At 65.8% G+C, this 113214-nt stretch carries 109 protein-coding genes, 1 tRNA gene and 1 riboswitch (1 of these 111 only partly in view); of the genes, 53 read left to right on the top strand and 57 right to left on the bottom strand.

Translation table 11 applies throughout. The features are described 5' to 3' along the window. On the top strand, positions 1 to 357 hold the 3' end of the coding sequence (gene blaOXA / locus LGR54_RS21085) for a class D beta-lactamase (protein WP_230363933.1). Its footprint begins 477 nt before the window's first position; the window shows 357 of its 834 coding nt (coding positions 478-834); its start codon lies beyond the left edge, outside the window; its stop codon occupies positions 355 to 357. Between the two features lie 193 nt (positions 358 to 550). Then, positions 551 to 682 carry a hypothetical protein gene (locus tag LGR54_RS25845; RefSeq protein ID WP_255607851.1) on the top strand — a complete coding sequence of 44 codons (132 nt, stop codon included), beginning with the start codon at positions 551 to 553 and terminating at the stop codon, positions 680 to 682. Here the strand turns inward: LGR54_RS25845 and LGR54_RS21080 are convergent. Next, positions 679 to 1140 (bottom strand): lipocalin-like domain-containing protein, encoded by a 462-nt coding sequence (locus LGR54_RS21080; protein WP_230363932.1) that lies wholly within the window; start codon positions 1138 to 1140, stop codon positions 679 to 681. The two genes, LGR54_RS25845 and LGR54_RS21080, sit on opposite strands and share 4 nt — an antisense overlap. A gap of 28 nt (positions 1141 to 1168) precedes the next feature. Continuing rightward, the gene (locus LGR54_RS21075) at positions 1169 to 2398 is read right to left on the bottom strand and encodes a lytic murein transglycosylase (protein ID WP_230363931.1); all 1230 of its coding nucleotides are present in this window, start codon (positions 2396 to 2398) and stop codon (positions 1169 to 1171) included. Positions 2399 to 2530: 132 nt separating this feature from the next. Here LGR54_RS21075 and LGR54_RS21070 point away from each other — a divergent pair, with 132 nt between their 5' ends. Then, the gene (locus tag LGR54_RS21070; protein ID WP_230363930.1) at positions 2531 to 3010 is read left to right on the top strand and encodes a VOC family protein; all 480 of its coding nucleotides are present in this window, start codon (positions 2531 to 2533) and stop codon (positions 3008 to 3010) included. A gap of 48 nt (positions 3011 to 3058) precedes the next feature. Here LGR54_RS21070 and tam read toward each other — a convergent pair whose 3' ends face one another. The 5 genes from tam to LGR54_RS21045 all read right to left on the bottom strand — a co-directional run bounded on the left by tam (position 3059) and on the right by LGR54_RS21045 (position 7677). After that, on the bottom strand, positions 3059 to 3841 hold the full coding sequence (tam, locus tag LGR54_RS21065) for a trans-aconitate 2-methyltransferase (RefSeq protein WP_230363929.1): 783 nt from the start codon (positions 3839 to 3841) through the stop codon (positions 3059 to 3061). Between the two features lie 4 nt (positions 3842 to 3845). Beyond that, complete coding sequence (locus LGR54_RS21060) at positions 3846 to 4619, bottom strand: hypothetical protein (protein WP_230363928.1); 774 nt, start codon at positions 4617 to 4619, stop codon at positions 3846 to 3848. Positions 4620 to 4733: 114 nt separating this feature from the next. Beyond that, a complete protein-coding gene (locus tag LGR54_RS21055) occupies positions 4734 to 5204 on the bottom strand; it encodes a hypothetical protein (protein ID WP_230363927.1) in 471 nt (156 codons plus the stop codon). 173 nt (positions 5205 to 5377) lie between these two features. Continuing rightward, complete coding sequence (gene ettA, locus LGR54_RS21050) at positions 5378 to 7033, bottom strand: energy-dependent translational throttle protein EttA (protein WP_230363926.1); 1656 nt, start codon at positions 7031 to 7033, stop codon at positions 5378 to 5380. Between the two features lie 89 nt (positions 7034 to 7122). After that, positions 7123 to 7677 (bottom strand): cupin domain-containing protein, encoded by a 555-nt coding sequence (locus LGR54_RS21045; protein WP_230363925.1) that lies wholly within the window; start codon positions 7675 to 7677, stop codon positions 7123 to 7125. Between the two features lie 268 nt (positions 7678 to 7945). Between LGR54_RS21045 and otsB the strand changes: the two genes are divergently transcribed. The 4 genes from otsB to LGR54_RS21025 all read left to right on the top strand — a co-directional run bounded on the left by otsB (position 7946) and on the right by LGR54_RS21025 (position 13004). Next, positions 7946 to 8701 (top strand): trehalose-phosphatase, encoded by a 756-nt coding sequence (otsB, locus tag LGR54_RS21040; RefSeq protein WP_230363924.1) that lies wholly within the window; start codon positions 7946 to 7948, stop codon positions 8699 to 8701. Further along, the gene (locus LGR54_RS21035; RefSeq protein ID WP_230363923.1) at positions 8698 to 10494 is read left to right on the top strand and encodes a glycoside hydrolase family 15 protein; all 1797 of its coding nucleotides are present in this window, start codon (positions 8698 to 8700) and stop codon (positions 10492 to 10494) included. Before otsB ends, LGR54_RS21035 begins: the two co-directional genes overlap by 4 nt. Then, positions 10479 to 11921, top strand: a complete 1443-nt coding sequence (gene otsA / locus LGR54_RS21030) for an alpha,alpha-trehalose-phosphate synthase (UDP-forming) (RefSeq protein ID WP_230363998.1) — start codon at positions 10479 to 10481, stop codon at positions 11919 to 11921. Before LGR54_RS21035 ends, otsA begins: the two co-directional genes overlap by 16 nt. A 123-nt stretch (positions 11922 to 12044) precedes the next feature. Beyond that, the gene (locus LGR54_RS21025; protein ID WP_230363922.1) at positions 12045 to 13004 is read left to right on the top strand and encodes a diguanylate cyclase; all 960 of its coding nucleotides are present in this window, start codon (positions 12045 to 12047) and stop codon (positions 13002 to 13004) included. Positions 13005 to 13088: 84 nt separating this feature from the next. Here LGR54_RS21025 and LGR54_RS21020 read toward each other — a convergent pair whose 3' ends face one another. Next, entirely contained in the window at positions 13089 to 14024 is a 936-nt protein-coding gene (locus LGR54_RS21020) for an aldose 1-epimerase family protein (protein WP_230363921.1), read from the bottom strand. 323 nt (positions 14025 to 14347) lie between these two features. Between LGR54_RS21020 and LGR54_RS21015 the strand changes: the two genes are divergently transcribed. From LGR54_RS21015 to LGR54_RS21005, 3 genes are all read left to right on the top strand, one after another. After that, positions 14348 to 15265 (top strand): FkbM family methyltransferase, encoded by a 918-nt coding sequence (locus tag LGR54_RS21015; protein ID WP_230363920.1) that lies wholly within the window; start codon positions 14348 to 14350, stop codon positions 15263 to 15265. 277 nt (positions 15266 to 15542) lie between these two features. Beyond that, complete coding sequence (locus LGR54_RS21010; RefSeq protein ID WP_230363919.1) at positions 15543 to 16898, top strand: MFS transporter; 1356 nt, start codon at positions 15543 to 15545, stop codon at positions 16896 to 16898. A 90-nt stretch (positions 16899 to 16988) separates the two neighbouring features. Further along, the gene (locus tag LGR54_RS21005; protein WP_230363918.1) at positions 16989 to 17168 is read left to right on the top strand and encodes a DUF1328 family protein; all 180 of its coding nucleotides are present in this window, start codon (positions 16989 to 16991) and stop codon (positions 17166 to 17168) included. Here the strand turns inward: LGR54_RS21005 and LGR54_RS21000 are convergent. Together LGR54_RS21000 and LGR54_RS20995 are read right to left on the bottom strand one after the other, a co-directional pair. Beyond that, entirely contained in the window at positions 17165 to 17848 is a 684-nt protein-coding gene (locus LGR54_RS21000; protein WP_230363917.1) for a superoxide dismutase, read from the bottom strand. The genes LGR54_RS21005 and LGR54_RS21000 overlap by 4 nt on opposite strands. A 106-nt stretch (positions 17849 to 17954) precedes the next feature. After that, a complete protein-coding gene (locus tag LGR54_RS20995) occupies positions 17955 to 18635 on the bottom strand; it encodes a hypothetical protein (protein ID WP_230363916.1) in 681 nt (226 codons plus the stop codon). 176 nt (positions 18636 to 18811) lie between these two features. On the opposite strand from LGR54_RS20995, the gene LGR54_RS25840 reads away from it, so the two are divergent. Beyond that, positions 18812 to 18943 (top strand): hypothetical protein, encoded by a 132-nt coding sequence (locus tag LGR54_RS25840; RefSeq protein ID WP_255607843.1) that lies wholly within the window; start codon positions 18812 to 18814, stop codon positions 18941 to 18943. A gap of 14 nt (positions 18944 to 18957) precedes the next feature. Here the strand turns inward: LGR54_RS25840 and mbfA are convergent, their stop codons facing one another. After that, the gene (gene mbfA, locus LGR54_RS20990) at positions 18958 to 19935 is read right to left on the bottom strand and encodes an iron exporter MbfA (protein WP_230363997.1); all 978 of its coding nucleotides are present in this window, start codon (positions 19933 to 19935) and stop codon (positions 18958 to 18960) included. A gap of 196 nt (positions 19936 to 20131) precedes the next feature. On the opposite strand from mbfA, the gene LGR54_RS20985 reads away from it, so the two are divergent. Together LGR54_RS20985 and LGR54_RS20980 are read left to right on the top strand one after the other, a co-directional pair. Continuing rightward, complete coding sequence (locus LGR54_RS20985; RefSeq protein ID WP_230363915.1) at positions 20132 to 20476, top strand: helix-turn-helix transcriptional regulator; 345 nt, start codon at positions 20132 to 20134, stop codon at positions 20474 to 20476. Continuing rightward, positions 20473 to 20955: an SRPBCC family protein gene (locus LGR54_RS20980; RefSeq protein ID WP_230363914.1), complete on the top strand. Its 483-nt coding sequence runs from the start codon at positions 20473 to 20475 to the stop codon at positions 20953 to 20955. Before LGR54_RS20985 ends, LGR54_RS20980 begins: the two co-directional genes overlap by 4 nt. Positions 20956 to 21142: 187 nt before the next feature. Here LGR54_RS20980 and LGR54_RS20975 read toward each other — a convergent pair whose 3' ends face one another. The 3 genes from LGR54_RS20975 to dnaG form a co-directional block, all read right to left on the bottom strand. Then, positions 21143 to 21517 carry a hypothetical protein gene (locus LGR54_RS20975; protein WP_230363913.1) on the bottom strand — a complete coding sequence of 125 codons (375 nt, stop codon included), beginning with the start codon at positions 21515 to 21517 and terminating at the stop codon, positions 21143 to 21145. Positions 21518 to 21630: 113 nt separating this feature from the next. Further along, positions 21631 to 23628 (bottom strand): RNA polymerase sigma factor RpoD, encoded by a 1998-nt coding sequence (gene rpoD, locus LGR54_RS20970; protein WP_230363912.1) that lies wholly within the window; start codon positions 23626 to 23628, stop codon positions 21631 to 21633. A gap of 264 nt (positions 23629 to 23892) precedes the next feature. Next, positions 23893 to 25842, bottom strand: coding sequence for a DNA primase (dnaG, locus tag LGR54_RS20965; RefSeq protein ID WP_230363911.1), 1950 nt, complete (start codon positions 25840 to 25842; stop codon positions 23893 to 23895). 219 nt (positions 25843 to 26061) lie between these two features. On the opposite strand from dnaG, the gene LGR54_RS20960 reads away from it, so the two are divergent. After that, a complete protein-coding gene (locus LGR54_RS20960) occupies positions 26062 to 26433 on the top strand; it encodes a helix-turn-helix transcriptional regulator (RefSeq protein WP_230363996.1) in 372 nt (123 codons plus the stop codon). Continuing rightward, a complete protein-coding gene (locus tag LGR54_RS20955; protein ID WP_230363910.1) occupies positions 26430 to 27008 on the top strand; it encodes an SRPBCC family protein in 579 nt (192 codons plus the stop codon). The genes LGR54_RS20960 and LGR54_RS20955 overlap by 4 nt, the downstream gene beginning before the upstream one ends. A gap of 11 nt (positions 27009 to 27019) precedes the next feature. Here the strand turns inward: LGR54_RS20955 and LGR54_RS20950 are convergent, their stop codons facing one another. Together LGR54_RS20950 and LGR54_RS20945 are read right to left on the bottom strand one after the other, a co-directional pair. Next, positions 27020 to 27775, bottom strand: a complete 756-nt coding sequence (locus LGR54_RS20950) for a transporter substrate-binding domain-containing protein (RefSeq protein ID WP_230363909.1) — start codon at positions 27773 to 27775, stop codon at positions 27020 to 27022. Positions 27776 to 27860: 85 nt separating this feature from the next. Further along, positions 27861 to 28316, bottom strand: a complete 456-nt coding sequence (locus LGR54_RS20945; RefSeq protein WP_230363995.1) for a GatB/YqeY domain-containing protein — start codon at positions 28314 to 28316, stop codon at positions 27861 to 27863. Positions 28317 to 28568: 252 nt separating this feature from the next. On the opposite strand from LGR54_RS20945, the gene carA reads away from it, so the two are divergent. Next, a complete protein-coding gene (gene carA / locus LGR54_RS20940; protein WP_230363908.1) occupies positions 28569 to 29774 on the top strand; it encodes a glutamine-hydrolyzing carbamoyl-phosphate synthase small subunit in 1206 nt (401 codons plus the stop codon). A gap of 68 nt (positions 29775 to 29842) precedes the next feature. On the opposite strand, the gene LGR54_RS20935 is transcribed toward carA, so the two are convergent. Continuing rightward, complete coding sequence (locus LGR54_RS20935; RefSeq protein ID WP_230363907.1) at positions 29843 to 30595, bottom strand: SDR family oxidoreductase; 753 nt, start codon at positions 30593 to 30595, stop codon at positions 29843 to 29845. Between the two features lie 112 nt (positions 30596 to 30707). On the opposite strand from LGR54_RS20935, the gene LGR54_RS20930 reads away from it, so the two are divergent. From LGR54_RS20930 to LGR54_RS20915, 4 genes are all read left to right on the top strand, one after another. Beyond that, entirely contained in the window at positions 30708 to 31118 is a 411-nt protein-coding gene (locus LGR54_RS20930) for a helix-turn-helix domain-containing protein (protein ID WP_230363906.1), read from the top strand. Positions 31119 to 31350: 232 nt separating this feature from the next. Next, positions 31351 to 34686, top strand: coding sequence for a carbamoyl-phosphate synthase large subunit (gene carB / locus LGR54_RS20925; RefSeq protein WP_230363905.1), 3336 nt, complete (start codon positions 31351 to 31353; stop codon positions 34684 to 34686). Positions 34687 to 34833: 147 nt separating this feature from the next. Continuing rightward, positions 34834 to 35307, top strand: coding sequence for a transcription elongation factor GreA (gene greA / locus LGR54_RS20920; RefSeq protein WP_230363904.1), 474 nt, complete (start codon positions 34834 to 34836; stop codon positions 35305 to 35307). 15 nt (positions 35308 to 35322) lie between these two features. Next, entirely contained in the window at positions 35323 to 36432 is a 1110-nt protein-coding gene (locus tag LGR54_RS20915) for a glycosyltransferase family 4 protein (protein WP_230363903.1), read from the top strand. Here LGR54_RS20915 and LGR54_RS20910 read toward each other — a convergent pair. From LGR54_RS20910 to LGR54_RS20895, 4 genes are read right to left on the bottom strand one after another with little or no spacing between them, the layout of a single operon-like run. Continuing rightward, positions 36396 to 37238 (bottom strand): hypothetical protein, encoded by an 843-nt coding sequence (locus LGR54_RS20910; protein ID WP_230363902.1) that lies wholly within the window; start codon positions 37236 to 37238, stop codon positions 36396 to 36398. The genes LGR54_RS20915 and LGR54_RS20910 overlap by 37 nt on opposite strands. Further along, a complete protein-coding gene (locus LGR54_RS20905) occupies positions 37238 to 38269 on the bottom strand; it encodes an ELM1/GtrOC1 family putative glycosyltransferase (protein WP_230363901.1) in 1032 nt (343 codons plus the stop codon). The genes LGR54_RS20910 and LGR54_RS20905 overlap by 1 nt, the downstream gene beginning before the upstream one ends. After that, complete coding sequence (locus LGR54_RS20900) at positions 38266 to 39174, bottom strand: glycosyltransferase family 8 protein (RefSeq protein ID WP_230363900.1); 909 nt, start codon at positions 39172 to 39174, stop codon at positions 38266 to 38268. The genes LGR54_RS20905 and LGR54_RS20900 overlap by 4 nt, the downstream gene beginning before the upstream one ends. Then, positions 39171 to 39647 (bottom strand): Lrp/AsnC family transcriptional regulator, encoded by a 477-nt coding sequence (locus tag LGR54_RS20895; RefSeq protein ID WP_230363899.1) that lies wholly within the window; start codon positions 39645 to 39647, stop codon positions 39171 to 39173. Before LGR54_RS20895 ends, LGR54_RS20900 begins: the two co-directional genes overlap by 4 nt. 317 nt (positions 39648 to 39964) lie before the next feature. Here LGR54_RS20895 and trxB point away from each other — a divergent pair, with 317 nt between their 5' ends. Both trxB and LGR54_RS20885 read left to right on the top strand, forming a co-directional pair. Then, complete coding sequence (trxB, locus tag LGR54_RS20890) at positions 39965 to 40933, top strand: thioredoxin-disulfide reductase (protein WP_230363898.1); 969 nt, start codon at positions 39965 to 39967, stop codon at positions 40931 to 40933. Positions 40934 to 40961: 28 nt separating this feature from the next. Then, complete coding sequence (locus LGR54_RS20885; RefSeq protein ID WP_213350993.1) at positions 40962 to 41855, top strand: LysR family transcriptional regulator; 894 nt, start codon at positions 40962 to 40964, stop codon at positions 41853 to 41855. On the opposite strand, the gene LGR54_RS20880 is transcribed toward LGR54_RS20885, so the two are convergent. The 5 genes from LGR54_RS20880 to LGR54_RS20860 all read right to left on the bottom strand — a co-directional run bounded on the left by LGR54_RS20880 (position 41837) and on the right by LGR54_RS20860 (position 47006). Next, complete coding sequence (locus LGR54_RS20880) at positions 41837 to 42211, bottom strand: hypothetical protein (RefSeq protein WP_230363897.1); 375 nt, start codon at positions 42209 to 42211, stop codon at positions 41837 to 41839. The genes LGR54_RS20885 and LGR54_RS20880 overlap by 19 nt on opposite strands. Before the next feature lie 29 nt (positions 42212 to 42240). Continuing rightward, a complete protein-coding gene (gene ybaL, locus LGR54_RS20875; protein WP_230363896.1) occupies positions 42241 to 43893 on the bottom strand; it encodes a YbaL family putative K(+) efflux transporter in 1653 nt (550 codons plus the stop codon). A 144-nt stretch (positions 43894 to 44037) separates the two neighbouring features. Next, positions 44038 to 45024: a protein-methionine-sulfoxide reductase catalytic subunit MsrP gene (gene msrP, locus LGR54_RS20870; RefSeq protein WP_230363895.1), complete on the bottom strand. Its 987-nt coding sequence runs from the start codon at positions 45022 to 45024 to the stop codon at positions 44038 to 44040. A 195-nt stretch (positions 45025 to 45219) separates the two neighbouring features. After that, positions 45220 to 45714, bottom strand: a complete 495-nt coding sequence (locus LGR54_RS20865; RefSeq protein ID WP_230363894.1) for a DUF992 domain-containing protein — start codon at positions 45712 to 45714, stop codon at positions 45220 to 45222. A gap of 89 nt (positions 45715 to 45803) precedes the next feature. Further along, positions 45804 to 47006, bottom strand: coding sequence for a pyridoxal phosphate-dependent aminotransferase (locus LGR54_RS20860; protein ID WP_214010077.1), 1203 nt, complete (start codon positions 47004 to 47006; stop codon positions 45804 to 45806). Between the two features lie 98 nt (positions 47007 to 47104). Here LGR54_RS20860 and LGR54_RS20855 point away from each other — a divergent pair, with 98 nt between their 5' ends. The 3 genes from LGR54_RS20855 to LGR54_RS20845 all read left to right on the top strand — a co-directional run bounded on the left by LGR54_RS20855 (position 47105) and on the right by LGR54_RS20845 (position 49587). Next, on the top strand, positions 47105 to 47782 hold the full coding sequence (locus LGR54_RS20855) for a glutathione S-transferase family protein (protein ID WP_255607833.1): 678 nt from the start codon (positions 47105 to 47107) through the stop codon (positions 47780 to 47782). Positions 47783 to 47924: 142 nt separating this feature from the next. After that, positions 47925 to 48236, top strand: a complete 312-nt coding sequence (locus LGR54_RS20850; RefSeq protein WP_230363892.1) for a hypothetical protein — start codon at positions 47925 to 47927, stop codon at positions 48234 to 48236. Positions 48237 to 48420: 184 nt separating this feature from the next. Then, complete coding sequence (locus LGR54_RS20845) at positions 48421 to 49587, top strand: PQQ-dependent sugar dehydrogenase (protein WP_370638251.1); 1167 nt, start codon at positions 48421 to 48423, stop codon at positions 49585 to 49587. 9 nt (positions 49588 to 49596) lie between these two features. Here the strand turns inward: LGR54_RS20845 and LGR54_RS20840 are convergent, their stop codons facing one another. From LGR54_RS20840 to LGR54_RS20830, 3 genes are all read right to left on the bottom strand, one after another. Then, positions 49597 to 49959, bottom strand: coding sequence for a DMT family protein (locus LGR54_RS20840; RefSeq protein WP_230363891.1), 363 nt, complete (start codon positions 49957 to 49959; stop codon positions 49597 to 49599). 99 nt (positions 49960 to 50058) lie between these two features. Further along, on the bottom strand, positions 50059 to 50742 hold the full coding sequence (locus tag LGR54_RS20835) for a Fe2+-dependent dioxygenase (RefSeq protein WP_230363890.1): 684 nt from the start codon (positions 50740 to 50742) through the stop codon (positions 50059 to 50061). Between the two features lie 102 nt (positions 50743 to 50844). Next, positions 50845 to 53040 (bottom strand): TonB-dependent siderophore receptor, encoded by a 2196-nt coding sequence (locus tag LGR54_RS20830; RefSeq protein ID WP_230363889.1) that lies wholly within the window; start codon positions 53038 to 53040, stop codon positions 50845 to 50847. Positions 53041 to 53378: 338 nt separating this feature from the next. On the opposite strand from LGR54_RS20830, the gene LGR54_RS20825 reads away from it, so the two are divergent. Then, positions 53379 to 54365 (top strand): tetratricopeptide repeat protein, encoded by a 987-nt coding sequence (locus tag LGR54_RS20825; protein WP_230363888.1) that lies wholly within the window; start codon positions 53379 to 53381, stop codon positions 54363 to 54365. A gap of 8 nt (positions 54366 to 54373) precedes the next feature. Here LGR54_RS20825 and LGR54_RS20820 read toward each other — a convergent pair whose 3' ends face one another. After that, positions 54374 to 54766 carry a hypothetical protein gene (locus LGR54_RS20820; RefSeq protein WP_230363887.1) on the bottom strand — a complete coding sequence of 131 codons (393 nt, stop codon included), beginning with the start codon at positions 54764 to 54766 and terminating at the stop codon, positions 54374 to 54376. A 251-nt stretch (positions 54767 to 55017) separates the two neighbouring features. Here LGR54_RS20820 and LGR54_RS20815 point away from each other — a divergent pair, with 251 nt between their 5' ends. Then, positions 55018 to 55932 (top strand): diacylglycerol kinase family protein, encoded by a 915-nt coding sequence (locus LGR54_RS20815; protein WP_230363886.1) that lies wholly within the window; start codon positions 55018 to 55020, stop codon positions 55930 to 55932. Here the strand turns inward: LGR54_RS20815 and LGR54_RS20810 are convergent. Further along, complete coding sequence (locus tag LGR54_RS20810) at positions 55911 to 56654, bottom strand: SIMPL domain-containing protein (RefSeq protein ID WP_230363885.1); 744 nt, start codon at positions 56652 to 56654, stop codon at positions 55911 to 55913. The two genes, LGR54_RS20815 and LGR54_RS20810, sit on opposite strands and share 22 nt — an antisense overlap. Before the next feature lie 188 nt (positions 56655 to 56842). On the opposite strand from LGR54_RS20810, the gene LGR54_RS20805 reads away from it, so the two are divergent. The 4 genes from LGR54_RS20805 to LGR54_RS20790 all read left to right on the top strand — a co-directional run bounded on the left by LGR54_RS20805 (position 56843) and on the right by LGR54_RS20790 (position 60709). Then, positions 56843 to 56918, top strand: a tRNA-Ile gene (locus LGR54_RS20805). A gap of 101 nt (positions 56919 to 57019) precedes the next feature. Then, on the top strand, positions 57020 to 58741 hold the full coding sequence (locus LGR54_RS26115) for a site-specific integrase (protein WP_230363884.1): 1722 nt from the start codon (positions 57020 to 57022) through the stop codon (positions 58739 to 58741). 304 nt (positions 58742 to 59045) lie between these two features. Next, positions 59046 to 59837: a HipA family kinase gene (locus tag LGR54_RS26110; protein ID WP_370638250.1), complete on the top strand. Its 792-nt coding sequence runs from the start codon at positions 59046 to 59048 to the stop codon at positions 59835 to 59837. Beyond that, on the top strand, positions 59834 to 60709 hold the full coding sequence (locus LGR54_RS20790) for a DUF3037 domain-containing protein (protein WP_230363882.1): 876 nt from the start codon (positions 59834 to 59836) through the stop codon (positions 60707 to 60709). The genes LGR54_RS26110 and LGR54_RS20790 overlap by 4 nt, the downstream gene beginning before the upstream one ends. Positions 60710 to 60833: 124 nt before the next feature. On the opposite strand, the gene LGR54_RS20785 is transcribed toward LGR54_RS20790, so the two are convergent. The 8 genes from LGR54_RS20785 to LGR54_RS20750 all read right to left on the bottom strand — a co-directional run bounded on the left by LGR54_RS20785 (position 60834) and on the right by LGR54_RS20750 (position 70377). Continuing rightward, a complete protein-coding gene (locus LGR54_RS20785; RefSeq protein WP_230363881.1) occupies positions 60834 to 61394 on the bottom strand; it encodes a recombinase family protein in 561 nt (186 codons plus the stop codon). A 303-nt stretch (positions 61395 to 61697) separates the two neighbouring features. Next, complete coding sequence (locus LGR54_RS20780; RefSeq protein WP_230363880.1) at positions 61698 to 65159, bottom strand: DNA methyltransferase; 3462 nt, start codon at positions 65157 to 65159, stop codon at positions 61698 to 61700. A gap of 190 nt (positions 65160 to 65349) precedes the next feature. Next, positions 65350 to 66696: a hypothetical protein gene (locus LGR54_RS20775; RefSeq protein ID WP_230363879.1), complete on the bottom strand. Its 1347-nt coding sequence runs from the start codon at positions 66694 to 66696 to the stop codon at positions 65350 to 65352. A 39-nt stretch (positions 66697 to 66735) separates the two neighbouring features. Beyond that, a complete protein-coding gene (locus LGR54_RS20770; RefSeq protein WP_230363878.1) occupies positions 66736 to 67449 on the bottom strand; it encodes a hypothetical protein in 714 nt (237 codons plus the stop codon). Then, complete coding sequence (locus LGR54_RS20765) at positions 67450 to 68232, bottom strand: terminase large subunit domain-containing protein (RefSeq protein ID WP_230363877.1); 783 nt, start codon at positions 68230 to 68232, stop codon at positions 67450 to 67452. A gap of 750 nt (positions 68233 to 68982) precedes the next feature. Further along, a complete protein-coding gene (locus LGR54_RS20760) occupies positions 68983 to 69462 on the bottom strand; it encodes a hypothetical protein (protein WP_230363876.1) in 480 nt (159 codons plus the stop codon). A 139-nt stretch (positions 69463 to 69601) separates the two neighbouring features. Next, positions 69602 to 70150 (bottom strand): hypothetical protein, encoded by a 549-nt coding sequence (locus LGR54_RS20755; protein WP_230363875.1) that lies wholly within the window; start codon positions 70148 to 70150, stop codon positions 69602 to 69604. Positions 70151 to 70161: 11 nt separating this feature from the next. Next, positions 70162 to 70377: a ribbon-helix-helix domain-containing protein gene (locus LGR54_RS20750; protein ID WP_230363874.1), complete on the bottom strand. Its 216-nt coding sequence runs from the start codon at positions 70375 to 70377 to the stop codon at positions 70162 to 70164. A gap of 478 nt (positions 70378 to 70855) precedes the next feature. Between LGR54_RS20750 and LGR54_RS20745 the strand changes: the two genes are divergently transcribed. From LGR54_RS20745 to LGR54_RS20710, 8 genes are all read left to right on the top strand, one after another. Next, the gene (locus LGR54_RS20745) at positions 70856 to 72073 is read left to right on the top strand and encodes an integrase arm-type DNA-binding domain-containing protein (protein WP_230363873.1); all 1218 of its coding nucleotides are present in this window, start codon (positions 70856 to 70858) and stop codon (positions 72071 to 72073) included. Next, positions 72063 to 72779: a hypothetical protein gene (locus LGR54_RS20740; RefSeq protein ID WP_230363872.1), complete on the top strand. Its 717-nt coding sequence runs from the start codon at positions 72063 to 72065 to the stop codon at positions 72777 to 72779. The genes LGR54_RS20745 and LGR54_RS20740 overlap by 11 nt, the downstream gene beginning before the upstream one ends. Positions 72780 to 72869: 90 nt before the next feature. Next, a complete protein-coding gene (locus LGR54_RS20735) occupies positions 72870 to 73079 on the top strand; it encodes a helix-turn-helix domain-containing protein (RefSeq protein ID WP_230363871.1) in 210 nt (69 codons plus the stop codon). 10 nt (positions 73080 to 73089) lie between these two features. Continuing rightward, the gene (locus LGR54_RS20730) at positions 73090 to 73521 is read left to right on the top strand and encodes a hypothetical protein (RefSeq protein ID WP_230363870.1); all 432 of its coding nucleotides are present in this window, start codon (positions 73090 to 73092) and stop codon (positions 73519 to 73521) included. Further along, positions 73518 to 73949, top strand: a complete 432-nt coding sequence (locus tag LGR54_RS20725) for a hypothetical protein (protein WP_230363869.1) — start codon at positions 73518 to 73520, stop codon at positions 73947 to 73949. The genes LGR54_RS20730 and LGR54_RS20725 overlap by 4 nt, the downstream gene beginning before the upstream one ends. Continuing rightward, entirely contained in the window at positions 73946 to 74527 is a 582-nt protein-coding gene (locus tag LGR54_RS20720) for a hypothetical protein (protein WP_230363868.1), read from the top strand. Before LGR54_RS20725 ends, LGR54_RS20720 begins: the two co-directional genes overlap by 4 nt. A gap of 23 nt (positions 74528 to 74550) precedes the next feature. After that, positions 74551 to 75708 (top strand): AAA family ATPase, encoded by a 1158-nt coding sequence (locus LGR54_RS20715; protein ID WP_230363867.1) that lies wholly within the window; start codon positions 74551 to 74553, stop codon positions 75706 to 75708. 235 nt (positions 75709 to 75943) lie between these two features. After that, positions 75944 to 76441: a hypothetical protein gene (locus tag LGR54_RS20710; RefSeq protein ID WP_230363866.1), complete on the top strand. Its 498-nt coding sequence runs from the start codon at positions 75944 to 75946 to the stop codon at positions 76439 to 76441. An 11-nt stretch (positions 76442 to 76452) separates the two neighbouring features. Here LGR54_RS20710 and LGR54_RS20705 read toward each other — a convergent pair whose 3' ends face one another. Both LGR54_RS20705 and LGR54_RS20700 read right to left on the bottom strand, forming a co-directional pair. Beyond that, the gene (locus LGR54_RS20705; RefSeq protein WP_230363865.1) at positions 76453 to 77094 is read right to left on the bottom strand and encodes a recombinase family protein; all 642 of its coding nucleotides are present in this window, start codon (positions 77092 to 77094) and stop codon (positions 76453 to 76455) included. 441 nt (positions 77095 to 77535) lie between these two features. After that, complete coding sequence (locus tag LGR54_RS20700; RefSeq protein ID WP_230363864.1) at positions 77536 to 78609, bottom strand: alanine racemase; 1074 nt, start codon at positions 78607 to 78609, stop codon at positions 77536 to 77538. Between the two features lie 176 nt (positions 78610 to 78785). On the opposite strand from LGR54_RS20700, the gene LGR54_RS20695 reads away from it, so the two are divergent. From LGR54_RS20695 to LGR54_RS20670, 6 genes are all read left to right on the top strand, one after another. Further along, positions 78786 to 79631: a transporter substrate-binding domain-containing protein gene (locus LGR54_RS20695; protein ID WP_230363863.1), complete on the top strand. Its 846-nt coding sequence runs from the start codon at positions 78786 to 78788 to the stop codon at positions 79629 to 79631. Positions 79632 to 79727: 96 nt separating this feature from the next. Continuing rightward, on the top strand, positions 79728 to 80390 hold the full coding sequence (locus tag LGR54_RS20690) for an amino acid ABC transporter permease (protein ID WP_230363862.1): 663 nt from the start codon (positions 79728 to 79730) through the stop codon (positions 80388 to 80390). Positions 80391 to 80397: 7 nt separating this feature from the next. After that, the gene (locus LGR54_RS20685; protein WP_230363993.1) at positions 80398 to 81078 is read left to right on the top strand and encodes an amino acid ABC transporter permease; all 681 of its coding nucleotides are present in this window, start codon (positions 80398 to 80400) and stop codon (positions 81076 to 81078) included. Between the two features lie 12 nt (positions 81079 to 81090). Continuing rightward, positions 81091 to 81861 carry an amino acid ABC transporter ATP-binding protein gene (locus LGR54_RS20680; RefSeq protein WP_230363861.1) on the top strand — a complete coding sequence of 257 codons (771 nt, stop codon included), beginning with the start codon at positions 81091 to 81093 and terminating at the stop codon, positions 81859 to 81861. Between the two features lie 14 nt (positions 81862 to 81875). Next, on the top strand, positions 81876 to 82265 hold the full coding sequence (locus LGR54_RS20675; RefSeq protein ID WP_230363860.1) for a RidA family protein: 390 nt from the start codon (positions 81876 to 81878) through the stop codon (positions 82263 to 82265). Positions 82266 to 82323: 58 nt separating this feature from the next. After that, entirely contained in the window at positions 82324 to 83184 is an 861-nt protein-coding gene (locus LGR54_RS20670) for an IclR family transcriptional regulator (protein WP_230363859.1), read from the top strand. Positions 83185 to 83346: 162 nt separating this feature from the next. Here LGR54_RS20670 and LGR54_RS25830 read toward each other — a convergent pair whose 3' ends face one another. Then, entirely contained in the window at positions 83347 to 83472 is a 126-nt protein-coding gene (locus LGR54_RS25830; protein ID WP_255607820.1) for a hypothetical protein, read from the bottom strand. A 525-nt stretch (positions 83473 to 83997) separates the two neighbouring features. Here LGR54_RS25830 and LGR54_RS20665 point away from each other — a divergent pair. The 4 genes from LGR54_RS20665 (at position 83998) to LGR54_RS20650 (ending at position 91026) form a co-directional block, all read left to right on the top strand. Further along, on the top strand, positions 83998 to 84702 hold the full coding sequence (locus tag LGR54_RS20665; protein WP_230363858.1) for a spermidine synthase: 705 nt from the start codon (positions 83998 to 84000) through the stop codon (positions 84700 to 84702). A 197-nt stretch (positions 84703 to 84899) separates the two neighbouring features. Next, positions 84900 to 85108: riboswitch (cobalamin riboswitch) on the top strand. A 107-nt stretch (positions 85109 to 85215) separates the two neighbouring features. After that, complete coding sequence (gene metE, locus LGR54_RS20660; protein WP_230363857.1) at positions 85216 to 87579, top strand: 5-methyltetrahydropteroyltriglutamate--homocysteine S-methyltransferase; 2364 nt, start codon at positions 85216 to 85218, stop codon at positions 87577 to 87579. Then, the gene (locus LGR54_RS20655) at positions 87579 to 88358 is read left to right on the top strand and encodes an acyl-CoA thioesterase (RefSeq protein WP_230363992.1); all 780 of its coding nucleotides are present in this window, start codon (positions 87579 to 87581) and stop codon (positions 88356 to 88358) included. The genes metE and LGR54_RS20655 overlap by 1 nt, the downstream gene beginning before the upstream one ends. 400 nt (positions 88359 to 88758) lie before the next feature. After that, a complete protein-coding gene (locus LGR54_RS20650) occupies positions 88759 to 91026 on the top strand; it encodes a TonB-dependent siderophore receptor (RefSeq protein ID WP_230363856.1) in 2268 nt (755 codons plus the stop codon). A gap of 323 nt (positions 91027 to 91349) precedes the next feature. Here the strand turns inward: LGR54_RS20650 and LGR54_RS20645 are convergent, their stop codons facing one another. After that, entirely contained in the window at positions 91350 to 91616 is a 267-nt protein-coding gene (locus LGR54_RS20645; protein WP_230363855.1) for a hypothetical protein, read from the bottom strand. 810 nt (positions 91617 to 92426) lie between these two features. Further along, positions 92427 to 93539, bottom strand: a complete 1113-nt coding sequence (locus tag LGR54_RS20640) for an NADH:flavin oxidoreductase/NADH oxidase (protein WP_230363854.1) — start codon at positions 93537 to 93539, stop codon at positions 92427 to 92429. A gap of 436 nt (positions 93540 to 93975) precedes the next feature. Here LGR54_RS20640 and LGR54_RS20635 point away from each other — a divergent pair, with 436 nt between their 5' ends. Then, on the top strand, positions 93976 to 94620 hold the full coding sequence (locus LGR54_RS20635; protein WP_230363853.1) for an aminotransferase class I/II-fold pyridoxal phosphate-dependent enzyme: 645 nt from the start codon (positions 93976 to 93978) through the stop codon (positions 94618 to 94620). A 357-nt stretch (positions 94621 to 94977) separates the two neighbouring features. On the opposite strand, the gene LGR54_RS20630 is transcribed toward LGR54_RS20635, so the two are convergent. The 11 genes from LGR54_RS20630 to LGR54_RS20580 all read right to left on the bottom strand — a co-directional run bounded on the left by LGR54_RS20630 (position 94978) and on the right by LGR54_RS20580 (position 105993). Beyond that, entirely contained in the window at positions 94978 to 95688 is a 711-nt protein-coding gene (locus tag LGR54_RS20630; RefSeq protein WP_230363852.1) for a L,D-transpeptidase, read from the bottom strand. A 580-nt stretch (positions 95689 to 96268) separates the two neighbouring features. Next, positions 96269 to 97393 (bottom strand): FAD-binding oxidoreductase, encoded by a 1125-nt coding sequence (locus LGR54_RS20625; protein WP_230363851.1) that lies wholly within the window; start codon positions 97391 to 97393, stop codon positions 96269 to 96271. Then, on the bottom strand, positions 97377 to 98783 hold the full coding sequence (locus LGR54_RS20620; protein ID WP_230363850.1) for an NAD(P)/FAD-dependent oxidoreductase: 1407 nt from the start codon (positions 98781 to 98783) through the stop codon (positions 97377 to 97379). The genes LGR54_RS20625 and LGR54_RS20620 overlap by 17 nt, the downstream gene beginning before the upstream one ends. Continuing rightward, positions 98780 to 99088 (bottom strand): (2Fe-2S)-binding protein, encoded by a 309-nt coding sequence (locus tag LGR54_RS20615; protein WP_230363849.1) that lies wholly within the window; start codon positions 99086 to 99088, stop codon positions 98780 to 98782. The genes LGR54_RS20620 and LGR54_RS20615 overlap by 4 nt, the downstream gene beginning before the upstream one ends. 17 nt (positions 99089 to 99105) lie before the next feature. Continuing rightward, the gene (locus LGR54_RS20610) at positions 99106 to 99456 is read right to left on the bottom strand and encodes a RidA family protein (RefSeq protein ID WP_230363848.1); all 351 of its coding nucleotides are present in this window, start codon (positions 99454 to 99456) and stop codon (positions 99106 to 99108) included. Positions 99457 to 99473: 17 nt separating this feature from the next. Then, a complete protein-coding gene (locus tag LGR54_RS20605; RefSeq protein ID WP_230363847.1) occupies positions 99474 to 100439 on the bottom strand; it encodes an ABC transporter ATP-binding protein in 966 nt (321 codons plus the stop codon). 8 nt (positions 100440 to 100447) lie between these two features. Next, positions 100448 to 101449 (bottom strand): ABC transporter ATP-binding protein, encoded by a 1002-nt coding sequence (locus LGR54_RS20600; RefSeq protein WP_230363846.1) that lies wholly within the window; start codon positions 101447 to 101449, stop codon positions 100448 to 100450. After that, positions 101449 to 102324: an ABC transporter permease gene (locus LGR54_RS20595; RefSeq protein WP_230363845.1), complete on the bottom strand. Its 876-nt coding sequence runs from the start codon at positions 102322 to 102324 to the stop codon at positions 101449 to 101451. Before LGR54_RS20595 ends, LGR54_RS20600 begins: the two co-directional genes overlap by 1 nt. Position 102325: 1 nt before the next feature. After that, on the bottom strand, positions 102326 to 103264 hold the full coding sequence (locus LGR54_RS20590; RefSeq protein ID WP_230363844.1) for an ABC transporter permease: 939 nt from the start codon (positions 103262 to 103264) through the stop codon (positions 102326 to 102328). 59 nt (positions 103265 to 103323) lie between these two features. After that, a complete protein-coding gene (locus tag LGR54_RS20585; RefSeq protein ID WP_230363843.1) occupies positions 103324 to 104895 on the bottom strand; it encodes an ABC transporter substrate-binding protein in 1572 nt (523 codons plus the stop codon). A gap of 159 nt (positions 104896 to 105054) precedes the next feature. After that, positions 105055 to 105993: a LysR substrate-binding domain-containing protein gene (locus tag LGR54_RS20580; RefSeq protein WP_230363842.1), complete on the bottom strand. Its 939-nt coding sequence runs from the start codon at positions 105991 to 105993 to the stop codon at positions 105055 to 105057. Positions 105994 to 107427: 1434 nt separating this feature from the next. Here LGR54_RS20580 and LGR54_RS20575 point away from each other — a divergent pair. After that, a complete protein-coding gene (locus LGR54_RS20575; protein WP_230363841.1) occupies positions 107428 to 108834 on the top strand; it encodes a TolC family outer membrane protein in 1407 nt (468 codons plus the stop codon). Positions 108835 to 109148: 314 nt separating this feature from the next. On the opposite strand, the gene LGR54_RS20570 is transcribed toward LGR54_RS20575, so the two are convergent. Next, positions 109149 to 109778, bottom strand: a complete 630-nt coding sequence (locus tag LGR54_RS20570) for a hypothetical protein (protein ID WP_230363840.1) — start codon at positions 109776 to 109778, stop codon at positions 109149 to 109151. Positions 109779 to 109985: 207 nt separating this feature from the next. Between LGR54_RS20570 and LGR54_RS20565 the strand changes: the two genes are divergently transcribed. After that, a complete protein-coding gene (locus tag LGR54_RS20565; protein ID WP_230363839.1) occupies positions 109986 to 110747 on the top strand; it encodes a response regulator in 762 nt (253 codons plus the stop codon). Further along, the gene (locus tag LGR54_RS20560; RefSeq protein WP_230363838.1) at positions 110744 to 112006 is read left to right on the top strand and encodes an ATP-binding protein; all 1263 of its coding nucleotides are present in this window, start codon (positions 110744 to 110746) and stop codon (positions 112004 to 112006) included. Before LGR54_RS20565 ends, LGR54_RS20560 begins: the two co-directional genes overlap by 4 nt. Positions 112007 to 112125: 119 nt before the next feature. Here LGR54_RS20560 and LGR54_RS20555 read toward each other — a convergent pair. Further along, the coding region (locus tag LGR54_RS20555; RefSeq protein WP_230363837.1) for a BamA/TamA family outer membrane protein at positions 112126 to 113214 on the bottom strand (1089 nt) is incomplete at its 5' end.

The following is a 113214-nucleotide window of genomic DNA, read 5'->3' as shown; positions in this document are numbered from 1 at the left end:
TCGCTCGCCCTGTCGCCCAAGGAGCAGCTCGGCTTCCTCGGCCGCATGCTGCGCGGCGAATTGCCGGTGTCGAAGCGGGCGGTGGAGATGACCGGCGAGATCATCCGCGTCGGCACCACGACCAATGGCTGGCAGGTGCACGGCAAGACCGGCATGGGCTTCGCCCACGACGCCAAGGGCCAGCCGGTGCGCGGCCAGCCCTATGGCTGGTTCGTCGGCTGGGCGGTGAAGGACGGGCGCTCGGTGACGTTCGCGCGGCTCGACCGCGACGCCGCGCGGCAGGAGACGCCGACCAGCTGGCGCGCCCGCGACGCCATGCTGGCCGAGCTGCCGGGGCTGCTCGACAAGGTGAAGTAGGCGGGCCGCCGCTCGCGGGCGGCGGCCGGAAGCCGCCCGGGCAATTTGCGCGCGCTTGCAGGTAAACCAAGGGATGATCGCCCCCCTTGATCGGATGAAACCACCACGCCCGGGTACAATATCGGCGGCGCGCGCTCCTGCGTAGCCTTCTCCCATCGGCCAGCCGTCGTGGCGGCCCAATAGGAGAGCGCAGATGTACGCCCGGATGCTCATCGTCTTCGTGCTGTCCGGCGTGGTGGCGCTGAGCGTGATCGTGGCGCATGCGCCGGACCAGCCGAACGCCGCGCCGGCGCCGCTGGTGGTGGCGAGCGCGGATGCCGGCTAGCCGGCAGCTATCACGGCACCGTCCGGCGGCGCGACCTCGCGGCGCCACGCCACGCGGGCGATCACCGCGACCGGCTCGCCGTCGCCGCGGGGCATGTCGAGCGGGGCGCTGACGAGTTCGAGATCGTCGCCGTCGAGCGTGCAGTGGCGCAGCTGCTCGGTGCCGATCCAGCGCGGGAACCAGGAGATGTCGACCCGGGTGACCAGCCGGTCCGGCGCCTCGATCCGATAGGTGCCGGAATAGGCGACGAGATCGCGGAAGGCCGCAGCCTGCTCGGCCTCGGTGACCGGCGAGGGCCGGCCGGTCGGGGTGATCAGGGCGAAGAACCGCCCGCCGGGGTGCAAGAGGATGGTGCCCGCCGGGTTGGGGCCGAACGGCTCCCACTGGCGGCCGGTCGCCACCTCCTCGAAACGGAAGCTCCTGAGAATCCAGGCACCGAGCAGATCCGCCTCGCGCATCGCACCGCCCTCTGGCGGCGCCCCGACCTCAGCCGCCCTTCATGCGCTCCAGAAGCGCCTGCGTCGGCCAGCAGTCAAGCGGCAGGCCCCTCGCCTTCTGGTAGGCGCCGAGCGCGGCGCGGGTCTTCATGCCGGCCTTGCCGTCGACCTTCTCGGCGTAGAGGCCCTCGCGGGTGAGCACCTTCTGCATGAATTCGAGGTCGCTGGTCTTCACCAGCGCGATCGGCTGCCAGTCGCGGGCGAAGGGACGGTCGTCCTCGATACGGTCGGCGAGGTGGCCGACATAGAGCACGTAGAGATCGGCAAAGTTGTAGTTCTTCAGCGCGAAATAGTTGGCCGGCGTCAGGAAGACCGGGCCGAACGGGCCGGCCGGCATGATGATCGAGGCCGGGTCCTTCATCGCGGTGGGCGGGATGCGGCGGCCATCCGCCACCTTCACGCCGCTCTTCAGCCAGGCGGCGATCGGGCGGGTGACGGCGGGCTCGGCCTCAGTGCAGTCGAAGCCGGCCGGCACCGCGATCTCGTAGGCCCAGCGCTTGCCGGGCTGCCAGCCCTCCTCGCGCAGCAGGCTGGCGGTGGCGGCCAGCGCCTCCGGCACAGAGGTCCAGATATTGGCGGTGCCGTCGCCGTCGAGGTCGACGCCGTATTTCAGGTAGCCAGTCGGCATGAACTGGGTGAGGCCCATGGCGCCGGCCCAGGAACTCTTCATCTCGGCGCGCCTCACATGGCCCTCGTCGAGGATCTTCAGCGCGGCGAGGAATTCGGCGCGGAACTCGTCCTTGCGGCGGCCGACATAGGCCTGCGTCGCCACGACGCGCAGCGCGTCGTAGTTCAGCTTGGCGCCGCCATAGGAGGTCTCGCGCGCCCAGATGGCGAGCAGGATCGAGCCGGGCACGCCGAAGCGCCGTTCGATGGCGTCGAGCTGGCCGCGATACTGCGCGGCGAGCGCGCGGCCGCGCGTGGCATAGGAGGCGATCGCCTTGTCGGAGAGATAGGCGGCCGGGGTCTGCACGAACTCGGCCTGCGCGCCCGGCTTCTGCGGCTTGCCGGGAATGGCGAGGTCCGGCAGCGAATAATCCGGCTCCAGCCCCTTGGTCTCGCGCTCGAAGGTGGCGCGGGAGATACCCATCGCTTGAGCCGCCGGCCATTGCGCCGCCAGCCAGCGGTCGAAGGCGGCGTCGGCGCGGACGGACGAGGACGCCCCGGCGACGGCGGACAGGGACAGAAGGGCGATGGCGAGACGGGACAGGATGCGCATGCGCCCTACTTAGCGCAGCGGGAGCCGGCGCGGAAATCCCACCCGTTCACGGTTGCGCGTGTCGGGATCGGGCCGCGCCGGACGTCCTTGCAGTGTCGGCGCGGATGCCGGCGCCCATGTGGGAGAGAAACGATGGGACTGAGGCAGGCGATCACCCCCTATCTGTGGTTCGACAGCGAGGCCGAGGAGGCGGCACGGTTCTACGTCTCGGTGTTTCCCAATTCGCGCATCCTCACGGTGGCGCGCTATTCGGAGCTCGGCCCCGGCCCGGAAGGCAGCGTGATGGTGGTGCTGTTCGAGCTCGACGGCCTGCAGTTCGGCGCCATCAATGGCGGGACGATCTTCAAGCTCAGCGAGGCCACCTCCTTCCTGATCGACTGCAGGACGCAGGAGGAGATCGACTTCTACTGGGAGAAGCTCGGCGCCGGCGGCCTGTACCAGCCCTGCGGCTGGCTGAAGGACCGCTTCGGCCTGTCCTGGCAGGTGAACAGCCAGGAACTGGTCGAGAAGGCGCATTCCGACCCCGCCATCTCCCAGCGGGTGATGGCGGCGATGATGCAGATGCAGAAGATCGACCTGGCGGTGCTGTGGAAGGCGGTGGAGGGGGCGTGAGCCGCCCTCTCCACGCCGGAACCCACGCCGGAGCTGGCGCGGCGCGGCCTATCGCACCGCGACGATGAACAGGCGCGGGAAGCGCAGCAGCACCTTGCCATCCACCCGCGCCGGATAGGCCTCGGCGATCCGCGCGGTGTAGGCGGCGAGGAAGGCGGCGCGCTCCTCGGTATCGAGCGGGTCGAGATAGGGCCGCAGCGCCGTCGACTTGAACCACTCGGCGATGGCGGCGGCGCCGTCGAGGGCGTGCTGGTAGTGGGTGTGCCAGATCTCGACCCGCTGGGCGACCGGCTTCAGCAGGTCATAATAGGCGCCGACCGACGGCAGTTCGTCGCGGGTGGCGCCGGCGATCTTGCCCGCCCACGGCCCCTCCGCCGCCGTCTGCGCCATCAGCACATGCGAGGGCTCGGCGACGTTGTCGGGCATCTGCACGGCGAGCACGCCGCCCTCGGGCAGCGCCTCCACAAGGCGGCGCAGCACGGCGGGATGGTCCGGCACCCACTGGAACACGGCATTGCCGAAGATGAGGTCGGTGCCGGGCGCCGGCTGCCATGTCGCGACGTCGGCGACCTCGAAGCGGGCGGCGGGCAGGCGCTCGCCCGCCTGCCTGACCATGTTGGGCGAGCTGTCGATGCCGAGCACCTCGGCCTGCGGCCAGCGCTCCGCCAGCAGCTCGGTGGAATTGCCCGGCCCGCAGCCGATGTCGACGACGCGGCGCGGCGCCGCCAGCGGGATCTGCGCGACGAGATCGCGCGAAGGGCGCGTGCGCTCGTCGGCGAACTTCAGATAGAGGGCGGGATTCCAGTCTTCGGCGGCGGCACGCAGGGTCATCGGCTCACTCTCTCACGATCTTGTCGGGCACGGCGGAAAGTTGGACGCTGGAAAGTCGGGCGGCTTCCTCGCGCAGCGCGGTCAGCACCGCCCGCTGCTGATGGCCGCCGCACAGCATGTGGAAGGTGCCGCTCACGGTCACCTCGTCATAGGCCTTCTCGATCTCGGCGAGGAAGGCATAATCGTCCGGCCGGAACGCCGCGCCCATGTGCCAGCGGGCGATGAAGCCCCACAGCATCGACTGGGCGAGCAGGATCACGACATAGCGGATATGGGCGCGGCGGGCCACCGGGTCCGTCACCTTGTCCCAGCCGCCGAGGCTGTCCGCCGCGTCGCGCGACATCTTGAGATAGGTGTAGAAGCGCACCGTGCTCTCGACCACATCCGGGTGCAGATTGCCGATGGTGGCGCCGGACGCATGGATGAAGGCGAAATAGCTCTCCTTGCGGGCGACATCGGCGAAACCGCCGGCGCCGGCGGCGGGATCGGCATGGAGCGCCCGCCAGAAGCCGAGCATGTCCATGCTGTGCAGGCCGAATTGCAGCGCGCGGATCTCGGAGGAAAACAGCCGGATGCTGCCCTGCCGCGTCGCGGTCAGCCGGATGATGCCGCCAGCGCAGGCGAGCGCGACGGCGATCCAGCCGGCGATCAGCGCGCTGCGGATCGACGGATCGGCGGCGCGCACGAACCACGCGAACGCCACCGTCGCCACCAGGATGGCGACGAGGCCGAGACCGAGGTCCCAGCGATTGAGGGCAAGGCGCCGGAGCGTTCGCATCGGCTGACCGCGATCAGGTTGCGCTATTCCGGGCTATAGCGCGTCCGGCTGCAACGCGCGAGTCGAGAGAAGAAACGATACCGAGGAGCTGACAAGCGGCTGCGTGACGGCGCGCTACCGCAGGACTCCGAGTGCAGGAACAGGCACGAATACGTCAGAGCTGGTATCGTAGCCCTGAATTCCGCAAAGGTAATTGGATGCGCGCTTGGTAGAGAAAAACCCGGGCGCCCGACCACCACCAAGCGCGTAGTGCAATGTCTGGCCCGCGATCACCCCAATATCCGGCCTCGCGCCAGGGATGGCCGATGGCCTGTCCGGCACCTTGGCGCGAACAAAGATCGTATATTTCCAACCCTTTGCCAGTCGGTGTGGCGCGTATTCGACCATCGCATCGATCTCGACGCTCTGAAGATCGTCCCACTGACTGCCGCCGAGAGGTTGGCAAGCCGCGCGAAAGACCCGGACCCCTTCCAAGATCTGCTCTTGTGAATAGGGCGTATCGTTTCGCGCAACACGGACTGTCGTTGCAACAGCCGCCGACGCCATGGGGGCCATCAGCGCCAAAGCTATCGCGACCTTAAGCACCGTGCCCTCCCGCTCTTCTTCCACATTCTGAGAGGGTAGCCGGACACAGCAGCGCCGGTCGAGCGGGAACCACGTCCCGCGCGCCGGGAAATGCAAAAGCCGGCGCGGGGGGCCCGGCGCCGGCTTTCGTCGCGATACAAAGGGTGGCGGGCCGCCCCGCCTTCCTCAGCGCCTCAGCGCGTGAGCTTCTTGTGCTTCATCCGGTGCGGGATGATCGCATCGACGCCGAGGCGGCGCTTCTTGTCTTCCTCGTAGTCGTGGAAGTTGCCCTCGAACCACTCGACATGGCTGTCGTCCTCATAGGCGAGGATGTGGGTGGCGATGCGGTCGAGGAAGAAGCGGTCATGCGAGATGATCACCGCGCAGCCGGCATAGTCTTCCAGCGCCTCTTCCAGCGCGCGCAGCGTCTCGACGTCGAGATCGTTGGTCGGCTCGTCCAACAGCAGGACATTCGCCCCCTGCTGAAGGATGCGCGCGAGGTGAACGCGGTTGCGCTCGCCGCCCGACAGCATGCCGACCTTCTTCTGCTGGTCGCCGCCCTTGAAGTTGAAGGCGCCGCAATAGGCGCGCGAATTGATCTCGCGCTTGCCGAGATACAGGATCTCGTTGCCGCCGGAGACTTCCTCCCACACCGTCTTCTTGTCGTTCAGCGCGTCGCGGTTCTGGTCGACATAGCCGATCTGAACGCTGTCGCCGATGGTGATGGTGCCGGCATCGGGCTTCTCCAGCCCGGTGATCATGCGGAACAGCGTGGTCTTGCCGGCGCCGTTCGGCCCGATGACGCCGACGATGCCGCCCGGCGGCAGCTTGAACGATAGGTTGTCGATCAGCAGCTTGTCGCCGAACGACTTGCTGAGGCCGTTGAACTCGATGACGTTGTTACCAAGGCGCTCGGCCACCGGAATGACGATCTGCGCGGTGGTCGGCGCCTTCTCGGACGCCTTCTTGACCAGCTCGTCATAGCGCTGGATACGCGCCTTGTTCTTGGCCTGGCGAGCCTTGGGGGACGCGGCCATCCACTCCTGCTCGGAGGCGAGCGCGCGCTGGCGGGCCTCGTCCTCGCGGTTCTCCTGCGCCATGCGCTTGGTCTTCTGCGTCAGCCAGGAGGAGTAGTTGCCCTCATAGGGGATGCCGCGGCCGCGATCGAGCTCGAGGATCCAGCCGGTGACGTTGTCGAGGAAGTAGCGGTCATGGGTGACGATCAGGATCGCGCCCGGATAGGTCCGCAGATGGCCTTCCAGCCAGTTGGTGGTCTCGGCGTCGAGATGGTTGGTCGGTTCGTCGAGCAGCAGCAGTTCCGGCTGCGACAGCAGCAGCTGGCACAGCGCGACGCGGCGGCGCTCGCCGCCGGAGAGCCTGGCCACGTCGGAACCGTCCTCGGGGCAGCCGAGGGCGTCCATCGCCTGGTCGATCTTGCTGTCAAGGTCCCACAGGCCCTGCGCCTCGATCTCGTCCTGGAGCGCGGTCATCTCGTCCGCGGTCTCGTCGGAATAGTTCATGGCGAGTTCATTGTAGCGGTCGAGGATGCCCTTCTGCTTGGCAACGCCGAGCATGACGTTCTCGCGCACCGACAAAGCGGGATCGAGCTGCGGCTCCTGCGGCAGGTAGCCGACACGCGCGCCCTCGGCGACCCAGGCCTCGCCGGAGAAATCCTTGTCCAGGCCGGCCATGATCTTCAGCAGCGTCGACTTGCCCGAGCCGTTGGGGCCGAGAATGCCGATCTTGGCGGTCGGGTAGAAGGAGAGGTGCACATTGTCGAGCACCTTCTTGCCGCCCGGATAGGCCTTGGTCATGCCGTGCATGTGGTAGACGTACTGGTAGGAAGCCATGAGCCAGATCCTGCGCATCTGCGCGTGGGGGGCGCGCGCGGCGGCGAGTGCCGATAGCGGGCCGTGGTGCCGGTGAGAAGGGTTGCGCGCTATGTAAACCGCGCGCCTGCGCCCGACAAGGCCACCGACGCCCCGGACGCGGCCAGCGGCACCGGGAAGTCGCTTATCTCCACCGCCGCCGAGGGGAAGCGGGCGACCAGCGCCTCGCGGTCGCCGAGCTCGACATCCTCGGGCTCGACGCCGGGCCATTCGGTGCTGGCGCCGAGGAACCACCCGCCGCCGGTGACGAGGCGGGCGGTGTGGAAGGTGCCGCCGGGAATGAACAGCTGCACGCACTGGCCGGCCGCGAGATCCGGCCCCACCACCGCGCGCTCGACGCCGCCGTCCTCGTGCAGCAGCAGCACCTCGAGCGGGTCGCCGAGATAATAGTGATAGAGCTGGTCGTTGCGGATGCGGTGCAGTTGCACCGGCGCCGCCGGCGTCACCAAAAAATACAGCGCCGAGCCCATCGGCCGCCCGCCCTCGAACGGCGCGGGCAGGCCATCGGGCGCGATGCGCTGCGACGCGACATAGGTCAGCCGCACGAAGCCGCAGGTCGCGCCCGGCGTGAGATCGAGCAGTGCGATCACCTCGTCGGCGGTCATGTCCGTGCCCTCCAAACCCTCAAGCGGATACTAGCCCGCCCGGCCGGCGAGGCCCATGGCGACGTCGTCGCAGGGCACGGCTGCAAGGTTTTCGGCCGGCCGCCGAACTTTCCTGCTCCGGTATTGGAACGCCACCGCGCTCTCCGCGTTACCCCCCTGCTGCAGGGCAGCGAACGGGGAGGCGTGCCTATGTCACTACCTCCCCGCGGCGGGGCGAGGCTTGTATAGGGTAGGCATGGCGAGAGTACGAACCGCATCAGAAACCGGCATGCGCCCCGCGCCCCGGTCGGATTGGGCACTGTTCCTCGACATTGACGGCACGCTGATCGAGCACGCCGACCATCCCGAAGGGATCACCATCCCCGAGGATCTGCCGACGTTGCTGATGCGCTTGCAGACCGCCTTCGACGGCGCGGTGGCGTTGGTGTCCGGCCGCACCATCGAATGGATGGACCGCCGCTTCGCCCCGGCGCGGCTCGCCGCCGCCGGACAGCACGGCGCCGAGCTGCGGCTGAAGTCCGACGGCAAAGCGGTGCCGCTCGCCATTCCGCCCTGGCGCAAGCGGCTGGAGACCGAGCTCGACGCGGCGCTCAAAGCGTGGCCAGGCGTCTATCTCGAGCACAAGCCGCTGTCGCTCGCCGTGCATTACCGCGCGGTGCCACAATTCGAGGACGACGTGAAGCTGAAGGTCGGCGCCATCGCCAACGGACTGCAATCCGACATCGAACTGCTCGCCGGCCGCAGCGTGATCGAGATCCGCCAGGCCGGGCTGACCAAGGGCACGGCGGTGAAACGCTTCCTGGAGACCGCGCCCTTCGCCGGGCGGCTGCCGGTATTCCTCGGCGACGACGTGACCGACGAGGACGGCTTCGGCGCGGTGAAGGCGGCCGGCGGCCTCGCGGTGGCGGTGGGGCCGCGCCCGACCGACCAAGCAGATTTCCGCCTGGACACCCCGGGCGAGGTGCGCTTCTGGCTGGCCTCCGTGGTTGCCGAAAGCCTCGGCACGACGGAGGCGGCGCGATGAGCTCGAACCTCAATCTCGCCGCCATCGGCAACGGCACCATCGCCGCGCTGGTCGACCCCAACGGCCGCATCGCCTGGTGCTGCTGGCCACGCATCGACGGCGACCCGATCTTCTCCGCTTTGCTCGGCGGCGAGGAGCCGGAAGGCGGCTTCTTCGATGTCGTCCTCGATGGACAGGTGAAGGCGACGCGCCGCTACCAGCCCAACACCGCCATCATCGAGACGGTGATCGAGAGCGCCGACGGCGCGAAACTGCGCATCACCGACTTCGCGCCGCGCTTCAAGCTCTACGACCGCATCTACCGCCCGGCGACGCTGGTGCGGCGCATCGAGCCGCTCGCCGGCACCTGCCGCGTCACCATCCGGCTGCGCCCGCGCTTCAACTGGGGCGAGACGGCGCCGAAGCCGGTGCGCGGCTCCAACCACATGCGGTTTTCCGGCGACGACTTCGCGGTGCGCGCCACCACCGACCTGCCGATCGTCTACATCGCCGAGGAACGGCCCTTCGTGCTGAGCCGGGCGGCGACCATCGTGTTGGGACCGGACGAGCCCTTCGCCAACTCGCTCACCGACACGGCGCGCTCCTTCGAGGAGAAGACCCGCGACTATTGGTACGAGTGGGTGCGCTACCTCTCCATTCCCTTCGAATGGCAGGACGCGGTGATCCGTGCCGCCATCTCGCTGAAGCTGTGCGCCTATGAGGAGACGGGCGGCATCGTCGCCGCGCTGACCACCTCGATCCCTGAGGCGCCGCACTCGATCCGCAACTGGGACTACCGGCACTGCTGGCTGCGCGACAGCTATTTCACCGTGCGGGCGCTGAACCTGCTCGGCGCCACCCGGACGATGGAAGACTACATCCGCTACCTGACCACGGTGATCGCCTCCGAACCCTCCGGGCGGCTGGCGCCGGTCTACTCCATCGTGCCGGGCACGCCGCTGGAGGAGCGCTTCGCCCCGGCCCTGCCGGGCTTCCGCGGCATGGGGCCGGTGCGGGTGGGCAACCAGGCGGCCGAGCAGGTGCAGAATGACGGCTACGGCCATGTGGTGCTGGCGGCGGCGCAGATGTTCTTCGACCACCGGCTGCCGACGTGGGGCGACCGCGCGCTGTTCGAACTCCTGGAAGGCGTCGGCACGCGGGCGGCGGAATTCGCCTTCGAGCCCGATGCCGGCCTGTGGGAGCTGCGCGGCAAGAGGCGGGTGCACACCTTCTCGGCGGTGATGAGCTGGGCGGCCTGCACGCGACTCGCCAAGATCGCGGGCGTGCTGGGTCTGCCGGAGCGCGCCACGTACTGGAAGGAGCAGGCGGCGGCCATCCGCGCCCGAATCCTCTCCTTCGCGTGGAACGAGGAGATGAACAGCTTCCTCGACGCCGAGGAGGACGGCCAGATCGACGCCAGCCTGCTGCTGCTCGCCGATCTCGGCTTCGTGCGGCCGGACGATCCGCGCTTCGTCGCCACGGTGGAGCGGGTCGGCCACGACCTCATGCGCAACGGTTATCTGATGCGCTACGCCGGCGAGGACGATTTCGGCCTGCCCGAGACCTCCTTCACGATCTGCTCGTTCTGGTACGTCAACGCGCTCGACATGATCGGGCGCCGCGACGAGGCGCGCGCGATGTTCCAGAACCTGCTCGACCGCCGCAACGAGGCCGGGCTGCTCTCCGAGGACATCGACAACCAGACGCTGGAGCTGTGGGGCAACATTCCGCAGACCTATTCGATGGTGGGACTGATCGACACGGCGATGCGCCTGTCGAAAACATGGGAGGAAGCGTTCTGGCGCGGCTCGTAATCGTTTCAAACCGGGTCGCCTCGCCGAAGGAGCGAGGCGCCAAGGCGGGAGGCTTGGCCGTCGCACTGCGCGAGACGCTGAACAAGCGCGGCGGTGTGTGGTTCGGCTGGAGCGGGGAGACCCAGGTCGACCCGCCGAGCGAACCCAAGGTGTTCCGCTCCGGCAAGGTGACCTACGCGCTGCAGACGCTCGATCCCGAGGACCAGCGCGACCACTATGCGGGCTATGCCAACGGCACGCTGTGGCCGCTGTGCCATTACCGGCTGGGCCTCCTGAACTTCCGCCGCACCGAGTGGGAAGGCTACCGGCGGGTGAACGCCACCTTCGCGCGGGCGCTGATGCCGCTCCTGAAGCCGGACGACATCGTCTGGGTGCATGATTACCACTTCATCCCGCTGGCCAGCGAATTGCGGGCGCTCGGCTTCGAGGGGCGGATCGGCTATTTCCACCACATTCCCTGGCCGACGCCGGAAGTGTTCCTCACCCTGCCCTCGCATGCGGCGCTGGTGCGTGATTTGTCGCGCTACGACCTCGTCGGCCTGCAGACCGAGCACGACGTGCGGGCGCTGCTAACCTATGTATCGAGCGAGGCGCGCGGCTGGATCGCCCCCGGTGGCGTGGTCGGCCTGCGCGACCGGCGCTTCCGCGTCGCCACCTACCCGATCGGCATCGACGCCGACGCCTTCGTGCGCGACGCCCAAGCCGCCGCCGGCAGCGAGGACGAGGAGCGGTTGAAGGCCAGCCTCGCCGGGCGGGCGCTGGCGGTTGGGGTCGACCGGCTCGACTACTCGAAGGGATTGCCCAACAAGTTCGCCGCCTTCGGCGAGCTGCTCAAGAGCCATCCGGAGCGGCGCTCCACCGTGACCATGATGCAGATCGCCCCGCTCAGCCGCAGCGAGGTAACAGAATACCAGGCGCTGCGCCGCGAGCTGGAAGAGCTGGCCGGCTCGATCAATGGCGAATATGCCGAGTTCGACTGGGTGCCGCTGCGCTATCTCAACCGGCCGTTCCAGCGCGCGACGCTGGCCGCCATCTACCGCACCGCCCGGCTGGGAGTGGTGACACCGCTGCGCGACGGCATGAACCTCGTCGCCAAGGAATATGTGGCGGCGCAGAACCCGGAGGATCCGGGCGTGCTGGTGCTCTCGCGCTTCGCCGGCGCCGCTGACGAGCTCTCCGGCGCGCTGATCGTCAACCCCTATGACGTGGAGGGCATGGCCGACACGCTCGACATGGCGCTGTCCATGCCGCTCGACGAGCGACGCGACCGCTGGCGCACCAATATGGACAAGGTGAGCCGCAACACCATCCACAGATGGTGCGAAACCTTCCTCCACGACCTTTCAGGGGTTGACGGTTATGGCGCGGGCGTCGAACCTTCTCCCAGCGCCTCTCCTCCCCCCAAGACGGCGCGCGGCCGACGCTGAACGGCTGGCGGTTCCGCCTCCCTCTCCCCCCTTCCCGACCTCAACCCATCGGCGATCATGTGGCAGGTTCCTCCCAACCCGGTGAATGAAACCGAACGCATTGCCGTGCTCGAAGCCTGTCGCATGATGGATTCGCCTGGCGACGAGCGCTTCGACCGGCTGACCTGGCTGGCCCAGCACCTCTATGAGGCCGATGTCGCCTTCCTCAGCTTCATCGACGAGCACCGCCAGTGGATGAAGTCGCTGAGCGCGCCGCTGGTCGGCACCCAGATCGACCGCAAGCTGTCGGTGTGCCAGCACATCATCTCCACCGGCAAGCCGCTGATGTCGCCGGACCTGAAGACCGATCCGCGCTTCGACGGCCACCCGGTGGTGCCGAAGATCCCGCTGCGCTTCTATGCCGGGGTGCCGCTGATCGCCGCACCCGACCTCGCCATCGGCTCGCTCTGCGTGATGCGGCGCGAGGCGGCGGCGGAGGACGAGGCGTTCGACTTCTCGCCGCTGGAGGCGCTGGCCGCCATCGCCGTCGACGCGGTGGCGCTGGCGCAGCGCAACGAGGAACTGGCGGCGGAATCGCGCATCGACGCGCTGACCGGCCTCGCCAACCGCCGCGGCTTCGACGACGCGCTGCTGCGCGCCGCCGGCATCTGCAACCGCAGCGGCGAGCCGCTCTCGGCGCTGCTCATCGACATCGACCGCTTCAAGACCATCAACGACCAGCTCGGCCATCTCGCCGGCGACATGGTGCTGCGGCGGGTCGGCGAGGCGCTGTCCAGTGTGAAGCTGCGCCAGGGCGACATGGTGGCGCGTTTCGGCGGCGAGGAATTCGTGATGCTGCTGCCCGGCAGCAGCCTCGCCGGGGCGATGGAAGTGGCGGCACGGGTGCGTACCCGCCTGATCGAGGCCGGCATCCCCCGGCCGGAGAGCGGCGTGGTCACGGTCAGCATCGGCGTCGCCGCCCAGCCGGGCGACGCCATAGACGGGCTCGAACTGATCGCCCGCGCCGACGCCGCGCTCTATGCCGCCAAGCGGGCCGGGCGCGACCGCGTGGTCGGCGACGGGATGGCGACGGCGCCCAACTAGGCCGGCCGCAGCGCCTCGGGCGACGGCCGGTCAGCTCTCCTTATGCCGCCTCCGGCGGCCAGCCCCGCATGCCGTCTCTGGCGGCTAGGCCTCGATGCGCCCGACGTCCGGCAGCCAGCGCACCGACATGGCGAAATCCTGCGCGCCGCCCGGCGGGATATGCGCGAGGCCGGGCTTGCCGACGAAGTCGCCGGACGCCCCCTCCGGGCTGGCATAGCCGTACCACGGCTCGATGCACAGGAAGGGCGCGCCGGGCTTCGACCAGATGCCGAGTTGCGGCATGCCGGGGAACGCCACTTCCAGCCCCGGCAGGCCGGAGACGCCGAAGCGTATATGGCGCGAGCGCGGCTCGGTGAAGATCAGCGCGTCGCGCTCGAACATCGCGTCGGTCGGCTCCAGCACGTCGCCATGGACCAGCGGGGTCGGTTCGGCGGCGGCCGACAACAGCCCGCCGACCGGACGGTGGATCGGCGCCACCTCGGCCTTCTCGAACACCAGCCGGTGCTGCGCGCGCGTGCCGCCATAGGGCAGCGGCCACCGGAAGGCCGGGTGGAAGCCGAAGCTCGCCGGCAGGGGCGCGTCGCCGGGATTGGACACCGTCGCGGTGATGGTCAGTGTCGCGTCAGCAAGCGCGTAGGTAACGCGCAGCGCGAAGTCGAACGGGTACTGCTCGCGGGTCTCGGCATCGGCGTCGAGGCCGAAGGTGACCGAGGAAGGTCCCTTGTCGACCAGGGTGAATACCCGCCGGCGGGCGAGGCCGTGCTGAAGCATCTTGTAGCTGCGGCCCTCATGCACCAGCTCGTCGCCCGGCAATCGGCCGACGATGGGAAACAGCAACGGCGCCCGGCCGCCCCAGAAGGCGGCGTCACCGTTCCACAGCAACTCGCGTCCCTGCGCATCGCGCAGCCGCACCAGCTCGGCGCCGAGCGGGGCGACCTCGGCGGAGAGGTGATCCGAGGCGATGGCGACGGCGCCCTCCACCTTCCCGGCGGTCGCATTGCTTGCCGGTTCGACGCTCATGGCTGTCTCCGTCCCTTGCTGGTCGATGATCGAGCTTATCGCGATTCCCGCGCCGCGCGATGCTCCGCCGCACGGCGATGCCGCACCGAGGCGCGATGCTGCACATGCTCGATGGCGGGCGGATATCCAGCGCGGCGCTTCGCACATGCGAAGATTCTATACCGCATCGCGAAGCAATCGATTTTATTACATAAGAATTATTGTAAAAAATAGCAATGCAACGATCATTTGCCGCGGAGGACATCCATACATTCCGATTGTATAATGCAATCAGCCACTGCATGGTCACGATATATCCTTGCGTAAGGAAACAACCGATCCCCATGCCCGCCACCCTTGGCCCCGACGACATCACCGACATACTGCGCCGCTATTTCGTCGAGGGTGAGCGATCGCCCGACATCGTCCTCGACACCATGCCGCGCGCCGATGTCAGCCCGTCGGTCGTCGACGAATTGCTCGCGCGTCCCGAGGTGCATGACGAGGATTACCTGATCTTCCGCCACTTCACCGACCCGCGCAGCACCATTCTCGATGTGGGGGCGAATTTCGGCTATTCGGCCACCTCGATCTGGCGCGCCGGCGCCCGGGCGGCGGTGGTGTCGTTCGAGCCGATCCCGATGTATGCGCAGGTGCTCGACGCGCTGGCGCAGCGGATCAACCCGCCGCCGGGTGGGCTGCTGCACCGCTGGCGGCACCCGAAGCGGTATGAATCCTTCAGCACCGGGGTTTCCGACCGGACCGGCACCATCACCTTCCACCTGTCGGTGCTGAACGAGGACCGGATCAACAGCGCGCTGACCACGGCGGCACAGACGGTCGACCTCGAAGGCTATGTGCGCAACACGCTGTTCTTCGCCAAGGCCAACGGCTTCGAGATCACCTCGTTCCGACTGCACCCGTTCGTGGCGCCGGTGACCACGCTCGACCGCTGGTCCGCCGAGGCGCCCTCCGCGCTCAAGCGGCGGAAGATCGTCGCCATCAAGATCGACACCGAGGGCTATGAGGGACACACCATGGTCGGGGCTGCCGGGCTGCTCGACACGCACCGCCCGCTCGTCATGGCCGAATGCGGCCACGCCATTCCCCTCGCGGTCGAGACGATGCGGCAGCACGGCTATGTCATGCTCGGGCGCAAGGGCGACACGCTGGAGGTCGCCGACGCGCCTTCCGGGGTCAATACGTTCTACGGGCACCCCAGCCAGTTCCGCCGCTATCGCAAGATGGGGCTGATGGTCTGAGCCGCCGGTGGCCCCGACCGCGAGGCCGAGGCGAGACACGCATCGCTCGCCGCTCATTGGCTCGCCCTTCGCGCAGGTCGCTCGCCGAACCAGCGCCCGGCGCATCCCGCCACCCTCCTCCCGTCCCCCGAGGGGAAGCGGCTCCGACACATCGGCATCCGATCGGGAAAAAATGCCAAAAAGCGAATAGAAGCAGCGCGCGAAATATGGGATCTGAATTCCATACGTCATCTGTGCGTTCCATCGCTTCCCGCGCCTCCATCTGACCGGACCTGTCATGGCCAAGACCCTCGGCCCCGTCGCCGCGTTGCTGCTCGGCGTGTTCTTCCTGGTAACCGGAAGCGGCCTGCAGAACACGCTGCTGCCGCTGCGCGGCGCCTTCGAGGGATTCAGCGCCGTCAGCCTCGGCGTGCTCGGTTCGAGCTATTATCTCGGCTTCGTCGCCGGCTGCTTGATCGTGCCGCGCCTGGTGCGGCGCACCGGCCATATCCGCGCCTTCGCCGTACTCACCTCCAGCGCGGTGGCGGCGATGCTGGTGCATCCTTTGTGGATCGAGCCGGCGGTGTGGTTCGTGCTGCGTGCCGTCACCGGCTTCTGCTTCGCCGGGCTCTACCTGGTCATCGAGAGCTGGCTGAACGACCGCGCCACCAACCAGACGCGCGGCTTCGTCATGAGCGCCTATGTCATCGTCGACTATGCGGCGCTGACCGCCGGCCAGATGATGATCACCCTGTCGCCGGTGCGCGGCTTCGAGTTGTTCGCCGTCGCCGCCATCCTGTTCTCGCTGGCGACGCTGCCGGTGGCGATGACCGGCTCCGGACAGCCGGCGCCGATCGAGACCGCGCGTATCCGCCTGCTGCGCCTCACCCGCGCCGCGCCGGTGGGCGTGGTCGGCTGCTTCGTGGTCGGGCTCACCAATGGCTCGCTGTGGTCGCTGGGGCCGATCTTCGGCATCGGGCGCGGGCTGACCGCCGACGGCGCCGCCACCTTCATGAGCGCCGCGGTGGTCGCCGGCGCCATCGCGCAATGGCCGGTCGGCTTCCTCTCCGACCGCATGGACCGCCGGCGCATCCTCGCCTGGATCGTCGCCGGCGCCATGCTGGCCGGCCTGGTGCTGGGCTCGCTGCCGCTCGGGCTGTGGGGGCTCTCGGGCCTCGCCCTCATCTATGGCGCGCTCGCGCTGCCGGCCTATTCGCTCGCCGCCGCCCATGCCTACGACCGCACCTCGCCGAGCGAGGCGGTGGAGACGGCGGCCGGGCTGCTGCTCGCCTATGGCGTCGGCTCGGTGCTCGGCCCCTCGGTCGCCTCGGTGGGCATGCTGCACTGGGGGCCCGGCGCGCTGTTCTACTTCACCGCCATCAGCCACCTCATGCTGTTCGCCTTCGTGCAGTGGCGGATGGTGTGGAAGAAGGAAGTGCCGCCGACCGCCAAGGCGGCGGAGACCGTGGCCTGCTCGCCGACCGGCATGGTGCCGACGCCGGAGGCTCCTTCCCTGGCCCCGGACCCCGAGGCGATTATCCAGGCCGAGGTCCAAACCGCGACGGCCGACAGCACCGGCGAGGAGCCCGCATCTCCTCCGGTGGCGCAGGACCCGGTACTGGCACCGCAGGACGGACGTTCGGACGGCGCCTGAGGGAACCCCCGACCGGATGCGACGTTGCCGTCCGCGCCCGTCGAACCGAGGTTCGCCGGAACGGAGACATGCTGGGACGGAAACCTGCCGATGTTCAAATATGCCGTGATCTTCCTGATCATCTCGCTCATTGCCGGCGGCATCGGCTTTACCGGCGTCTCGGCGCTGGCGCGGCGGATCTCCTTCATCCTGTTCGGCCTGTTCTTCCTCGGCTTCCTGGCGCTGGTCGGCCTCGCCATGCTGGTCGACCACGCGATGACCACCCCCTAGCCGGGAGAAGCTCCGGCGAGGCGGTCGCCGACGAAGGCCCAGTTCACCCGCTCGTCGAGCAGCGCCTTCACATGCGCGGTACGCCGGTTCTCCCAGTCGAGATAATAGGCGTGCTCCCACACATCGATGCCGAGCAGCGGCGTCTTGCCCTCGGCGATCGGGTTGCCAGCATCCTGCAGGCCGAGCACCTCCAGCTTGCCATTGTCGGCCACCAGCCAGGCCCAGCCGGTGCCGAACACGCCATCGGCGACCTCGACGATCTTCGCCTTGAGGGGATCGATGCCGCCGAAATCACGAGTGGCGGCCTCGACGAGGACAGCGGGCGGGACGGCGGGACCGTCCTTGAACTGCTGCCAGTAGAAATTGTGGTTCCACGCCTGGCCGGCATTGTTGAACACCGGCACGGCGTTGTCCGCCTTGGCCCGGCGGATGACCTCCTCCAGCTCCATCTCGGCATAGGGCTTGCCGGCGACGAGGGCGTTCAGCTTGTCGAAATAGGCCTTGTGATGCTTGCCGTAATGCAGGCCGACGGTGCGGGCCGAGATGGCGGGAGCAAGGGCATCCTCGGCATAAGGCAGCGGCGGTTGCCGGAACGGGGCGGCGGCGCGGGCCAGATGTGGCGCGGCAAGGCCGGCGGCAGCGACGCCTGCCGTAGCGAGCAGGGTGCGACGGTCGATCATGAACGGGCTCCTTCGAGGTGGCCTCCACCGGGGAGACGCTCGAAAGGAACGGCACGGGCCGCGACTTCGTTCCGCGGCGCAGCGCGGCGGGCTCCCGCCCCTCCGCCTAGGGTGGCGGCGGAAAGGCGAGGATGCCGCGCGTATAGGTCTCGACCAGCGCACTGAGGGGGCGCCCGTCCGGCAGCTTCAGCACCGCGCGGTGCTCCAGCAGGAAATCCGGCATATCGAGCGGGCCGCCGGACGCGGCGGGGATCGGCGCGCCCATCTCCCAGCCTTCCGGCAACGGCTGCCACAGCAGCCGGGCCGACAGGGTGGAGCGGCTGAAGCCGAGCGGGCGCACCACCCGGCCGAAGGCGGTGTCGGTGGTCTCCAGCTCGCGGTTCATCTCCTCGCTCAGCAGAGCCGGCCGGTACCAGTTGTCCGCCTCCGACAACACGAGCCCGCCGCAGGCGAGCCGTACCCGGCGATAGACGACGCGCTCCTGCGGGCCGGCGCCGAGCAGCTCGCGGATGCCGGCATCGGCCGGCTTGTCGGCGTCGCGCACGCGGTCGGCCACCACCTTGGCGCCGGCCGGGGCGAGCCGGTGCGCGGCGCACCAGCGGTCCAGCGTCAGGGTGGCGCTGGGGTTGGAGAGCAGCTCGGCATTGAGCGTCTGCACCAGCGCATAGGCCTGGAGCCGCGCCAGCGCGGTATCCGGCCAGCCGGCCCGGCCGGCCTCGAAGGCGGGTGCCGGCGACGCGAGGCCGGCGACAAGGAGGAGAGCGAGTAGCAGGCGGCACGACAGCATGGGGAATCCGCAGGCGGGACATGGCGAAGCCGTATGGGATCGCCGAGGCTAGGCATATAGGGCACCGCTGCCAAGCGGCAAACCGTCTCGGCCTCCTTCCCCCGTTTGACGCAGCGCAAGGAGGCAGCGGCGACGCATGGCTAGGCTTTCTCCATCCAAGAACCGTGGAGGATGCCATGCCGCTCGAAACCGTTCTCTTCCTCGCCGCCGTGCTCATCGTGTTCGGCGGCTTCGCCGGCACCCTCGCCTATGTCGACGTCTCGACGCGCGCGGCACGGCGCGCCAACCACCCGCTCCCCGGAGAGTGAGCGGAGCGCGCCCCTCAGCTGCCGCCGATGAGAATGCCGGTGGCGAGCACCAGCGCGCCGCCGATCACCACCTGCACCACCGCGCGCAGGAACGGGGTCTCCATGTAGCGGTTCTGGATGAAGGCGATCGCCCAGAGCTCGACGAACACAACCGCGACGGCGATGGCGGTGGCGGTGCGAAATTCCGGGATGAAATAGGGCAGCGCGTGGCCGAGGCCGCCGATCGCGGTCATCACCCCGGAGGCGAGGCCGCGCTTGATCGGCGAGCCGCGCCCCGAAATGACGCCGTCATCATGCGCCGCCTCGGTGAAGCCCATGGAGATGCCGGCGCCGAGCGCAGCGGCGAGACCGACCTGCAGGGTGGTCCAGGAATTCTGCGTGGCGAAAGCGGTGGCGAAGATCGGCGCCAGCGTCGACACAGAGCCATCCATCAGCCCGGCCAGACCGGGCTGCACCCAGGTGAGTACGAATTGCCGGCGGGCGCGGCCGTCCTCCTCGGCACGGACGCCGTTCTGCTGCTGGCTGGCGGCGATGTGCTTGGCGAGATCGTGATGCCGCCGCTCCTCCATGGCGAGGTCGCCGAGCAGCCTGCGGGTGGCCGCATCGGTGCTCGCCGCCGCGGCGCGGGTGTAGAAATCCGCCGCGTCGTCCTCCATGCGCGCCGCCTCGCGGCGGATGTGCTCGATGCCGAGATTCTCCACCAGCCAGACCGGCCGGCGCGAATAATAGCCGGCAACATGCTCGCGGCGGATCAGCGGGATCACCTTGCCGAAGCGCTGCTGGAACAGGGCGATCAGCCGGGTGCGGTGGCCGTCCTCCTCCATCGCCATGGCGTCGAAGACGGCGGCGGTGTCGGGATAGTCGGCCCGGAGCTTCTCGGCATAGGTGGCGTAGATGCGCCCGTCATCCTCCTCGGAGGAGATGGCGAGGGCGAGCACCTCGGCTTCCGAGAGATCCGAGAACCGGCGGCGATGGGCGAGGCTGGCGAACATGGCGCTCATTTATTAGAATGATTCTAATGAATGTTCTAGCCCAAGGCGCCGGTGCCGGCAATGAAGACCTTGGTGGAAAGCCACCCCGGCCATCCGCAGGATGCGGAAGAGGCCGGGTTTGCCGGGCACCAAGCGGCCGAAGTCGCGTCAATAGTTAGGTATTGACCTAACTATTGACCTGACCTAGCCTCCGGGCATGACCACGCCCCATCTCGCCCTCGACGGCACGTTCCGCGCCCTCGCCGACCCGACCCGCCTCGCCGTGGTGGAAGCGCTGGTGCGCGGCCCCGCCTCGGTGAGCGACCTCGCCCGCCCGTTCGAGATGGCGATGCCGAGCTTCCTCCAGCATCTCAAGGTGCTGGAGGACAGCGGCCTCGTCGCCACCCGCAAGGTGGGGCGGGTGCGCACCTGCACCCTGCGCACCGAGCCACTCGCCGCCGCCGGCCACTGGCTCGACGCCCAGCGGCTGTTGTGGACCCAGCGCCTCGACCAGCTCGACAATTTGCTGCTGCAACTGAAAGACCAGGAGAAAACCCGATGACCGCCACGCCGCACACGATCTTCGACCCGAACCTCGACCTGGAGCTGCAGCGTGAGGTGGATGTGTCACCCCAATTGGTCTGGCGCGCCTGGACCGAGCCGGAACTGCTGAAGCAGTGGTTCACCCCCGCGCCGTGGAAGACCACCGATTGCGAGCTCGACCTGTGGCCCGGCGGCAAGTTCCGCACGGTGATGCGCGGCCCGGAGGGGCAGGTGCACGACAGCACCGGCTGCGTGCTCGCCGTGGTGCCGCAGAAGCTGCTGGTGTTCACCGACGCGCTCGGCCCCGGCTACCGCCCGACCGGCAGCGCCTTCATGAGCGCCTCGGTGGAGATCACCCCGACCGCCACCGGCACGCTCTACGTCGCCCGCGCCTTCCACAAGGACGAGGCGGCCAAGGCGCAGCACGAGGCGATGGGCTTCCACCAGGGCTGGGGCACGGCGTTCGAGCAGCTGGTGGCGCTGGTGCGGGGGCTCTAGCGGCGCATTTGCGCTCGCTGCCGGGGCCGAGCGCCCTTTGTCTCCCTCTCCCCAATGGCGAGAGAGAGCCCGCCCAGCAGGGCGATGAGGGAACAGGAGCATCATCGGCATCTCGCGCAGCTCATCCGCCCCCTCTCTCCGTCGGGGAGAGGGCGCGAGTGCCTTGCGCGCCCAAATAGATCCGCCCTCAGCTCGGCTCGTCCGGCTGGCCGTCGTCGTCCATGTCGGCGTGGAAGACGTGCAGCACGTGGTGCACGATGGGTGAGAGCACCACGCCCGTCGCCAGCACGATGACTAGGCCGGAGAAGATGGCGTAGGAGCCGGCGAACAGCTTGCCGGCCTCGGTGTGCAACTCGGACACCGGCCCCATGCCGGACAGGATCATCGCCGCGTTGAGGAAGGCGTCGACGAAGCCCATGCCCTCGAAGCCGGCATAGCCGGCCATGCCGACCGCCAGCCCGAACAGCATGATCGCGAACCAGATCGCGATCGCCTTGGCGAGGCGACTGAAGAACAGGCGCCGTGTCGTGTAAGGCTGGCTCAGGCGAACGAAAAACGACAAGGGCGGCGAAGCGGGGGCATCCGCCCCGGCCCTCGCCGCCCTCGTTACATTCGTCCGAGACTCGGTCTTGCGCGCCATCGCCGGCTCTCCTCAAGCCGGGACGACGCCGTCGCTCAATTGTCGAGGAAGCTGCGTAGCTTGCGCGAGCGGCTCGGGTGCTTGAGCTTGCGCAGCGCCTTCGCCTCGATCTGACGAATGCGCTCGCGCGTCACCGAGAACTGCTGGCCGACTTCTTCCAGCGTGTGGTCGGTGTTCATGCCGATGCCGAAGCGCATGCGCAGCACGCGCTCCTCGCGCGGGGTCAACGACGCTAGCACCCGCGTCGTCGTCTCGCGAAGATTGCTCTGGATCGCCGCGTCGATCGGCAGGATGGCGTTCTTGTCCTCGATGAAGTCGCCGAGGTGGCTGTCTTCCTCGTCGCCGATCGGCGTTTCCAGCGAGATCGGCTCCTTGGCGATCTTCAGGACCTTGCGGACCTTCTCCAAGGGCATGCCGAGTTTCTCGGCCAGCTCCTCCGGGGTCGGCTCGCGGCCGATCTCGTGCAGCATCTGGCGCGAGGTGCGGACGATCTTGTTGATCGTCTCGATCATGTGCACGGGGATGCGGATGGTGCGGGCCTGGTCGGCGATCGAACGGGTGATCGCCTGCCGGATCCACCAGGTGGCATAGGTCGAGAACTTGTAGCCGCGGCGGTACTCGAACTTATCGACCGCCTTCATCAGGCCGATATTGCCTTCCTGGATCAGGTCGAGGAACTGCAGGCCGCGATTGGTGTACTTCTTGGCGATGGAGATCACCAGGCGAAGGTTGGCCTCGACCATTTCCTTCTTGGCCTGACGAGCTTCCTTCTCGCCCTTCTGCACCATCTGCACGATCTTGCGGAATTCCAGGATCTCCAGCCCCGTCTCGGTGGCGAGGGCGTGGATTTCCGAGCGCAGATCCTTGATGCCGTCCAGCTCCTGGCCGACGAAGCCCTTCCAGCCGCGCGAAGTCAGATTCTTCACGCGGTTGATCCACTTGGGATCGAGCTCGTAGCCCTGATACTGCTTGAGGAAGTCCTCGCGGGCGACGCCGAAGCTCTCGGCGAGGCGCATCAGGCGGCCTTCCAGCGACACGAGGCGCTTGTTGATGTCGTAGAGCTGCTCGACCAGATTATCGATGCGCGCCTGGTTCAGCGACAGCGACTTCACCTCGCCGATTAGCTGGTCCTTCAGCGTCTTGTATTTGCGGTCCTGCGAAGGCGAGAGGCTCTCGTTCTTCAGCTTGGACTCGACGTTCTGGTCCTGCAGGCGGCGCAGCTTCTTGTAGGCGTCGGCGATGTTGTCGAAGGTCTCCAGCACCTTCGGCTTGATCTCCGCTTCCATGGCGGCGAGGGAGAGCGAGTTCTCCATGTCCTCGTCGTCGTCGGCGGCGATGCTCTCGCCGATGGTCTGCTCGCGGGCCTCGTCGCCGTCGGGCGCGATGGGGCCGCCCTCGACGATCGGGCCGTTCTTCGCCTCGGGACCGGCATAGGTCGCCTCAAGGTCGATGATGTCGCGCAGGAGAACCTTGCCCTCGACCAGCTCGTCGCGCCAGATGATGATGGCCTGGAAGGTCAGCGGGCTCTCGCACAGCCCGGCGATCATCGCCTCGCGGCCGGCCTCGATGCGCTTGGCAATGGCGATTTCGCCCTCGCGCGACAGCAGCTCGACCGAGCCCATCTCACGCAGATACATGCGCACCGGGTCGTCGGTGCGCTCGCCCGGCTCGGACTTGGTCTCCGAACGGATGACCGCGCGGGGAGCCGACTCGGCGATCTCGCCGCCGCTGCTCTCTTCCTCGTCGTCTCCGCCGCCCTCGCCTTCTTCCTCGCCGTCAGCCTCGGCCTCCTCGGCCTCGACGACGTTGATGCCCATCTCGTTGAGCATCGCGTAGATGTCCTCGATCTGGTCGGAGGTGTTCTGATCGGAGGGCAGAACTTCGTTCAGTTCGTCATAGGTGACGTAGCCGCGCTTCTTGGCGAGCTTGATCATCTTCCGGACGGCGGCGTCCGAAAGGTCGAGCAACGGGCTGTCCGGGGTATCGCCGTCCTTCTCGGGGGCTTCGGTCGCTTCCGCTGCCTGCTTCGCCATGCGCGTGCTCCTTCGACCGCCAGTGGCAACCGCCACCGGCAAAAGCGGCGGACAAACCACCGCCCCACCTAACATCCCGCTTCCGGGAAAATCCGGGTCCGACCTGCCGCGTCTACAGCAAGAACCGTAAACGTCCGCTTGCCTGTCCCGTCCTCTCCCCCGCGCCGGCCGGGTAATTCCGGCGCGAAGATGATGCCGACGCAAATAAGGGCCTCTCGCGCCACGGCGCCTTCACGCTCGCGGGCGGGTGACCCTGAACCTTCCTCACATCGACCGCCCCGGTCGTCCCGAAGCGGCGCCGAACCCCTCTACCAAAGCTTCGGTCCCGTCAAGTGCCGCAAGCTGTCTTTGTACGTCGAGGAAACGAGCCCAGTTGAGTTCGTCGGGCTCCTCGGCGAGGCGTTTTTCCGCCTCCTTGATGTCCTTAGATAGAGCGTGAGCGCGCCGGTGCAAGACCAGCCGCTGATGCCACCACAATTCGACATCGGCCGGCGCCGCCTCGGCGAAGGCCGGCCAGTCGTGGCGCGGCACCGCCTGCGCGGCGAGGCGGCGAGCAAGATCGGCAAGGCCCTCCGCCTCGATGCGCGCGGCGACGCTCGGGGCGTCCTCGCAACCTTCGAGATGGGCGGTGAGCAGCATCTGGCGCAGCCGGTCGGAATCCTTGTTAAGGAAGGGCAACTCGGCGACATCCTCGGCCGAGCGGTCGAGCAGCCAGGGATGGTTCATCAGCGCGAACAGCAGCAGCGCCTCGTTGCGCGGCACCGCACTGGCGGCGCCCTGGATCAACGCCGACCGGCGCAGGCCCTCGCCGGCGACAGCATCGCGCGGCGACGGGGTGCGGTCGGCCCAGCCCTTGCCGGACCCTCCCCGCCCCGGACCGCCACGGCCCGGCCCCTTGCGGCCTTCGCCGAACGGGCGGCGCTGGCCGCCGGTCGAGACGCTGGCGGGGGCGAACAGCGCGCGGAAGCGCTCCATCAAATCGGCGCGATAATGCTTGCGGACCGTCTCGTCGGCGATAAGCCGGATGATCTCGCCGATGCGCGCCTCCAGCGCGGCGCGGCGCTCCGGCGTGTCGTAGGTCGCGTTCTCCAGTTCGCGGTTCCACAGCACTTCGGCGAGCGGGCGGGCCTGCGCCAGCACGCCCTCCATCGCCTCGCGGCGGCCGGCGCGGATGAGGTCGTCGGGATCCTGTCCGTCGGGCAGCGTGCCGAAGGTGAGGCTCACGCCGGGCTTGAGATGCGGCAAGGCGAGGTCGAGGGCGCGCCAGGCGGCGCGGCGGCCGGCCTTGTCGCCGTCGAACAGCAGCAGCGGCTCGGGCGCCATCTTCCAGAGCAGCGCGAGCTGCTCCTCGGTGAGCGCGGTGCCGAGCGGTGCCACGGCGGCGGGGAAACCGGCCTCGACCATGGCGATGACGTCGACATAGCCCTCGACCGCGATCACGGGCGCGCCCTTGTGGGCGGCGGCACGGGCCGAAAAGCCGTTATAAAGCAGCGATCCCTTGTGGAAGAGCGGCGTCTCCGGCGAGTTGAGGTACTTCGCCGGAACGTCCTTCTCCAGCGCCCGGCCGCCAAAGGCGACGACGCGGCCGCGCAGATCGTGGATGGGGAACATCACGCGATCGCGGAACCGGTCATAGGGGACCGGGATGTCCTCGGCGGCGATGAGCAGGCCGGCCTCGACCATGTCCTCGACCGGGATGCCACGGGCGCCGAGCGCCTCCTTCAGCGCGAAGCGCTCGGGCAGCGCATAGCCGAGGCGGAAGCGCGCCTGCGTCGCCGGGCCGAGGCCGCGATCGGCGAGATAGCCGCGCCCCTTGGCGCCGGCACGGCCCTGCAGCATCGCCTCGTAATATTTCGCCGCGAGCTCCATCACCTCGTGAAGCGTCTTGCGGCGGACCTCCTTCGCCTCCTCCTCGCGGGAGGAGACCGGCATCGGCACGCCGGCCATGTTGGCGAGCCGCTCCACCGCCTCCGGGAAGGCGAGGCCCTCGGTCTCCATCAGGAAGTCGAACTGGTCGCCATGCTTGCTGGAGGAGAAGCAGTGATAGAAGCCCTTCTGGTCGTTGACGTAGAAGGACGGCGTCTTCTCGGCGTTGAAGGGCGACAGGCCCCGCCACTCACGCCCCTGCTTCTTCAGCTGCACGCGCTTGCCCACCACCTCCGACAGCGGGAGGCGTTGGCGAATCTCGTCGAGAAACGAGGGCGGAAAGCGCATGGAGTGGTTTGAACCGGTGTTTCGCGGACGCCTAGCAACAGGCAAGAGCCGGGCCGAGTGACCTTAAGGCGTCCCGGCTAAAGGGTCGAGCCGCCGATGCGGCCCATCGGGACGCATGAGAGCCGCACCCGCTATCCACATTATCCACCGTGGAAAAGAGTCGCGCAACACTCAACCGATCAGTTGACAATCAGAGCGCGCTGGCAGATATTCAACCTCATGGTTGAGCAACTTCCGATATCCACGCCGCTGGACCTCGTGTTCCACGCCCTCGCCGATCCAACGCGCCGGGCGATGCTGCACGCACTCTCCAACGGAGAACGCACGGTCGGTGAACTCGCCGAGCCGTTCGCCAACACCATGTCTCTTGCCGGCGCCTCCAAGCATGTGAAAGCGCTGGAGTCCGCCGGCCTGATCCGCCGCGAAGTGAAGGGGCGCCAGCATCTGTGCCGCCTCGACGCCGCCCGGCTCGCCGACGCCGCCCAATGGCTCAGCTTCTACGAACGCTTCTGGACCGAACGCCTGAACGTCCTCGACGCCCTGCTGCGTGAGGAGGACGCCCAATCGGACACACAGGGAGACCAGAGATGAACCAGCACGCCACCGCCCAAACCTCCGCCGGTGCCTTCGCCGCCGACGGGTACGGCACCCGCCTCGCCCCCGACACGCTACGCTTCGAACGCCTGCTGCCCGGTCCGGTGGAACGGGTTTGGGCCTATCTCACCGAGCCGGAAAAGCGTCGCCGCTGGATGGCCGACGGCTCGATGGACCTCTCTCCCGGCGGCCAGGTCGATCTCGTGTTCCGCAATGGCGAGCTGAATGGCGGCCAGCCGACGCCGGAGCGCTTCGCCAAATATGAGGGCGAGCACCACAATCAGGGCGTCGTGCTGGCCTGCGAGCCCAACCGGCTGCTGCGCTTCAGTTGGGACGGCTGCTCGGCCGGCGCCTCGGAGGTGACTTTCGAGCTCGCCCCGCGCGGCGAGAAGGTGCTGCTCACCGTCACCCACCAGCGCCTCGCCTCGCGCGACGCCATGCTCAGCGTGGCCGGCGGCTGGCACTCCCACCTCGCCTTGCTGGTCGAGGAGCTGGAAGGCCACGAGCGCCCGGCGATCTGGTCGCTCATGTCGCGTTATGTCGACGAGTACGACGCCCGCCTTCCCAAATAAGGCGGCTCACGTCAGGCGGCGGGGGCGACGCCCAACTTGCCCTCGACGCCGTGCCGGGCGATCAGCCCGGCGACGAAGCCGGACGCCTTGGCGGCCTCGACGAAACGGACGATCTCGTCGAGCGCCGCCGCCTTGGCCTTCGGCGTGCCGATGGCCTGCTGCACGGCGGCGTACTGGCCGGGCAGCAGCCGCCCGCCCGGCACGCGGGCGAGATCGGCGAGCAGGCCAGGACGCAGGCCGGCGAGCGCGTCGCGCTTGTTGTCGATGAAGTCGGCGAGCGCCTCGGCCATGCTCTCGGAAGGCACCAGCGTCGCATGGGCGACGTTGCGTTCCAGCCAGAGGCCGTAGGCCGTGCGCCGCGTCACCGCGATCTCGATGCCGGGCGCGTCGACCTCGGCCACCGCCTGCAAGGGCGAGCCGGCCGGCACCAGATAGGTCGCCTCGATCTCGCAATAGGCGGGCGTGAAGGCGATCACCTCCGCCCGCTGCGGCTCGGCGCCGATATTGGCGATGTCCCACTCGTCACGGGAGGCCGCGTCGGCGACGAGGCCCGGCGAGGCATAGGGCACCAGCTTCAGCGCCACGCCGAGGTGATCGGCGAAAGCGCGCGCCATGTCCGGCGAAACGCCCACGGGGTCGCCAGCCTCGGTGCGGCCGGTTACCAGCAGGAAGTTCGACAGGTTGATGCCAGCGCGCAGCACGCCGCCGGGCGCCAGCAAATCGCGCACCGCGGAGGACGGCGGCGCAAGGTCGGGACGGGCACTCATGGAGGATCCTGCCGAATAGAGCCGCCAACTGGCGGAGGCCGAAGAGGAAATCCGGCCAGCGGGGCATCCCGCCGGCCGGCCTGGATCACGCGGTGAGCAGCGCCTTGACCGCGCCGCTCGCCTTGCCGAAATCCATCACGCCGGTGTAGCGCTCCTTGAGCGCCGCCATGGTGCGGCCCATGTCCTTGAGGCCGTGGGCCTCGATCTCGGCGATCACCTCGGCGATGGCGGCCTGCGATTCGGCCTCGCTCATCTGCGTCGGCAGGAAGAAGAGGATGACCTTGATCTCCTCGCGCTCCTGCGTCGCGAGATCGACGCGGCCGGCTTCCTCATAGACCTTGGCGGATTCCTCGCGCTGCTTGACCATCTTGGTCAAAAGGCCGAGCAGATCGTCGTCCGACAGCGGATCCTTGCCCTGGCCGCGCGCCTCGATGTCGCGGTCCTTGATCGCCGCATTGATCAGCCGCAGCGTGCCCAGCCGCAGCTTGTCGCCGGCCTTCATCGATTCCTTCAGGGCGGTATTGATCTTCTCGCGCAGCACGTCTGCCTCTCTTCCCATTCTATGTCCGGGCGGCGGCGGCGACCGGTGTCGCGCCGCTCCGTCACGCCCAAAAACTCCGAAAATGTCCCACGGCCGCGACCGGCCGCCTGATTTCCGCCGCCCAAGCCTTCCATGCAGCTCGGACCTCCATGCAGCTCCGCGCTGCACGAAGAGCCGATGCGCAGCGTTGCGGGCTGGCATAAGGCGCGGCAAACGATTAATTAGGCCACACTTAACCGAGGAACAAGACACATGAGCGGCAACGCATCCGATGCGGCCACCGATGACGTGTGGGCCGAACCGCTTCCCACCGCGCTTCTCGTTCTCGCCGACGGCACCGTGCTGGAAGGCTTCGGGCTGGGCGCCACCGGCCATGCGGTGGGCGAGGTGTGCTTCAACACCGCGATGACCGGCTATCAGGAAGTGCTGACCGACCCGTCCTATGCCGGGCAGATCATCACCTTCACCTTCCCGCATATCGGCAATGTCGGCACCAATGAGGAAGACATCGAGACCGTCTCGATGGCCGGCGCCTCCGGGGTGCGCGGCGTGGTGCTGCATTCCGCCATCACCGACCCGTCGAACTACCGCGCCACCCGCCATTTCGACCAGTGGCTGAAGGCGCGCGGCATCATCGCCATCTCCGGCATCGACACCCGCGCGCTCACCGCGCTGATCCGTGACAAGGGCATGCCGAACGCGGTGATCGCCCACGCGCCGGACGGCACGTTCGACCTGCCCGCGCTCAAGAAGGAAGCGGCCGACTGGCCGGGCCTCGTCGGCATGGACCTGGTGCCGATGGTGACCAGCGCCCAGCGCTTCTCGTGGGACGAGACGCCCTGGCAGTGGCCGGAAGGCTATGGCCAGCAGACCGCGCCGGTGCATCACGTGGTCGCCGTCGACTACGGCATCAAGCGCAACATCCTGCGCCTGCTCGCCCGCGCCGGCTGCAAGGTGACGGTGGTGCCCGCCACCGCCTCGGCCGACGACATCCTGTCGCTGAAGCCGGACGGCGTGTTCCTGTCCAACGGCCCCGGCGACCCGGCCGCGACCGGCGAATATGCGGTGCCGGTGATTCGCGACATCATCGAGCGCGGCATCCCGACCTTCGGCATCTGCCTCGGCCACCAGATGCTCGGCCTCGCGGTGGGCGGGCGCACGATGAAGATGCATCAGGGCCATCACGGGGCGAACCACCCGGTGAAGGACATGACCACCGGCAAGGTGGAGATCACCTCGATGAACCACGGCTTCGCCGTCGACCGCGACAGCCTGCCGGCCACCGCGCAGGAGACGCACGTCTCCCTGTTCGACGGCTCGAATGCCGGCATCCAACTGACCGACAAGCCGGTGTTCTCGGTGCAGTACCATCCCGAGGCGAGCCCCGGCCCGCAGGACAGCCACTATCTGTTCGACCGCTTCGTCGAGATGATCGCCAACAACAAGAAGGCGGCCTGAGGCCGCCTTCCTTCGCGAACAGGCACGGTGAAAGGCCGGGAGCGGGCGCGCTCCCGGCCTTTTTCGCGTCAGTGGGTGCCGTTCAGAGCGGCGAAGACCTGGTCATACTCTCCGCGCGCCTCCGCCCCGCGCAGGAAGCCAACCCGCTCGACGCAGATCTCCGGTCCCTTGGGATGCGCCTTCAGCAGCGCGACCGTCTCGGCGATGAAGGCGTCGAGCGGCATCGAGTTGGGGTTCTGCGCGTGGCCCGGCATCAGATCGGTGGCGACCGCTGGCGGCACGATCTCGATCACGTCCACCGAGGTGCCGGCGAGTTGCGCGCGCAGGCTCTGGCTCCAGGAATGGATCGCCGCCTTGGTGGCGTTGTAGGTCGGGGTGAGGACCAGCGGCACGAAGGCGAGGCCGGACGAGACGGTCACCACCGTGGCAGCGGGCTGGCGCTTGAAATGCGGCAGCAGCGCCGTCGACAGCCGGATCGGGCCCAGCAGGTTGGTGGCGATGATCGCCTCCGGCACGGCGAGATCGACCGGCTCGGCGGTGAAGTCCTCGGCGACCATGATGCCGGCATTGTTGATCACGACATTCAGCGCCGGATAGGTCGCCGCCACCGTGCCGGCGAAGGCGACGATCGCCTGCGCGTCGGACATGTCGAGAACTTCGTAGGCCATGCCGGGATTGGCGGCGACGGTCTCTTCCAGTGCGTCCCTGCGACGGCCGGTGATGATGACCCTATTGCCCTCCCGGTGCAGTGTCTCGGCCAATGCACGGCCGATGCCGGCATTGCCACCGGTGATGAGGATCGTGTTGCCGCTGATGTCCATTTCTGCCTCCGCGAATGCTGGTGCTTGCGTCGGCGATGGTTATAGGGTTCACACTTACTCCTAGAAAGAAGGCACATGAAATATCTATACTTACCTGAAAGAGAGTGAAGACATGTCCGCTCCAATCCCTCGCCCCGCCGAGCCGCGGGAGACGCATCCAGACACGGTCGACCCGCGGGTCGAGGCGCTGGTCAATGAGGTGATCGGCCGCGTCGCCGACAAATGGACGATGATCGTGCTGGAGGTGCTGACCGAGCATGGCGAGTTGCGCTTCACCCGCATCGGCGAGTTCGCCGGCGGCATCAGCCAGAAAATGCTCACCCAGACGCTGCGACAAATGGAACGCGACGGCTTGGTGCTGCGCACGGTGCACCCGGTGATTCCGCCGCGCGTCGAGTACCGCCTCACCGATCTCGGCCTCAGCCTCGCCGAGGCATTCTGCGGCGTCTGGCAGTGGGCGGAAGCCAATATCGCGCGCATCGAGCACGCCCGCGCAGCGTTCGACGCGGCGAAGGCTGGATGAGGCCGGCGGCGTAGCGCGCCGCCCCGCCCGTGCAGAAAGGAGGGGCCGCTCCGCGCGCCATGCAGAGCCTTGACGCATGGGCGCCCTTCCCCCTCGCGGGAATCTGGTTTAAGGGAAGCGCCCAATTGCGGGGCACACCTCCGCCAACAAACTGATCCGGGTTCACCAGGACGCGTCGCAAACGCGTCCTTTTTCGTGCGCCCGGACATATGCGCGAGCCGCACGGGATCCGATGCCGAAACGCACAGACATTTCCACCATCCTCATCATCGGCGCCGGCCCGATCGTCATCGGCCAGGCCTGCGAGTTCGATTATTCCGGCACCCAGGCGTGCAAGACCCTCAAGTCCGAGGGCTACCGCGTGGTGCTAGTGAACTCCAATCCGGCGACCATCATGACGGATCCGGATCTCGCCGATTCCACCTATATCGAGCCGATCACCCCGGAAATCGTCGCCAAGATCATCGCCAAGGAGCGCTATGTCGCTCCCGGCGGCTTCGCGCTGCTGCCCACCATGGGCGGCCAGACCGCGCTGAACTGCGCGCTGTCGCTGCGCAAGATGGGCGTGCTCGACGAATACGACATCGAGATGATCGGCGCCACGGCGGAGGCCATCGACAAGGCCGAGGATCGCGAGCTGTTCCGCGACGCGATGACCAAGATCGGCCTGGACACGCCGCGCTCGCGCCAGATCAAGAACCTGCCGCAGGCGCTGGAAGCGCTCGACGAAATCGGCCTGCCGGCGATCATCCGCCCGTCCTTCACCATGGGCGGACAGGGCGGCGGCATCGCCTACAACAAGTCGGAATATATCGAGATCATCGAGCGCGGCATCGACGCCTCGCCCACCAATGAAGTGCTGGTAGAAGAAAGCGTGCTCGGCTGGAAGGAGTACGAGATGGAGGTCGTCCGCGACAAGGCGGACAACTGCATCATCGTCTGCTCCATCGAGAACATCGACCCGATGGGCGTGCACACCGGTGATTCGATCACCGTGGCGCCGGCGCTGACGCTGACCGACAAGGAATACCAGATCATGCGCGACGCCTCGCTGGCGGTGCTGCGCGAGATCGGGGTGGAGACCGGCGGCTCCAACGTCCAGTTCGCCATCGACCCGGAAACGGGCCGGATGATCGTCATCGAGATGAACCCGCGCGTGTCGCGTTCCTCGGCGCTGGCGTCGAAGGCCACCGGCTTCCCGATCGCCAAGGTCGCCGCCCGCCTCGCGGTCGGCTACACACTGGACGAGATCGCCAACGACATCACCGGCGGCGCCACCCCGGCCTCGTTCGAGCCGACCATCGACTACGTCGTCACCAAGATCCCCCGCTTCGCCTTCGAGAAGTTCCCCGGCGCCGACCCGGTGCTGACCACCTCGATGAAGTCGGTCGGCGAGGCGATGGCCATCGGCCGTACCTTCCAGGAATCGCTGCAGAAGGCGCTGCGCTCGCTGGAGACCGGGCTGACCGGCCTCGACGAGATCGAGATCGAGGGCCTCGGCCAGGGCGACGACAAGAACGCCATCCGCGCCGCCATCGGCACGCCGACGCCGAACCGCCTCCTCCAGGTGGCGCAGGCGATGCGGCTCGGCCTCGACAACGAGGCCATCCACGCCGGCTGCAAGATCGACCCGTGGTTCCTCGACCAGATCCGCGAGATCGTCGACACCGAGGCGAAGATCCGCGCCCACGGCCTGCCGAAGACCGCCAGTGCCTTCCGCCGGCTGAAGGCGATGGGCTTCTCCGACCAGCGCCTCGCCAGCCTCACCCGTCAGCACGAGGCGGATGTGTCGGCGCAGCGCCGCGCGCTCGACGTGCGCCCGGCCTATAAGCGCATCGATACCTGCGCCGCCGAGTTCGCCTCGCCGACCGCCTACATGTATTCGAGCTACGAGACGCCGTTCGCCGGCGCGGTGGCGGACGAGAGCCGCCCGTCGGACCGCAAGAAGGTCGCCATCCTCGGCGGCGGGCCGAACCGCATCGGCCAGGGCATCGAGTTCGACTATTGCTGCTGCCACGCCGCCTTCGCGCTGGACGAGGCCGGGTACGAGACCATCATGGTCAACTGCAACCCGGAGACCGTCTCGACCGATTACGACACCTCGGACCGGCTGTATTTCGAGCCGCTGACCGCCGAGGACGTGATCGAGATCCTCGACCGCGAACGCTCGAACGGCACGCTGCACGGCGTCATCGTGCAGTTCGGTGGCCAGACCCCGCTGAAGCTGGCCCGCGCGCTTGAGGATGCCGACATCCCGATCCTCGGCACCTCACCGGACGCCATCGACCTCGCCGAGGACCGCGACCGGTTCAAGACGCTGCTCGACCGCCTGCGGCTCAAGCAGCCGGCGAACGGCATCGCCTATTCGGTGGAACAGGCGCGGCTCGTGACCGCCGAACTCGGTTATCCGCTGGTGGTGCGCCCGTCCTATGTGCTGGGCGGCCGCGCGATGCAGATCATCCATGAGGAGTCGCAGCTCGGCGACTACCTGCTCGGCACCCTGCCCGAGCTGGTGCCGAACGACGTCAAGGCGCGCTATCCGAACGACAAGACCGGGCAGATCAACACCCTGCTCGGCAAGAACCCGCTGCTGTTCGACCGTTACCTGTCGGATGCCATCGAAGTGGATGTCGACTGCCTCGCCGACGGCACCGACACCTTCATCTGCGGCATCATGGAGCACATCGAGGAGGCCGGCATCCATTCGGGTGACAGCGCCTGTTCGCTGCCGCCCTACTCGCTGTCCGCCGAGACCATCGCCGAGCTGGAGCAACAGACGCGGAAGATGGCGCTGGCGCTTGGCGTCGGTGGCCTGATGAACGTGCAGTACGCGATCAAGGACGGGGTAATCCACGTTCTGGAGGTCAATCCCCGCGCGTCGCGCACCGTGCCCTTCGTCGCCAAGGTGGTTGGCGAGCCCTTCGCCAAGATCGCCGCCCGGGTCATGGCCGGCGAGAAGCTGGCGTCGTTCGGCCTCAAGCCGGCGGCGCTCTACCATGTGGCGGTGAAGGAGGCGGTGTTCCCCTTCGCCCGCTTCCCCGGCGTCGACACCGTGCTCGGCCCGGAGATGCGCTCCACCGGCGAGGTGATGGGCCTCGACCGTTCCTTCGAGGTCGCTTTCGCCAAGAGCCAGCTCGGCGGCGGCACCAAGGTGCCGAAATCGGGGACGGTGTTCATCTCGGTGCGCGAGGACGACAAGCCGCGCATCCTCGACACCGCGCGGCTTTTGACCTCGCTGGGCTTCAAGGTGCTGGCGACTTCCGGCACCCAGCGCTACCTCGCCGAGAACGGCATCGCCGCCACCAAGGTGAACAAGGTGCTGGAAGGCCGGCCGCATATCGTCGACGCGATCAAGAACGGCGATGTGCAGCTGGTGTTCAACACCACCGAGGGCGCGCAGGCGCTGGCGGATAGCCGCTCGTTGCGGCGCGCCGCCCTCTTGCACAAAGTGCCGTATTACACCACCCTATCCGGTGCCATCGCAGCGGCGCGCGGGATCAAGGCCTATATCGGCGGCGATCTGGAAGTGCGGGCCCTGCAGGATTACTTCAGGCACGACCGGGTCTGACCTCGCGATTCGCGACTTGGCGAATCGCAGGCGATCCGGCCGACAACCGACAGACATCAGCCCGACGCGAAGGTCCTTTCGCCGAGACAAGGCGACAGGACCCATCGCGGGGGCTGCGTTTGCTTTTTGGGAGGTCACAAGAGACCTATGGAAAAGATTCCGATGACCGCCGGCGGGCACGCTGCCCTCGAAGAGGAGCTGAAGCGCCGCCAGCAGGTGGAGCGCCCGCGCATCATCGACGCGATCTCCGAAGCCCGTGCCCACGGCGATCTCAGCGAGAACGCCGAATATCATGCGGCGAAGGAACAGCAGGCCCTGAACGAGGGTCGCATCGCCGAGCTTGAGGACAAGCTGTCGCGTGCCGACATCATCGACGTCGCCAAGCTCACCGGCGACGTGGTGAAATTCGGCGCCACGGTGAAGCTGATCGACGAGGACACCGAGGAAGAGCGTGTGTGGCAGATCGTCGGCGACATGGAAGCCGATGCCAAGGCGGGCCGCATCTCCATCTCCTCGCCGATGGCCCGCGCGCTGATCGGCAAGAAGCTCGGCACCTCGGTGGAGGTGGTGACGCCCAAGGGCGCCCGCTCCTACGAGATTGCCGACGTACGCTTCGCCTGACCCCCTGACGACAGCATGACCCGCGACGGTCTCGATCCGACGCCCGGTCCGGTTGCTTTACCGGACCCCAGGAAGATCGAGGCCGTCGCGCCGAATCTCAAGCGCCGGCTCTCCGGCGTCACCTCCACGCTCGAGCGCGTGGTTCCGGTGCAGGCGCGGACGATCCGCATCGCTGCGCTAGGGCCGAAGCTGGCGGCCGGCGTGCCACGGATTTCCTGGGCCGACCTCCGGCATTTCTGGCGCGCGCCGCCGGGCCGGCCGGCCCGCATCTGGCACGCCCGGCGCAACATCGAAATGCTGACCGGCGTCGTACTGCGCGACCTGTTGCGCATGAAGCTGCACCTCGTCTTCACTTCCGCCTCGCAGCGCCGCCATACACGCTGGACGCGCTTCCTGATCGCGCGCATGGACGCGGTGATCTCGACCTCCGGCAAGACCGCAGGCTATCTGAAGCGCCCCTCGACCGTCATCCACCACGGCATCGACGCGGAAGCGTTCCATCCGGCGCCAAGCCGCGCGGCGGCGCGGGCGACGCTCGGCCTGCCCGATCTCAATCTCGTGGGCTGCTTCGGGCGCATCCGCGCGCAGAAGGGCACCGACGTGTTCGTCGACGCGCTATTGCGGGTGCTGCCGGAGCATCCCGGCTGGGGCGGCGTGGTGCTCGGACGCGCGGTCGGCACCGATGCCGGCTTTCTCGACGGGCTGAAGGCCAAGGTGAAGGCCGCGGGCCTCGACGGCCGCATCCTGTTCCCCGGCGAGGTGGACACCTCGGCGACGCCGGGCTGGTACCGTGCGCTCGACCTCTATATCGCGCCGCAGCGCTGGGAAGGCTTCGGCGTCACCCCGATCGAGGCGATGGCGTCAGGCGTGCCGGTGATCGCCACTCGTGTCGGCGCCTTCGAGGAACTGGTGGTCGAGGGTGTCACCGGCGCGCTGGTTCCGCCCGGCGATGTCGAGGCGATGACGGCGGCTTTGCGCGCGCATCTCGAACTCAGTGACGACGCACGGGCGGCGACGGGTGCGCGGGCGCGGGCGCACGCCGTATCGGAGTTCTCGCTGGAGCGTGAGGCGGCAAAGATCAACGCCGTCTACGAGGCGGTGTGGGACGTGGCCCGGCGCGGCTGAGCCTCATCCGCCGCGACCGCCGCGCGGGTGCCTTCGAGGCCGCGTTCCCAATAGGCGCGCACCCAGTCGACCGGCCCGTAGCCGGGACGGTTGCGGGTTCCCCATCGCTTGGCATCGGCGCGAGCCACGTCGCTCGGCTTGGGCACGCCGTGGAACACGACGAGCGGTGCCCGTCGGGGCTTACGGACGGTTTTGAAGACCGCATTCAACGGCCAGTGCGGCACGCAATGGCGGCGGAAGGAGACGGCAAAGCCTTCCGGGAAATAGTGCCGCTGATGGGCGCACACACCGATATACACTTGATCGTTCTTGGCGATGGCGTAAGCGGCGTCGGGGTTCGCCATGACGTCGAGATAGAGATGGTCCTGCTCGCCCGGCCGCCAGGCGACCATCGAGCTCTGGGCACCGCGATCCGGCCGCAGCGAGACCGGCAGCACTTCCCAGATATTGGGGTTCCATTCGCGCAGCACATGCAGGCCCGGTGTCGCCCGCGCATGGGCGACGATGGGATCGAGCGGCGCCAGGATCACCACATCGAGATCGAGATAGAGGGCGAGGTCGACGCCCGCGAGCAGCCCAGGAGCGAACATGCCGAGCTTCGGCCAGCAGCCGCGCCAGCGCAGGTTCAGCGCGCCGGTGCCGGGCAGGTCAGCGGTCTCGACCTCCGGGCGCAGCCCGTCGGCGCGGTCGGTGAGGCAGATGAAGCGGAACGGCTCGGAGAGATGGTCGCGCACGCCCTGATAGAGGATGTTCACATCCTCGGCCGGATAGGCCTCGCCCCATTTGATGCAGATGACGGCGAGCATCAGTCGAGGCTCCGGGTGGCGGGGACGGGAAGCTCTAGCACGGGCGCTAGCGCGCGGGCGAGGATGTCGCGCGCGTCCTCGGCCGGCGGCACCAGCCGGGCGAGCGTGGCGGCGAACTGCTCCGGCGTGACGCTGCGCATCGGCAGGATGGCAAGGCTGGCCCCGGCCATGCCGGCAATGATCTCGTCGGCATAGTGCTTGTGCACCACCCGCGACTTCAGCCCGATCACCGGCCGCCGGGCGGCAAGGCCCTCGGCGAGCATGCTGAGCGAATCCTCGGTGACGACGACGGCGTCCGCCCCGAACAGCGCCCGCACCGAGCCGGAGCCGGCGGTGCGATAATCGACGAATTCGGCAAGGTCGCCGGCATTGGCGAGCGCCCGGAAGCGGTCCGACACCGCCTCCGGCGTGCGGCGCGAGGTGGTGACGCGCCATTTCACGCCGTAGCGCCGGGCGACCGCCGGTACGAAGGCGAGCAGCGCCTCCCACTCTTCCGGCGGGAACTCGCGGCGATAGGCCGAGCCGCCGACCAGCAAGGCGAGCGTGGCCCCGTCGAGCGCGGCGATGTCTGCGAGCCGGCGTGGCGGCGGATAGGCATCGGGATCGACGGTGCAGGGGATCGGCGCATAGGCCGCGCCGGGGTCGCCCGCCTGCCGCGGCGAGGAGACGATGTTGAGGGCGATGGCGTTCTCGTCATAGCCGTCGATGCCGCCGGAGATCACCAGCGGCGCGCCAAAATGGCGCGAGAGCAGCATGCCAGCGGCGATAGTCGGTCGGCCGGAGCCGACGATGACATCGGGCTTCGCCACGCCGGCGAGGTCGACCCCATACATCCGCTTCAGCCAGAAGCCGGCATCCCGGCCCCAGCGGCGCATGACGAGCTTGCGGATGTCGTCGCGCGCCCAGCGGGCGGGACGGATCTCCAGGCGCTGCACCTCGACCGGCGCCAGACGCGCCACGGCAAGCGCCATGCCCTCCGCCTGGTTGAAATGGCCGGGCTGCCGGTCGCGCAGGATGAGAACGCGTGTCACGCCGGCTGCCCCATGCCGAGGAAGCGGCGGCCGAGCCAGTTGCGGAAGCGCCGCCACTTGCGCAGCCGCTTCTCGATCTTGCGCGACAGCTTGGTCTTCATCTTCGCCCCGGCGAACGGCGTACGGGTGCGGTAGTCGAGGAAGCGGTCGCGGGCGGGATGGTCGCAATCGGCGTAGTTCGGCTTGATCTGGCCGATGAAGTGGATGATGGCGGCCTCGTCCCAGTCGACCGGATCGCCCTCGTAGCGGCCTTTCACCAGCCGGCGGTGCAGGTTCCAGCGCTCGTCGAGCACCAGCCACTGGCCGCGCAGCGTGCCGTTGAGCGCGTCCTGGTCCATCATCGGCAGGTCGGGATGGTCGGCGGCGAACGCCATCACCCGCTCGGACAGGCTCTCGCGGCGCCACTGGTCGAGATCGATCAGCAGCACGCCGCTGTTGAAATAGCGCATCTCGCCCGGCAGGCCGATGGCAAGGTTGCGGGCGGCGTGGCGGCCCGGATCGAGCCGGGCGATGTCGTCTACCGCCGCCACCGCGAAGCGCTGCATATCGAGGCCGGCGAGCGGCGCCAGCGGGGCGTTGATCAGCGTGTCGCAATCGACATAGAGCAGCCGGCCCTGCGCCTGCGGCAGCAGCAGCGGCATGAGGATACGCGCATAGGCGGTGCGCGAGAGATGGTGGTTGACCGGCCGGGCGCCGAAATGGCGCTCCATCTCGCGGGCCAGATCGACGAAGGCGATGTTGTCGCGCGGGTAGCTGGCACGCATCCGCGCCTGGTCCTCGGCGCCGACATTGTCGCAGAACACCACGACGCGCTCGACCTCACCGCCCGCATTGTCCGCCAGCGAGGCGAGCAGCACCGCGGTGAGCTCGACATAGGCGGCATCGGTGGCGGTGGCGACGATCATGTCCCCTGCCCGTCCATCGGCACGATGGCGGCGTCCTTGGCCTGCTTGAGGGTCAGCGCGGTCTTCACCTTGCTGACATTGGGAGCGCTGGTCAGCTCCAGCACGAAGTTCTGGAACGAGCGCAGATCGGGCGCGACGCAGAGCAGGATGAAGTCGGTCTCGCCGGACAGCATCCAGCAGGAGCGCACCAGCGGCCAGCGCTCCACCCGCTCGGCGAAGGCGGTGAGATCCGCCTCGGCCTGGCTGACCAGATGCACCATGGCGAAGGCCATCAGGTCGAAGCCGAGCGACTTCTCGTCGAGCAGGGCGCGATAGCCCCTGATGATGCCTTCCTCCTCCAGCGCCCGCACCCGGCGCAGGCAGGGCGGCGCGGAGATGCCGACCCTTTGGGAAAGCTCGACATTGGTGATGCGGCCGTCCCCCTGGAGCTCACGCAGGATGTTCCAGTCGATCGTGTCGATACGGCGCGCCACGCGGCTCTCCCCAATGGGACGGCGGAAGGCGCCGCACCCGGCGCGCACCATAGAGGAGCGGCCAATCAGCGCAATAATCTTTCGCGGGAGCCCGCGCAATCTTGCCTTGGGACAACTTTCGGATAAGCCACGAGCCGCTTGCAGAGCGGCGCCCCAGCCCCTACATTTTCGCATGGCTGTAACCAGCCGACCGGCCCGCCTCTTGCTAGCGACCTCTCTTATCGTTCCCCCCTTGCAAGCGACGATGCCAGCGGCCAGATGCAGCCCTGCTGAAGGAGCGGTCGGTGCCGTCCCACGAGATTTCGCGAGTGCATTCCATGTCGCCGGCCCCCAACCACATCAAGGTTGCGATCATCGGCTCCGGCCCCGCCGGCTACACCGCCGCCATCTACGCCGCGCGCGCCATGCTGGAGCCGGTGCTGTTCCAGGGCATCCAGCCCGGCGGGCAGCTGACCATCACCACCGATGTCGAGAACTATCCCGGCTTCAAGGACCCGATCCAGGGACCGTGGCTGATGGAGCAGATGCAGGCGCAGGCCGAGCATATGGGCACGCGCACCATCAGCGACATCGTCACCAAGGCCGACTTCTCCTCCCGGCCGTTCCGGCTGGAGACCGATTCGGGGCAGGTGTGGATCGCCGAGACGGTGATTCTCTCCACCGGTGCCCAGGCACGCTGGCTCGACCTGCCCTCCGAGCAGGCCTATCGCGGCTTCGGTGTCTCCGCCTGCGCCACCTGCGACGGCTTCTTCTATCGCGGCAAGGAAGTGTTCGTGATCGGCGGCGGCAACACCGCGGTCGAGGAAGCGCTGTTCCTTACCAACTTCGCCTCCAAGGTGACGGTGGTGCATCGCCGCGACCATTTCCGCGCCGAACGCATCCTGCAGGATCGGCTGTTCGCCCACCCCAAGGTCGAGGTGGTGTGGAACGCCGTGCTGCATGAGGTGAAGGGCGAGAACGAGCCCACCAAGGTCACTGGCGTCACGCTGAAGAATGTCGAGACCGGCGCCGTCAGCGCGCACAAGGCCGACGGCGTGTTCATCGCCATCGGCCACGCGCCGGCGACCGAGCTGGTCGCGGACCAGCTGAGGCTGAAGCCGAGCGGCTATGTGTGGACCGCCCCCGACTCCACCTCCACCTCGGTGGAAGGCGTGTTCGCCGCCGGCGACGTCGCCGACGACGTGTTCCGACAGGCGGTGACCGCCGCTGGCATGGGCTGCATGGCCGCGCTCGAAGCCGAGCGTTTCCTCGCCGCCCGACATCCCCTCGCACATGCGGCGGAGTGACATGGACGGCAAGGCGCGGGCACGCGACATGGACTGGGACAAGCTCAAGGTCTTCCACGTCGCAGCGGAGGCCGGGTCCTTTACCCATGCCGGCGAGGCGCTGGGGCTGTCGCAATCGGCGGTGAGCCGGCAGGTGTCGGCGCTGGAGCAGGAACTCAACATCCCGCTGTTCCATCGCCATGCCCGCGGCCTGATCCTGACCGAGCAGGGCGACCTACTCTACCGCACCGCGCACGAAGTGTTCATGAAGCTGGAGGCCGCGCGGGCCAAGCTGACCGACAGCCGCGAGAAGCCGAACGGCGAATTGCGCGTCACCACCACCATGGGCCTCGGCACCCACTGGCTGACGGCGCGGATCGGCGAGTTCCTCGAGCTCTATCCCGACATCCGCATCACGCTGATCCTGACCGACGACGAGCTCGACCTCGCCATGCGCGAGGCCGACGTCGCCATCCGACTGCGCCAGCCGGTGCAGCCGGACCTGATCCAGCGCAAGCTGTTCACCGTGCACTTCCACGCCTTCGCCTCGGCGGAATATCTCAAGCGCAACGGCCATCCGCGCACGCTGGACGAGATCGACAAGCACCGCATCATCCTGCTGGGCGGCCCGATCCCCTCCTATTTCCAGCCGCTGAACTGGCTGGAACGGGCCGGCCTCGAAGACGGGCAGGAAGGGCGCGTGCCCTCGCTGTCGGTAAACAACGTGCTGGGCCTGAAGCGCGCGGTGGAGCGCGGCGTCGGCATCGGCATCGTGCCGGACTACCTGCTGGAGGATTCGGCGACGCTGGTGCAGCTCTTCCCCGAGCGCCCGACGCCGACGCTGGAAGCCTATTTTGTCTACCCGCAGGAAATGCGCTCCGTGGCGCGCATCCAGGTCTTCCGCGACTTCCTGGTCGCCAAGGCTCAGCGCTGGAACTTCTGATCCCCTGACCGCCTAATTTTTGCCCATGCCATCGGCTGAGATGGCGGGGCCGTGCGGCTGCTTGCCGAAAGATTTGCGGAAATCGACGCAAATCCCATCTGATTCATTATAAAATTGTCACATAAATGCGATTTTGCGACAGATAGTTGCTGCTGCCCGCAAAACGCATGCCTGCCATGCGGGCATACTTCATTGCCAAATGCCTCATGAACAGTCATATGTTGTTTCGACGCTGTTGCACTGAGTGCTTCAGCTGTTCCCCTCTGGAAGGTCGCCGCTCTGCGGCGAAACTCGCCGGGCTCGCTTGAGCCCGGCTTTTTTCTTTGTGAACGTCCCTTTTCACGTCCGATCTTCATTTGCGGACGATCACATCTCCCGGACGTCGTCACACCCCGAGTATGTTCTCGACCATGCGGCCGGCGATTTCGCGTTCGGCGTACACCACGAGGTCGGCGCCACGGCTGCGCAGATATTCGACCCCCTCTTCGCTATGGGCGCGCGCGGTGATGAACAGATCCCGGCGCAAGCGACGGGCGGCCTCGATGAGTGCTCCGCCTTGTAGTTCGTCCGGTACGGTGACCATCAGCATGCGTGCGCCGGCGATGCCGGCGTCGCTCAGCACCTCCGCCGGGCTGCCGCCTGCGACGACGCCGCGCCCGCCGCCGCGCCGCCAGCGCTCCACCTTGAGCCGATCCTGATCGACCACCACCAGCGGCACCTTCGCCTCGGAAAGCTGGGCGGCGATGGCAGAGCCGACACGGCCGAGGCCGATGAGGATCACCGGCCCGTCGCCATGCGGCTGGTGCGGCCCGTAGCTCTCCTCCTCCACCGGCACCGTCGCTCGCTCCTCCCCGGCGAAACGCGCCGCCCAGCGCTCCACCGCCTTGAAGACGAAGGGGTTGAGCGCGATGGAGATCATTGCGCCGGCGACGATGAGATCGCGCGCCTCCGTCGGCACCAACTGCTCGTTGATGCCGAGCCCGATGAGAATGAAGGAGAACTCGCCGATCTGGGCGAGGCTCGCCGCCACGGTCGCCGCCATGGCATGCGAGCGACCGAGCAGGCGCACCAGCCCGATCGCCACCGCCGACTTCACCGCGAGAATGACGATCAGTACCGCCGCCACGTCGAGCGGCCGGCGCAGGAGGATGCTCGGGTCGAACAGCATGCCGACCGAGACGAAGAACAGCACCGCGAAGGCATCGCGCAGCGGCAGCGAGCCCTCGGCAGCGCGATGGCTGAGGTCGGACTCGCCCAGCACCAGCCCGGCGAAGAAGGCGCCGAGCGCGAAGGACACGCCGAACAGCAGCGCCGAGCCATAGGCGATGCCGAGCGCGATGCCCAGCACCGACAGGGTGAACAATTCGCGCGAGCCGGTACGGGCCACCAGCGCCAGCATGCCGGGAATGACCCGCCGCCCGACGACCAGCATGAGCGCCACGAACAGCGCCACCGCCCCCAGCGTGGTGCCGATGGAGGCGGCGAGGCCCGACAGGTCGGCCTGCTGCCCGCGCGCCAGCCCGGCCAGCACCGGCAGCAGCACCAGGACCAGCACCATGGCGAGGTCCTCCACCACCAGCCAGCCGATGGCGACGCGGCCATTCTCGGTCTCTATCGCCCGCTGCTCCTCCAGCGCGCGCAGCATCACCACGGTCGAGGCGACCGACAGCGACAGGCCGAAGACCAGCCCACCCGCCACGGACCAGCCCCACAGCAGGGCAAGGCCGAGGCCGACAAGGGTGGCGACGGCGATCTGCGCCACCGCGCCGGGCACCGCGACGCTCCACACCCGCAACAGGTCGCGCGGGGTGAAGTGCAGGCCGACGCCGAACATGAGAAGAATCACGCCGAGCTCGGCCAGCTGGGGAGCGAGCGCGGTATCGGCGACGAAACCGGGCGTGTAGGGGCCCACCAGCAGCCCAGCGAACAGATAGCCGACAATGGGCGACAGACGCAGCCGCGTTGCGAGATAACCGAGGATCGCCGCCAGCACGAAGGCGAGACAGACGGTCGCGATCAACGGCACTTGATGCGGCATTGCGCGGCGCCTCCCTTGCGCGTGACGGATGGGGGTGTCGGGTGACGCGGCAGCGAGTCCCGCCGTGACCCGCAAGGTGACCGCCCCAACCTCGGGAGGCAAGCGTCGCGAGCCGCCGGGCGACGATTTGCCCGGCGGGCGCGGTCACATGAACAGCTTCTCGGTCTTGTCCATGCCGGCATACAGACTGGCGACCTGCTCGCCATAGCCGTTGTAGATCAGCGTCGGGCGACGCTCGCCGGTTCCGATGTCGCGCTCGCTGGCCTGGCTCCAGCGCGGATGGGGAACCTCCGGGTTCACATTGGCCCAGAAGCCGTATTCGCGGCCCTGGACCTGCTCCCACAACCCGACCGGACGGTCGGCGACGAAGGAGATCCGCACGATCGATTTCACCGACTTGAAGCCGTATTTCCACGGCAGCGCGAGGCGCAGCGGGGCGCCGTACTGGTTGGGCGCCGGCTTGCCGTAAACGCCGGTGACGAAGAAGGCGAGGTCGTTCATCCCCTCGGCCATGGTGACGCCATCGACATAGGGCCAGGGGTAGATGAAGCGGTTCTGCGCCGGTGCCACCGCCGGGTTCACGAAGGTCTCCATACGGATGTATTTCGCCCCCGATAGCGGCTTGGCGAAGGCGATGAATTCCCGCACGGGGAAGCCGGTCCACGGCACCGCCATCGACCACGCCTCGACGCAGCGGTGGCGGTAAAGTCGCTCCTCCAGCGGCATGGCGCGGATGATGTCGTCGATGCCGACCTCGCGCTCCTTCTCGACGAGGCCGTCGATCTTCACCGTCCACGGCCGGCGCGGCATGCGCTCGGCGATGTCGGCGACCTGGTAATTGCGGCGGTCGGAGCCGAACTCGTAGAAATTATTGTAGTTGCCGGAGATGTCCTCCGGCGTCACCGGACGATCCAGCGTGAAGGCGTCGTTGCGCTTGGCCGGATAGAGATCCTTGGTCGGATCGAGGTCGGGATTGCCCGGCGTGGGAGCGGCAACGGCAGGTAGTCCCAGCCCGAGCGCCGCCGCCAGCCCCGCGCCGGCGCCGAGGAGATGACGGCGCGACAGATAGACGGCTTCGGGCGTGGCGGCACTCTCAGGCAATTCCCATGAGGGACGGCGGCGGATCAGCATCGAGCTCTCCCATCGGCTGTGAGCGAGAAGATACGCCTGAAAGCCCTCACGCGTTACAAGCTCACGCGTTCAACTCCACGTGCGAGCTATGCCGCACCGCCCGGCCGGCGTGCGATTGCGAAACGGGCAAAGCGCGAACGCAAAACGGCCCGGCACCTTCCGATGCCGGGCCGTTCGCCGGAGATGTCCGATCGGTCAGTTCGGCCGCAGGGTCAGGTCGCCGACGCCCACCGCGAGGTTCACGCCGGTCTGGCCCTCGACGCTGAAAGGCTGCAGCGCGACGGTGTTCTTGGAACCGCCGAGGAGCGCGTTGCCGCCCACGCCGACGCCGAGCGCGACGCTACCGGACACGCCGGTGTAGCGGCCGGCGAGATCGCTGGAATCGATGCGGGTGGTGGGGGCGAACACGCCCCAGATCAGCGCGTTGCGGCCGGTGACGCCCACATCGAGGCCCCAGCGGCGAATGGTGCCCTCGTAGGCATAGCGGGCACCGCGGCGGGTAACGAAGCGGCAGTCGAGCGTGCGCTTCGAGCCGATGATGAAGCTCACCGACCTGGAGCCGGTGCACTCCAGCGTGCCGACCTGCACGCGGTTGATCTGCTGGGCCGAGGCCGGCGTCGCGAGGACGCCGACGAAGCCGGCAGCCAAAGTCGCCGCGAAGGCGCCGAGCGTCACATATTTGCGGAACATGATCGATCTCCTTGAACCAAGCGCCTCTGCGCCGGAAATGGGACCATTAAGGGCGGCCGGCGAGTGCCGGCACGCCCCACATTATTACCTCAACGCAGCGAGCCACAGAAGCGCTGGATGCGCAGGCACGCCTCCTCGAGATCCTTGGTGGCGGTCGCATAGGAAATGCGGAACGCCGGGCCGAGGCCGAAAGCCGAGCCATGCACCACCGCAACGCCTTCGGCGTCGAGAAGTTCAGTCGCGAACACCTCGTCGTCGACGATCACCTTGCCCGACTCAGTCGTCTTGCCGATGACACCGGCGCAGGACGGATAGACGTAGAAGGCGCCTTCCGGCTTCGGGCAGGTGAGGCCGTTCGCCTGGTTGAGCATGGAGACGACGAGGTCACGGCGCTCCTTGAACGACTTGTTGTTCTCGGCGATGAAGTCCTGCGGACCGTTCAGCGCCTCGACCGCCGCCCACTGGGCGATGGACGAGGGGTTCGAGGTCGACTGCGACTGCAGCGTCCCCATCGCCTTGATCAGCTCTTCCGGGCCGCCGGCATAGCCGATGCGCCAGCCGGTCATGCAATAGGCCTTCGACACGCCGTTCATGGTCAGCGTGCGGTCGTAGAGCGCCGGCTCGACCTGCGCCGGGGTGACGAACTTGAAGTCGTCATAGACCAGGTGCTCGTACATGTCGTCGGTGAGGATCCACACATGCGGATACTTCACCAGCACGTCGGTGAGCGCCTTGAGCTCGTCATAGCTGTAGGCCGCGCCGGAGGGGTTCGACGGCGAGTTGAAGATCAGCCACTTGGTCTTCGGGGTGATCGCCGCCTCAAGCGCCTCGGGGCGGAGCTTGAAATTGTCTTCCAGCGTCGTCTCCACCGCCACCGGGGTGCCGCCGGCGAAATTGACGATATCCGGGTAGCTCACCCAGTACGGCGCCGGGATGATCACCTCGTCGCCAGCGTCGACCGTGGCGAGCAGCGCGTTGAACAGCACCTGCTTGCCGCCGGTGCCGACGGTGATCTGGCTCGGCTTGTAGGTGAGCCCGTTCTCGCGCTTGAACTTGGCGACGATCGCCGCCTTCAGCTCCGGAATGCCGTCCACCGCGGTGTAGCGCGTCTGGCCGTCGCGAATCGCCTTGATCGCGGCTTCCTTGACGTTGTCGGGCGTCTCGAAGTCCGGCTCGCCGGCCGACAGCGCGATGATGTCGCGGCCTTCGGCTTTCAGCTCCCGCGCCTTGTTGGAAATGGCGATGGTCGCGGAAGGCTTAATGCGCTTCATGGCGGCGGATACGAGGCTCATGGCCGGACTCCGTTTGGATGTTTTGCGCGCGACAACTAGTCGAGCCCTTGCACGTCGGCAAGTCTTTCCCCACCTCACAACGCACCTATCGATGCGGTATGCTGCCGCGATCCTCCGCTTTCCGCGGCATTCGGGAACCTGACGTGCTCAAGCTCCACGCGATGCAGAGCTCCGGCAACTGCTACAAGGTCCGGATGCTGCTGGCGCGGCTCGGCACGCCCTTCGAGCTCGTCGACGTCGACCTGCTGCGCGGCGAGAACCGCACGCCGGAATTCCTGATGAAGAACCCGGAAGGCCGGGTGCCGCTGCTGGAGTTGCCGGGCGGGCGCTTCCTGCCGGAATCAAATGCCATCCTCTTCTACCTCGCCGAGGGCACGCCACTGCTGCCCGACGACCGGCTCGCCCGTGCCGAGGTGCTGCGCTGGATGTTCTTCGAGCAGCATTCACACGAGCCGGCCATCGCCGCCGCCCGCTTCTGGCTGAAGCTGGTGCGCGGCGGACGCGAGTTGCGCACGCACGACATCGACCGCTGGATGGAGGAAGGCTACCGCGCCCTGAAAGTGATGGACCGGCACCTGCAGCGCCGCCGCTTCTTCGTCGATCGGGCGCTCACCATCGCCGATATCGCGCTCTACGCGCATACCCATGTGGCGGACGAGGGCGACTTCGATCTCGCCCCCTTCCCGGCGGTGCACGACTGGCTGGCGCGGGTCGCCGCGCAGCCCGGCCATGTCGACATGGAGTGGCGCCCGCAGGTCACGCAAGCCGCTGATTAACAAGCGTTAACCTCTTGCCCCGAAATGGCCGCGAAATCGCGCGGCATCGCCCAAGTACCGTCGAAGGCGAGCCGCGTTCGGCACCGAAGCTCTCACCCATCGCAACGGAATGCTCCGGCGCCGGACGGATGAGGATTTCGCCATGCCGCACCACGATGTCGTCGCCGCTGCCGAGGTGAAGCACACCTCGGTCCGCCGTTTTCGCCGGGCGCTGATGGAAGCCGGCGTCGTGCTCACCCTGACGCTCGCCATCGTGGCGGTGCTGTGCATGTTCGGCCTGCAGGCGGCCTCGGCCATGGAGATGAACGCCCTCGACGGCGCCGACCCCAGCGGGCGGCTGACCATCGGCGCCGTGCTGCTCGCTGCCTTCGTCGCCCTGTGCGGACTGTCCGGCTACATGCTGCGCAACACGCTGCAGCCGGTGGAGCCGCGGCATCGGCGTCGGCAGGGCTGAGCCCGTCTTCCGCTTTTCATCTTCCCATGGGGCCGGTGACGCGGGTTTGAACGCGCCGCCGGGCCACCTGCCTCACCAACCCCGTTGCCTGCCCCGCCCCGCCTGATCTAACGATGCGTCAGGTCGCTCCCCGCAGGTCGCTCCTTGCCGGAATGCCGACCGGAGCCGCCAACCGGAGAGCATCGTGATCCGCCCCTTCCGCCTCGCCGCCCTCTCGCTGTCCCTCGTCCTGTGCGCGCTCCCGGCACTGGCACAGTCGCAGGGCGCGGCGCCGGTCAGCGTCCACACTTCCGCCGGCCCCATGACCCTCGAGACGGTGGCGGGCGGCTTCGAGAACCCTTGGGGCCTCGCCTTCCTGCCCGACGGGCGCATGCTGGTGACGGAGCGGCCCGGGCGGCTGCGGATCGTCAGCCGCTCCGGCACGGTCTCCGCGCCGGTCGCCGGCGTGCCGCCGGTCTATGCCAGCGGCCAGGGCGGCCTGCTCGACATCGCGGTGGCGCCGGATTTCGACAGCAGCCGGCTAGTGTATTTCTCCTATGCCGAGCCGCGCGAGGGCATATCGGGCACCAGCGTCGCCCGGGCCAAACTCACCGAGAATGGCGGCGGCGCCCGGCTGGAGAATATCGAGGTGATCTTCCGCCAGCAGCCGGCTGCGGGCGGATCGAGCCATTACGGCTCGCGCCTCGCCTTCGGCCGCGACGGCACGCTGTTCGTCACCCTCGGCGACCGCTATTCGCTGCGCCCCGAGGTGCAGAAGCTCTCGACCCATATTGGCAAGATCGTGCGCATCAATCCCGACGGCTCCGCGCCGGCGGACAATCCCTTCGCCGGATTGGCCAATGCGCGGCCGGAGATCTGGAGCTTCGGCCATCGCAACGTGCAGGGCGCCGCCATCGATCCGCAGACCGGGCAGCTCTGGACGGTCGAGCACGGCGCGCGCGGCGGCGACGAACTGAACCATCCCGAAGCCGGCAAGAATTACGGCTGGCCGGTGATCACCTATGGGCGCGACTATTCCGGCGCGACCATCGGCGAAGGCACCGCCAAGCCGGGCATGGAGCAGCCGGTGAAATATTGGGACCCGTCGATCTCGCCGGCCGGGCTCGCCTTCTACACCGGCAGCCTCATCCCGCGCTGGAAGGGCGATCTGTTCACCGGCGGGCTCTCCGGGACCCGGCTGGTGCGGCTGAAGCTCGATCCCTCCCGCCAGCGCGTGGTCGAGGAGGAGGCACTGCTCACCGAGCTCGGCGAACGCATCCGCGACGTGCGGCAAGGGCCGGACGGGGCGCTGTGGCTGCTCACCGACGATCCCGGCCAGGGGCGCCTGCTACGCCTCGCGCCGGGGGAATGAGCCCGTCGCCTACCACTTCTGGAAGATGAACCACGCCCCCAGCGCGATGAAAGCGAAGCCGATGGCGTGGTTCCAGCCGAGCGGTTCCTTCAGCCAGAACACCGAGAAGCCGGCGAACACCACCAGGGTGATCACCTCCTGCATGGTCTTCAGCTCGGCGGTGGCATAGACGGCCGAGCCGTAGCGGTTGGCCGGCACGGCGAGGCAGTACTCGAACAGCGCGATGCCCCAGCTCGCCAATATCGCGATGACCAGTGGCGACGACTTGTATTTGAGATGACCGTACCAGGCGAAGGTCATGAAGATGTTGGAGGCGGTGAGCAGCAGGATCGGCAGCAGCGCGGGCGGAAACAGCGACGTGAGCGCGGGCATCGGGCCTCTCTGGACAATCTCTCGCGGGAAGAACCGGCGAGAGATAGCGCCCGCCGCCACGACGTCAATCCGACCGCAGGGGAAGCCTGGCCGGCCGCCTCACATCTCGACCCATTGCCGCAGCAGGTTGTGATAGACGTTGGTCAGCGACAGCACGGCGGGTGAATCGATCGGCACCGCCTCGCGGGTCTGCATGATGGCGACGTCGAGATCGTAGAGCAGCGCGCGGCGGCCATCATCCTTGATCATCGACTGGGTCCAGAAGAAGCTCCCCCAGCGGCTGCCGCGGGTGATGGGGCGCACCGCGTGCAGGCTGCTCGACGGATAGACCACCATGTGGCCGGCCGGCAGCTTCACCTCCTGGCCGCCGAACGTATCCTCGATGACCAGCTCGCCGCCGTCATATTCCTCCGGATCAGTGAGCGAGAGCGTGCTCGACACGTCCGCCCGCATCCGCATGCCGGTGCCGGGAATGGCGCGGATGGCGCTATCGACGTGGGCGCCGAACTCCATGCCGACATCGTAGCGATTGAACATCGGCGGCAGCACGCGCAGCGGCATGGCGGCGGAATTGAACACCGGATTGCGGCCGAGCGCCCGCAGGATGATGTCGCCGAGCTCGCGGGCCTCCTTGGAGTCCTCGGGAATCTGCAGATTGTTCTTGGTCTTCGCCGCCTGCACGCCGGCGGTGGCACGTCCGTCCACCCATTGCGAGGATTCCAGCACGCGGCGGCAATAGGCGACCTCATCGCGGGTCAACACGTCGGGAATGGTCACGAGCATGGCACAAACCTCGAAAGAAAGCGGCCCCGCAAGCGGGGCCGAAAGTGGCGGACACTCCGATGGGAGCGTCAGCCGAGTGAAGAGGTCAGGGAAGACCCACCCTTAGAAGGTGGCGCCCACAGTGAACACGACGGCACGGCCGGTACCCACCACAGCGCGGTTGTTGAAGCCTGCCACGTAATTGAGTTCGTCGGTCAGGTTGTAACCGTTGACCGCGAAGCGGTAGTTGCCCTGCTTGTAGGAGATCAGCGCGTCGAGCGAGAAGGTCTCCGGGATCCAGGAGGTGTTGGCGGTATTGGTGTAGTAGCCATCGGAATAGGTGATGCCACCGCCGACCAGCAGTTCGCCGGGGATCGAGGTCAGCCAGTGCTTGGCGACGTCGTAAGTGGTCCAGATCGAGGCCGAATTACGCGGAGCGTAGTTCACCTCGTTGCCGATGGTCGCGGCCGTTGCAGGAGGGGAATAGGTGACCTCGCTATCGAGATAAGTGTAAGCCGCCTGTATCGTCCAGGCATCCGTCAAGTTTCCGGTCGCGCCGAGTTCGACACCCTGCACGCGCTGCCGGTCACCGGTCGGCTGGTAAAGTCCATTGCCGAGATCGTAGTACGCATTACCCTTGATTGTGCGGAATAGCGCACCGGTCAGGCCGATCTTGCCGTCAAGCAGCGAGAGCTTGGCACCGATCTCCGTGGTCTCGTTCGATTCCGGCTCGGTGGCAGACGTGCTGCTCAGCGGGTTCGGGGTAACCGCGACATTGCCGCCCGGCGGCGTGTAGGATTTGCCCCAGGACACGTAGTAGGTCTGCTCCTTGGTCGGCTCCCAGATCAGCGAGAGGCTCGGGCTGAAGAAGCTGGAGTGCGAATCGTAATCCGACCAACCGGGAACATTAGCCGAAGGCGCCCGACCACCTGTGCTCGTGGTCTCGTAATCGATGTTGTAGTTGTCGAAACGGCCACCGGCGAGCAACGACAGCGTATCGACGAACCAGAAGCGGTCCGAGGCGAAGATCGCCGAATTGGTTGCCTGGGAGCGGCGCAGATTCAGGCCGCTGTCGTAAACATAGAAGCTGTCTGGATTGTAGAAAGACGGATCGGCGACCGTGCCGACGGTCTTCGCCCCGGAATTGGTCAGGTAACTGCGGGAGTCGTTCTGGAAATAGAAGTCGACGCCGGCCACGAATTGGTTCCGGAACCCTCCGATCGTGACATCGGCGATGGCGGTGGTGATGTTCTGGCCGCCATAGGTATCCTGATCGAAGCCCGCCGGGCCACCGAGGGCATACGGCACATTCGCATTGCCGTTGATCACCGACATGCCACAGGTCGCAGCCGCACAGGACGCCGCCGACTGAGTATAGTAGCGGTTGTAATAAGCTAGCCGGCTGTCATTGGTGACGGTCAGCCACTCGTTCACCTCGTTGCGATACTTCGCGGTGAACATGGTGACGTCGTAATTATCCTTGTCGGTCTCCTTGCCATAGTAGTTGGAGCGCGACACGCCGGGATACTCCGTCACCGGCAGGGAAACGCCGGTGCTGCGGGTGGCGAACGGCACACCCATGTCGGTCTGGCCGTCGCCGTCCTGGTAGAAGATATTCAGGTGCAGGGTCTGGTCGGTGCCGAGACCGAAGCCGACCGCACCGAGGAAGCCGTAGCGGTCCTTGTACACGTAGTCGCGGTCGACAAGATCCTGCTCGGTATACATGCCGACGAAACGCACGGCGGTGGTGTCGTCGATCTGCTTGTTGACGTCGCCGACGACGCGGTAGAGCGGGCCGTTGCCGATCTGCCCCTCGAAATCGTACTTGTCGCCCAGATGTGCCTGCTTCTGGGTGATGTTGATCGCGCCGCCGGTCGTGCCCATGCCGAAATTCTCGGACGACGAGCCCTTGAACACCTCGACGGATTCGAAGGCAAAGCTGTCACGGGTGTAGGAGCCGAAATCACGCAGGCCGTCGACATAGATGTCGCCATTGGCCTGGAAGCCGCGAATGCGGAACTGGTCGCCATTCATGCCGCCATTGCCCTCGCCGGACGAGGCGGTGACGCCGGGAACGTTGCGCAGCGCCTGTTCGAGCGTGGTGACGCCCTGCTGCTGCATCGTCTCCTGAGAGATGACGGTGATGGTCTGCGGCGTGTCCTGGATCGTGCCCGGCATGCGCGAGAGGCCGGTAGAGCCCTCCAGCGCGTTCGCCGGCGCGTTGTCGCCCTCGACGGTGACGGTGGGCAGTTCTTCCGTTGCGTTCGGCGTCGACGTAGCCTGCTGGGCCTGCGCGCCCAGCAGCGGGATCGCCGACATGGTCATTGCCAAGCCGGTGGTCAAGGCAGCCCCGGATACCGAGGGCCTAAGCGTCTTCATCTTCGTCATTCGTCCAACCCCTGTGAGCACGTCCAACATCAGGTCGGATAAAGGAAGAGTCTAAGCCAGTTCAAACACTATGTTTTTTAGAGATTCAAAAGTCGAAGTCATCTGGAATGCCAGGATGGACTTTGTTTTTAATTGTTAAAAATTGAATCAAAACGCAACTCCTTGCCATTGCACGATCGATTGCCCTATTTCCGTCTCAATCTAGCCGCTCCAACGTCTATGTTGCCGCAACGACACATGGACGATGATTTACAAGATCGTGACAATGCATGGCCGATGAATGGATTTCCCTTGCGACGCTGAAACGCATGGGCGTCGACGAACTGAAGCTGCGCATCGCCGAGGGGCCGGAGGCCGCTGCCCATTGGGTGCGCGCCGGAGCCCTCAACGGCCTCGTCAACGCCCAGCTCGCCTGGGGGCGCATGCTGCTGGACGGCACCGGCACGGCTGGGGATGCCGAGGCCGCGTTGCGCTGGTTCTCCATCGCCGCGCAGGCCGGCAGCGCCGAAGGCCTCAACATAGTGGGGCGCTGCCACGAGCATGGCTGGGGCACCCCCGCCGCGCCGGCACGGGCGGCCGAGTTCTATCGTCAGGCGGCGCAGGCGGGCGACGCCTGGGCGCGTTTCAATCTCGCCGGCCTGCTGCTGGCCGGCAACGGCGTGGCGTCCGACCGCCGGGAGGCGCTGGGCCTTTATGTCCGCGCCGCCCGCACCGGCCACTTTAAGGCCGCCACCATGGTCGGTCGCTATCTGGAAAACGGCTGGGACCGACCGGCGCGACCAGCGGCGGCGCGGCGCTGGTATCGGCGCGGCGCCGAGGGCGGCGACTATCGCGGCCAGTTCGACTATGGCCGCTTGCTGCTGTCGGCCGGCAGGCAGGAGGAGGGGCTCGCCTGGATGCGCAAGAGCCTCGAGGGCGCGGTTCCGGCTTTCTGCCGGCTCGCCGGCGAGGGCCTGCGCGCCAGCCCGAACCCGGCGATCGGCCCCCTCGCGCTGCTGGCGCTGCGGCGGGCCTGCGAAAGCGGCGCCGCGCAGGACCAGCGAGCCTATGCCTCCGCCCTTGCCGAAGGGGTGGGCGGCGTGGCGGACCCCGACGCCGCGCGGACCGCCTTCGCCGAAGCCCGGCGGATCGAGGAGCGCAAGCGCCTCGCCCACGAAGCTATTATCCGGCAAAGTGCCGGAACATCGGCGGTTCCCACGAAGGCCCGCTCCCGGCTACCGCGGGCGATCCGCGCGCTGCTCCGCCGCGGCAAATAGCGGCGAGGTCAGCGCCGGCTTTCAGCCCAGGCGCGGAACTCGCGCAGCAGATTGGCAAAGTCCCAGAAGGCGGCGGCCAGTAGCAGGCCGGCGGCGAGGGCGAGCACGGTCGCGGTGCCCTGCGAGAAATCGATCGGGCCACGGGCGAAATCATAGGCGGTGAAGGCGCCGAACAGCGCCACCAGCGTAGCGATGATCAGATAGGCGGTACGGTCGAGCCGGCTGGCGGCCAGTGCCACCAGCAGCGCCACCAGGATGCCGATCGCCATCGCCCACAGGATCCCCAGCGAGAACAGCGTCGCCATCCAGCGACCGACGACGAAGGACAGATAGGCAAGCGCCATCAGCACCAGCAATCCCGCCCGCAGACGCACCATGGACGGCCTGTTGATCTGCGCCATTGCCGGCGGCTCCCCGTCTTGCCATGGTCGCAGCCTATTCGGTCTCTCTCATCCGCGTCGAGCCCGACGTCTGAACGCCTCGCCGATCCTCCGCCGTCGATCGCCGGCTCGACCAGGGGAACCTAGCCGCCGTGCCGTCGTTGCCGTTCCGCCTGCCGCCTCTCTCCCCTTCCGCCCGCCGTATTGCCTCCGTCACATTGCCCTGCATTGTCGTGTCGCCCGCCCTGCCCCGTTTCATTCCGAGCCGAACCATGCGCCATGTCCTCGTCCTGCTGAACGCAAAGGCAGGAACCCTGCAGCAACGCGACGGCGAGGCGGTGCGCCGCGAGGTGGCCGACCGGCTCTCCCGCGACGGCCGCAAGGTGGAGGTGCAACTTCTCACCGGCGAGGACTTGCTGCGCGCCATCCGTGTCAGCGGGCGCGGGCCGCATGACACGGTGATCGTCGGCGGCGGTGACGGCAGCGTCAGTCTGGCGGCGCGCTGCCACGAGAATTCCGGCAAGGCGCTCGGCATTCTGCCGCTGGGCACCATGAACCTGCTGGCGCATGACATCGGCATGCCGACCGACATCGGCGCCGCGCTCGACGCGCTCGACACCGCCCGGCCGTTGCGCGTCGACATGGGCACGCTGAACGGTCGGCGGTTCCACACCATTTCCGGCTTCGGCTTCTTCAGCCAGATGGCGCGAGCGCGCGAAACCGCCCGCCGCTGGGGGCTCGGCCGCTTCTTCGCCGTGCCGATCGCCGCCTTTCTCGCCCTGCGGCGCACCGGGCGCATCCATCTCGACGTCGAGGTGGACGGCCAGAGGCGGCATTTCTCGGCCGTCTCGGCCCTTGTCACCGTCAACCGCTTCACCGGGCCGGGCTGGCGGCGCGGACGGCTCGACGAGGGCCTGCTGGAAGTCCACATCGTCGAGGATCGCGGCGCGCTCGCCAAGCTGAAGGCCGGCGCCGATCTGGTGACGGATAGCTGGCGCGGCAATCCCGGCATCGTCAGCCTCGCCGGGCGGGACATCCTGATCAGCCGCGGCGGGCGCAAGCGCAGCTGGGTCTCGACCGACGGCGAACTGAGCCGCGAGCGCCTGCCGCTGCACTATCGCGTGGTGCCGCAGGCGCTCGAACTGCTGGTGCCGGACGCCGCGTCTCAGCGCGGCTCGATCTCGTAGGTCACCGAGACGCTGGCCTGGACCTCGGCTTCCCCGGCCTCGACCGGCACGGAATCCGCCTTCATCAGCATCGGCGCCGCCATGGCCCGCCCCATCGGCCGCACCCCGCCATTGCCAGTGACGGTGAGAATGCGCACCAGCCGCACCCCGCTCGCCTGGGCGATCAGCTCGGCCTGGTGGCGGGCATCCTCCACCGCCGCGACGCGCGCCTTGTCTTCCAGCTTGGCCGGCTCGGCGATGTCGAAGGAGATGCCGCCGATCTGGTTGGCGCCCGACGTCACCATCTTGTCGAGCAGATCGCCGAGACGGCCGAGATCGCGCAGCCGCACCGAGACGTTGTTCTGCACCTGATAGGCGACCACACGCGGCGGCTCGGTGGAATCCTTCTTCGGCGGCGCGTATTGCGGCTGCACGGAGAAGCCGGAGGTAGCGATGTCGCGCGCTTCGACGCCGGAATCCTTGAGCGCTGCGATCATATCGGCGACTGCCTTACTGTTGGCGTCGAGCGCCTCGCGCGCGGTCTTGCCGTCGCTGATCACGCCGGTGGAGAAGCGGGCCATGTCGGGCGCGGCGGCGGCGTGTCCTTCGCCGGTGACGGTGAGGGTCGGACGCCGGGGGGCGGCGGAGAGCTCCTGCGCCGACAGCGGCGACAGGCCGGCGAAGAGGCTGGCGGAGACGAGGGCGGCAAGGGCGGCGGCGGGAGCTGCCTGGACGAGTTTCATGTTGCGCATTCCCCGGAGAACAGGATGGTGTCGCGCCGACGTAGCGGCATGCGAGGCAAATCACCTCCGGGTGGCGGCAATACGGCGGTGGACGGCGCTCGCCGGCGCGATACCCAAGTGTTGGCGTCGCGATGGGTATTTGCTAGCGTTCGCGCGCTTCCGCCGGAGCGGCCCTCGCCCTCTGCGGCGGGCCTGTAGCTCAATGGTTAGAGCCGGCCGCTCATAACGGTCTGGTTGCAGGTTCGAGTCCTGCCGGGCCCACCATCCACAACCTAAGTGGTTGATCGGTGAGAAAGTCTCAGAAAATCAAAGACCTAGAACGGGTGACTGCTACACAAACTCGCTACACAAGAGGAGCGAAAGAGGTGGTACAGGTCTCCGGTCTGGTCCGCAGAGGGTCGGCTTACACGTACCGGCGGCGGGTGCCGGATGAGTTGCGAGTCGTCATCGGTCGGCGCGAGCTGTGGATATCTCTCGACACAACGGAGTACCGGAAAGCGGTGGTCGAGGCGCGCAAGGCGGGGGCGACGGTCGATAACCTGTTCGCGGAGGCGCGCCGGGCGCTGGCGACCGGCTCCGCTTTCGAGATGCCGAAGAAGCTCGGCCCGACCGAAGGCGAAATGAAAGCGGCGGTCGCCGTCGAGCTATGGCAGGACCAGCGCGCCGCCTCTGTCATGCCACCCGTGCCCCAGGGCGTCGAGGCGGAGGACTGGATCGACGCACTGGAAACCACGATCGCGGCATATCGAGCGAGCGACGACAATGCCCGCGCCGCGTTGTTCGCCCGCACCGTGGCGATCATCCGCGACCACAAGCTTAACATCGCCGTGCCGGAGCCGATCAAGGGCGCCAACGGGCTCCCGCTCGCCGGGCAGTCGTTCACGCTCTCGCCGGAATTTCTCCACCTTCAAGAGTTGGTCCGCCGTAGCGAGGTCGAGGGCCGGATGCGCGCTCTCGATCGTGTAGACGGCGGGCACGGGGATAAGGCGCATGATCCCGTGTTCGCGGGCGTGGCATCGTTCGCCCCTCCCCCTGCGCAGGGCCTGCAGGGAACCACGCTCGGCGAGGCGATCAAGCGTTTCGAGAACGACCCGACGCGGTCACACCTGACTGAGAGCGCCGGGATGAAGTTTGTGCTCATGTTCCGCGCCCTGAAAGAGGTGGTCGGCGAGGCGCGGCCTGTCGCCTCGATTACGCGGCCGGATTGTGCTGCGACACAGGAACTCCTCGCCGGCCTTCCTCCCAATTTCGGAAAGATGAAAAAATATGCCCGGCTGAAGACGCTCAAGGCGGTGGCGGAGCAAGCGGCGAAGGATGGCGCCACGCGCATGGCGGTCGGCACGCTCCGGGTCTACACGCACACTTTGTCGAGCTTCTTTAACTGGTGCATCACGAAGGGCATCGTCACCGCTAATCCCGCCGTGCGCATGGCGCCGGCCAAGAGTGCTAGCGAGCAAGGCCGGAGGCCATTCAGCGTCGAGGAATTGAGTACGATTTTCCGCGCTCTCCCCGCTTGGAGCGGTGGCAAGGGCGGGCGCTATTGGGTGCCGCTGATCGGGCTATTTTCTGGCATGCGCCTCGGCGAGATCGTGACCTTGAAAGTCGCCGACGTGGCGGAGAAGGACGGGGTGAAGTGTTTCGTCCTGCGGCGTGAGGTTGATCGACGCCTGAAGACGCCGGGCGCCGAACGTGTGGTACCCGTTCATCCTGAGTTGATCCGGCTCGGCATCCTGCGGCACGCCGAGGCCATGAAGGCGAAGGGGGCCGAGGGTCTGTTTCCCGATCTACCCGGCGAGGGCCAGGACCAGATTGCGGACGTGTTCCAAAAGCGGTTTGCATATTGGTCGAAGACGACACTCGGGGTGAACGCGCCGGGCACCTCGTTTCATTCGTTCAGGCATGGGTTCCGAGATGCCTTGCGCGAGGCGGGCTCGCCCATTGACGCTACGCGGGCGCTGGGCGGCTGGGCGAGGTCAGGCGGCGTCGAGGAGAGGTACGGACAGGGCACGCGTCCGAAGACGCTCGCCGAGGTCATGGCGCGGGTCAAATTCGAGGGCGTTGACCTTTCGCACCTGAAGCCGATCTAGGCGCAACCGGCTGCACAGACGGCAACGGGGAGATGGCCCAATCCGTGCAACCGGTTGCAATCCTATCCCCCGTCTCTACAGACGGTGGTGTTCTAATTCACGGTACTGGGCTCCGCCTCGCCGACGCCTTGGCGAAGGTTACCTATAAAGGCGTCAAACTGTCACCCACCTGACGTTGCAATGCGATTGCTCAACCGTTCGCCCAGAGCGTATCAATTATAGACTTTCCCGAGTCGGATGTTTCTGTCGGTGGGCGGACTAACCGAAGCGGAAGTATTGAGTTAATCGATAACGGGCCATAAACGTGTTAAAGCGCGCCTGTCCAATACAGTATGATAAAGCTGCTACGCAGGGGCGTACAAATCCCCTATTCGTAACTTGTGAGCTTAGCGATGGTTCCATTATTGAAGTAGTGGTAAAATTTTCTGGTTGCTGCGACCAGGGAAACATCAACCTCGCAAGAGAGGTTATCGCTTGTTGTCTTGCTGGGGATCTCGGCCTCCCTGTTCCTGAGCCTTATTTGGTGGAGGTGTCTGGGGAGTGGGCGGCTACCGTACCGGATGAGGCCCGACGCGCCCAAATTGACGCCAGTTCCGATGTGGCCTTCGGATCACGCGTCATGACGGGTCAATTCGCCACTTGGAGCTCGGGAAACCTCGTTTCGGACTTAATGCTGCCTGCCGCAGCTGGCATATTCGTTTTCGACGCGATCACGCAGAACCCCGACCGGAGAGCTGCTAATCCGAACTGCCTTGTCCGAGGGGACGAACTGCGCATCATTGATCATGAGCTAACGTTCTCTCATGAGCTTGTGCTGGGATGGAAACCGCCTTGGATGCAGGATGGCCTTAAGCACCTCGAAAGTCCCGGTTATCATATTTTTAGGGAGCGGCTGCGAGGCCGCGTCATAGACTACGGGTTGATACGGGATGCTTGGCAAGGCTTGTCGGATGCCAAGGTGGCAGACTATGAGGCTGCGCTCCCAACGGAGTGGCCGGATGTCGGCCACTCGGCGGCGAGCGCGATGAAACTGATCAGAGACGCGCGAGACAACATTGACGCGGTCTTGGAGGAAGTGAAGCGGGTGCTATCATGATCGATAAGGTGGCATACAGCTACACGCTGCTAAGGTACGTCCATGACGTGCTAACGGGTGAGTTTGTCAACGTTGGGGTCGTTCTGTTCGTGCCCGCGACGGGCCAACTCTGCTTCAAGATGCGCACTACGATCGGCCGCTTGAAGGGAGCATTTCCCGACATTGACAGGGTAGCGTTCGTGTCGTCGATGAAGGCGGTGCGGCGAGGGCTGGACCACATGGCCAGTCGAGAGAAGGACGCTGGTCTCTTTCGAACAAAGGGGGATGCTGCAGCTGTCGCGCGACAGGCTTTGCCTCCTGACGATAGTTCCCTCCAATGGTCGCCGTGCGGCACAGGTTTGACCGGCTCTCCCGAAGAAACGTTAGAACGTTTGTTTCAGAGATTTGTCACGCGCTACGACGCTCATACTCGTCACCGAAAGACTGATGAAGATGTGTGGCGTCCAGTGCGTCAGCAGCTTGAAGAAAGAAACATTGCTCAATGCCTTCAGGAAAAATCAATCCAAGGAGGGCTCGACGAGATTGTTTTCAAGCATGCTTGGAAGAATGGTCAGTGGCATGTTTACGAGCCGCTGTCTTTCGACTTGGCGGATGCTGATGGGATCAAAGGGAAGGCGCGGGAATGGCTGGGACATCTATCTGCGGTGGTCGCAGGTGGCAAGGCCGAGCATTTCAAGCCGCACTTTATTGTGGGTGCACCGACAAATCCCACCTTAGCCCCGGCGTATCGGACCGCCATTGCAATACTTGAGAAGGCACCGAATAACCCAGAAATTTATGAAGAAAATCAATTAGATAAACTAGTCGCGCAAATCGAAGATGAAATGCGTGACCACGAGCGCGAGGTGAGCAGGCCGACTGTTCGTCACTGAAACTTGTTCGGCAAGTGAATGGAGGTTAGCTCACGTAAAGGTGAGACCGAACTCGTTTAGGGTTTTGACTTACCGAAGGCCCCCGCTTTTTCCACGCCAGATGAAGTGCGTCGGCCGTCCTGGATCACGCGACGTCGCCCTTCATGATGCGGTGGACAGAGGTGCGGCCGATGCCGAGCCGCTTGGAGATTTCGACGGGGCCGATGCCCTCGGCCAACAGGGCGCGCACTTCATCCGCCCGATTGCGGGCGCTAGGGGTGCGGCCCTTGTACCTCCCCTCAATCTGAGCCTTCGCGATGCCTTCGCGCTGGCGTTCCAGCATCAGCTCGCGCTCGAATTGGGCGACGGACCCCAAGACGTTGAGCATGAGCTTGCCGGTGGGTGTCGAGGTGTCGAGTTGCATCGCCAGAATGCGGAGGGCGGCGCCTTTCGCCTCGATACGGTCGATGATCGCGACCAGATCGCGAACAGAGCGGGCGAGGCGGTCGAGCTTGCTGACGACAAGCGTGTCCCCGTCCCTGAGATAGTCGAGTGCGGCGTCAAGCTGGTCGCGGTGGGCGACAGAGGAAACACGCTCTGAGAACACCTTTTTGCAACCAGTTGCACTGAGGTCGCGAAGCTGGGCGTCCAGACCCGCTTCCTGTTCTAAGGTGGAGGTGCGGGCGTAGCCGATCAGGAGCGACATGGCGGGGTGTTCCGATCAATCTGTTCCATTGAAGTCTTAGACATCGTATGAGGCGCGTTCCAAAATGTCAAATTGACTTTATTGGAACATGCATCGGCAGGGTGATGTTCCAGGACGGAGTGTTCCGCTGGGGCTTGGTCTATTGGAACCGGAGAGCGGTGGACCATCGAGGCGCCACGAAGGCAGCATGGTGCAACCAGTTGGACCATCTTTCGAGGCTAGCCGCTCTGGCAAGACGCATTTACCTTCACTGCGTCGGGATCAACATTGCAGGTGAATGCCGCGATAAAGCTCGCACATCGTTCAGGCTACCCGCCGCAGCATAAAGCTCTGTCCATCGCGGCTGCTGGCGAAGCCCATGCGGGCGAGGGAGGCGAGCGTGGCCAGCACCTGCGGTTCCGCTCGCTTACCTTGGCGGAAGCCGGCGGCAATAGACGCAGCACTCACTAGGCCGGAGGCGTTGGCGAGCGCTGCCATGATGGCTGCGGTGCGTTCTACTTCGCCCGCCGGGAACGGCGGCTTCTGCTCCTTGGCGGCCTCGACCACGAGCGCCATGTTGCCCTGCTCCTCGGTGGGCTTTACGGTGGCGATAATGCCGGCGCGGGCCTTCTGGTAGTCCGGCCGCAGCCAGCGGATCAGGCCACGCGCCTCCTCCTCGGCCCTTTCCTTGTTGAGCGCCACCAGACGGGCGATGATATCCTCGTCGGAGAGGCCGCGCGGCCAGCCATAGGCGTCGAACACCAGCGCGTCGATTTTGCCGTGTAGTTCCTTGAGGATCAGCACCAGCCCTTCGTCGCCAATGCGGATATCCTCCTTGTCTAGCGGCGCACTGGCCTTCAGCTTTTCCAGCACATTGTACATCTGGGTCAGGGTGAGGCGCGGATGTTCCGTCTGTCGGGCCTTGCGGAAGGCATCGAGTTCCTCGGCAACGGCGCGGATTTCGGCCTTCAGCGGCTCGGACGCGTCGGGAAAGGGGAAGGGGTCGAAGCAACTTGCCTTGATAAATCGAGGACGGTCTTCAAGCGTACTTCCAGCGCTCATCGTCCACCTTACGCATACGGCCGACGACATTACCCCTAATATAAAAGCGTCCTCGATAGCAATACTCATCAGTGCATCATCCGGAACGACATTTGTATCCAGGAATTGATATACTCGGTGCTTAGTCGTTACAGGGGTAACAATGTATCTTCTCAATTCTCGTAGAGCTGAACGAAGTTCTTGCCTCGGCTTCCCGAAAATCCACCAGCGGCGTAGATACTCCTCCGAGTCAGCCGTGCGAACCCTTTGTAACTGCGCTTGTCGGTCAACTTTGACCGTTGCCATGAGATGCTGGTAAATTCGAGGGACTCGACGTCTTGCTTCTTCCTCATCCAACCCAAAGAGATCAATAACTTTCACACCTCTGCGAGTTCCAACTATGTCTCTTCCGTTTCTGTATTCTTTCAAATAATTTATATCTACAACCGCATTAAGCCCCAATTGATCAATCAACTCTTCATGTACAATGAATCCATCTCCGTGCAATTTAACTCCCGGAGAGCACACGAACTTATTAGATTTCAAGGCAGAGACCGATGTTAGGTCGACTCCTACGGTCAAATCTGTGTTTATATCTCCGTTGTGATCGGTCAGCTCAATCGCAGGTGCGTCGGTATTCAAGCTGTCTTCCCGCACGACCTCCCGCAGCACGCCGCCTTGCTTCCCGGCTGCCGCCACGGTCATGGCGATGCGCACCGCCGCTGCATCCTTCGTCACCTTGGTCCATGGGTGGTCCGGTATCGCCATCAGCAGGGAAATCGGCTTCTTTGCCTTCATCCGTGCCTCCATGACGCGGCGGGAAAATTCCTGCGTAATCGAGTTGGTGGTAACGAAGCCGAAGCGCCGCAGCTTCGTCCCCCGCCGGGTCAGCAGGTCGGCCGCCCGGTCCCACCAGTACATCACGAAGTCGGCGCTCTCGTTCATGTGCGGGTGCGCCGCCCACAGCGCCTTGGCGTAGCCGTCGCCAAGATATCCCCGCATGAATTTGGCTCCGATGAAGGGCGGATTGCCCACAATGTACTCGGCTTCCGGCCATTGCGGCAGGCGCGGGTTGCGGAAGCTCAGCACCGGCACCCGGCGGCCTTCGGCATCCGTCTGCATCACCGGCTGGCCTGACGCGTCCACTGCCGGCTCGCTCCCGTCGTGCAGCAGCACCGCGTCCATCGCTTTGATGGTCTTGAAGTCGCGGAGAATAGGCTCTGTCGGCTGGCCGCCCTGCGTGCGGAAGAACCATTGCAAGAAACCGATCCACACCACCAGTTCAGCAATGGCGGCGGCGTGCGGGTTCAACTCCATGCCGAGGAACTGGTGCGGGTCGATGGTATGGCGGTCAAGGCCAAGCGCCTCCTGGCCTCCGAGGTCCGCCACCGCCTCCAGCACCTCGCCTTCCAGCCGCTTCATCAGTTCCAGCGATACATAGAGGAAGTTGCCGGTGCCGCAGGCGGGATCCAGCACGCGCACGGTACAGAGCTGCGCATGGAACTTCGTGACCTCCGCCAAGGCCGCAGCAGGATTTCCCTCGCTGCTCAAACGTTCTGCCGTCGCCCGCACGAGGTCCCATTCCGCCCGCAGTGGCTCAATAACAGTGGCAATCACCAGCCGCTCGACGTAGGCGCGTGGGGTGTAGTGCGCCCCGAGTTTACGCCTCTCTGACGGGTCCAACGCCTGCTCCAGCAGCGTGCCGAAGATAGCCGGCTCGACCTCTCGCCAGTTTGCTTTCGCGGCCTCGAACAGTTCGCCAATCTCTTCGCGCGGCAGCGGCAACACCGTGCGGTCCTTGAATAGGTAGCCGTTGAAGCGCTTTACCTTGGCCTCGATTGCGAAGGCGAAGGCACCGGTGTCCATCGCCTCCCAGAGCTGTCCGACCAGTTGCGGCAACAACTCCGGGCTAGTCCGGCAGCGGTCGAGCACGCGCTTGAAGCTCTCCTTCGGGATCAGCTCCACATCTTCCGCAAACATCGTGAACAGGCAGCGCATGAGGAAGGAGGCGATGGCCTCGCGCTTGTAGAGTGGCTTGCCGTCCGTCCCACGCTGCTCTTCAAGGAACTTAGACACCTTGGCAAGTCGCTCGGCTATGTCACGCGTGACTTTGGCGGCACGCTTCGTCGGGTCGAGGTTATGCGGGTCGGTCCAGACCTTCTTCAGCCGCTCGCGCACCTCCTGCGAGCGAAGGTCCTGCAGGAAGACGCGGAAGCCCTGCCGGTCCGGGAACTGTGCGTAGTTCTTCCCCTGCCCGGAGAAGTCCGCATAGAGCTCGAAGCAGTTGCCGACATCGCAGACGATCAGGAAGGGAGGCCAACCCTCCGCAGCCGGCAGGGCTTTCGCATAGTCCTCTGCCTGACGGCGGGCGTTCATCATAAGAACATCCCACCGACGGCTCACGCGCCGTCCCTGAGGCGCCTCTTCGACGGAGAACAACGCCTGCTGCTCGCCACCAGCAGGAGCTTTCGGACCCTCGCCCTGACGGCTCTGCTTGGCCTCCAGCACGAAACAGCCGCGCTTATAGAGGTCGATGCGCCCCTTCGCCGTAGAGCCATCCGGCTCCCGGAACGTGACAGCCCGCTCAAAGACATAGGCATTCAGTTCGCTCGAATGCCCAGCCGGCTCCGGCGGATCAACGCCGATCAGCTGGCATAACTCGGCAAGGAATAAGGCATAGTTCGCCCGTTCCTGACCACCTTCGCGTACGGTCCAGCGGGAGATAAAATGCTCAACGTCAACCATGTGCGCCTGAAAAGTCGGGAGTTTATTTTCGAACGTAGCTTTTCATCACAGCACCATCAATGCGGCGGCCCGTCACCAGGAGGCGGAAGTCTCTGTAAAATCCGCATTAGCCATCCAAACGGCTGGGCAGTCATCGGGTACGAGGGCGTTCGAAATTGCAGAAGCGCAGTGCAACCGGTTGCAATATCCCTCAGTTGATCAACGGTCTGACCGCATCCCGCCGATCGAGCAGCCTGTCGAACATCGCGGAATACGCCGGAGTGAGCACATACCGCGCTGCCGCCCGATTGCGGGCATGGATTGGGACCAGTACGCCGGTACGGCGGAGTGCGCGGCAGACCGATGCCGGCGCGAAGCCATCGACAGTGGTTTCGGTCAGGGCGCGATGATTGGCGAGAAGCGACAGGATGAGGCGCCGATTTTGCTCGGGGACGGCGGCATTGAGCTTCGACATAAAATCACAAACGTCAGCGGCGTCGGCCTGAAGGGCATGAAGGTTCATGATGGCGGTCCAGACACGGTGAAGGCGGTTGGCTGCGTCGCGTGACAGCGCACGCAAGGTGGCGGCGACCCCAGCCCCCATGGGGCGCCCGTTGCGGCCCGCAAACTGTGCTATGCGGTCGTGGTGGGTGATTTCCACGCGGATACGGTCGCTGGTCTTTGCGTAGAACTTGAGGTCAGCATCGTCAGTGAGCGGCATCTTAATCCACTGAGCGTTGGCCTCGCCTCCGATATCCGCCCGCTGCGACAGACGCGCGGCCCCATCAGACATCTTCACCGACTGGCATAAGGCGCCGATAGTCGACACTGCATCCGGGACCGAGAGCTCCCAATAGGTCTCCGCCTGGGCGACCGAAAGGGTCATCTCTAGTTCGGCGCCGATATGGGGCGGGGCCAGGGTCTCAATGAGGGCATTGCTCAATTGGTCGAAGTGCGCCGCCAAGACAGCATCCCATTGGGCCTCCCGGCGGGTGAAGGTCGTACCGCCGAGTTGTGCCAGCGTTGTGAGAACGTTGTCGCTGGCGTCCAGGGTCATCGCGCGAAGGGCAGCGGCAGCTGACACGTTCACACGGAAGGCGTCGAGCGGACCACGTTCATGGATAGCGGTGACAGACGGATCCGGCTGATGAGCGAGGAAGCGGGTCGGGTTCACGTCGAGATCAAGCGCGATATCAAAGAAGCCAGCTGATTGTCGCCATCTCACAATCCCGCCTCCGGCGATTAGCCACAGCGGATTGGCTTTGGTTCCGCGCACCCGCAATTTGAATTGGGCGGCGCCAGCCTGGGGGGCGCTGGTCACAAAGAGCCCAGCATGGTCCGGCGGGGCAATCTCTCCAATATAGTCCTCCCAGAGCTCAGGTTGGGAGAGGTGGACCCGTGCTGCGACGCGGACCTTCACCCGGTCATGGCGTGCATCGTATGCTGGAAACAGAACATCGGCCGGATGTGCGGTGTCGAGATGTCTCAGACCCGTGCGGGAGCGATAGCGAATGGCAGGTACCGCCGTCATCGTGGTGGTATGGTTCTGTGTGGTCATTATGTGTTTCTCTATAGAAGCACGGTGAGGCGGGACGGATCAGCGGGCAGCGCGTTCGGCCATCCACACGGCGAGGGCCAAGGCCATGACCAAATCGTCGTGCGCGCCTTCGCGGGCGGCATAGGTCTCATTGCCGGCGGGCGTGATCTTGGCGCGCATGTCCGCCAACTCCTGCCGAAGATCGTCGGCATGTTCGATGTTGGGCGCGATGGTGAGAGTTTCGGCCTGCAACGCCAAGAGGACCGCGCTGACGAGGTCGCGCTTTGGTACGCGAAACCGTCGTCGGGCGCCTGTCGCCTTCGCCCCAGCCGTTATGGTGACGGATATCGGGTCTAGGTCAGCCGCGCGGAGAAGGTCAAAGACGGGCCTCCCGACCCCTGTTCCGTCGATGATGAGCTTCGCGCCTGCAAGCTCGGGACGGCTCATGAGATCAGCGACAGAAGCAACAATGTCGGGGTACGGGCGCCCCCTCGTCCTTGCTAGGAAGGGCACGATAAGGCCGCTCTCTGTGCGCCGGACGATGGCAATTGCCGTGTAATCGTTGCTCTGCGCAAGGTCCAGCCCAACGAAGAAATCCCGCTCGGAGACGGGCGAAGCGGGGCGCAACATCATCCGGCCTGTTGCCTTATCGCGATACATCCGACCTTGCGGGCGGGGAGAATTAGTCCTGTGGCGGTCGGCCGGGTCAAACACGTAGACCACCGCGCGGGAGTGGTGCGGATCATTGGGCGTGCGAACGATCTTGATTGGCATCTAAGCGACCCTTTCAGCGGGCGCGCGCCATGTGAAGGGACGCGAGAACAGCGGCTCCACAGGGCTTTCGAAGGCGCGGAGGAGGAGATCGGAGCCGAAATACTGCTCGTCCACGTCGACGAACTCACACAGATATTCGCGCCGGAAGTCGCGGTCAGGCTTGGTCGCGCGTTCGACGGCAAGGAACTCGGCTGGGATGCGAGACGACATTTCCGCAGTCACACGGGTCCGTGCCCATGCCGCCCCGCCGTTCGCCCATTGTTCATAGAAAAATCCGGCTTTGCCGTTCGGCGAAGACAACAGTATCAACCTGCCGCCTCCGGCCAGCATCGGACTTACAGCGGCAAACAGTTCGTCGTCGGCAAAGGCGGCCTCGTCAACGATCACCAGCCGGGGCGCGGAAAAACCACGAACGGTGACAGCATTGCCCGACAAGCTGATGATGCGGGAGCCATTCGGCAATTCGATGCGACGCGCGCTCTGGGCATCTAGCTCGGGCGTCTCCGCCTCGTGATAGAAACTATTGATTTTCCGAAAAATTTCAAAGGATTGCTGCATACTGGGGGCCAACGTCAGCACGAGGCTATTGGGATGGTAGATCGCAACATGACTCGCCAAGGCGGCCGTGACGGTCGATTTTCCTACCTGCCGCGCGCAGAGCAATAGGTATCTTGGTGCGGTAGAGCGCAGAAATTCAACCTGCCAAGGGTCCGGCTGGAGCCCTGCGGAGGTCATCAAGCGGGTGGGGTCAATCGCGTCGGAAAGATCGCCAGCTAAGCTCATGGGGCACCCGCCATTTCCGCCAGCGCAGCAATCACAGCGTCCCTCGCCTCGGGATGGGGACCCAACGCGGCAACAATGGCGGCGCGCACCGCAAGCCATTCCTGCGAGGTAGCGAGCGGCAGGGCGGCGCCAGCGGGCGACTGGACGGGCATGAGTCTGGCGAGCCGGTCGAGAACTGCGGTGGCGGTGCGATTGGCTTCCAGAGCCAACTTTGAGTCACCGGAGGCGGCGGCATGTCGCAAAATGGAGATTGCGCTATCGCGAAGTTCGCAGGCCAGGGCGTACGGGTCTAACGGCACTCCAACGGCAGGCTCAGGGGCCGGCGCGGGCGTTGCGGTGGGAGCGGTCGGGGCGGCGGGGATGCTCTCCGACGCTTCGGGCGTAGATGGCGGCACATCGTCAACCTGGAGAAGGCGCGTGAATGCGGCGGGGCGAAAGGCACGGTTCGGTGAAACCGGTTGCAAATCTGAGACGTGAGCCAGGGCAGCAGCGTGCGCGTGGGCGTGGGCATGTAGCTGGGCGGTGAGGTGCCGTTGAGCGTGGCGATGAACAGCCGCTGGCGTCAACTCGAACTGCGCAGCGATGGCGCGAACAGGCGTGCCGGCAACCAGCGCCGCGTCAATCGCAGGTCGTTGGATATGGATGCAGCAGGCACAGGGGCGGGCCATAGCGGTCGTTCTCTCTCTAATGCCCCTCCCCGTCGGCCCCGAATGACGGGAGGGGGCTAGGCTCGTCTCGTTTCGTGTCTCGTTACGCGGCGGCGGGCGTCTCGTTTTCCGCCTCGATCAGGTGCTTTGCGATGGCGAGAAAGCCGATGGTCGCCGCCTGCAATGCCAACTCCCGAGCCGCGACGTTGCTGAAGTGCTGATCCAGGGCGGACGGCGCCAACTCGCCGCCACCCGCTCCGGTAACCGCTTCCGCTGCGACGTCTACTTCCGCCATGATCCGACGGGCGAATTTCTGCCCATGCGGGAGGGCGCGCTTGATCATCTCACCGATGAGAAAATTCGTTTCCCAATCCTGGAAAACGGTCTGCTGGTGGCCATCGCGGCGGAGCGACCACACCAGCAACGCGATGAGATTACGGCAGTAGGGCAACTCAAGCACGGCATTCGCATTCAGGTGCCGATAGGCGTCTTCCGCGTCATTTATGCGAGCAATGGCAGCAACCAAAACGGCCGGATGGTTAAGCGGATTGCCGTCATCATCGTCGTCGAGGGTGCCGGTCATAACCGTGCTCCTGAGAGGTGCGTTGACAGGGGATATGAGGGAAGGGCTGGGGGCGGGGCGCCGAACTGGAGAAAGGGCGTCCCGCCCGCTTCACGGCGCCCGTGAGCACGGAGGCGCCGCAAAAGATAGTTGAGCGGCCTCAGATGCTCGGGGCAGGACGGAAACCCCTGTTGCCGCTGAAATCGTCGAAGAAGCGGAGCAGGTCACGCCGTTCCAATTCGTCGCGCGCAGCCTGGGCGGCGCTCTCGGGGATGCCGAGCGCATGGGCGATGTCAGTGGCGGGAAGGCTGATCAACTGGGCGCCCCGATGGGCGTCATCGGTTCTCAGAACCAGATCGAACAGACGCAACGCGTCCGGCGGCAGGATATCGGCCTTGGCGCGAGCCGCGGAATGCAAGCCTTTAGCGTCCAGCGCTTCGGCCTTGCGGGCCATGGTGGGCGTGCCGGAAATCTGGTCGAGCATTGCGCCGCCCATCATGGATTGCCGGCCGTTACTGGAGCGCACAACGTGTTCCGGGTCAGACTTGCTCGCCTCGCCCGGCAGAGGGCGAAATGCGTTCAGCGCGGCATCGCGGGCTTGAGCCTTGCGAACTTCCTCGCGATAGGCGGCTTCAGCGGGACCGATGTAGCCGGAACGGCTGTCGGCATCGGACTTACGGGCGGCGGGGACACCAAGCGCCACAGACACGGCAAGCTCCTTCAAACGTCCTGGGGATGGGCAGTCGTCGCCCGGTCGAAGTTATTACAACCGGTTGCAACGTTTTTCTGAATATCGAAGAAGATGCAGAGCGCCGACCTGACGAGCTTGGAGCGGTTCACGCGCTGGCCGTCGCGCTTCAGGCGATCAACTTCTAAGTCAATCCTCTCCACCAATTCTGGTGACAAGGACAATCCTACGCATTTGGCTACACGCATTGCTTCCTCCGGTTCAAAATTCATAACCGAAGGCGAATACAGATGCAAGTTAAGTCATTGAAATATCTTGTACATGCGGGGGTGTACGACTGTTCGTCAACTCGAACGGGACGACATTCGGCATGGTTGCGGGTTCGTGTCCTCTATGTGGACTCGAACGGGAGGCAGGTTGCGCCCTGGCGAGGCCTGATTTAGGCTCTGTCTCGCATAACTCTGCTACACAAACGAGCCCCGCAGTCGTCCGTAAATGTCTGATTTAAATGAGAAATTAGCACTAAAGGCCGTTTCCTGCCGGGCCCACCATTTTACCGTCCGCTAGCGTCCGCCGAGATGCGCACAAGGACGATAAGCCACTGATAATTCACGACCCATCTTCTTACTGGCATTCGCTGACGTCCGCCGCAGTGTGTTGGCATCCACAAAATCTGTTGGTACATGTGATGGCATCGGATCCCATAGTCCAACAGATACCAACAATATGCCCCTGACCGATACCGCCGTCCGGAACGCCAAGGGCAAGGAGAAGCCCTACAAGCTGTCGGACGGCGGGGGGCTCTACATCCTCGTCAACCAGGACGGCTCCCGCTATTGGCGCATCGCCTATCGATTCGCCGGCAAGCAGAAGACGTTGGCGCTCGGCACCTATCCCGCGGTCACGCTCGCAGATGCGCGCGCTCGGCGAGAGGAGGCTAAGCGTCTCCTGGCGGCAGGAACCGACCCGAGCGAAAAGCGACGTGCCGACAAGCAAGCGGCCGCCGTCGCGGCTAAGCGCTCCCTGGAGCCAATTGCTCGCGAGTGGTTCGAGACCAAGCTGCCCGGGTGGGTTCCCTCGTACTCGGAGCGGCTGATGAGTCGTCTCGAGGCCGACATTTTCCCCAAGCTTGGCCACCGGCCGATCTCGGAGATCGAGCCACCCGACATCCTGGAAGTCATCCGCGCGGTCGAGAAACGCGGAGCGATCGAGCTCGCGAAGCGCGAGATGCAGGTGGTCGGGCAGATATTTCGCTATGCGATTGCGACTGGAAGAGCCAAGCGAGATCCGACCCAAGACCTCAGAGGCGCTCTGAAATCACCGGGCCGGCAAAAGCACCACCGCGCGCTCCCGCGTGAAGAGCTTCCGCAGTTCCTCGCAGCCCTCGCTGCCTACGATGGCGAACCGACGACTCGCCTCGCCCTCCAGCTGATGGTTCTGACATTCGTCCGAACGACCGAGTTGCGTGCAGCCACTTGGGCTGAGTTCGAAGGATTAGACGGTGCCGAGCCCCTGTGGCGTATCCCGCCGGCCCGCATGAAGATGCGGTTCGAGCATCTCGTGCCGTTGGCGCCGCAGGCCGTTCGCGTTTTGACTGAGCTGCGTCCTTTGGCGGGCCGTAGTCGCCTTGTGTTTCCCTCCCCCACGAAGGAGGGCTTCATGTCGAACAACACCATGCTGTTCGCGATGTACCGCATAGGTTACCACGGCCGGGCGACGGTCCACGGCTTTCGGGGTGTCGCATCCACATGGTTGAACGAATCTGGATACTCACCGGACTGGATCGAGCGACAGCTCGCTCACGATGAGCGGAATGAGGTACGCGGCGCATACAACTCCGCCCAGTATCTCGCCGGCCGCCGGGAGATGATGGAGGCTTGGGCAAATCACTTGGACGCCCTTCGCAATGTGACCAGCATCGAGGGCTCGTCGGGTGCACCCTGAGCGGCAAGCCGCCTTTGCAGCATTGGCACCCGGCAGCGTTCCAGCACCGTGGATGTGGCCAGAACTGCTCGCTCACCCGTCACTCGCAGCACCATGGCCATACACGGCGGAGCAGATTGACGCGATCGGCGATCACTTCCCTGACAATAGCCGAGCCGCAAGGCAGCTGCAGATTGGCCACCTGGCTCGGCAGTATCTTGCCAAGGAATACGCGCGACGTCGGCTGCCGAAGAAGCCGAATCCTGCTGCTGAGACCGACGCAGTCCGCATGGGCGTCGAGCACCTTGTGATGGTCCTCGAAAATCTGTCGCCGGACGCGTTCGACCTCTTAAGTCTGCCCCTGTCAGGCGCGTCCGGCGCCGATGGATCACCATCCTCGCTCTACCGATCGCTCATGGCGTTTCGTTATGCGAGCCTGGCGTTTCACGACGCTCCGGCGCTCTCCAATCTCAAACAGGCACTGCAATCTCCACCGAGCAAAACGACTCGCCGCGGTCGGCCACCGAACTTGCTCCGTGATGGCTTTCTAGGCGCGCTCCGAGGCTTGTTCGACGCAACTCACCCGACCGCGCAACACAAACAGGGATTTCCTGCGCTGCGAAAGATTGCGCTGGAGCCCCTGCGGCTCCCACCCGTTAGCCCGAAAGCTCTCGAGAAGGCCCATACAAGCGAGAAACGCCGAAAAAAATCGACCAAAAACGGCTGATTTGTTTCGGGCGAAATCCAGCGCCCAACTGTGCAGTCTCCTCCCATGCAACCGAGCAAGTCCGCTCGTGTCCGCTTCCGGAGGACAGAAATGCCGACGATTCACACCGGAGAACATCCCGTCGCCTTCGACGTCATGGGTGCGGCCCGCATCCTGAGCGTCGGCCGTTCGACTGTGTTCGAAGAAATCCGAGCTGGCCGATTGGAAGCTCGAAAGATCGGTCGCCGCACCCTAATCACCCGCGCGGCAATCGAGGCGTGGCTCGCGGCCCTCCCCGTTCGCAGCGCGACCGCGGCTTGAGGTAATGGCCATGAGCGCCCTCGTCGAGCCGCGCCTCGTGATCGAGGTGGACGACATACTCGTCCGCTACTTCGACGCCCCGAGCGGCGAGGATTGGCCGTATCTCGGCCTGAACGACATCCTCGCCCTTACCCGATCGAACGACCCTGAAGGCACCAGGCGGGACGTCGAAAACGACAACGACTCCGGCGCGGCCTATTCCGCCACCGCGGATGGACTGGTGGTCGTAGTTCCCCGTGCGGTCGCCTATGGCCTGATCGGCGCCGCGATCAAGGTGGGCCTAGTGCACGCCTCTGTCTTCGACGTCGTCGAGGAAGGCGTCATTCTAGCCGCTAACCTGCAGCTCGCCGATCTCACCGAAGCAGAGAAGCTAGCCTGGACGGAGCGGGTCCATGCGCGCAACGGCGGCTTGGCGACGCCCACGCGGGGGCTGCCGCAATGAAACGTGCCCGTGTCGATCCCATCTTCATCGGCGAGGTCAATGACGTCGCCGTCCGCTTCTTCGGTCCGCCGGACCGGCGCCCATCTTTCGCATGGGCGGCCGTCGCGGATGTGCTGCTGGCCGCTCGATATCCCGAACCTTCGAACCCGTCATTTCTGGTCGAGTTGCTCCGCGACGCTAGTGGTGATGCCGCGCGTATCGGCACGCCAGACGGCACGGAAATGGTCGTGGCTTTCTGGCTCGCCAAGGCTTTCTTCGACGGCGCAGCCCTGATCGGTGCCATCGACAAGGGGGTGGCGCGCGCTTTCACTCGACAGGCGGCGATCGCGACAAGCAGGCTGATTGATCCGCGCAACGACGCGCCGGAGCGCTATCTCATTCAGGCGCGCGCGCGGCACGACGCCACCATGACGCGGTTCATGCCATGAGCAACGTCATTCCGCTCCATGCTGAGAACTTCACCCTCGCCGAGGCGGCATGGCTTCCCCTGCCGATCCCATTCCGAGAAGAGCTGGCGCTCCTGCGTGCCGATGGAGCAACCGAGTTTGCCTTGCGCGAGGTGAAGGCGTTCGACGTGAACTTCTTCCTCCGAAATTTCTTTGAGCTCGCCAAGCACCCCGGCGACGGCGAGCGCGCCTTCATTGTACCGATCCACGACGCGCGCGAAGCGATCATCGACCTTGCTGCCTGGCCGATCAACGCTCCCCATCGCCTGGCGCGACGTGATGGCCGCGGCGCGCTGCTTGGCGAAGGATTGATCGAAAATCCGGCCTCGTTTTATGGCGGAGAGCCGCTCCAGATTTACCGCACAGCGACGCGCTGGCTGGCGAACGATTGCCGCGGCGTGGTCGTCATCGATTGGCCGGGCGCAGCTCTGAGGCTCGCCGACGCGCCAGCCATCGCCGGCGAAGATGTAGAACACGCTTTCCAACTCGCGCGAGGGCTTGATCCACACGTCGAGAAGTCACGGATCTTCGCGCCGCGGCCGCAGCGAGGCGTAGCCTGATGCGCGCGTCGGAGATGGTCCCCGTGTCGGAACTCGAACGCGAGGACGCCGCGGCGGCGCGCAGGCCTGCCGACGGCAGCTGGCCCGATGACCAACCGGCCGCCCCTCTGTTGGAGATGCTCGATGCGTCCGTGTTCGCGGGGCAACCGGTTCCCGATCGGCCGTGGCATGTCGACGATCTCATCCCGGCCGGCACGGTCACCGGATTGTCGGGCGATGGCGCGACGGGGAAGTCAACCATTGCTCTACAGCTCGGCGTGGTCACCGTCGCCGGCGGCTATTGGCTGGGGCGTTCGACCGCCCGAGGCGCCTGCGTCTACCTCACCGCCGAAGACGATGTGGACGAGGTCCACCGCCGCCTCGATGCGATCACGCGCGGCATGGAGGTCGAGCTCGCCGACCTTGCCGACCTCAAGATCGTGCCGCTGGCGCATCGGGATGCCCTGCTGGCCTCAGCCGAGCCGCGCACCGGCATCCTCCGGCCGACGCCGCTTTTTGCGGCGCTCGATCAGCGGATCGCGGAAGTCGGTCCCGCACTACTTATCCTAGATACGAAAGCGGACCTGTTCGGCGGCGACGAGAACAACCGAGCGCAAGCCCGGCAATTCGTCGGCATGTTGCGCGCCCAAGCAATCCGACACCACACTACGACACTGCTGCTCGACCATCCGTCCCTTGGCGGCCTCGCCAGCGGCACAGGCACCAGCGGCTCCACCGCCTGGAACAACAGCCTCAGGTCCCGGCTCTATTTCGAGCGGGTGAAGGACGAGACCGGCAAGGAACCGGACGTCGATGCGCGCGTGCTGCGCTTGATGAAAACGAACTACTCGCGCAGCGGCGACGAGATCAAGGTCCGATGGGACGGGGGCATCTTCAAGGTGCCGACCACCAGTTCGGGCAACATGTTCACCCGGCATGCAGCCGAGGAGGCCGCCGATCAGGTGTTTCTCGACATGCTGGCGGCCTACGAGGTCGAGGGCCGAAACGTTGGTCCTGCCGGCCCGACTTACGCCCCCACCGTGTTCTCGAAAGATGTGCGCTCCAATGCCCTCGGGAGGCGCGGCCTCGCCGACGCGATGAACCGGCTCTTCGCGGCCGGTCGCATCTGCGTCGAGGAGGTCGGACCTCCTTCGCACCGCCGGAAACGCATCGTGGTGAGTGGACGGAGGGGCGCCGAATGACCTTCCAATCCCCCGATCGGGCTTCCAACCCCCCTTCCAATCGATTTCCAATCCCCTTCCACCCCCCTTCCAATCAGCGGAAAAGCCTTCCAATCCCCTTCCAACCCCCTGTGTTCCAATCCCCCTACTACCCTATAGGCGCGTACGCCCCCTCTGGGGCGGGACGCTCGCGCCATCAGAAGGGTGTCGTTCAAGCCGGGATCGGAACGCTCAACCGAGACAGCGGGAGCGCGTCGTGAGCAGCACGGAGATCGACAAGGTCGCGCACAAGGGGCGCCGTCCTCCGGCAAAAAAGCCCCGCATCTCGCGCAAGATGCATCAGGCGCTTGAGGCGTATATCACCGGGACCGCAAAGACGCAGGTTGAAGCAGCAGCAAAGGCTGGCATCAGCTCTGAGCACTTCTGCCGCGCATTGAAGACGGATCATATTCAGGCGTTTGTCGTGCGACGGACCGGCGAACTTCTCGGCGGACTGCTTCCGAAAGCTTATCGGGCGCTGGATATGGTGCTCGAGGGGGAAAACAAGGCGGCTGCGCTCCAAGGCGCGTTGGTGCTGTTCAAGCAGTACGGCCTGATCACGCCGGATAGCCCGGAGGTGAGCGTGACGGTCAACCAGCCGGGGTATGTGATCGACCTGTCGGGCAGCGACGGCCGCACGGCGCGGATCATCGACGGCACGGCGATCGAGCTGCCGGCCGACGGGGCGGACGGTGACGATGGAGATCCGCAGTGACGGCGGCGGCGTCAGGCGGCCAGGCGCTTGCGGGTCCTCTGCACCTGTATCGGGTGCCACTGGCCACCCGTCGGCGTGGGGATCCCGCGCCGGTTCAGTTCGGCAGCGGCAGCGCGGGTGGACAGGTCCGCAAGCTCGGCGAACACCGGCACGAGGTGCTGTGCGCGCTCGGTGGCCTCGGCCTTATGGCGGACGGCCAGCACCTCGGCACCGTGCCTTCCCAGCTTGGTGCCGCGGGCCCTGGCAGCAGCAAGAGCGACCCGTGTGCGCTCGGCAATCTGCTCGCGCTCGTGCTGGGCGACGGCGGCGAGGATGTGGATCGTCAGGCGGTTTGCATGCGGGTTGTCGGTCGCGACGAACTCGACGCCCGAATCCATCAGCGCGGCGATGAAAGACAGGTTGCGGGACAGTCGGTCGAGCTTCGCGATGACCTGCTTGGCCTTGCGCTTGCGGCAGAGGGCGAGTGCTTTCGCCAGCTCCGGCCGATCGTTGTCCTTCCCGCTCTCGGTCTCGATGAACTGACCGGCGAGCTTCCACGCGCCTCCGTTGAGATAGTCGCTCACCGCCTTCTGCTGCGCCTCCAGCCCGAGACCAGAGCGGCCCTGCCGATCAGTGCTGACGCGAAAATAAGCGACGAACGTTCCTTCGGTCATGGAAGCCTCCACGCGAATGCTTGTGTTGAACAAGCGTACCTTGGCTCGGCTGAACCAAGCTCGCGAACTCTGCGCGCCGAACCCGCGTCCCAGCGCATCCGGCGACGGCTCGTGGATGTGCGGCCAGTGGTCCCTGGTGACGGCCAGCTGACTGTTCGAGCCGTAGGTACAGTGCACGCCCTTCAACGGCGGCCACAGCTTCACCGCGTAGTCGGTGAGATAGGCGAGTTGCCCTGCTCCTCGACATGCGACATCGGCCCGCGCCCGCCCATCAGCAGTCGGCCCTGCGCGTCGATGCGGCAATCGACGGTGATGCGGCCGTTCTCATAGACCGAGGGCCGCCCCGGCGTGATGCAATTCCCCGCTGCGCCCCGCTCTGCGGCGAGGTGGCGGCGAGAGCGCTGTAGACCGGGACGATGGTCCGGCGGTCGTCCCCCGCTATCAAACGATGCACCCGCGCGCGGCGACCGGCCAGGGCGTGAGCGTGCCGGCGTCCAGCACATGCACCGTGTCGACCATGTTGGTCACCACGCAGGCATGATTGGGCACGATGCGCAGTTGGTCCCCCACCGCGAGGCCGATCGGCCCAGCGCTCACCAACCGGCCATGCTCCTCGGAGAGCTGGTCGATGGCGATGTCCGGCCGTCCCAGCACATGGCCATAACCGCTGAGGCCGAGCAGGTCGGAGGTGAGGGTCTTGGATCCGGCATCGATGATGGCGCGGTCCTGGGCGGGGACGGAGACGACGGTCGCGAGCACGGTGAGGGCACAGTCGTCCCATCCGCACACGCCGCGCTCCACCAGCGAGCGATCATTATAGACATAGGTGCCCGGCCGATATTCGGTGGTCACCGGCGCCTCGGCCGCCTGCATCATCGAGGGCGTGCCGCCGGAGGTGACGACCGGAACCGCGATCCCCGCGGCCTCGATCCGCGCTTTCGCCTCGCGCATGAACGCTTCCACCGCTGCGGCGGCGCCGACCGGCGGATAGGTCATCAGCCCGCCGAAGACGAGGCCGGGTGCGGCGGCGATCGCCCGGGCAAGCGCGGCGGCGGCCTCGGGGCTGGCGACGCCGCAGCGATGGGCGCCGGTGTCGCATTCCACCAGCACGGCGAGCGGCACGGGCGCGGCGGCAAAGGTCGCCGACAGGCCGGCAACGACCGCCTCGCTGTCGGCCACCACGGAGAGCCTCGCCCGCCGAGCCAGCGCGGCGAGATGGGAGAGCTTGTTGGCTCCGACGATGTTGTAGGTGATGAGCACGTCGCGGATCGCCGGCTCGCCCGCCAGCATCGCTTCCGCCTCCGAGAGCTTCTGGCAGGTGATGCCGACCGCGCCGGCCTCGAGCTGCATGCGGGCCAGGGCCGGCAGCTTATGGGTCTTGATGTGCGGGCGGACCTTGAGCCCATGCGCATCGGCATAGGACTGGAAGCGGGCGATATTGGCGCGCGCCACCGCCAGATCGACGAGTACTGCCGGCGTACTCGGAAGGATGGCGGGATCGGGGAACGGGCTCATGAACATCCTCATCATCTGGTCGTACCGGCGGTGACGCGCGCCGCCGGCGCCGCGTCATTTCATCTTGACAAGCTATGGGACGGGCGCATCATGGCGTCAATCCAATAAAATGGATGCATGTCTACTATATCGGACAAAATAAGCGACACAAACAGACGCAACACAGGGGAACTGGCATGCGCGCGTCCTTCCGCGCCGGCGTCATCGCGCTGGCTTCATCTCTTCTTCTCTCCGGCGCGGCGCTCGCGCAGGACGCCGGCAGCACGCTCGACAAGGTGCTGGCCCGCGGCAACCTGATCGTCGGCACGGGTTCGACCAACGCGCCTTGGCACTTCAAGAGCGCCGACGACACGCTGCAGGGCTTCGACGTCGATATGGGCCACATCATCGCAAAGGCCCTGTTCAACGACCCGAGCAAGGTCGAGTACGTCAACCAGTCTTCGGACGCCCGCATCCCCAACATCACCACCGGCAAGGTCGACATCACCTGCCAGTTCATGACGGTGACGGGGGCCCGCGCCCAGCAGGTGGCGTTCACCATTCCTTATTACCGCGAGGGCGTCGGCCTCATGCTGAAGGCAGGCGGCCCCTACAAGGATTTCGCGGCGCTGAAGGCGGCCGGCTCCAAGGTCACCGTCGCCGTGCTGCAGAACGTCTATGCCGAAGCGATGGTCCATGCCGCGCTGCCGGAGGCGAAGGTCGACCAGTATGACAGCCAGGACCTCGTCTATCAGGCGCTGAACTCCGGCCGCTCCGATGCGGTGGCCACCGACCAGTCCTCCATTGCCTGGTTCATGACGCAGAATGCCGGCCGCTATGTCGATGCTGGCTATGGCTGGAGCCCGCAGACCTATGCCTGCGCGGTGAAGCGCGGCGACCAGGACTGGCTGAACTTCGTCAACACCGCCCTGCACGAGGCGATGACCGGCGTCGAGTTCGACACCTATGCCAAGTCCTACAAGACCTGGTTCGGCAAGGACCTGCCGCCGCCGCAGATCGGCTTCCCGGTCGAGTTCAAGTGATCCGGCGCGCCGGCTGAGGCCGGTGCGGCGACGCGACCGATGATCTTCGGGCGCGCGGCGTTCCCCGCGCGCCCGTCCTTCCAACGGGACTCCGTCATGGGCTACACGCTCAATTTCTCCGCGGTCTGGCGCAGCTTCGACCTGCTGCTCGGCGGCCTGCTGCTCAGCCTCGAGCTGGCGGCGGCGGCGCTCGCGATCGGCGCGGTGATCGGCCTGGCCGTCGCCTTCGCGCTGGCGGGCGGACCGACACCACTGCGCCGCGCGGCGGGCGCCTATGTCACGCTGATCCGCAACCTGCCGATCCTCGTGCTGATCCTGTTCACCTATTTCGCGCTGCCGCAGCTCGGCGTGCGCATCGACAAGATCCAGAGCTTCGTGCTGACGCTGGCGATCTATTCGGGCGCCTATCTCGCCGAGGTGTTCCGCGCCGGGCTTCTGTCGGTGCCGCGCGGGGTGAAGGAGGCGGGGCTCGCCATCGGGCTGACCCCGATGCAGATCCGCACCTCGCTGATCCTGCCGCTGATGCTGCGCAACGTGCTGCCCTCGCTGTCCTCAACGCTGATCTCGCTGTTCAAGGACACCTCGCTCGCCGCGGCCATCGCGGTGCCCGAGCTCACCTTCGAGGCGCGCAAGATCAATGTGGAGAGCTTCCGCGTCATCGAGGTGTGGATGGTTACCTCCGCGCTCTACGTCGCCACCTGCGCCGTGCTCGCCGCGCTGATGCGCGCCCTCGAGCGCCGCCTCGCCATTCCGAAGTGAGGCGATGATGGATCCAAACTTCCTCAACGACCTCGCTCTCTTCGCCAACGAGATCTGGATCGCCCGCTACGCCCTGCTCAAGGGGCTCGGCGTCACCCTCTCCATCTCGGCGCTCGCCATCCTGGCGGGTTCGGTGCTCGGCATCGGCGTGGCGCTCGGCCTCGTATACGGCCCGCGCGTCCTGCGGGCGGTGATCCGCGTCTATGTCGACATCGTGCGCGGCACGCCGGTGCTCGTGCTGGTGCTGGCGAGCTATTACATCTTCTCCACCGTCGGGCTTGATCTCGGGCCCTTCCAGGCCGGGGTGCTGGCGCTCGCGGTGTTCTGCTCTTCCCATATCGGCGAGATCGTGCGCGGCGCGCTGCAGGCGATCCCGCCCGGACAGGCCGAGGCGGCCAAGGCGATCGGCCTCACCTTCGGCCAGACCTTTTCAAGCGTGCTGTGGCCGCAGGCGCTACGCCAGATCCTGCCGACCTGGGTGAACACCGCCGCCGAGATGGTGAAGGCCTCCACCTTGCTTTCGGTGATCGGCGTCGCGGAACTGTTGCTGCGCACGCAGGAGATCATCTCCCGCAACTTCCTGAGCCTGCAATTCTATTTCCTCGCGGGCTTCCTCTACTTCCTCATCAATTTCGGCATCGAGCGGCTTGGCAAATATGTCGAGCGCAAGACCGCCGTCCCGTCCTGAAGGCGCGCGCCGATGAACAAGCCGCTTCTCGAAATCAAGGGTCTGCGCAAGTGGTACGGCGCCGTCGAGGTGCTCAAGGGGGTCGATTGCACCATGGCCCAGGGGGAGGTGATCTCGATCATCGGCTCCTCCGGCTCGGGCAAGACCACCATGCTCCGCTGCATCAACATGCTGGAGGAGTTTCAGGACGGGCAGATCCTGCTCGACGGCGAGGCCATCGGCTATGAGGAGCACCCGTCCGGCCGCCGCCGCAAGAGCGAGAAGGAGGTCGCCCGCCAGCGCGCGCTCACCGGGATGGCGTTCCAGCAGTTCAACCTGTTCCCGCATATGAGCGCCGCGCAGAATGTGATGCTCGGGCTCGTCAAGGTGAAGAAGATGGGCCGCGACGAGGCCCGCACCCTGGCCGAGCAGTGGCTGGGGCGTGTGGGGCTGGCTGCACGGGCCGATCACTATCCCGGCCAGCTCTCCGGCGGCCAGCAGCAGCGTGTCGCCATCGCCCGCGCCATCGCGATGAATCCCAAGCTGATGCTGTTCGACGAGGTGACCTCGGCGCTCGATCCCGAGCTCGTCGGTGAGGTGCTCCAGGTCATCAAGGGCCTCGCGGCCGAGGGCATGAGCATGCTGCTCGTCACCCATGAGATGCGCTTCGCCTACGAGGTCTCCAGCCGCGTCATCTTTATGAACAAGGGCGTGATCGGCGAAGAGGGCGACCCGAAGGAGATGTTCGTGCGGCCGCGCACCGAACGGCTCGCCGAATTCCTCAAGACCTCCAGTTTCCAGTAGCAGAGCAGGTACGCATGACCATCATACGATACGGCGCCGGCGAGACCGGCGCGGGCGGCCAGAAGCTGCCCTTCGCCCGAGCCACCCAGGTCAATGGCTGGCTCTATGTCTCCGGCCAGGTGGCCATGGAGAAGGGCGAGATCGTTCGCGGAGGCATCGTCTCCGAGAGCCGCAAGGCCATCGAGAACATGATCGCCATCCTTCACGAAGCCGGCTACGGGATCGAGGACATCGTGCGCTGCGGCGTGTGGCTCGATGACCCGCGCGACTTCTGGAGCTTCAACGGCGTCTATGCCGAGTATTTCTCGGAGAATCCCCCGGCCCGCGCTTGCGTGCAGTCCCGCATGATGGTCGATTGCAAGGTGGAGATCGATTGCGTCGCCTTCCGCGCCGACAAGATGTGACGTCCGCCGCCGTCCCGTCCGATCGGGCGGGGCGGCGCCCTCCAGCGGGAGCAGCGAGATGAAGTCGAAAGAGCCGCAGATCGGGCAGGAGCAGGCGAACGGGGCAGCCGGCGGCGCCAAACGTAGCCGCGGGCTCGACCGCGCCTTCGAGATCCTCGAATTCCTGCGCGCCCGCCGCCAGCCGATGCGTCCGAACGAGATCGCCGCCGAGATGGGCGGGCCGCGTTCCTCCATCTATGAACTCGTCAACCTGCTGCTGCGCCAGGGGATGCTGGACTATTCCGGCGGCGACGGCCGGGTGTTTCTCGGCCGCCGGCTCTATTTCCTCGGCATGGCCTATTCCGGGCATTTCGACCTGATGCGCGAAAGCGCGGCGCTGCTGCAGCGCCTCGCTGAAGAAACGCGCGAGACCTCGCAGATGTGCATGCTCGACGGCAACAAATACACCGTTGCGATGATGCGCGAGGGCCTGCGTCCGTTCCGCATCTCCTCCGATGTCGGCGAGATCGTGCCGATCCCGTGGACCGCATCCGGCCGCCTGCTCGTCGGCCATATGAGCGATGAGGAGATCCTCGGCTTCATACCGCGAGAGGACTTCGTGCTGCCGAACGGCCGGCTGCTCGAGCCGAGCCAGTTTCTCGCCGAGGTGCGGCGGGCAACCGCCGACGGCTTCTTCACCTTCAACAGCACAGTCGAGAATTTCACCTACTGCTTCGCCGTGCCTGTGCATCAGGCCGATGGTGCGGTGATCGCCACGCTGTGTCTCGTCGCGCCGCGCGAGGACGGCCTGCGCCATCGCGACTCCTATCTCGACCGGCTGCTCGCCGCCGCCGGCGAACTCTCTGAGAAGCTGGGCTATCTGCCCGCCGGGGCTGCCCCGCCTCCGCGCCGCGTCCGCTCGCAGCGGGGCACCGAATAGCAGAACGGGGCGCCTCGCCGGAGCCGCGTTGGGTCAACACCGCCTCAGCGATCATCCAGAGCCAGGCCTCACGCTCGGTGAAGGGCTCCGGCGCGAACACCGGATGCTCGAACACGTCGCGGTCGACGGCGATGAAACCGCGCTGGTTCATGCCGCCTCTCCTCATTGACGCCGCTCCGGAAGAACAGTTTCCCGCTCGGCCATCCGTTCCATCTCCCGCAGCAGCGACAGGAAGCATTTCGGACCCCAGTCGAGATCCTTGGGCGGGTCGGACCCGAGATCGGTCACGATCCGGCTATCCCAAAGGAAGGCGATCATTCGATGAAACGGCCAATCGGCTCGATGAAACGTACGTCGAGGGAAATTCAACGGAGCAAGGGGCACCATCCGATCGGCAACTTTCCGCGGAAAGTCGCAGACGTCGTCACATTGCATCGCAGAGCATGATGCGCTCGATGGACAGCAGGATTGCTCGAGACCTCGTATCCGGCGGGAGGTGCCGGCGAGCAAGACGAGCGGATTTGCACGCAAGGCTGGCCTGTCGCGTAGCTCAGCGTCAAGCGCCAGCCCCTCACGGATTGTGCCCATGAACTAGCGGGCGCCTCGGAACCACGCCCTGCCCTCCTCGGGCAGCGGCCCTATCCCAGGCAAAGCGCACCAGCTGCCCCTCGCTCTCGAGCTTCCCGGACCGCTCCTACCTATCGAGGAGAATCATCGTTCAGGGGAAGGAAACTGGCGGATGGCGAGGGACAGCGCTTTGACCTACATAAAGCGGCTTGCATATCACGATCTCCAACGGAAGAGTGCCTACCCGTGATTCCTTGGTCGCAACTCGACACCGCACAAGTGCCCGGCGGAGGCCAACTTCGCCTCATGCAGCGCGGCACGGAATTCTCGATCATGGCAGGATCGATCGAGTTGATGAACAGCCGCCTCAGCGGGTCAGAGAAGGCGCTCGCCACGATAGCCTGCGACCGGCTTCGAGGGCGCCCCAAGCCACGTATGCTCATCGGCGGGCTGGGCATGGGTTTCACCCTTCGCGCAGCGCTGGCCGAACTCGGGCTCGATGCCAGTGTCATCGTCGCGGAACTGGTGCCGGCAGTGGTGGCATGGGGTCGCGGACCAATGGCGGAGATCTTCGGAGAATGTCTAGCCGATCCGCGCGTGACCATCCGAGAGGAAGACGTAAGCGGCGTGATCCGCGCTGGCCGAGCGACCTTTGATGCGATCCTGCTGGACGTGGACAATGGTCCCGGAGGACTGACACGTAAAGCCAACGACCGGCTTTACGATATCGCCGGGCTCACCTTGGCGAGAGCCGCACTGCGGCCGGGCGGCATGCTGGCGGTCTGGTCGTCGGGGGCGGATGCGCAGTTCACCCAACGTCTTCGGAAGACGGGGTTCGGCGTGGAGGAAGTGCGCGTGCGAGCCAATGGAAAACGCGGCGGCGCACGTCATGTCATCTGGATCGCCAGCAATCCCGAGGCGCGTCCCGGTGGTCCTACCGCAGGATCGTGAGGCGCTGCAGGCCGCTTGGCTGCATTTTATTACTGAGCCTCCCCCTCCTCTGATCTCGTCGAGGTGCAGCTACGGGTCGACCATGTTCCGCGGCGTGGCAGGTCGTGCGGGGCCCGACGGTCGAATGTGAATCACATAACCGCAGATGCGATATAAAGATTTCTTTATATCCATATTGCTGTGCGGCCGTATCTCCGTTACGGTCTCCTTGTCGTGGTTCTCTGACCTTGCGTCGGAGCTAAGAGGGAAGTCGGTGCGCCTTTTGGGGCAATGCCGGCGCTGCCCCCGCAACTGTAAGCGGCGAGCCTTTGTCCATTTCGCGTCACTGGGGCGATGATCCTCGGGAAGGCCGGACGAAGGCGGCGACCCGCGAGCCAGGAGACCTGCCGCGACAGCCTAATCGTCCCTGGGCGGGGTGTCCCGGTGGTGCGTTCGCGCGTCCGCCGGTGTCTGTCACCGTGACGCGCCTATGCGTCCGCTCGGCCTTTGCCCCCAATCATTTGGGGTTAGCCGATGAATGTCTCCTGTTCCTCCTCCGGCATGGTGCCGGTTTCCACCCTCGGTACGCCGCGGATCGGACTGCGGCGCGAACTGAAAGCCGCGCTGGAAAGCTACTGGTCGGGTAAGATCGACCAAGCCGCGCTGCTCGACATCGCCGCCCGGTTGCGCGCCGCCAACTGGGCGCGGCAGAAGGCGCTCGGGGTAACCAACATCCCGTCCAACGACTTCTCGCTCTACGACCATGTGCTTGACACGGCGGTGATGGTCGGCGCCATCCCCGAAGCCTATGGCTGGACCGACGGACCGGTGCCGCTCGATACCTACTTCGCCATGGCGCGCGGCAGTCAGGGCGACGCCGTGTGCGAGCACGGCCATGCGCATGTCCATGGCGAGGGCGTGCCGGCGCTGGAAATGACCAAGTGGTTCGACACCAACTATCATTACATGGTGCCGGAATTCGTCGCCGGGCAGCGCTTCACGCTCGCTTCCAGCAAAGCGGTCGACGAGTATCGCGAGGCGAAGGTGCTCGGCTACGACACACGTCCGGTGCTGCTCGGGCCGGTGACCTTCCTGCGGCTCGGCAAGGCGAAGGATACCGGCCTCGACCCGCTGTCGTTGCTTGGCGACCTGCTGCCTGTTTATGTCGAGACGCTGCGCCGTCTCTCCGCCTCAGGCGCCGAATGGGTGCAGATGGACGAGCCCTGCCTCGTCACCGATCTCGACGACGCGGCACGCGCAGCGCTGCGCGAGGCCTATGGGTTCTTCGCCCACGCGCTGCCGAAGCTGAAGATCATGCTCACCTCCTATTTCGGTGGGCTGGGCGACAATCTCGACACCGCGTTGGCGCTTCCGGTCGCCGGGCTGCATCTCGATCTGGCGCGGGCCCCGGAACAACTGGCGGAGGTGTCGACGAAAGCGCGGGCGGGACTGGCTCTATCGCTCGGCGTCATCGATGGGCGCAATGTCTGGCGCGCCGACCTGTCGAAGCTGCTCGCAGCACTTGAGCCCGTGGTGCGCAAGCGCGGCACCGATCATGTCGAGATCGCACCGTCCTGCTCGCTGCTGCATGTGCCGATCGACCTCGCTCAGGAAACCGCGCTCGATCCTGACGTGAAGAGCTGGCTTGCTTTCGCCGTGCAGAAGATGGAGGAACTGACGACTCTCGCTACGGCGGTCTCTGGCCATCGCCAGGCGGTCGCCGACAAGCTGGCGGCCTCCAGTGCGGCGGCGGAAGCCCGCCGCATGTCGCTCAAGGTGCATAATCCTGCCGTGGCGGAGCGGCTGGCAGCGGTGACGCCGGAGATGGTCCGGCGCGCCAGCCCCTTCGCCGAACGCGTGCGGGTGCAGCGCGAGCGGCTGCGCGTGCCGACCTTCCCGACGACCACCATCGGCTCGTTCCCGCAAACGCCGGAGGTACGCAAGGCCCGCGCCGCTCATGGCAGGGGCGAGGTCAGCGACGCCGCCTATGACGCCTTCCTGCGCGAGGAAACGGCGGCGACCATCCGCTGGCAGGAGGAGATCGGCCTCGACGTGCTCGTGCACGGCGAGTTCGAGCGCAACGACATGGTGCAGTATTTCGGCGAGCAGCTCGAAGGCTTCGCCTTCACCAGGCATGGCTGGGTGCAGAGTTACGGCTCGCGCTATGTCCGCCCACCAGTCCTGTTCGGCGACGTCGCGCGCCCACAGCCGATGACGGTGGAGTGGTGGCGCTATGCGCAATCGATCACCCGTAGGCCGATGAAGGGCATGCTGACCGGGCCGGTGACCATCCTCAACTGGTCCTTCGTGCGGGACGACGTGCCGCGCAGCCTCGCCTGCCGGCAGATCGCGCTCGCCATCCGCGACGAGGTGACCGATTTGGAGGCCGCCGGTGCGATGATGATCCAAATCGACGAGGCGGCGATCCGCGAGGGCCTGCCGCTGCGTCGCGCCGACTGGGACGCCTATCTCGGCTGGGCCGTGGAGAGCTTCCGGCTGTGTGCCGCGGGCGTACGGGACGCGACGCAGATCCACACTCACATGTGCTACTCGGAGTTCAACGACATCATCGCCGCGATCGGGGCGATGGATGCCGACGTCATCTCCATCGAGACCTCACGCTCGAAGATGGAGTTGCTCGATGCCTTCGTCTCCTATCGCTACCCGAACGAGATCGGACCAGGGGTCTACGACATCCATTCACCGCGCGTGCCGACGGTGGACGAGATAGCGGAGTTGTTGGCGAAGGCGACGCGGCTCCTGGCGCCGGAGCAGATCTGGGTCAATCCCGATTGCGGCCTGAAGACCCGCAAATGGGAGGAGGTCCGCCCGGCGCTGATCAACATGGTGGCGGCGGCCAACCGTCTGCGCGGCGATCTCGCACAAGCCGCCGAGTGATGGAGCAGCCGGATCCGGCAACGACGCGCCCGGAGATAACGCGTCTCGTCGACATCGTCTTTCCGGGCGCGACCAACCATCATGGCACCCTGTTCGGCGGTGCCGCCCTCGCGCATATGGACCGGGTCGCCTTCCTCGCGGCGGCCCGGCATGCACGCGCGGATTTCGTCACCGCCTCCTGCGAGCGGATCGATTTCCTCGCCCCGGCGCAGCTCGGAGAGATCATCGATGCGACCGGGCGTGTGGTGCGGGTCGGGCGGCGCTCGCTCGGTGTCGAGGTCGAGCTCGTCGCCGAGGCGCCGCTGACTGGCGAGCGGCGGCGCTGCACGCGCGGTGTGTTCAACATGGTGGCGGTGGGTACGCCCGCCGCCATGCCGCCGGTGCCGGAAATGGCGGATGAGGACGGCCCGTTCCGCATGGCCGATCTCGTGATGCCGGAACAGACCAGCCATTATGGCAGTCTCTATGGCGGCAGCGCGCTTGCCATGATGGGCAAGGCAGCCTTTGTCGTCGGAACGCGGCATGCACGCCGGGCGGTGGTGATGGCCTCGACGCGCCGGGTGGACTTCGTGCACCAGATTCGCCCCGGCGACATGGCGGAGGTCGAAGCGCAGATCGAGGAAGCCGGCCGAACGTCGATGACGGTTTCGACGCAGCTTTGGTCGGAGAACCTCGCCACTGGCGAACGGCATCTCTGCGGCTCAGGGGAGTTCGTCATGGTGGCCGTCGATGCGGATCACCGGCCGGTCGCGCTTCACCCGGCCCAAGACAGCATTTGACTATCGGTTGTCTCAGCCCCTCCCCGTCCAAGAAAGGATGACACGGGGATGGCCTAACCGAACGCTCATGGAACCGGCAGCAGCCCCACCTCCCCCCGCCTCAGTCAGACGATTGAGGAGCCGAGTGCCAAGGCGCGCCAACCGGCTATGACTCAGATTAAACGTTCGTAATGTGGATTAAACTTTTTTAATGGGAGTGAACGCTCGCCCCTTTGACCGAGACAGAAAGGCAACATATTTGACCCTTTTAAGGTATCATATAACCTCAAACATCGCGCTGTTTAGAGCACCAATAAATTGATTACTTAGATTGTATTGATTCAAAAAACTTGCTCAGATTGCGTCAATTTGGTGTCGAGACTACCCCGAGGGACGTTTAGTCACCTATGGGGTCTGGGGAATGAAAATTAAATCTCTGCGGTCACTGCCGCATGGAGCACTCGCGACCAGTCTGGCGATGACGTTGTCGACTGTTTCGCTCGGGCATGCGCAGGCGCAGCAGCAGAACAACGACGACACGTCCTCCGAAGAGCTTCCGACCGTTACGGTCGCCGGAGATACGGAACCCGAGAACAATCTCCAGGCCTCCACCGGCCTCGCGCGTATTCCCGGATCGGTCCAGGATACCCCCCAGACCATCACCGTCATCAATCAGGAGACGATGCAGCAGCAGGGCGTCACCACCCTCGAGCAGGCTCTCCGCAATGTGCCGGGCGTGACGGCAAGCATCGGTGAAGGCAATGGCGGCATGAATGGCGACCAGTTTCGCATTCGTGGGTTCGAGGCCAAAAGCGATATCTTCATCGGCGGCCTGCGCGACTTCGGCGTCTATGTGCGCGACAGCTTTGCCTATGAGAGTGTCGAGGTCTTCAAGGGATCCTCGTCCGAGAATTTCGGTATGGGCACCACGGGCGGCGCCATCAACATCAATCTCAAGCAGGCGCATCTCGGCGACAAATACGATTTCGAGGGACAATTCGGCACCGGGCCGCTCTCGCGTGGCGTCATCGACCTCAACAAGCAGATCAACGACACGACGGCCGTGCGGATCGTCGGCATGGTCAACGAACAGGACGTCGCGGACCGCGATCACGTCCAGTCAGATCGCTGGGGCCTCTACGGGACTGTCGGTTTTGGCATTGGCACTGACCAGACACTGAACCTTTCATATCTGCATCAGGACAATAACCGGACACCGGATTATGGCGTGATGACAGTGCGTCAGCCCGGCAGCTCGGTCCGGCTTCCGGTAACGGAATATGGCGTGCCGCGATCGAACTATTATGGCAAGGCCAGCGATACCGACCAGTCGACCGTCGACATGCTGACCTCCAACTTCAGCAAGGAGGTGAACGACTGGCTCACCATCACCAACGACACCCGTTTCGCCTATTATACCCGCACGCTCAGCACCTCGCCGGCGAACTGCTCGATCTCCACATCGATCACGCCGTCGGGTGATTGCAGCGTTCCGTTCTTCGCAACAGGCGATGCGCCCTACGCATTCGGTGCAGGCGGCGGCTCTTCCTACGACCAGACCACGATGGGCGCGCAAAACGTCCTCACCGGCCTGATGAAGTTCGAGACCGGCTCGCTGCGCCATGAGGCGGTCGTCGGCCTCGACATGTTCATCCAAAGCGACCAGCGGACCACGCTGTCGCGCGACCCGAACGTCGCCAAGGTGCCCGGCACGATCCTCAACCCCAACTTCAGCACCAATTACGGACTGGTTTCGACGCTCAACGGGAAAAAGGACACCAGTCTCAGCGACGTCGCGATCTTCGCGTCGGACCGCGTCTGGTTCACCGAGCAGTGGTCGGTCATGGGCGGCATCCGCTGGGACAACTTCTCCAGCGATTACGGCACCTTCTCGACCGCCACCAACAGCTGGACGACCTACGACAGCAAGACCAGCTTCGCCTCGCCGAAGGCAAGCGTGATCTGGGAGCCGACCAAGACCCAGACCTACTATGTGAGCTACGCTTCGTCGGAAACGCCGGCTGGCATGTATGGCGCCAACGCGCCGACGCCGCTGAACGGCAATGACGTTCAGCCGGAAGAAAACGAGACCTACGAGATTGGCGCAAAGCTGAGCCTGCTCGATGGACGGCTGGGGCTGACCGCCGCGCTGTTCCGGACAGACAAGGCCAATGCCTACTATGTCAATCCGACCACCGGTCAGGCGGTAGCCACCAACGAAGAGCAGCGGGTCCAGGGACTTGAGCTGGGCGCCACCGGCCAGATCACCGACAAGTGGACGATCCAGGCCGCATACACCTACATGGACAGTGAGGTTACCTACGCGGCGAACACCGCCCTGATAGGCAATCCGGTAGCCGGCGTGCCGCAGAACGCGGCGTCGGTGTGGATGACCTACGACATCGCCTCATTGCTCAAGCTGGAGGGTGAATTGCTCGTGGGCGGCGGCATCACCTATCGTCAGGAAATGTACATTCGCAGTGACATGACCGCGATGGTCCCCGACAGCTTCTCCCTCGATGCGCTGCTGTCCTACAAGGTCGGCAAATACCGGGTGGCCCTCAACGGCTACAACCTGACGGACGAGCTCAACTACGACGCCTATTTCCAAGGCGAGAACGCCCTCACGTCCCGAGCCATCCCCTCGTCCGGTCGCACCGTCACCTTCACTATCGGAGCGACATTCTAGCGGTAAGGCCGGCACCAGGGACACACCTGCTCCTGCCCCCAACCTGGATCAGATCACGACCTTCGAATTCCCCGGAAGGGCATCTGCCGGAACTTACTTGGATGCAATAAGACAAGAATGGTCTGTCGTTTCGCACGTCCAACCCCGGAGCACAGATCAGGCCGGATGCCTTTTGTAGGCGTCCGGCCACCTTTACATCCCAAGGTGAAGTCACACGGACGGCGAGCAGATTGCAGAGATCCCCGGCCGACACCGATGATGGGGATCTGTCGACCGCCCCGGCGAAAAGCCCCTTTGGCTGAATAAACGCTCGGCGTACGCACTTAGAAGTTCAGGTCATTGAGATCGAGAGCCTCTCCCGACAGCCGCCCAAGCCGCCACTCTGCCACCCGTGACAAGCCCGCGATCACCGCGTCGGCACCTCGCACTTCGCAGCGATATGCCGGCTGGTAGAAGCGCAAGTCCGGATGCTGCGCCAAATCGCCGGCGACTGCGTCGGCGAAGATCTCCTGCCGATCGGTGACGTGGGCGCTGCAAGGCCCGCCCTGCAGGTGGCGACCGATAGCTCGGCTCGTCCTCCCATCGTCCATGGCACAATCAAGGTGGCGGGATTGTACCAGGGACGCTCAGCCGGCTTGGTCGAGACATACCGGGCCAGCCCGTTCATCAGCTGGTCGAACGAGATGAGGCCGGATTTCGCCACGGCCTCGAACGCCTTCAGCGCATCCCGCTTGCCAACCTCGTGCGGATACGCCTGCCTTCGCGAGGATCCCCGCTACGCCCACTCCACCGGTCTCACAGACCGAAATGACGCGGAGAAAATTGCCAAGTGGTTGGGGAGACACTTCGGGATCGATCGCCACGATCTTCCCTATTGGGCATGGTCCGAAGCTTGCCCATGATGGCATCCGAGGACGTATGGACGGCCTTAACGACCATGGCAGAGTCTCTGCGAGAGTCGCGTGCGATCGAACCCAAGGCGTCAGGCGGCTTTGTTCGCGCCCTGATAAAGAAACGCATTCCTGACGGGCGGGATTGGCACCGATCCCCGAAGTGACGGTCGATTCCGGAGGTTCGGGCGAGGACACCGAGCTCGACGCAGCGATCGTTGTAAGCTCGCAGCACCGGTGCGGCGTACGGCCACCCAAGATCCGGCATCGTACACTTGCTGACCCGCTGATGATCGGCATGTGAGAACACGCCTGCCATCAGCAGATGAACAAGATCTCGAGACGACCCGGCGCTAGCTGCACAATGTCGCCAACGGCTTTACCTAATGGCGCAATAGCGAACGGCGAGCCATGCGATACTGTCGCCTGAGACGACAAGCTCGATGGGTGGTAGCGTGGAGACGACGTAAGTCGATTTGAGACCACACGCATCGCCACGCCCCCAAAAGCCTAGCGCGGGACCTTCACGAAGAGGTCTCTCAAACGGGACGGTTGGCAGCGCAGATACTGGTCGGCAGCGGCGACCTGACCGCCTAGTGCGGCGGCAGCGTGCCAAGGCCAGCGGGGATCATAGAGGATGGTGCGTGCAAGCCCGACGAGATCGGCGTCGCCGGTCGCAACGATCGCTTCCGCCTGCTCGTAGCCGGTAATAAGCCCAACGGCCACGACCGGGATCGAGACCTGCGCCTTCACCGCGCGCGCCAGCGGAACCTGATAGCCGGGAGAGAGCGGAATCGCCTGCGACGGGTGCAAGCCACCGCTCGAAACATGGATGGCAGCGCAGTCCCGCGCTTCGAGCTCTTTGGCGAAGGCGATCGTCTGGTCCAGGTCCCAGCCGCCTTCCACCCAATCGGTCCCCGACACGCGCATCGTTACCGGGCGGTCAGCCGGGAACGCGTCGCGCACGGCGTCAAACACCTCGAGCGGGAAACGCATGCGGTTCTCAAGAGTGCCGCCATATGCATCGTCACGCCGATTGGAGATCGGCGACAGGAATTGGTGAAGGAGGTAGCCGTGCGCGCCGTGGATCTGGATGGCATCGAGCCCCAGCCGGCCGGCGCGGACGGCCGCCGCAGCAAAAGCATCACGCACTCTCTTCAGCCCTTCGGCATCCAGTGCGTAAGGCGGCGTGTTACTTTCCGCGAACGGAATTGCGGACGGTGCGACCGTCTGCCAACCGTTCGGTGAGGACGGTGCAATGTGCTGGCCACCGAGCCAAGGCTTTTCGGTCGACGCCTTGCGACCCGCGTGGGCGAGCTGGATGGCGATCGGCATGTCGGACCAGCGGCGCACGGCATCAAGCGTTCGGCCCATCGCGGCCTCGGTGGCGTCGTCGTAGAGACCTACGTCGCCATAGGAGATGCGTCCCTCGGGAACGACCGCGGTCGCCTCGATGGTGAGCAAGGCTGCTCCAGAGAGGGCGAGCTGCCCCAGATGGATGAGGTGCCAATCCGTCATGCGGCCGTCCTCGGCCGAGTACTGGCACATAGGCGCGATGACAATCCGGTTCGCGAGCTTGAGTTTGCCGACAGCGAAGGGGGTGAAGAGCGTGGGAGTGGTCAAAGGCTGCCTCTTTATCCTGCTATGAAAATGAGGGGTCAGACAGGGCTCTCGCAACGCCATGGTGCACCCCGCGAGAATGTCGCTCGTGCGCGTCAGCAGCAATGTGGAACGTCTGACATCACTTGCTCGCCTCGCGCAACCACGACCCAACGCTACATCGACAATGCCTCGTGCAGCATTCATTTAGCACGGCAATCAGCCATCTGGGTTTGCCAGGGCAGTGCTCGAACCCGACCAGAGAGCGCCGGGCTGGCAAGGCGCTTCCAACGAAGGAGAGCACCTGGGCCCAATCGCAGGGTGCGGTAGCTATACGCACGCAAATCTTAAGGACGACGATGCGTCAGACTAAAATCGTAGCACTCAATAGGGGGGCTGAGGGCGCGAGTGAGGAAGGAGCGGACGTGATCGCATCTATGATCAACGTGGGAGTTCGGACGTGAGTTTGATCTTCTGCATCGGGATCTCGGTCTTGACGCTCTGCACGCCGTCTTCGCGCTCAGCGGGCTTATCAGCATGGCTGTCGCCCTTCTCGTCTCCTCCCCGCACTCTCGACGACTGCCCGGTCATCCATCTCGCGAACCTGTCAAAGCAGCTGGCGCCCGCCATGCGGATCGGCTGGATCATCGCGGCGCCGGCGACGATCTGCGCGCTCACCACCGCGAAGCAGGCGAGCGATCTCTGCTCGAACGGGCTGGCGCAATGCATGGCGGTGGCAGCGATGGACGTCGGCCTGATCGAGGAATGCCATCCACGCATCGTCGGTCTCCACCGAGAGCGCCGCGATGCGCTCCGCGCCGCTATGGCCCGGCATATCGGTGACTGGTTCACCTGGGAGATTCCGGTCGGCGGCATGTTCGTCTGGGCGACGGCCCGCAATCCCCATATCGATCTCGACCGCCTGGTCGATCTCGGCATGGAGGCGGGCGTGCTCGTCGGCGGCAGCGGCGCCTTCGACCCGCGAGGGACCGCTCCACCGGCTATCCGGCTATCCTTCACCTTCAACGACGAGGAGAGGCTAGATCGCGGCGTTGCCCGTCTTACGCAGGCCCTGCTGACGATGGCGAGCCCCCGCATGGCATGACAATAGCAACTCAACGCCAGCAACGACGATTGAAGGACCGCCATGATCTTCGTCGCAGAGAGTGGCGAGGCGCCATGGGTGCGGCTGACGAAGGCAACAAACGGCTGAGATGGGATAACGCTCGGCCTATGCGCCGCAGGGGAAACGATTGATCCACCAAGCGCCCTTGAGAACGTTCGTTTCCTGGCAGTGCCCGATCGCTTCTTCGCCATAACTCATCTCGCGAGCCAGAGCCGCCAAGGGGAGCGGGCTACGAGCTCGGCGTTTCCAGATCGGTGACGATGGAGTCGCAAGGACGCTTGGAACGCGCCGATCCTTGCCCACACCCGGCACACCTAGGCCCGGAACTGGCTGTGGCTATGCCGGCAGGACGACCACCTTCGTCTTGACCGGCGTGCGGTCGTACAGGTCGATCATGTCCTGACTCAGCAGGCCGACACAGCCGCTGGTAACACCGGAGCCGATCGATTCGGGATCGCTGGTCGCGTAGATTGTGTAAAGCGTGTATGCGCCGTTTTGGTAGAGATGAAGCGTGCGGGCGCCGAGTGGATTGTCGAGGCCGCCCGGCATGCCGCGGGCGTACTTTGCTGCCTCTGGCTGGCGCTGAATCATCTCCTTGGGCGGTGTCCAGGTCGCCCATTCGCTTTTGCGCCCGACATAAGCGTCCCCGCTCCACCGGAACCCATCGCGACCAACATTGGCACCATAGCGAGTGGCGAACCCATCCTCCTCAACGCGGTAGACGTAGTACTTGCTGGGATCGACGATAATCGTACCGGGCGCTTCCTCGGTCTCGTAGCGAACGGTCCGGCGGTAATATTTCCGATCGACCTTGGTGACGTCGACCGCGGGAATCGGGAACTTCTCCTCAGGCAACGGCCCGTAGACCTTCTGCGCCTCGGCGAGGCTCATGCCGTCGGGTGTTGCGCAACCGGCCAGCCCAAGCGCGCCGAGGCTGACGGCCGAGCCGGCAAGAAACGAGCGGCGGCTGAGAAGCCCCGCCCGCCGCTCGAGCGGAGCGATCTCGTCCATCTTGCCGGCACGGGCACTCCGACCATCCATGATCATCGCTTGGGTCTTCCATGTCCTGTTGCCGGAGAGGATTATGTCCCGGCATATACTCGCTGAGCGTCGCCAAGCTGGAGATAGCCGGTACACGGCTCGACTGGCAAGCTCGGGAGCGCACTTCAAACCAACGGGAGTGGCAAGGTGGCCTTTGCACGCGTTGCCACGCTACACTCGGGAACTCCCCAGCGGCGACGCCGGCGGCAATTCGCAGATGGTCATTCCTGCGACAGGAGAGACCGGAAGCCGATGCGGAAGCGGTACCTTGAAGCCGAATGCGGAGCTGGCTTTGATCTTGGATCCCACGCTTTGGACGGAGGAGAGTGCGGCACTCGCCAAGACATTCGCACAGCGGCACCGTCGTCTTCGCGACCGGCGAACACGATCAGGTGCCCCCCATGAAGGGCTGCGATCTGGTGGAGAGAGGCTGTGAGCCGCTACGCTGAAGGTACGTCAGTCTCCTCCAGCCCCTGCGCTTTCACGGTTTTCTCAAGATCGCGCCCCCTTCGCAGCCCGTCGTTCCTCGGCATCTTGCCGAGGCCGATAATCCGACGAGTGGCCACACCGCCGCACGGGATCGATCTTAGGCCACGCGCTCTTGGTGGTTCGGTTCGAAACGGGCGCGTGAGAAGGCCCGCATGTTCTGCGGGATGCGACCGTCCGCGATCCACCGAGCCGTGGCGAAGACATGGTTGCCGGCCAGCGAAACCCCGCTGTGACAGGTCACGAGGAAGGCACCTGGAGCAATCTCGTCATAGATGGGGCTCGCGTCGGGTGTCAGGATCCGCAAGGCGGCCCAACTGCGGACGACCGAGACCGACCTCAGCATCGGGACGAAGTCGAGGGCATTTCTTGCGATCCGCCGGGTGGTGCCGTAGCTGGTGGAAAGATCGAAGCCGACATCTTCCCAGCTCGTTCCGATGAGAAGCGTGCCGTCATCCGTCTGCCGGATTTGCTCCATCACGAGAGGGAACAATTGCGGCAGCCGCTCCGTCACCATGATCTGCCCCCGCATCGGCTTGACCGGGATCGAAATGCCGAGTTGCTCGCCGAGTCCGACATTGCCGAGGCCGGAGGCGAGCACGATGCGGTTGGCGGTCCATTCGCCGTCGGCCGTTTTTAGCCGATAAGCGGATGACCGTCGTTCGATTGCGGTGACGCCGGCATTGGGGGCGTATCGGCCTCCGAGTTGGACAAAGGCGCGATGCAGCGCCCGGAACAGCCGAATGGGATTGGCCTGGCCGTCATAGGCAGAGTAGCTGGCGCCCGCCACCTTGGGCCCGACCTGCGGTACCAGTTCGCGCAAGCGCCTGCTGTCGACCATCTCATACTCGTAGGGCTCGGCGGACTGCTCCGCCACCCGGGCCATCTGGGCGGCACGTGCGGCCAGATCGTCCTCCGTCATGCACAGGAACACGCCGCCGGGCTGTTCGAGGCCGACATCAAGGCCGGTGAACTCCTTGAGCCAGCGCGCGAGCTCGGGCCAGACACGCCCGGCCTCGCGTGCCCAAGGCGTATAGGGGGCCAGAAGATCGCCCTTGCCCTGAACCCACACCAAACCGAAATTGCCGCGGCTCGCCCGGATGGCGGCATCGCCCTCATCCAGGAGCACGGTATTCACGCCGGCCAGCCGGAGACCGCAGGCAATCGCGACGCCCACCAGACCGCCGCCGATGACGGCGACGTCGCATTCAGGCTGCATCGGCATGATCGGCCTCCTCGTCGGGTGCGGTGGCCAGTTCGGCCAACACCATCGGCTTGAGCGGGAAACGAGGGTGGTAGTTGCCAATCTCCTCGCGGGACTGACCGGTTTCCTCGGCGATGATCCTCGTCACCGCCGGCCCGCAGACGCGCCCCTGGCAGGGGCCCATGCCGCAGCGGGTGAACACCTTGGCCTGCGCCGGTCCCCTCGCACCGTCGCGCACGGCAGCGCGCACCTCATTCGCCGCGATACGCTCGCAGCGGCACACCACCACCTCGTCGGCGATCGGCGATTGGGCGGACAGCGCCGGCCGGTAGGCGTCGTCGAGGAAGTGGCGAAAGCGCCGCTCGGACAGCAGATGGCGGCGTTCCAGGCTCGCCAGTTGGTCACGTTGTGCCGGCCGAAGGCGATCGAGCGCGCTGGCAATCGCGAGAGCTGCGAGGCGCCCGCTATGCGGAGCGGCCGCAGCGCCGAGAATACCGGCGCAGTCGCCTATCGCGAAGGTGCCGGGACGGGACGTCTCGCCCCACGCATCGACCCGTGGCCGGAAGCTCGCCTGAGCGTCATCCCAGTCATGTGCGCAGCCAAGCGTCAGCGACAGCTGGATGTTCGGCACGATGCCCTCATGGCACAGAACGAGATCCACTGCGAGTTCGTGCGCCTGGCCTGCGGACGTGAAGCGGATGGCGCGTACCCGGGCATCTCCCTCTACCCGGATCGACCGGGCGTCGCGATAGACCGGGATGCCCGCCTGGCGAATGGCAGCGAGAAAGCCGAGGCCCTTGGCGACGGACGCCCGGTGTTCCAGCAGAGCCGGCCCATGCGAGAATGCCGTGCGGATCGGTGTGCGGCGGCCGGTCTCGACGATGGCCGCCGGCAGTGCCCCGAGATCGATTAGCTGCTTCGCAAGCAACAGCAACAGTGGGCCGTTTCCGCACAGCACATAGCGGCCGTCGGGAACGAGGCCGGATTGCTTCATCAGTAGCTGGGCGGCACCAACTCCCATGACCCCCGGCAACGTCCAACCCGGGAGCGGCATCGCTCTCTCGATGGCCCCGGTCGCGAGAACCAGATGGCGCGTCCGCAACCGGCGGATCGTTCCCCCGCTGTCATAGCTGACGACATCTGCGTCGATGCGCGAGACGGCGCTGGAGGGCCGCACGTCGAGGCCGGAGCTGATCGCCTCACGCAGCCAGGCGGCCCCTGAAGCATAGTCCTTTCCGAGGCTCATCGAGCGCGCGAAAGCACCGCCGAGCGCACCACGATAAATGTTGCCGCCGGCCTCGGGACGTTCGTCCAGCAGGACCGAGGCGATACCGAGTTCGCGCAGCGAGGCGGCGGCGGCCGCTCCGGCTGGTCCGGCGCCGATAATCACGGCGTCTACGGTCTCGATCATGGCGTGAGCTCCGTCAGTTCGCGCAGGCCGAGCTGCCGCTCCACGCGCATGCCGTTACGGACTTCGATGAGGCAGGCTTGCCGGTTGGCGAGCCCGTCGATCGTCACCAGGCAGTCGAAGCAGACGCCCATCAGGCAGAAAGGCGCCCGCGGTTCCCTGTCGAGTGCGGTGAGGCGATAGGGCGCGACGTCCGCCAGCAGTAGCGCGGCGGCCACCGTGTCGCCGGTGCGGGCCGCGACCGGTCGGCCATCGACCATTATCTCGACACGGCCGGCATCGGCGATGTTGTTGTGGCGCTTGAACATGATGCAGGCTCTCGCACTCAACTCGCGGCGGCGATCGCCGAGACTTCCAGACGATAGGGACCGTCGAGGTCCGACACGCCGACCGTGGCACGGGCCGGCAGCTCATGCGGTGCGAAGCGCCGCTTCCACACCTCGTTCATCGTCGCCTTGTCCGCCATGTCGGTCAGGAAGATCGTGGCCGACACGACGTGCCCGATCGATGACCCCGCTTCCCTGAGATAGGTTTCGAGACGATCCAGCACCTGCTCGGTCTGCGTGGTCATGTCGGCCGTACCGTCCTGCGCGACGATGCCGGACAGAAAAACGAAGCCGCCATGCACTACTGCACGATGGAAGATTGCCGTGCGCTGGTAGCGTTCGATGCTCATTGGGATACTCCGTGAAATCAGGCGGCCGGCATCAGGCGGACGGTGCCGGCGAAATGGCAGTGGGCCGAGGCCTCGCCGATGGACATGACGGGCGGTTCGCTCGCGCAGATGCTGGCCGCGGCGGGGCAGCGGGTGCGGAAGCGGCAGCCGCTCGGTGGGCGCGCCGGGCTCGGCACGTCGCCCTCGAGCAGGATGCGGCGGCGCTGCCTTTCGATCCGGGGATCGGGATCGGGCACCGCGCTGAGCAGTGACTGCGTGTAGGGGTGGAGCGGTTGCGAATAGACGCTGGCGCTCGGCCCGGCCTCCATGATCTGGCCGAGATACATCACATAGACGCGGCTTGCCGCCTGCCGGACCACGGCGAGATCGTGGGCGATGAAGAGGATCGCCAGCCCCTTTTCGTCGCGCAGCTTCAGGAACAGGTTCATGATCTGCGCGCGGATCGATACGTCGAGCGAGGATACCGGCTCGTCGCAGATCAGCACCTTCGGCTCCACCACCAGCGAGCGAGCGATGCAGACCCGCTGGCGCTGGCCACCCGACAGCTCGCGGGGCTGGCGTTCCAGGATGTCGAGCGGCAGCCCCACCTCTTCCATGAGGCTACGGGCGCGCAGCATGCGGGCGCGGGCATTGTGTTCGCCGGCGATCTGCAAGGCCTCGTCTATTGCCTGCCCGATGGTCTGCGACGGGGTAAGGGCCGTATAGGGATCCTGAAAGATGTACTGCGCCTGCAGCCTTGCCTGACGACGGCGGGAGCCGCGCAGGGTGAGCACATCGACGCCGTTGATCAGGACGCGGCCGGCAGAGGCGCGCTCCAGTCCAACAATCGTGCGGCCGAGTGTGGATTTGCCGCAGCCCGACTCGCCGACCAGCCCGACGAGTTCGCCCGCTTCCACATTGAGACTGATACCGTCGCAGGCCCGGATATCTTCTCCCGAGGCGCGATCCTTGAAGGTCACGGAGAGATTTTCGATCGAGAGCATGAGGAACCTCAGCGCGTGGCGGCGAGCGCCGCTCGGACGTTCGCGAAGCACGCTGCGGCGTGCGTCCCGGCGACGGGTTGAAGGGGCGGACGGGCGCTGCCACAGGCCTCCAGCGCGACCGAGCAACGCTCCTCGAAGGCGCATCCCTTCAGCGGTCTGGACAGGTCCGGCGGCAGGCCGGGCAACCCGCGAAACGGCGCGCCGAGCGGCGTGTCGAGGCGCGGCACCGAGGCGAGCAGCCCGCGCGTGTACGGATGCGAAGGCTGCACCAGAACGTCGTCGGCCGAGCCGATCTCGACGATGGCGCCCGCATACATGACGGCAATGGCATCCGCCATGCCGGCCACCACGCCGATATCGTGGCTGATCAGCACGATGGCCATGCCGATCCGCTTCTGCAGCTGGCGCAGCAGGCTGATGATCTGGGCCTGGACCGTCACGTCGAGCGCCGTGGTGGGCTCGTCTGCGATCAGCAGCTTCGGCTCGGCGGCGATCGCGGCGGCGATGACCACTCGTTGGCGCATGCCGCCCGACAGTTCGTGGGGATATTGCGACAGCCGCGCCACCGGATCGGGTATTCCGACCATCTTCAGCAGTTCGGCGGCATGGGCGGAGGCGGCGCGCGCGGTCATGCCGAGATGCTGTTCGGCGACCTCCATGATCTGGCTGCCGATCCGCCGCGCCGGGTTCAGGGCGCTGAGCGGATCCTGGAAGATCACGCCGATATCCTTGCCTCGATGGGAGGCGATCTGGTTCACGCCGTCGCCGAGCACCAGCTTCCCGTCGAAGCGTACTTCGCCGGTGATGTCGGCGGTAACGCCGGGCGGGAGCAGGCCGAGCGGGGCGAGATTGAGGATGGTCTTGCCCGAGCCGCTCTCGCCGACGATCGCCAGCGTGCGGCCCGCCGCGACACTGTAGGTAACGGCGCGCGATGCGCGAACCGTGGCACGCTCGGTGTGCAGCGTGACGTCGAGGTTGCTGACGTCCAGCAATGCTTCCGAAGAGCTCATCAGATCTCTCCCTCGCGCAGGAGAAGCTGGCGCCGGCGTTCGAGGGCCTTGGCGCCGATGGCGCGCGGCGCACGATAAAGGGCGAGGCCTTCTCCGAGCAGGTTGAAGCCGATCACCATGATGGTGAGGGCGAGGCCGGGCAGGATGACCTGCCGGGGCGATTCCTCGAGATAAGGCAAGGCATCGACCAGCATCTGGCCCCATTCCGCCATGGGCGGCTGCACGCCGAGGCCGAGAAAGCTCAGCGTGGCGATGGTGAGGGCCAGCACGCCGGCATCCGCGCTCGCATAGACGAGAATGGCGCTGAGGGCCGTCGGGGCGAGATGCCGGAAGATGATGCGCGGGTGGCTGGCGCCAAGCACCCACAGGCTCTCTATATGCGGCTGGTGGACGGTGGCGGCGACGGTGGCGCGGCTGAGACGGGCGTAGCTCGGCACCCAGGCGATGGTCAGCGCGAGGATCATGTTCCAATAGCCCGGCCCGAACACCCCGATCACGGCCAGGGCGACGATCATGCTCGGAACGCTCAGCCCGAAATCGACGAACCGCATCAATGCCTCGTCCACCAATCCGCCGACATAGCCGGACAGGGTGCCGATGAGCCCCCCGACGCACATGGCGAAAAGGATGACGGTGGCGACGGCGACGAGCGTCGTGCGGGCGCCCATGATGAGACGGCTCATCGTGTCCCGACCGAGATGATCGGTGCCTAAGGGATGTTCAAGCGAGAAGCTTTCATTGCTCGCCATCAGATCCTGGCTCGTCGGATCGTGGGGGACGATCCACGGGGCGGTCGCGCCCACGAAGACGAAGAAGCCGATCAGGAACACCGCCGGCAGGCCGATGCGACGGGCGATGCGAAAGAGGGTGGACATGTCAAGCGCTCCTCGGCCGCCGCTGCTTCGGATCGATCGTCAGGACGATGAGATCGACGACGAAGTTCACCAGGATGAAGAACATCGAGAACAGCAGCAGGCTGGATTGAAGGACCTGGTAGTCACGGAAGCGGGCCGCCTCGACGAAATAGGAGGCGACGCCCGGCCAGGCGAAAATGGGTTCGATGACGATGGCCGCCTGCACCATGAAGGCGAAGTGGATGCCGAAGGCGTTGACCACCACAGGCAGCACGTTCGGCACCGCATCCCGCACCAGAATGCGGCCGCGGCTCATGCCCTTGGCAAGCGCGGTGGTGACGTAGGGGCGGCTCATGGCGCTCTCCAGCGCCACACGCGTCACCCGGCTGATCAGCGCTCCCGGCACGATACCGATGGCCAGTGCCGGCAGGATCCACGAGGACGGGCCGTCGAAACCATAGGTCGGCAGCACCTTCAGGAGCACGCCAAAGGCATAGACGAGCAGGGCGGCGATGAAGAATTTCGGCATGGAAGCGCCGACCAGCGCCAGGGCGCGCACACCCCGGTCAACCATGCCGCCCGGCCAGAGCGCACCCAGCAGGCTGAAGCCGAGCCCTATGGTCAGCGCGACCGTGGCGCCGGCAAGGATCAGCACGAAGGTCGGCGCCGCGCGGCGCAGCAGCGCCGGCCCCACCGGTTCGCCGGTCCGCAGGGAGCGGCCGAGGTCGCCGCGGAGCGTGTCCCCGAGCCAGCGGCCGTAACGGACAAGGATCGGATCCTTGAGGCCGTATTCTTCCTCGACCTGATGGACGATCTCGATGGAGACCGTTGCCGAGCGCTGCTCGGCGATCACCAGAGCGACATTGCCGGGAAAGGCGGCGATAAGCAGGAAACAGAACACCGAAGCGATGACGATCAACATCATGGCGCCGATGAATCGCTTGTAGACGAGCTTCAACATGGTCTCGATCCACCCGATTGGCGAAGGGAGCCGCGGCTCGACGCCGCGGCGCAGCGACCTCAGCCGGCGACGAGCTTGATGCCTTCGTGGGGCATTTCGTATTCGGTCGCCGGGATCGAGAAGTTCGAGACGCGCTTGCCGTGCGCCCACAGCCGCGTCGCGTGATAGATCGGCGCGATGGCGTGGTTCTGCTCAAGCCAGTCGTAGAAGGCCTGGTAGGCGGCGGCGCGAGTGCCTTCGGTCGCGGTGAGCGCGGCGTTGACGAGCGGATCGAGCTTCGCCGCATCCATGAACATCTTGCCGTCGGTACCCGTCCGATAGGTCGACAGAAAATAGGTGGTCAGCGAGCTGTGCGGGTCGTAGGGCGCGCCCGCGGTGATGAACAGCGCCAGATCATATTTGAGCTGGGGGATGTCATCGTGGCGGCTGACATGATCGACGAGGCGCAGGTCGACGTCGATGCCTGCTTCGCGCACGAAATTCTGAATCACCTCGCCAAGGGCGCGCGAACCTGCAACGGCGTCCTCGGAGATGACGAGTTCCAGCTTGAGCGGCGTGCCGTCCTTGGAGCGCACGCCGGCCCCCTTCCAGCCGGCCTCTTCCAGCAGGGCCTTGGCGCGGGCGACGTCACGCTTGGGGACCGGCAGGCGCCGCCCGGAATCCGGAATGACCGACGGGAAGAGATTCATGGTCGGCGTGGCGAAGCCCTTGAGCAGCTTCTCGCAGATCGCCGCGCGGTCGAGGCAGAGGCTGACCGCCTCGCGAACCCGAGGATCCTGCAGGATGGGGCGTTCGGGATTGAAGCCGAGGACCAACGTGTCGGTGCCCGTGGCGGTCTCAACCGCCAGGCCGGAGGCTTCCAGCGTTCGGGCGTCCTGCGGGCTCAATGCGGCGACGAAAACACCGCCGGTAATGTCGATTTGTCCGGCGCGCAGCGCGTCGACACGGCTGCGGGCGTTGGGGATCACGACCAGGGAAACCGCTTCGAAAGCCGGCTTCTCACCCCAATAGCCATCATTGCGGACCAGCTCGGTACGTTCGGCGTCGTTGCGGACGACTTTCCACGGGCCGGTGCCGACCGCTTCCTTGAAGGTGCCGTCGGCGGCGACCGCCTTCGGGCTCAGGAAGCGCACCGGGCGCACGGTGGTGAGTTCGGCGAGAGCGGAGGGTACCGGATTCTTGAGGTGAAGCACGACCTCGTACGGACCGACGATCTGAAGCCGGTCATAGGCGGCGGAGACGAGAAGCCAGCTGTGGTCCTCCTTGCCGATCCAGCGATCGAGGTTCCACTTGAGCGCTTCGGCGTTCCAGGGCGTGCCGTCGCTGAAGGTCACGCCCTCGCGCAGCTTGAAGGCGAGCGCCTTGCCATCTTCAGATACCGACCAGGACGTGGCCAGCGCCGGCTCGAGCTTGCCTCCCTGGCCGTAGCGCACCAGCGGCTCGAAGATCATCGACTGCACCGCCCAGATCGCCTTGTATACCGTCGGATCGAGATTGCCGGTCTGGCGGTTGAGGGCGATGCGAAGGGTGGTTGCATCGCCCGCGGCGAACGCCGGAAGTTCGATGCCCGACACCAGGGCCGTAGTGAGCAGACCACTTGAAATTAGAAAGGTACGACGTGTCGTGTTCATGAAGTTCCCCTGTGGCCGGACCGATCTGGAAGTCCTTCAAGGACGTGAGCCCTTGTGGCGGCTTCGGCATCCGTAAAGCCGAGCCATCGGCGAGAGGAACCTTCACCTCGCAACGTTTCTAAATCCAATGCGAAAGCGGGGGCAGTTCATATGGAAAAGTTATGAACTGCTCTCCGGCTGGGCACTGGTCGTTTTGGAGGCGTTCCCCGAAAGCTCGCGCACGACGTGGTCCATGAACAGGGCGACGGGGCGCGACGGGGTTGAACCGCGTTGACGGTAGATGCTGTAGCCAATGGACAGCTGCGGGCGGAAGGGACGGACAATGATCCCTTGAACAGGCATCATGGCCGTCGACAGCTGATCGATGAGAGCGACGCCGCCGGTCGAGTCGACAAAGGCCAGCGCGGCGCTGGCGAGGTTGGTCTCGATTCCGGCCCGCAGATCGATCCCGCTTGCCCGGCACAAGTGCTGGATCTGCACGCTGAGAGGGTCGGAAGGCAGGAGAGATATCAGGTTCTCCCCGGGCAGATCGCCAAGCGAGATCAACGGCTTCGTCGCCAGCCGATGGTCGGCCCGCATCGCACAGACGATCGGGACCGGCGGCATCTGCCGCCGCACGATCGCCGGGTTTTCCGTTTCCACCGTAACCCCTATGGCGACGTCGATCTGCCCGCGTCCTACCCATTCGATCAGCGTCTGGGTCGCGCGCACATTGAGCGTCGCTGTCAGATCGGGATGTTCCGCGAGAAAGCCCGCGATGATCCGCGGTCCAAGACCGCTGCCCAGCGCGGGCAGGATGCCGATGTTCAGCCGGCCCGTGCGCAGGTCCCGGATGTCCTTGGCAACGCGATCGATCTCCCGGATCGACACGAAGGAGCGCTCCACCTCGGTGAATAGCGTCACCGCCTCGGCAGTGGGCAGCAAGCGCTGGCGATGGCGGCGGAACGCTGTGAAGCCGGCCTTGGCCTCGAACTGCGCGAGCAGCTTCGACACGCCGGGCTGCGAGATGTCGAGGAATTCGGCCGCCCGCGTCACGGTGCCGTGGCGCATCACCGCCGCGAAGGCTTCCACCTCGCGAATAGAGAACCCCTTCTTCATTTTCGTGAGCTTATCAACCTGTGCAGCACCTTGTGACTCGGTATGCCGAGCAAACTATTGCACGTTTCAGTTTATTCTCCGCCGGCAACGCCATCTTGGCGGTGCCGAAGACTGAATTCGTCGAGGAGGTGTTCAGGCTACCGGCGGTCATCATTGCCGATCCCGCGTCCGGCACCCCGCTCGTCATTCCCGGCCGAACCGGCGACGCTCATGGGCGGGCGGCCCAGGAGCAGGGGTGGGTGGCAACCGCCGCTTGCCTTCCGCCGGCACCGGAGCATCGCACCGGCCGAAAACGCCTGTCTCGGCGTATCGGAACGTCTCGCGTGCCGGGTCTGGGCCACACCGATCCACCCGCGCAAGGTACCGCGAGGACGAGCCGACGAGGCGCCCCTCGCCGCGTTCAGCCTTTCCGCGCCTGGCTGGCACACGTCCGATGGCATGATGGGTCGATCGGCCGCCCTGGTTCGGCATTCCATTCGCCTGCACGCCCCACCCGTCGCGGGGAGCAAGGTTGAGATACCCAAAGAAACACAGCGGAAACAACTCGTAACACCGCCAGCCAAGACAGCGCGCTAGGCTGCGCACGGCTTGATGGTCGCACAACACATCAGGCTCGGCCGGGCACCGAGCAATTGCCGCGCGACGTGTCCGGCCGCACCGCATCTGGACGGGCTTCTGGCGCTCGGGCCGATCCGTCGAGTCGTCTGGCGCCATCACCCGAGCCGAGTATGGCCATCCCCGTGTCCTTGGGCGCGGCGCAACTCCCTGCAGCAGAATGTACATTGAACAACTGAGGCCGCATATTCAGGTGAGAGGCCGGCGAAGAATGAGCGAGAGCTTGACGCCGCCCATGCTGGCTGGACTTCGCGCGATAGAAGCGACGCCGCTGACTGTCCTGATGCTGAGAGGGAAGGCCAATTTGGGGGCCCTGTATAAGCCAATGAGCAGGGGGACGCTCGATGCGCTTCAGCGACGCGGACTGTGCCAGCTCACCACTATTCAAGGCGCGCACTATACTTACGCCATAACCCGGGCCGGACGCCTCGCTCTCGACGAGAGAGACACGGAGGCTGTCGCGCCGCCCCCGAGCCGCGATTAGCGCCCACCGGGACAGAGCGATGAGCGCTTCCCGCCCGCCCCGTTCGGATGATCCCACCCGATCTTCCGCCAGCCGACACCTGGATCGCGAAGGCGGGTGCCAAGACGCCGGAGACCGTCGTCGTTCTCGTCACGCCTTCATTCCAGCATTGGGAAACCCAATCGGCGCGCCCCTGCCATAAATATGGAGACTATTAAGTTTCCCAATTCGTTGGTAGGGTCACGAACCATGGAAAACCGGATGGAGTGACGGCTCCATTCCGGTGAGGGCCAGACGAGCTATCCCGCCCCTGCGGATTGGCGCGTCTGGCCCCGATTTTTGAACAGAGGGCAACGATGGATCCTAACCCTAGGGCATCGAAGCGTTTTTTCGCGACACTGCTTTTTCTCGGCTCGGCCGCCTCCCTGTCCGGCGTACATGCGCAGACGCTCGATCAGGCCTTGGTCTCGGCCTACAACGCCAACCCGTCCCTGAACTCGCAACGCGCGGCCACCCGCGCGACCGACGAGTATGTGCCGATCGCGCTGAGCGGCTATCGCCCGCAAATATTCGGCAGCGCGTCGATCGGCACGCAATGGGTGGAGGGGCGCTACGACACCGGATCGGGCTCGGCGATTTCCCACTACAAGACCGACCCGTCGAGCGTCGGCATCACCATCAGCCAGACCATCTATGACGGGCTGAAAACCGCCAGCTCGGTTCGCGCCGCCGAATCGCAGGTGAAAGGCCAGCGAGAATTGCTGCGCAACACCGAGCAGAGCGTACTGCTCGATGCCGCCACCGCCTATATGAACGTGCTGCAGAATTCCGCCCTGGTCGACCTGCGCAAGCAGAACCTGGCGGCGTTCCAGGAGGAGCTGCGCTCGGCACGCCAGCGCTTCTCGGTCGGCGAGATCACCAACACCGACGTCGCCCAGGCCGAGGCCAGCGTCGCCAATGCGCAGAGCACGCTGGCGCAGGCGACCGCCGACCTGAACACCGCCAATGCCGTGTTCCAGCGGGTGACCGGACTGAAGGCGAACAAGCTGAGCCCGGGCCGGCCGATCGATCCGCTGCTGCCGAAGACCGTCGACGCGGCGGTGGCGCTCGGGCTGTCGCGGCATCCCGCCATTCTCGCCGGCCAGCATGCGGTGGATCAGGGGCAGGCGAATGTGAAGGTCTCGGAGGCCGCGCTGTCGCCGACCCTGACGCTGAATGGCGAGGCCGCCTCGCAGTATAATTACTACGACGACGGCGATCCCATCGCGCGCGGGACCAGCGCCGCCGCTACGCTCAATCTCTCGGTGCCGATCTATCAGGGCGGCTCGGAATTCGCCAATATCCGCGAAAGCAAGGAGTTGCTGAGCCAGTCGCGGATCGAGGTCGACGTGGACCGCGTCCAGGTGCGCGCCAATGTCGTGCAGTATTGGGGCGCGCTGCAGGCCGCGAAGGACGCCATCGAGTCGGCACAGGCCTCCGTCGCCGCCAACGAGATCGCCCTGCGCGGCGTGCGCGAGGAATGGCGCGTCGGCCAGCGCACGACGCTCGACGTGCTGAATGCCCAAACGTCGCTGTTCGACGCCCGCTCCAGCCTTGTCACCGCCCAGCGTGACAGGGTGGTAGCCTCCTACACCCTGTTGTCCGCGGTCGGCGAGCTCAACGCCACCAAACTGACGCTCAAGGTCGCGACCTATAATCCGAAGACCCACTACAATCAGGTGCGTGACGCCTGGATCGGCGTGCGCACGCCCGGCGGCCAGTAACGGCCTTTATCGGCGCCGCCTGCTGGGAGCGGGAGCGGCGGCAGGCAAACGCCGGCCGCCTGTCGAGGGCGGACGGGGCCCGGTCGCGCCTTCTCTCGTCCTCGAAGATGTTCGCTCGAAGACGTTCGGGAGCCGGCCGACGGCGGCTGCCCACCGGCGACACCGGGACATGTCAAAGCCCCCATCGAGCCTATGCCGGGCTCGATGGGGGCGTGCAATTTGGCCGGAGACCTATGCGGTCCGCCTCCGGCGATTTCGTCAAAAGCATACGGCGGACGCTCGCCCTGCGAACGTCCGCCGTGGCCAGGAGCCTGTCAGGGGTTGGACGTACAGGCTCCCGTTGCCTCCGGACAATCATTGACCGGAGGCATCTGATCAGCGTCGGGCGCAGGGCGGGCCAAAGGGGCAAATGTCCGTCCGGCGTGCCTCAGCCGATCAAATTGTTCGGTAGTCAATTGGCTGCGCAATCCGTCGATGGCGACCATCAGGCGACGGGCGGCGTCGCCCTTGTCGACCAGTCGGCGCGCCAGATCCTCGCCGGGCAGCAGCGCCTCGCCATGAGGCGGCCGTCCACCGGGCGGGCCCATGCGCGGAGGCGGCTCGAGGCCCGGTGCAAAATCTGGCGGGGCCAGCGCGGCCTGGAAGGCGTTGGTATAGGCGCGCCAGGCGTCGAGCTGCGATGCCGTGATGCCGATATAGGTTTCCAATGCCGAGAGATAGGAGGCCAGACCGAATGCCGGCCCGATCGGCGGAACGAGGGGAACATCGAGCTCGCTCATCCGCGTCGGCGCCAACAGTTCCGGTGGCGGGGAAGGCTCCCGAGCGCTGACGCAATGCACGATCGTATTGGAAGCCGCGGCCATCTGCGCGATCGCCGGGCCTGGCGGGGCGATGGCCGTGCAGAGGACCAGGGCAGCGAAACGGGTCGGCAGACGTGAGAACATCCAATCCTCGTGGACCGTTGAACCCGGCTAATCTGGCATCCTCGCTTTGCCCCCGAAGGTCCGAACATTGCCGAATGTAAACGGCGACAATTTTGTTATGTCCAAGCGTTGCCTGATCTGCCCCAAAGCTGCCTATTGTCTATATCGCGTTGAAAATGCGCCACATTCTTCACCGAGACCTGCGGTGGTTCGATTTGGAGGCGAGATTTGGAGACGGCCCCGCACATTCTCGTCGTCGATGACGACCACGCCATTCGCACATTGCTCGGCCGCTATCTTCAGGAGCAGGGATTCCGTGTGTCGCTGGCACCGGACGGCCGGCACGCCGACGAGGCCATCGCATCGCAGCCGATCGACCTCGTGGTGCTGGATCTCATGTTGCCGGACATGCCGGGCCTCGACCTCTGCCGGCTTCTACGCAGTCGCTCGCAGGTGCCGATCATTCTTCTCACCGCCCTGAAGGAGGAGGTCGATCGTATCATCGGCCTTGAGATCGGCGCGGACGACTATCTGGGAAAGCCCTTTAATCCGCGCGAATTGCTGGCCCGCATCCGGGCTGTCTTGCGACGGACGGCCTCGCGCCCGCCCGTGGCGGATCCCCCGCCGCCTCCCACGGACGGCGGACCGGTCTATTGCTTCGCCGGCTTCGTCGCCGAACCCGGAACCCGGGAATTGGTCGATGCGAGCGGAGCCGATGTTCAGCTGACCGGGGCCGAATTCGATCTGCTCGTGGCCTTTCTCGAGCGCCCGGGTCGAATGCTGTCCCGCGACCAGTTGCTCGATATTACGCAAGGCCGCAATGCCTCGCCGTTCGATCGCTCGATCGACGTGCTCGTCAGCAGACTGCGCCGCAAGCTCGGCGATGCCGGGAGCTTCCGTATCCTGAAGACGCTGAGAAATGGCGGCTATCAGCTTTCGGTGCCGGTCGAGACGCGGGCCGCGTCCGTGAAATCGAGGGATGTGCCGTGAACCGGCTCCGCACCAAACTCACGCTCTTGCTGGTCGCCGCCCTCCTGCTCGTGTCCGTCGTCGCGACCACCCTGTCCTTCCTGCTGCTGACCCCTCCCCGTTTCGACGAAATCGAGGATGCGGTCGCATCTCAGTGGGCGCTGGTCGCCGATCTGGTCGCGCATGGCAACGTGCCGGTCCCGATGTCCGATCGCGTGATCGGCGTGCACGCGCAACCGCCATCGGGAGAGGTGCTGGAAGCGCCGACACACGGAATAAACGCCGCGCTTGCGACCCGGGGGCGGCCGGAGAGGATCGCCGTCTACAAGGCTCCCGAAGCCTCCTGGCCGGTGCTCGCCGGCCGTCTGGCGGATGGGCGCTGGCTGTGGCTGCCGTTGGCGGCACCGCCCGAGCCGCGCAATCAGCATTGGGCCCTGTTCGGCTGGGTGCTCGCCATGCTGATCGGCACGACACTGGTGATGCTGATTGCGGTGCGCCGCCTTACCGCGCCGCTCGCCCTGCTCGAGCGCACGGTTGCCACCATCGGCCCGGGTGGCGAGATATCGCCGCTGGCGGAAAACGGCCCCGAAGAGGTCCGCGCCGCGGCCCGGGCGATCAATCTGCTCGCCTCACGGCTGAAACAGGCGATGGAAAGCCGCATTCGCCTTGTAGCGGCGGCGGGACACGACCTGCGCACCCCGATGACACGGATGCGGCTGCGCGCCGAGTTCCTGCCCGATGAGGACCGCGACATCTGGATCGGCGACCTCGATGAACTCAACCGCATTGCCGATAGCGCGATCCAACTGGTGCGCGAGGAGGTGGAGGGCTCGACACGCAGCCCGATACGGCTCGACACGCTGGTGCGCGACGTCACCGACGAGCTCCGGGAGGTCGGCCTGGCCATCCGCCTGGATTCGACCGTTGAGGTGAGTATCCAGGCTCGGCCGCTGTCGCTGCGGCGCGCCATCCGCAACCTGACGATCAATGCCGCGACGCATGGTGGCGGCGCCCATATCGCCGTCTCCTCCGCCGAAGGCGAAGCGCGGGTCACCATCTCCGATCGCGGGCCGGGAATTCCCGAGGCGTTGATGGGGCAGGTCTTCGAGCCGTTCTTCCGCGTCGATCCCGCGCGCGGAGCCGAGATACCCGGTGCCGGGCTCGGCCTCGCCATCGCGCGCGAAATCGCCATCGGCAATGGCGGACGCCTTATACTGCAGAACCGCCCGGAGGGTGGATTGGTCCAGCATCTGTCGTTCCCGGCCGCCAGCCCGACCTGAGACGACCACCCTGCCTGCGGCAGGATCGACTTCGCGGCCCAGTACACCGTTGGCAGGAGGTCCGCCGTCGTGGCCAGCGAACCGGCCACGACGGCGGTCTTCGAGCGAAACAATATGGCTCAGAATTTGGTGCCGCCGCTGAAGCGGAACGACTGCGTCTGGTCGTAGTCTTCCTTGGTCAGCACCCACGCATAGTCGAAGCGCAGCGGGCCGAAGGGCGACTTCCAGATCAGGCTGACACCGACCGAGGAGCGGATCGAGTCGCTGTCGGCGACGCAGACATTGGCGTAGCCCTTGGTCTTGGAACCCGAGATCGAGCTGCAGTCGACGAGATTGTCCTGCCAGCCGGAGACATTCTCGAAGGTCGTGCCGCCCTCATATCCCCACAGCGAGCCGGCATCGGCGAACAGTGCGGCGCTGATGCCCGCCTCCTTCGGCAGGAAGGAGAGCGGGAACTGCAACTCCGCCGAGGCCCCCCAGTAGAGCGTGCCGCCCAACGCATCCGGATCCGAGCCGTCGAGGCCGGAGGCCAGATCGCGCGGACCGATACCGTTCGATTCGAAGCCGCGGACGAGGTCGGGGCCTTTGAAGAAGTTGTCGAGGATGCGCAGATCGTCGCCGCCCCAGGACGACACGTTACCTGCCTGGCCGCGCACCATGAAGACCACATCGCCGAAGGCGGGCATGTACCAGCGGGAATCGAAGGTGGAGCGGATGTAGTTCACGTCGCCGCCGACGCCGGCCAGATCCTGCTTGAACTCAAGTAGGTAGCCGTTCGTGGGACTAACGTTGCTGTCCAGCATGTTGTAGCTGAGCGTGTAGCCGATCGCCGAGGTGATGTAGGCCTGATTGTTGATTTCGAGCAGGGCCCATGACGGCGTGCCGTAATCCTCGATGATGTCCTCGTCGATCGAGATTTCCTTCTGCGACAGCGTGTAGCGCAGGCCGAGGGTCAACTCGTCAGTGAGCGGCAGGCCGACGCGCAGCGTGCCGCCACCGGTCGTCGTGTCATAGGGGCTCGAACTGGTGGCTTCCGTCACCCGCCAGGACAGGTCGAAACCGGCGGAGATGCGGGAGTCGAGGAAATAGGGCTCGGTGAAGTTGAAGTCGATGCCATGAGTATCCTCGCCCAGCGTGCCGGCGAGGCGGACATACTGGCCGCGGCCGAGGAAGTTCTTCTCCGACACCGCCACTTCGCCGATGAAGCC

This window comes from Ancylobacter sp. Lp-2, assembly GCF_020523795.1.
Classification (GTDB): domain Bacteria; phylum Pseudomonadota; class Alphaproteobacteria; order Rhizobiales; family Xanthobacteraceae; genus Ancylobacter.
Note: the sequence above shows the minus strand (reverse complement) of the source record. Positions and strands in the feature narration are given on the sequence as shown.

Coding starts and splice junctions, on each gene's coding strand:
- LGR54_RS21005 (WP_230363918.1), top strand. CDS start 16,989: ATGTTCAAATATGCCGTGATCTTCCTGATCATCTCGCTCATTGCCGGC.
- LGR54_RS20675 (WP_230363860.1), top strand. CDS start 81,876: ATGACCATCATACGATACGGCGCCGGCGAGACCGGCGCGGGCGGCCAG.
- LGR54_RS20700 (WP_230363864.1), bottom strand. CDS start 78,609: ATGAGCCCGTTCCCCGATCCCGCCATCCTTCCGAGTACGCCGGCAGTA.
- LGR54_RS20790 (WP_230363882.1), top strand. CDS start 59,834: ATGATCGATAAGGTGGCATACAGCTACACGCTGCTAAGGTACGTCCAT.
- LGR54_RS20645 (WP_230363855.1), bottom strand. CDS start 91,616: ATGGACGATGGGAGGACGAGCCGAGCTATCGGTCGCCACCTGCAGGGC.
- LGR54_RS20935 (WP_230363907.1), bottom strand. CDS start 30,595: ATGGACATCAGCGGCAACACGATCCTCATCACCGGTGGCAATGCCGGC.
- trxB (WP_230363898.1), top strand. CDS start 39,965: ATGTCGCCGGCCCCCAACCACATCAAGGTTGCGATCATCGGCTCCGGC.
- LGR54_RS20835 (WP_230363890.1), bottom strand. CDS start 50,742: ATGCTCGTGACCATTCCCGACGTGTTGACCCGCGATGAGGTCGCCTAT.
- LGR54_RS20745 (WP_230363873.1), top strand. CDS start 70,856: ATGCCCCTGACCGATACCGCCGTCCGGAACGCCAAGGGCAAGGAGAAG.
- LGR54_RS20825 (WP_230363888.1), top strand. CDS start 53,379: ATGGCCGATGAATGGATTTCCCTTGCGACGCTGAAACGCATGGGCGTC.
- LGR54_RS20725 (WP_230363869.1), top strand. CDS start 73,518: ATGAAACGTGCCCGTGTCGATCCCATCTTCATCGGCGAGGTCAATGAC.
- ettA (WP_230363926.1), bottom strand. CDS start 7,033: ATGGCTTCCTACCAGTACGTCTACCACATGCACGGCATGACCAAGGCC.
- LGR54_RS20930 (WP_230363906.1), top strand. CDS start 30,708: ATGTCCGCTCCAATCCCTCGCCCCGCCGAGCCGCGGGAGACGCATCCA.
- LGR54_RS21075 (WP_230363931.1), bottom strand. CDS start 2,398: ATGCGCATCCTGTCCCGTCTCGCCATCGCCCTTCTGTCCCTGTCCGCC.
- LGR54_RS20770 (WP_230363878.1), bottom strand. CDS start 67,449: ATGCCAATCAAGATCGTTCGCACGCCCAATGATCCGCACCACTCCCGC.
- msrP (WP_230363895.1), bottom strand. CDS start 45,024: ATGCTGATCCGCCGCCGTCCCTCATGGGAATTGCCTGAGAGTGCCGCC.
- LGR54_RS20900 (WP_230363900.1), bottom strand. CDS start 39,174: ATGATCGTCGCCACCGCCACCGATGCCGCCTATGTCGAGCTCACCGCG.
- LGR54_RS21000 (WP_230363917.1), bottom strand. CDS start 17,848: ATGATCGACCGTCGCACCCTGCTCGCTACGGCAGGCGTCGCTGCCGCC.
- LGR54_RS20570 (WP_230363840.1), bottom strand. CDS start 109,778: ATGTTCTCACGTCTGCCGACCCGTTTCGCTGCCCTGGTCCTCTGCACG.
- LGR54_RS20610 (WP_230363848.1), bottom strand. CDS start 99,456: ATGAGCATCGAACGCTACCAGCGCACGGCAATCTTCCATCGTGCAGTA.
- LGR54_RS20865 (WP_230363894.1), bottom strand. CDS start 45,714: ATGTTCCGCAAATATGTGACGCTCGGCGCCTTCGCGGCGACTTTGGCT.
- LGR54_RS20595 (WP_230363845.1), bottom strand. CDS start 102,324: ATGTCCACCCTCTTTCGCATCGCCCGTCGCATCGGCCTGCCGGCGGTG.
- LGR54_RS20915 (WP_230363903.1), top strand. CDS start 35,323: ATGACCCGCGACGGTCTCGATCCGACGCCCGGTCCGGTTGCTTTACCG.
- LGR54_RS20730 (WP_230363870.1), top strand. CDS start 73,090: ATGAGCGCCCTCGTCGAGCCGCGCCTCGTGATCGAGGTGGACGACATA.
- LGR54_RS20850 (WP_230363892.1), top strand. CDS start 47,925: ATGCCGCACCACGATGTCGTCGCCGCTGCCGAGGTGAAGCACACCTCG.
- LGR54_RS20625 (WP_230363851.1), bottom strand. CDS start 97,393: ATGCCGATGCAGCCTGAATGCGACGTCGCCGTCATCGGCGGCGGTCTG.
- LGR54_RS21060 (WP_230363928.1), bottom strand. CDS start 4,619: ATGCGAACGCTCCGGCGCCTTGCCCTCAATCGCTGGGACCTCGGTCTC.
- LGR54_RS20780 (WP_230363880.1), bottom strand. CDS start 65,159: ATGGTTGACGTTGAGCATTTTATCTCCCGCTGGACCGTACGCGAAGGT.
- mbfA (WP_230363997.1), bottom strand. CDS start 19,935: ATGTTCGCCAGCCTCGCCCATCGCCGCCGGTTCTCGGATCTCTCGGAA.
- LGR54_RS20685 (WP_230363993.1), top strand. CDS start 80,398: ATGGATCCAAACTTCCTCAACGACCTCGCTCTCTTCGCCAACGAGATC.
- ybaL (WP_230363896.1), bottom strand. CDS start 43,893: ATGCCGCATCAAGTGCCGTTGATCGCGACCGTCTGTCTCGCCTTCGTG.
- LGR54_RS21045 (WP_230363925.1), bottom strand. CDS start 7,677: ATGACCGCCGACGAGGTGATCGCACTGCTCGATCTCACGCCGGGCGCG.
- LGR54_RS20680 (WP_230363861.1), top strand. CDS start 81,091: ATGAACAAGCCGCTTCTCGAAATCAAGGGTCTGCGCAAGTGGTACGGC.
- LGR54_RS20950 (WP_230363909.1), bottom strand. CDS start 27,775: ATGAGTGCCCGTCCCGACCTTGCGCCGCCGTCCTCCGCGGTGCGCGAT.
- LGR54_RS21035 (WP_230363923.1), top strand. CDS start 8,698: ATGAGCTCGAACCTCAATCTCGCCGCCATCGGCAACGGCACCATCGCC.
- LGR54_RS20840 (WP_230363891.1), bottom strand. CDS start 49,959: ATGCCCGCGCTCACGTCGCTGTTTCCGCCCGCGCTGCTGCCGATCCTG.
- LGR54_RS20760 (WP_230363876.1), bottom strand. CDS start 69,462: ATGACCGGCACCCTCGACGACGATGATGACGGCAATCCGCTTAACCAT.
- LGR54_RS20880 (WP_230363897.1), bottom strand. CDS start 42,211: ATGAAGATCGGACGTGAAAAGGGACGTTCACAAAGAAAAAAGCCGGGC.
- rpoD (WP_230363912.1), bottom strand. CDS start 23,628: ATGGCGAAGCAGGCAGCGGAAGCGACCGAAGCCCCCGAGAAGGACGGC.
- LGR54_RS20785 (WP_230363881.1), bottom strand. CDS start 61,394: ATGTCGCTCCTGATCGGCTACGCCCGCACCTCCACCTTAGAACAGGAA.
- LGR54_RS20605 (WP_230363847.1), bottom strand. CDS start 100,439: ATGCTCTCGATCGAAAATCTCTCCGTGACCTTCAAGGATCGCGCCTCG.
- LGR54_RS20655 (WP_230363992.1), top strand. CDS start 87,579: ATGGAGCAGCCGGATCCGGCAACGACGCGCCCGGAGATAACGCGTCTC.
- LGR54_RS20815 (WP_230363886.1), top strand. CDS start 55,018: ATGCGCCATGTCCTCGTCCTGCTGAACGCAAAGGCAGGAACCCTGCAG.
- LGR54_RS20600 (WP_230363846.1), bottom strand. CDS start 101,449: ATGAGCTCTTCGGAAGCATTGCTGGACGTCAGCAACCTCGACGTCACG.
- LGR54_RS20585 (WP_230363843.1), bottom strand. CDS start 104,895: ATGAACACGACACGTCGTACCTTTCTAATTTCAAGTGGTCTGCTCACT.
- LGR54_RS20775 (WP_230363879.1), bottom strand. CDS start 66,696: ATGACCACACAGAACCATACCACCACGATGACGGCGGTACCTGCCATT.
- carB (WP_230363905.1), top strand. CDS start 31,351: ATGCCGAAACGCACAGACATTTCCACCATCCTCATCATCGGCGCCGGC.
- LGR54_RS21080 (WP_230363932.1), bottom strand. CDS start 1,140: ATGCGCGAGGCGGATCTGCTCGGTGCCTGGATTCTCAGGAGCTTCCGT.
- LGR54_RS20705 (WP_230363865.1), bottom strand. CDS start 77,094: ATGACCGAAGGAACGTTCGTCGCTTATTTTCGCGTCAGCACTGATCGG.
- LGR54_RS20955 (WP_230363910.1), top strand. CDS start 26,430: ATGAACCAGCACGCCACCGCCCAAACCTCCGCCGGTGCCTTCGCCGCC.
- LGR54_RS21025 (WP_230363922.1), top strand. CDS start 12,045: ATGATGGATTCGCCTGGCGACGAGCGCTTCGACCGGCTGACCTGGCTG.
- metE (WP_230363857.1), top strand. CDS start 85,216: ATGAATGTCTCCTGTTCCTCCTCCGGCATGGTGCCGGTTTCCACCCTC.
- LGR54_RS20980 (WP_230363914.1), top strand. CDS start 20,473: ATGACCGCCACGCCGCACACGATCTTCGACCCGAACCTCGACCTGGAG.
- LGR54_RS20735 (WP_230363871.1), top strand. CDS start 72,870: ATGCCGACGATTCACACCGGAGAACATCCCGTCGCCTTCGACGTCATG.
- LGR54_RS20810 (WP_230363885.1), bottom strand. CDS start 56,654: ATGAAACTCGTCCAGGCAGCTCCCGCCGCCGCCCTTGCCGCCCTCGTC.
- LGR54_RS20860 (WP_214010077.1), bottom strand. CDS start 47,006: ATGAGCCTCGTATCCGCCGCCATGAAGCGCATTAAGCCTTCCGCGACC.
- LGR54_RS20995 (WP_230363916.1), bottom strand. CDS start 18,635: ATGCTGTCGTGCCGCCTGCTACTCGCTCTCCTCCTTGTCGCCGGCCTC.
- LGR54_RS20670 (WP_230363859.1), top strand. CDS start 82,324: ATGAAGTCGAAAGAGCCGCAGATCGGGCAGGAGCAGGCGAACGGGGCA.
- LGR54_RS20630 (WP_230363852.1), bottom strand. CDS start 95,688: ATGATCATGGATGGTCGGAGTGCCCGTGCCGGCAAGATGGACGAGATC.
- LGR54_RS21070 (WP_230363930.1), top strand. CDS start 2,531: ATGGGACTGAGGCAGGCGATCACCCCCTATCTGTGGTTCGACAGCGAG.
- carA (WP_230363908.1), top strand. CDS start 28,569: ATGAGCGGCAACGCATCCGATGCGGCCACCGATGACGTGTGGGCCGAA.
- LGR54_RS25845 (WP_255607851.1), top strand. CDS start 551: ATGTACGCCCGGATGCTCATCGTCTTCGTGCTGTCCGGCGTGGTGGCG.
- LGR54_RS20615 (WP_230363849.1), bottom strand. CDS start 99,088: ATGTTCAAGCGCCACAACAACATCGCCGATGCCGGCCGTGTCGAGATA.
- otsB (WP_230363924.1), top strand. CDS start 7,946: ATGCGCCCCGCGCCCCGGTCGGATTGGGCACTGTTCCTCGACATTGAC.
- LGR54_RS20590 (WP_230363844.1), bottom strand. CDS start 103,264: ATGTTGAAGCTCGTCTACAAGCGATTCATCGGCGCCATGATGTTGATC.
- LGR54_RS25840 (WP_255607843.1), top strand. CDS start 18,812: ATGCCGCTCGAAACCGTTCTCTTCCTCGCCGCCGTGCTCATCGTGTTC.
- LGR54_RS20575 (WP_230363841.1), top strand. CDS start 107,428: ATGGATCCTAACCCTAGGGCATCGAAGCGTTTTTTCGCGACACTGCTT.
- LGR54_RS20580 (WP_230363842.1), bottom strand. CDS start 105,993: ATGAAGAAGGGGTTCTCTATTCGCGAGGTGGAAGCCTTCGCGGCGGTG.
- LGR54_RS20960 (WP_230363996.1), top strand. CDS start 26,062: ATGGTTGAGCAACTTCCGATATCCACGCCGCTGGACCTCGTGTTCCAC.
- LGR54_RS20985 (WP_230363915.1), top strand. CDS start 20,132: ATGACCACGCCCCATCTCGCCCTCGACGGCACGTTCCGCGCCCTCGCC.
- LGR54_RS20765 (WP_230363877.1), bottom strand. CDS start 68,232: ATGAGCTTAGCTGGCGATCTTTCCGACGCGATTGACCCCACCCGCTTG.
- LGR54_RS20620 (WP_230363850.1), bottom strand. CDS start 98,783: ATGATCGAGACCGTAGACGCCGTGATTATCGGCGCCGGACCAGCCGGA.
- LGR54_RS20650 (WP_230363856.1), top strand. CDS start 88,759: ATGAAAATTAAATCTCTGCGGTCACTGCCGCATGGAGCACTCGCGACC.
- LGR54_RS20910 (WP_230363902.1), bottom strand. CDS start 37,238: ATGCTCGCCGTCATCTGCATCAAATGGGGCGAGGCCTATCCGGCCGAG.
- LGR54_RS20830 (WP_230363889.1), bottom strand. CDS start 53,040: ATGTCGGCGATCCCGCTGCTGGGCGCGCAGGCCCAGCAGGCTACGTCG.
- LGR54_RS20855 (WP_255607833.1), top strand. CDS start 47,105: ATGCTGCCGCGATCCTCCGCTTTCCGCGGCATTCGGGAACCTGACGTG.
- dnaG (WP_230363911.1), bottom strand. CDS start 25,842: ATGCGCTTTCCGCCCTCGTTTCTCGACGAGATTCGCCAACGCCTCCCG.
- LGR54_RS21015 (WP_230363920.1), top strand. CDS start 14,348: ATGCCCGCCACCCTTGGCCCCGACGACATCACCGACATACTGCGCCGC.
- LGR54_RS21010 (WP_230363919.1), top strand. CDS start 15,543: ATGGCCAAGACCCTCGGCCCCGTCGCCGCGTTGCTGCTCGGCGTGTTC.
- LGR54_RS20750 (WP_230363874.1), bottom strand. CDS start 70,377: ATGCGTGTAGCCAAATGCGTAGGATTGTCCTTGTCACCAGAATTGGTG.
- tam (WP_230363929.1), bottom strand. CDS start 3,841: ATGACCCTGCGTGCCGCCGCCGAAGACTGGAATCCCGCCCTCTATCTG.
- greA (WP_230363904.1), top strand. CDS start 34,834: ATGGAAAAGATTCCGATGACCGCCGGCGGGCACGCTGCCCTCGAAGAG.
- LGR54_RS21020 (WP_230363921.1), bottom strand. CDS start 14,024: ATGAGCGTCGAACCGGCAAGCAATGCGACCGCCGGGAAGGTGGAGGGC.
- LGR54_RS20690 (WP_230363862.1), top strand. CDS start 79,728: ATGGGCTACACGCTCAATTTCTCCGCGGTCTGGCGCAGCTTCGACCTG.
- LGR54_RS20885 (WP_213350993.1), top strand. CDS start 40,962: ATGGACTGGGACAAGCTCAAGGTCTTCCACGTCGCAGCGGAGGCCGGG.
- LGR54_RS20695 (WP_230363863.1), top strand. CDS start 78,786: ATGCGCGCGTCCTTCCGCGCCGGCGTCATCGCGCTGGCTTCATCTCTT.
- LGR54_RS20820 (WP_230363887.1), bottom strand. CDS start 54,766: ATGGCGCAGATCAACAGGCCGTCCATGGTGCGTCTGCGGGCGGGATTG.
- LGR54_RS20720 (WP_230363868.1), top strand. CDS start 73,946: ATGAGCAACGTCATTCCGCTCCATGCTGAGAACTTCACCCTCGCCGAG.